The organism is Acinetobacter sp. C13 (assembly GCF_016809775.1).
GTDB lineage: Bacteria > Pseudomonadota > Gammaproteobacteria > Pseudomonadales > Moraxellaceae > Acinetobacter > Acinetobacter pittii.
This window is the reverse complement of sequence record NZ_JAFBJL010000002.1, coordinates 807400-922742: the sequence shown is the minus strand read 5'-3', so window position 1 is coordinate 922742 and position 115343 is coordinate 807400. Positions and strand designations below refer to the sequence as shown.

Here is a 115343-nt window from a genome sequence, read left to right as displayed (position 1 = left end):
GCCGAACTTCAATTTTTTCATTTCTTGAGTTAGCTTATCAATCACGACATCGGCAACTTCATCACCAATGGCAACTGCTACTGACAATGCCATACAACGTTCACCTGAAGAACCAAAAGCTGCGCCCAACAATGAAGCTACTACGTTATCAATATCGGCATCAGGCATAATAATCGCGTGGTTTTTTGCCCCACCTAATGCTTGGCAACGTTTGCCCGTAGATGTTGCAGTACGGTAAATATATTCAGCAATTGGTGTTGAACCCACAAAGCTAACCGCCTGAATACGAGGATGATGCAATAAAGTATCTACCGCCTCTTTATCACCATTCACCACGTTAAACACGCCGTCAGGTAAACCCGCCTGCTTTAATAATTCTGCAAGGTATAAAACCACAGAAGGTGCTTTTTCAGAAGGTTTTAAAATAAAGCAGTTACCGCAAACCAGTGCCATTGGGAACATCCATAAAGCTACCATGGCTGGGAAGTTAAACGGTGTAATGCCAGCCACAACACCTAACGGTTGGAACTCGCTCCATGAGTCGATATCTGGACCGACATTTTTTGAATATTCCCCTTTTAAAAGCTCTGGTGCACCGCAAGCATATTCAACGTTTTCAATACCACGTTGTAATTCGCCTTGAGCATCATGAGAAATTTTACCGTGCTCTTGTCCAATCAAAGCACAAATCTTTTCAGCATTTTGTTCTAATAGTTGTTTGAACTTAAACATGACACGCGCACGTTTAATGACTGGTGTATCGCGCCATGCAGGAAATGCTTGCTCGGCTACCTGAACTGCCTCATTTACGGTTTGAGCATCTGCAATTTCGACTTCTTTACTAATTTCACCCGTCGCAGGATTGTAAACTGGCTGTTTTCTTGCCGTTTTAGATACAATTCTTCCTTGAATGAAATGCCCTAGCACTTTTTTGGCTTGTTCACTATGCGTACTATTTTCAGTTGAAACTTCTTCATAGCTAAAATCTTCTAGGCCATTTGTCATTGTTGTTACTCCTTACTACAATTAGTTTTCAGATCAAACTGTATTTTTCATTTAGATTTTGAAGTTGGGTCTGTTGGCATTACAGACCTTGGTAAAATGCCTAATAAACTTTAATTCACTTGATAAAGCGCATCGCCCACGGCATTCATTAAGCGGTCAATATCTGCTTCTGTACTGTTAAACATTGGGCCGAACTGAAGCGTGTCGCCTCCAAAGCGAACATAGAACCCTTCTTTCCAAAGTTTCATACCAAGCTCAAAACCTCGGATGGTGGCATCGCCATCACGCGGAGCTAACTGCAACGCACCAATCAAGCCACAGTTGCGAATATCTAAAATGTGCGGCGCACCTTTTAAACCATGCAGCATTTTTTCAAAAGTTGGTGCTAGTGCCGCAGATTGAGCTAATAAGTTTTTCTTCTCTAAAACTTCAAGCGCAGCTAAAGCAGCCGCACAAGCAACCGGATGTGCCGAATAGGTATAGCCATGAGTAAATTCAATGGCATGTTCAGGTAACTCTTGCTGCATAAAGGCAGAGTAAATTTCATGGCTTGCCACCACACCACCTAAAGGAATAGCACCATTGGTCACCTGTTTCGCAAAGTTCAAAATATCTGGTGTTACCCCAAAATACTCTGCTCCCGTCCAAGTTCCTAAACGGCCAAAACCTGTAATTACCTCATCAAAAATTAACAAGATGTCATGCTGATCACAGATCTCTCTTAAACGTTGTAAATAACCCGTTGGCGGTACAATACAACCTGCCGAACCAGAAATAGGCTCCACAATGACAGCGGCAATATTTGAAGCATCATGTAGCTCAATTAACTTAAGCATTTCATTGGCAAGTTCTACCCCGCCTGTTTCTGCACAGCCTTTGGTAAAAGTTAAATTCGGCTGCAAGGTATGAGGTAAATGGTCTACATCCATAAGCTGACCAAACATTTTACGGTTGCCACCAATACCGCCTAAGCTTGTTCCCGCAACGTTTACACCATGATAGCCACGGGCACGACCAATCAATTTAGTCTTGCTTGGTTTACCTTTAATGCGCCAATAGGCACGTGCCATTTTAATAGCGGTATCTGCCGACTCTGAACCCGAGTTGGTAAAGAAAACGTGTTGTAGTTTTTCAGGCATATGCTGAACAATTTTATCTGCAAGCTTAAAAGACAATGGATGACCAAACTGAAAAGCTGGTGAGTAGTCGAGCTGACCTAATTGTGCACTTACCGCTTGTTGAATTTCGGGTAAGGTATGGCCTGCACCACATGTCCATAGGCCGGAGAGTGAGTCATAAATTTCACGGCCCGAATCATCAATTAGATATGACCCTTTTGCACCAACGATCATGCGCGGATCTTTAGCAAAGTTTCGATTTGCAGAGAAAGGCATCCAATGTGCTTGATAATTTATATGCATATTATTATTAGGTTGAACCGCATCCAAGGTATGCTCAGAGTCGCTGAATTTATCCGTATCAAACATAACCATTCCTGTTTATTTTCAAATTATGGTTTGAGTGTACATAGCGTGATAAGTTTGATAAATTCAAATTATCTTGAGTTTAGATTTAAAAAAACAAAACTAAATGAAACCTAAAAAATTAAATCGAGTCACTGATTTTGATATTAAATTACTCAAAATATTTAAAACGGTTTGTGACTGTCACAGCTTTACATCTGCAGAAAGTATTCTTGGGATTAGCCGCTCTGCAATCAGTTTGCATATGAGTGATTTAGAAAATCGTCTGGGTATTCGGCTATGTCAACGTGGTCGCGCAGGCTTTGCCCTCACCGATGAAGGACGCGAAATTTTAGAATATATCGAAGTGCTTACGGCAGCGATTGAAGACTTCCGTTCTAAAGTTAATCAAATGCATAACCGCCTTAAGGGTGAATTTAATATCGGCATTATTAACAACCTTGTGACTATGCCTAGAGGTTATATCACCAACACCTTGACACAACTTGCCGAGGAACATGCCGAGGTTATTATTAATATCAGTATGAGCACCCTTTCAGATATTGAGTGCCGTGTACTTGATAACCGTTTGCACGCAGGCGTTATTCCACTTGTTACACCTTTGTCTGGTCTAGACTATTTTGATTTATATAGTGAAAGTTCATTTTTGTACTGTGGCAAAAACCATCCATTGTTTAGCCAGTGCAGCAACATGAATCTAGATGAGTTAAAAACATGGCAAGCGGTCCTTCCTAATTATGCGATCACACCAGAAGCAGCAAAGTTACACCAACTTTTAGACTGTAAAGCCACCGCAAGTGACCGTGAAGGCATCGCATTTCTGATTTTAACTGGAAAATTTTTAGGTTTTTTACCCGACCACTATGCAAAAAAATGGGTTGAAGATGGTTTTATGCAAGCTGTTTCAAAGGAAAAAATGCATTACAGCACCCCTATATGCTTAATTACTCATAAGGGCAAAAACCACAATATTATTTTAAAAACCTTTATGGAGATGCTTGAGAAGCGGATCGTTGGGGGTTAAAAATCTTTGTTTTTTAATTTATTGAGCTCAAAGATTGCATTTTTATATTCAAGGTATGCTTTTTCACTAATTAGTACCACAGCATCTTTCTCTTTTCGTGTAATTTTTACGGCGTAACCTAACAGCACTCTTTCCATGACCTTCGAAAATTGTGATCTTGCATTCGCATAATTAATTTGTTCCACAATATTAGCCCTTCTCAAATAAAAGAAAGCCACTTCTGATATTAAAGTGGCTGTGATTACATTAAAAATTGTATCGACCTAATAAGTTGATTCGAGATAATTTCCCTTCTAAATCTGAAAATGTTTCTCTCTTCCCATAGGTGTATTCAACACCAAGATCGACTTTCTCAACAGGCGTCCAAAATAAATTGACGCTTGCATTGATTAGCCTTTTATTTTGATCACGGTTATTTTCTGAAAAATTTGAATCTTTATAGATAAGGCTACCAGCGGACAAAGAAGAGCGTAAGTTTTCATTCCATTTACGCATATATCCTAACTCGACAGAATCAAATTCACTTAAATACATTCGATTTTGATCAAAGTAGAATGCATCATTATCTTTTGAATACAGCATATAACGGTTATCACCCGCTATATGATAGTAATTAAACACAAGTGAGTCGTTTTCAGAAAGCTTATACTTTGTACCTAATCCAGCTCCCCAAGCAAGTTTAGTTTGCTCTTCATTCGTATCAGAGATTGCTCGATTTTCATGAAGCATGCCGTGCAATTGAACCAAGAAATCTGGATTCTTAAATTCATATCGCATGGTTAATGCAGGAAAACGGCTTCCGCCTTCTACATTTTTATTTTCAACATCACCGCCTTCCAAAGCGACTAATAATTTTTGTTTGGCATCAACAATGTGCTGATAACGGATTTGGATATTACGCTGAGTTCCCGTACCCATCGCTCCTGTAAAATCAACCAAACTTGGAGCTGTATCACTATTCACAAAAGGTGAGGTCGTTTGGCCAATCAACCAATTTCCTAGTGAAATATAAGCATGTCTAACCCGAACAGAACCATTACCGTTATCTCCGCCACTTCCCATGAAATCGGCTTCTAGCTTTCCAACCAAATCTCCTTTCGAGGTCGGTTTGACGATATCTACCCCTACACGGGAAGTCGCAGCAGAAACATTTAATGATTTACTCGTTGAGTTTGAATTGTCTAATGGTATTGACCCTGTTTTATTCGCAATAGAACGCGTTGAGCCTTCAAAATCATATGCTGCATCAACCCGTATATTTCCATAAAATTTAATTTGAGTTTGGTCAGCCGTAACAAGCGTTTCGGTGTTTGATGTTTTGTTTTGAACCAAGTCAGGTGCTGTATTTAATCTATTATTTTTATTTAAATTTTGCTGCTCCATCAAATAATCTATTTGTGCTTGTAATTTACTTATTTTTTCATTTAGCGCTGAGTTATCTTCGCTTTCAGCTTGGGCTTGCTGCAATGTAATACTCATTAATAACGATAAATAAATAATCCCTTTATATTTCATGTCCTTTTCCTTTAGACGAAATTATCTAGACCAAATTGAAATTTCCTATTTTTCAATTAGCGACCTAATAATTATTGAGTTAACTTTTAAGAGGCTAACGAAGCTCAACCATTGACTTCGCTAGTTCAGTTCCTGCTCGTATATTTTTGAATGACCTTATTCGGGTAATTCACATCCTTTTTGTTTTAAGCTGTTGATCACCCAGCTACGGTCATTTTCACCTACGGCGATTTGCTCTAATTGCTTTTGTTCAGCAGCATGTTTGGCGCTTGCCTTCAAATAAACTTCTTCTACTTCCGCATACGGTACGCTTAAAAGCCCATCTTCATCTCCTAAAATCAAGTCTCCCGGTTCAATTACCATTCCATTGATTGCGATAGGGACATTAATTTCCCCTGGTCCGTCTTTATAAGGTCCTCGATGTGAAACTCCTGCCGCAAAAAGTGGAAAATCTCCCTCTCCAATTACAACCGAATCACGAATCGCGCCATTAATAACAATGCCGGCTATACCTTTTTTAATGGCATAAGCAACCATCATCTCTCCAATTAATGCATTGGTTAGATCACCACCCGCATCAACCACAATGACATCTCCCGCTTGGGCAATATCAATAGCGTAGTGCAACATCAAGTTGTCACCCGGACGCGCCTTAACTGTAATGGCAGGTCCACAAAGATATCCCTTTTTATGCATTGGTCTTAATTGAGCCCCGCCTGAAGTCATTCGATTCATTGAGTCACTGACATTAGCGACTGGTAGATCTCGATATTGCTCAATCCATTTTTGCTCAACTTTTCTGTCGTTTTTTAGCACTCTAAAACCAATTGCCATAACTTTTCCCTTACATCAATTTTCTTGTGCAAATTAATATGACAGCATTTTTTTGAAATGTCATTTCATTTTTAAATTTAATTTAATTAAATTTTACTCATTTTTTAAATTTAATTTTTGCTATTGACTATTTTTTTGAAATGACGTTTTAATAATATGGATTATTAAGGACGTATTTTGCTCAAAATACTTAAATGGAGTGCAAGTAAAAATGAAACGTAAAGTTCTTATCACGGGGCCAACATTAACTTCAGATGCGTTACTGTATGCTCAATCCCATGATATTCAGTTGATTCCAACTGAACCGTACATGGCAAAAGATGAAATGGAAAAACTCATCCATGATGAACAACCTGATGCAATCATTGTGCGAACAGGCAAACTTTCTAGGGATATGATTTTTGCTTCAGATAATTTAAAAGTAATTGCAAAACATGGTGTTGGGTTTGACACAATCGACACTCAGGCTGCTGCTGAACGAAAAATTCCTGTCACTATTGCCGTAGGCGCAAATGCACAATCTGTTGCCGAACACGCTTTTGCACTCATGTTTAATGTTGCTCGACAAGTCACATGGTTAGACCAACGTATTCGAGAAGGTCATTGGGACAAAGCAAGTGCAAATGGTTTGGAGTTATATGGAAAAACACTGGGCTTAATTGGTTTAGGGGCAATTGGTAGCATACTCATGAAGTTAGTTGCTCCTTTAAACATGAAAGTAAAAGTATACGATCCGTTTCTACAAAATCTGCCTGAGCTTGATTATGTAGAACAAGAGCATGACTTTGAAAAACTCTTAGAAACCAGTGACATTATTAGCCTACATTGTCCACTCACAGCAGAGAATAGATACTTATTTTCTCATGCCCAATTTGAAAAAATGAAACGATCAAGCATCTTAATTAATACAGCACGTGGTGAATTAATTGATCAGGCTGCATTAGTTGAAGCACTTAAAAATAATAAAATTGCTGGTGCAGGTTTAGATACTTTTTCTTCAGAACCGCCAGAAAAAGATAATCCATTATGGGAATTGCCTAATCTAGTTGTTACTCCTCACATAGGCGCAAACACAACAGATTCACGTAATCGCGTCGGTCTCTTAGCACTCGAACAGATTGTGAGTATTTGGGATGGTCAACTGTTAAACCCACGAGCTATCGCTAACTGGAAGTTACTCAATAGCTAATCATGGAACTCAATTGTTTCTAAGCTTTTAGATGCAAGAACAATTAAAATATTGAATATAAAAAAGGATTTTTTTATGTCTACAGAATATTCTCAAGTAAGTGCGATAGAACGCGAAACGATGCGCAAGGTAGCGTGGCGATTACTGCCTTTTTTAACACTTTGTTATGTCATCGCCATTATTGATCGTGGCAATATTGGTATGGCTTCATTACAAATGAATGAAGACCTTGGATTAACAGCTACTGCTTTTGGTTTTGCCAGTAGCTTATTTTTCTTTGCATATTTTTTATTTGAAGTACCCAGCAACCTCGCCATGCAAAAATTTGGAGCAAAAGTATGGATTGCTCGAATTATGGTGACATGGGGGGTAATATCATCCGCAACTGCATTCGTTGAAAGCTCCACATCGTTATATATTATGCGGTTCTTACTCGGCGCTGCCGAAGCAGGTTTTTTCCCAGGTGTCATTTTATATTTAACCTATTGGTTGCCTGCAAACTATAGAGCAAGAATGATTGCAATATTTATGGTGGCGATTCCAGGTGCAAACTTTCTAGGTTCACCATTATCTGGTTTTTTATTATCCCTAGATGGCTGGATGGGCATGCGCGGATGGCATTGGCTATTTATTTTAGAAGGTATTCCTGCTGTTTTACTGGGTATCGCCTGCCTATTTGTACTCACAGATCGACCAGAACAGGCAAAATGGCTCAATAGCGAACAAAAAGCTTGGTTAGTTGAAAGACTACAATTTGAACGCCAACAAAAAACCCCGATTGGTCATATTTCACTATGGCAGCTTTTAAAGAATAAATATATTTGGGCTATGATCATTATCTATTCTGGTGCTTCTGCTGCCGGCAGTACAATGAGTGTTTGGGCACCACAATTAATTAAATCATTTGGTTTGAGTAATCTAGAAATTGGTTTAGTGAATGCAATTCCTTATGGCATCGCTTCTATTGCCATGATTCTTTGGGGTCGTAGCTCAGATCGTAAAAATGAACGCCTTTGGCATACAGCAATCGCTCTATTGATGATCTCAATTGGTTTATTAATTGCTTTGTTCACGTCTTCACTTATTGGCACAATCTTTTTACTCAGTATCGTTTTAATTGGTGCTTATTCTGCGAAAGGTCCATTCTGGGCTTTAGCATCCTCATGGATGTCACCGACTACAACGGCGGCAGGACTCGCAGCAATTGGCGCATGCGCTAACCTGATTGGTGGCGGCATGATGGTGAATATCTATGGCGCAATACATGATGCAACAGGAAGCCATGCTATCGCCTTACTTCCACTTGCAGCACTAAACCTCGTGTCGGCTATTATGGTTTTCATTATGTCTAGAAAGAAAGCCGTTTTGTTTAGCCAACCACAAAGTACTTCGTAAATAGCATAAATAAAAAGGGGCTAAATCATGAGCCCCTTTTTTATATTTAAAATATTAGAATTAATTACGAATACTCTTACCACCTAAACTTTTCGTTAAATCATCTGCAATTTTGAAGAAAAAATCCCCGACAGATTTTGCAACTTCCGCAGTAAAACGGCTTGATGGGCCTGAAATGAGTAAGGCTCCTACTACCTCATTTTGAGCATCAAACACAGGCAATGCCATTCCAGCTGCGTGGGGTTCTGTTACACCAGTTGAATAAAAAGGTTCTGTTCTTGATAAAACTTGTTCATATGTTGATTTCAATGCTTGAGCGCATGCTGCTCCATCCATTGGCCGAACTTCGCCCGGTTGAACGTGAACACGTAATCGATGGGTAGAGTTTATTCGATATTGGCAAAGACGATATGCTCCATGTTTAACGTAAAAAGAAGCTGTTTCGCCAATTTCATCTACAAGTTGCTGTAAGCAAGGCATGACATGTCTTTCTAAGTCTAAAGCATCTTGATAAATTGTATTTAAACGCATGACTTCGCTGGCAAGTGTATATCTGCCATCCGAAAGACGGTTAACAAAACCAAAATCTTCTAGCGAAACGATTAAGCGCATGATGGTTGCTTTATTTAATTCTGTTCGTTCAGCGAGTTCAGCTAAGGTTAAAGATTTATCACCTATTCTAAAAGCAGTTAACAAAGTTAAAAGGCGATCAGCCGATGCATTTCCGCTTGTTGCTGGGTGAGGTTTAATTTTAACCATGTTTTTCCTACAATATCTTGATATCAATTTTAAATGTATTGAATTAGGTTTTTAACTTTACCATATTTCTTATATTTTAATTTAATCTCTCAAGTGACCTTCGGTTTTTCTTTACCCAACCATATAAAGCTTAGTTCTTTCAGATGTTTATCCTAAAATGATAAGTTCCTCCTTGAATTCACAAACAGACCACTACACTGCTTTTCTTATAAAACCCCACCAATAATTGATATTTGGTAGGGCTTTTTATGCACAGAAAATACGACAGGTTAAATCGTAAATTTTCCTAAACGAAAGATTAATATTTAAATGAGGATATTAAAAACGATAACCCACACCTAGATATGTAATTAAGGGATCAATATCAACTTTGGTTGAGGCATGAATTAACTGCTTACCTGTTTTGCTATCAATCACATCAATATTTGCGCGGTTATTTAACTTTGCATAGGACACTGAACCAACAGCATACCAATTTGGCGTGATGTCATACGTAGCTCCTAGACTCACAATGGGGGCAATCGCATCAGTTGCTTTAACCCGAACATATGGGTTTGCACTTGAAGTTTTGCCATCTAAGGCTGCACCAGCATTGTTATCTAGAACATTCTGAATCATATGCCCCGCCGCAATTAAGTCAGAATTAATTTGGTCGTTTAACTTAATGTTAGAAAAGCGTGAATACATAATTCCGGCACCAATATATGGACGAAATTTATTTACTCCTGCCTTACCGAACTGATATTGAGCTTCTAATGCTGGAGTCCATGCACGTACCGTAGCAGCTTTCGATTTATTACCGAGGTTAGTGATTGGAATGTCTTGTAATAAATCAAGTTTATCCCCTATAACCAAAGCAGCTAATCCTTCAGGATTTGCAAAACCAGATAACGGCGCATTGATTTCTCCTTTCCCCTTAATATCAACTTTTGGAGGAATCCCACCGATTAACTGTAAAGACACATTCTCATTCACATAGTAATTAAACATTAAACCCAGAGTGTCTACATCTTCTGCTTCAAGCCCTGTGCCTTTACCTTCCCATTGCTCTAGTCCTTTAATTGTTGCTGTACCCGTGATATCTGGCGAAACCATATCATTTTCATCTACAAGCCCTAATAGCTGACCAACCGATTGTTGCTGATTGCCGTTTTCATCGACTGGATGGCTAAATACCATATCGAGAACTTCTTTGACATTTTCACCCGTTGATAATGTCGCATTAGGGTCAATTGATTTCATAAATGCTGAGGTAGAAATGGTTCCGACTTTGGCAGTGGTTCCATTTGCTACAGCAGTATTGATGTTGAATGGATTTGCTTTCCCTTGTGGCATGACATGCAACCATCCAGCAGATACAGAAAACCGTTTAAATTCTGCATGTGCTGTTTGAGTTCCCGTTACAAAAGCCACGGCGAGCAGATTTCCGCCTATTAATTTTAAAATATCCATTTTATTTCCTTTATTTTATTTAAGAGGTTTCCATTAACCTCTTCATTTAAAATAAAGATTTTTTTAACTTTTGGTAAAATTTTCCGATAAAAAGTATTATAAAACAATATATTAATTTTACTTAATTTATTTTAATTGATTGAAAAATATACAGTATAAATGAATTTTCTATGGAAATTTATAAATTAAAAAAAAGCCCACCTTCCGATGAGCTTTTTATTTAATTAAAATTAACGGTATGTATTAGGCATTAAATTCTGCTAATACAAAGTTTTTTACTATTTCATCAAAAGTTGGTTTCAGAAGAGCTTGCTCGCTATTTTTTATAGTTTTATAACAATAACTCGCTGCAACTCCCATACTGAACAAAGCTAACAATTTCATTGCTCACCTCACTTATTGGGAAGAGTGAAATTTAAAGTATCATTCACGTTTGTAGCGTTCCAACTCGTTTTAGCGAGGTTTCTGTATACTTTTTAAGCAATGTGTAATAAAAAAGCGTACATCTTTGGGACGCTTTCGTTGGTCTCTTCAACTACAAAAATTTATCTTGAACATAGACAAGTTTTCAAGAAAATTTCGATACTTATCTATTGTTCCTTTTTGGGGACCAAACTTTCCACTCACCTTCAAAAGGAGTAAAAATATCAAATTCGCGCATAAATTCCCATGGTTCGAGATATTCAAGTAAAGGCTCTACAGGCAACCATTCTTTAGGTATCCAAGGAGTATCGATATTTAAATGATATCCATTTCTCCATGCTAGTTTGATATAAATTACTGCATGAGTCGCAATAAAATGCTCAGTAAAAGTAAATGCAAATTCAAAATTACGGACTTTGGCAATTTTTTGACTAGTTAATTCAGTCAAAATATTTTCCATTTCACCCTTATCCCCATTGGCTAAGGCAAGATAAAAACGATGGTCAATTAAATACTTTTTATCCTTTTTTAAATCAGTTTGTAAAATGAGTTCACAACGTTCACGTAATTTATCCCACTCATGATTAAGAGCTAATATCAACTGATACCCATGAAAATCAGGCTTACGTGGATTGTCGCGGTCTTTAATTGAGCCTTGTCGATCATACGATACTCGGTGCTGACTATACCAAGAAATGATTTCCTCATTATCTGATAATAAAGCATATAAATGTTTATAGGCAGGGAACCATTCTATAGTATCAAACTGAAACACCATACGATTCAGTTTAGCCGCAATAAAACACCACTGTTTAAAAGCAATTAAATCACTATTCCTAAACCAAGATACCATTGCGTTAGCTTCAGCATAACTCCCTAACATTCCTATACAAAATGCAACATCTCCTTTTCGTTGAGAAATATAATTTATTTTCTCTTGAATACCGTCTCTAAACTCAGCATGTTGAATCACATGGGCTAATGCTTTTTGAAAGGCTTCCTTATTTTTAATAGTATTCATCAAGGTTGATTTTTCCATGAAGGAGTTAATTTTTTAACTATTAAATATTGAGTAAAACTCTAATTAGCTACTCAAACATAATTTTTGACTTGAATGATAATTCGCCACATTCATAAATATCTTTAAATAAATTTAAGGCTAACTCTAAATCTTGATTAACATATTTTGCTTGCCACTCATCTTCATGCGGCTCAAAAACATAAACTTCTTCAGGACTTTTAGTTTTTCTGTTCACAAGACGCAAATAAGTACCAGCAGGATATTCCTCATTTTCACTAATACTGCATCCAAATAAATAACCATATCTAGAATCACAAACCATGCTGTAGCTATCAATATCACTATATGCTAATCGCTCAGACTCTTCAGAATAATCTGCGTCTGTTTTATGAATAATGACACTACCTCCAAAAGAAAAAATATTCTTAATTATATTTGATAATTTCTCCCAACCCATTTCTTTTAAATCTATTCTTTTCTCTAAAAAAAATGGGGTTCTTACTACATAACTACAAACATATAAAATCATTACTAACCTTTAATATTTACTCTACCAGTCGCTCTGTCTCCAAATTGCTATTTTTCAACTATTGAGTACTGTTAAATAAATTATTATTTAAAAATCAAAACCTATCGTAGATTGCTAATACTCAATAAATTCATGTAATGAATTTATAAAGTGTACAAAATTATCTGCTAGGTACAGAACCTTTCTTTTACCCTCATTTATTCCAGAACTATAGAATTCATCGTGTAAAACAAGCACAATCTTAGGTTGATCTTTTATCCAAGGAAATCTGTAATCGAAACAAATAAAATTTCCCCCAGGTGTAGATCCAAATCCTATTAATTTTCCCTCATAGTCATCATCACTTTCGGGAAATTGCATTCCTTCTATTCGAGGTTCATGCAAGTATCCTCCTAACTCTACTGTACTGATATTTAGCTCACCGTCAGTATCAACATAGTCAAAGCTAGAAATTTCAGGATAGATGCCATCATGTTGAGAAATAAGTTCAACATATTCTGGTGGAAATACTACCTCTAAGGTAGCTGCAAAATTTTCAATAATTTCTTTATTAATTGTGCCATTTGGATACTGATCCCCAATATCTTGTAGCATTTGATGGTTCTCCAGTATTTAAAAAATTTGCCTAATATTCTTAAGTGTCATAAATCACATAGTACTTTATTTGTACTTTAGAGCACTCTGTTGTAAATAATTTTCCCAATTCTTCATTAAGCGATTAATATTTTCTGCATAAGAATACAATGAGGGATCGTATCCATCCGTAGGAGGCATATATTTAATAAAATTATCGATTTCGGCTGGATAATCAAAATCTGTATAAATACGTTCCACTTCATCTAAAGGATCTTTAAAACTTGCGCGATTAATCCAGAGCCAACTAAGAATTACATATAACCATTTTTGACTGATGTTCTCATATTCATCTTCTTTAAAGTTAGGACATAGTTCATTAATAAAAGGAGTGATGTTATTTGATTCACTCGGGATAAGGAATGACAGCTCAAGTTCAGCTTTAGTATAGTTCCCTGTTGATACAATATTTTCTGCTTTTTTTATTGGTATTTCTGAAGCAAGGAGATTCTTTTCATAACCCCATTTGATATCACACCATGAAAGTGTCACCTTTTCATTAATAAAATCAGCAGGTATTGGAAACAACTTCATTTCTTTGTGTCTCGGTTCTTAATAAAAAGACTGTAATTCTACTATGTGCAAAATCTTAACAAGTAATATTTTATTGATTATCAAGCATATATTTAAAAGAATTATAACAATTTCAAACTCAGTCTTTTAGCCTCGGCTTCATCACCATACCACCACACTGGTATATCTTTGACTTTAGCTGACATTTCTTCATTAGGACCTAGATCACTTTCTAATGAATAGTAGTCCCCATTTTGATATCTCGGCATAATTATACTATTTATAAATAAATCATAGGCTTGTTGATAGCAATGTGGACATGAAGGTAAAGAGTTTAAAAACCTTTTAGTATTATTCTCAATATAATTACGATAAAGAGAACCACCATTAACAGCATATTCTGGCAAATCCTCCTTAAAATAGGATCATTTCGCCCAGTTATCCATACAATCGTATTACAATTTGCACATTGCGCCCCCATAGCCTCCGATGGGTGGTAATGATTTGGTCGAATAAACAAAATACCATTTTGTTCAAATTCTTTCTGGTACCATACCCCTATACCCAATTGACTGGCTGCTACCTGATGTAAAGATCTCATAGGTACTCCTTTTAGAATTCTTTTTTAGAAGAAAAGATAGAATAAAAACATAAATAAACTACCAAGTCCTATTACTACCCATGATATTAGTTTAGATATAAATCTATCTTCTTTAAAAAAGAATGGTAAAACCCATTTATTGATGTCTATTTCTCTTAGCCAAGATAAATACCAAGGAAAAGTTAAAGCGAATACAAGAGAACTTGTGAACATAGCAACAGATGAAGGTCTCTTATAAAATTCAGACCCACTCATTTTAAAAAACATTACCCAAAAAATTACTTCTATAGCGCATAGCAAGACACATAAATAAATATAAAACTTATTCTTCAGATTAGTGATAAAAATTGGGGTTAGTGTCCACAATGGAAAAACGAATCCAAATCCAAGTCTAAAACCATATAACTCAGTATTAATATCAAATAGAAAGAACCGCAGAGGTATTATTACATAATAAAGTGCAAAAAATATAAGGCTTAAAAACTTAACTCGATTAAGAGTATTAGAGTCAAGGTCTGCAAGAATAGGTTTAGATATTAAATATCCAAAAAAATAAATAGCATAGAAACTAATTAGATAAATAAATATGGAAGAATATGACTCATAGTCAAAAACACCATACAAGAATGAAGATAAAATCCAAAGCAATCCAAAGATAAAGAAATTTTTAGCAATAATAAAAAATGGAGATTTGGTTTTAAGAACTGATGGCTCAATCATAATTTGCACTGCGGTATATCCCATCTATACATAGTCATTTCTAAGTAATGACTATAATTAATTCAAATTTATCAATATATTCGATAGATATATAAATTCATGCCATTGTATCCTCCTGTACCCCAGCTGTTTGCAACCGCACTTTTGAGCAGGTTGATTCAGCTACAAAAAATTTATCTGTATCGTTTCAAGCAAATCATCACTTATCACTTCGAAGTCTTTAATTTTTGCTGAATGAGTGTTCATTAAAGGATGATTTAATGATATTTCATTTAATTTATCTAATGCACGTAATTTATTAATCACATGAATTTCAAGTGGCAATAAAGTAAACGGAGGTCTAATAAATTTTGGAGGATACTTACGTAAATCATTATCTATTAACTCTTCGCAATGTAAATTTGCTATATCTATGAGTAAAGGTTCTAAAAATACTGATCCAAATGACCAATTATTTATCAAATCTTTAAATTTTCCATCTATTTTTGATTCTAATGTAAATTCTTCATTAATCCATTTGTAATAAGCCCATAATGAAAAATAGTCATAACTTAAAGGAAAATCAGATAGAAATTTTTGTTGTAAGCAAAACTCTACTTGGCGAGCTAATTTCTTTGCTAAATTTTTATTATTTAATAGAATCGCCCAAAAAAGTAGTGCAGAAAATTCTGAAAAATACTTCTTTAACTCATGTACATTCATTTTATCTAAAGGTTTTATTTTAAAATCTTTTAATTGTAATTCTCTTCCCACTTCTGCATACATCAAAGCAAGATTTAAATTATTTAAAGCATCTATATCTGCCTTATTATTTTCAATTTTTAAGAATGCCAATTGGGCATAAGATATAGACATACTCACTATATGATGAGGAAAAAGTATATCTTCCCCATCTAAGGTATCTAGTATGTGTTTTTGATCAAATTTTAATGAATGAATCAAACTTCCAATACTATACGTTTTATAACATTTTAATAATTTATTTAATTCTCTTATTTCTTTCATCAGGCAATCTCAATAGTTTTCATAATATAAAAAAATCTTCCTTAAGAATAGTTAACTTAATGATTATAAATTTAAAAACCAATATTCCGGAATAAAATAATTTAAAATTCATAAGATAGATTTAATATATAGTTTGCAAAACTTTTTAAAAATAAAGTTGTTTTATTTCTAATTTAGCTAGAAAACAATAATCTTCCTGTTGTTAACTCATCGAATAAAGTAGGATCTTCATCGCCTCGAATTGTTCCTTGAGACGAATATGAACCTAATCTCTTTCTGTATCGAATTAAGTACTCAAATAGTGTTCCAAATCTTTTTACTGTATTATTATTTTCATCCCACTCATAAACAATATCATTAATATCCTTTGTATACATGAAGAAAATATTAGCATGTTCATTCTCACCACAAATCTCAAAATATTGTTCTTCAGCTAAATCTAATGTCTCACCATTCTCTCTATAATTGATAGCAAGTTCTTCATCAGCCATTAAATTTTTTTGCCTTTGTATATTAAATCCAGCATTTCTATAATATCTATATATGTAAAAATCATCACCAAAAATCACTCCTCCTGAACATTTACCCATAGTTGTTAGCAACTCTTTCAATTGACCATGCACAGAAATATTATTTAATTTCTCAATTTCAGCGATTTCTTGTTCTGAATATCCATTAACCTTTTCTAATTTTTCAATAAAATAATTTTTTTCAGCTTTAATAGAAGAAAGCATAGTCACCAAATTACTCATATAAAGTACCTTATAGATTGGGAAGCCTTAAAATAGATCTATAAATATTCACAACTTAGCATACCAAATTAAAAACTTTTACACATAATTACCATTATCATCTAGTTCATCTTTTGGTCTATTGTGATAATCAGAAATTAAAAAACTAAAATAATCCATCATATTAACCATGATGCTTCTTGAAAAATCCAATGTCATATAAAGCCCATATTTTATATCTCTATGCGAATCAAAAAAAGTTTGCACTATTATATTAAAAAAATCCAACCAATCCTCATCAATATTTTTATTGTTTTTATTAGTTATAATTACTGATAAAATTTCATCTCTTTTTTCTAGAAAAACACCAATGAGGTATCCTCTTAAGTAGTCATGAAATGAAGACAAATTACTTCCAAACTGTTTTGTATTTGCATGAATGTCATTCAAGTGCTCTCGATTATTTCCATATATTTTCTCGCCAAAAAAATCATAAACTTGTTGAAGTTCATCAAAATCAGATATGTCAAAGCAAACTTTAATAATTTGCTTACTATTTGCTTCTTGTTCATAAAAAAAATGGCATGAGTCATCTTTCATTTTAATATTCTGCACAATAAAACTCCAACATTATGAAAAGATTAACGTAGTTTTCATTCATACTTTTCACTGCGGTATATCCAATCTATACATAGCCATTCCTATGTTAAATTAACTAGTATATTCTTTGAAAAATTTAATTTATACAATTCCCCTAATTAGTATTTCCACTTTTGTTTTTAAATATTTTTAATGCTTCATGTCTGGTTTTTTGTGTATATTTTTTTGGCATTCCTGCTATTTCTTTAAGTATTAAGATTATTTCATCAGAAATATACTCAGATTTTTTACTCAATAGGTTTAGAGCTAATATAGTCCAATATTCAGAAGTACTATCAGATAGAGCAAAAATAAGTATTTCTCTAATTTGTTCAAAAGAATAGACTTCAGCAATATTATCAACTTCTTTATTTTCAAGTATTAATAAGCCTTCCCTCACATCTTGCATTAAAAACCCCCTCATTATTTGTTTAGTTTTCATGATCTACAATTATAACTTCAAATTTATCTCTAACCTTTAGTGAGTAAAATTTAGAATTAAGCATTATGAAATGTTACCCAAAAAACCTCTCCACCACTACATCCCTTTCATCCAAACTGTTTGAGCTTAAAATCTGGAACATCAAGCCATCAATCAAATTTAAAACCATGTCGGCACTTGGTTTTAATGCGTGAGTTTCCAAACTAAAAACCAAATCAAAAAGTTCTTTAAGCAGCCATTTTCTATATTCAAGCGCTATACGGTAGGCTTGCGGGTAAAACTGATTAGTTTCAAAAATGGCCTTAAGTAATAGATAGTACAGACTATTAAAATTGACATGTAAAACAATAATCTCTTTGAGTTTATCGCTTGAGGTTCGGTAACGGCTTGAGTAGATAATTGCCAGCACTTCTTCTTTAAGTTTGCTTTTTTGAAAGGATAGGCACATTTCAATAAGCCGCTGTTTTGAGTGAAAGTAGTTATAAAAAGTGGCTTTAGGAATTTTGGATTTTTTGACAATTAAGTCCACACCCGCATTGTGAAATCCATAGAGATTGAACAGCTCTATTGCTGAATGAATAACCTGTAATTTTTTGAAAGATCTTTCTAAAGTTGGCATCGTTTTACCGTTATAAATTCTTGTTGTTGCTAAAAGAGATAAAAAAGCCTGTGCCTTTTCTGGGAGAAAAAAAGGCACAGCAAAGCCGTAAAGACTGTGCGTGGCACATCTCAAGTTTTATTGTTGCTAAGTTTTAGACGTAATGATTTAAAGTCTGAAAAGCCTATAGCTCATCAAACTGCTTTAAATTGATTTAAGTTGTGTCGAGATAGTTTTTGACAGTGACTGCCAATAATTTATGAATGTGCATAGCCAACTCCTTCTATTGGGAGTTCTGCCAAAACATTATAAATTATGGTGGCAGAACGGAAGCGGGTTGACGGACTGGTTTCGACATCCAGCACACTCGAAAGTGTCCCACTCCCGTCCTACCGCTACGGGAGGGAACGAGGTGCGCACACAAGACTACTCCTCAGAAGAAATAATCCTGATGTGGTCGAATAAACGGTCCGTCAAAACCGACTGGCAATGTAGGCCAGCCCACAAATGGTAATCTTCAAAAATTAAGGTGTCAATGTGAAATTGGCTAGAAATTATTTAATTAAATTATTGTTTTTCATTTAATTACATAATTAAGAAAAACCTTAAATATAAGATTTATTTAAGTTAGACTTAAAAGCTACTCTAACGGTATAAGTTGGAAAAAGTGGTTCTAATAGGATAGTTTCATTAAAAATAAAAACTTTAGGGCACAAAGCCATAACGTCGTATATATTTTCGATTATTGATTTCAGCTTAGAAGTAAAGACTGGAATATCCTGATCATCTGCAACAACATAGACATTTTCATTGTGAATTGTTTGCATGCTTTCTAACAACTCGTCCATATTATCAAAGTCGTTAAAATTCATATCTGTCCATAAAATACAGTTTTGTTTTATGGGATACATATTCAATTTCGTATAAACATCTTCTACGTCTATACCACTAATAATTTGAAAATCATTTTTGAGTGCATTTTTGCATTCTTCAAATAAGGACATATCTTTTACCTAATTTCTTTTTAAGAGTAATAATCTATTCCAGATGTATTTTATAACTTTTCAGCTATTAATTTATCGGATTCTTGGTTCTCCCCTACAAAATATCTCTTGCTGTCTTACTATTTTTATGTATGATTGAGTAATCACTCAATTAATATTTTTTTATATGGCTCGTCCTCGTAGTGAAGATAAACGTAATGCAATTTTAAGTGCTGCTATCGAAACATTGGCAGAGCTTGGCGAGCGTGCGTCTACCTCAAAAATTGCCAAAGTTGCTGGCGTGGCAGAAGGTACGTTATTTACCTATTTTAGTAATAAAGAAGAGCTGCTGAACCAGTTATATCTTTCACTAAAGGCTGAGCTACGTCAGGTGATGATGCTTAGTTACCCGACTAACGCTGACCTGCAAACACAAATGTCACATATCTGGCAAAGCTATTTGGACTGGAGTCTAGAAGCTCCCCTTAAACGAAAAGTAATGGCGCAGCTTTCGACCTCAGAACAAATTACTGAACAAAGCAAACAAATTGGCATGCAAACCTTTTGTGACCTCACCCAAAACATTCAAGAATGTATTAATGACGGAAAATTAAGAGATTACCCACCGTTATTTATTGCTTCAATTTTAGGTGCGCTTGCCGAAGTTACACTTAATTTTATTGCCCAAGACCCTTCTCAAGCCGAGCGTTATCGTAAATCTGGTTTTGAAGCGTTTTGGCATGCAGTTTCAATCTAGACAAGAGTTAAGGATGCGCGGCATCCTTATTTTTGAATGAATTAATGAGTGAGTAAACACTCATTTAAATAAATCGAAATAAGCACTTAACTCAAGTTCTTATTTGTACATATAGGTTTGTTCCAATAAGGAAAAACAAAATGACTATTTCAAACACAACAGACTTGCCTGCTCCCTTAATGCCATCTCAGCAGCACAATGGCAAATTTAGAAATATGCGTCCAAACCAACACCAGCCTTCTTTTGGCAAAACGCTTCAACTCATGTGGAAGTTTCTATTTAACAAACCTAAAAATACCGTTCCAAACAGAGAAATTCCTGTTTTAAGTTTGTCAAAAGAACAGCTTTTAAGTGCGCCTGACCGCTCTCTATTTCGTTTCGGCCACTCAACCATCTTGTTAAAACTACAAAATGAGTTTTGGTTAACCGACCCTGTTTTTTCAGAGCGTGCGTCACCTTTTCAATGGCTTGGACCAAAACGTTTCCACCAGCCACCGATTAGTATTGCCGAATTACCACCCATTAAAGGTGTGATTTTGTCGCATAACCACTACGACCACCTCGACTACCATGCAGTCATGCAACTTAACGATAAAGTTGAGCATTTCTTAACACCGCTTGGTGTGGGTGATACGCTCATTAAATGGGGAATTCCAGCAGAAAAGGTTCAGCAGCTCGACTGGTGGGATACCACACAGGTAGATGGGCTAAAATTGGTGGCTGCCCCTGCTCATCATTTTTCAGGCCGTGGTATGGGCGATAGCAATGCGACACTTTGGGCTTCTTGGGTGATTATTGATAATGATCTACGGGTATTTTTCAGTGGAGATACGGGCTATTTTGACGGGTTTAAAGAGATTGGACATCGTTATGGCCCTTTCGATCTCACCATGTTAGAAACTGGCGCTTACGACCCCGAATGGCCCGATGTTCACATGCAGCCAGAGCAAACTTTACAAGCACATATCGACTTAAAAGGACGTCATTTGTTGCCTGTGCACAATGGTACTTTTGATTTGGCACTTCATGCTTGGGATGATCCATTTGAACGTATTGTCGCTTTGGCTCAACAAAATAATTTAGCGATTAGTACGCCTCAAATGGGTGAACTCTTGAATCTTAATGAACCAAATGTCGAAAATTATTGGTGGCGTTCGTAAGTTCGAGGAAATTATTTGGAGAGTAAAAGAATGCTTTTGCTCTCCGATTTTTAAATTTTAACTTGTCTTATGCGCCTTCCAAGGAAACTTAATTGTGCACAAAACAAAAACCAGAAATAAAAATTGGGAAATATACATGTAGTTGAGCAAATCTCGGCCCACTTTTAATGTAATCCAAGTGTTGTGAATGACATCACTAAATATAATGAGAAAAGTTAGAATTAAGCCGATACGAGATCTATAAAATAGAAGAATTGCTGCGAGTGGATCAATAAATGTTAAAGATGTCCAATAAATACAGGTAAATAGTGGTGCATTGTTATAGTCCCAAAACAAACCATGCATCAAAACTGTTTGTAAATGATTGAACCCTGCACCGATAAGACAAAGTGCATAAATACATCTAATAATAAATTCAGTTTTCAAAACAACTCTCTTATTCATTCATCGTGCTATGTAAAAAATATTTTTATTCAGATAAAGCTATTCAATATTTTAATTGAAACAATCTACATAAATATAATTTAAAAGACTCTATAAATAAATGATAAATGTCTACACCCTTTCCTCTATCTTACTTATAAGTTGTGAACTATTTGATTAAACATCTATTAGACATTCTTACGTTTAAAAGAACTCAATAAAATATTTTTTATAAATTATTAAAAATTTAAACTATTCAAATAGATAGATTCATAATTAACGCTTTAAAAGAGCCCTCTTAAAACTAAGACTAACTTTGTCTTAGTTTTATTATTGACTAAAAACACAGACTGCATTAGTCTGTGTTTGTAATTGATCAATTATGAAATTAAATGGCTTATATCACTAGTAGCGTCGAGTATGCGATTCACTGTCTTCTTTTTCTTGTGAACAATGAAGATAAACCTTTGAGTAGTAAGGATCTTGCTGAATTACAAGGAGTCTCTTCGAGTTTTATGGCCAAGATTTTTCCTAAACTTGAAAAGGCAGGTCTTGTTATTGCTCAAGAAGGTGTTCGTGGTGGGTATTTACTCGCTCGATCCGCTCATGAAATCAGTTTTTTAGATATTATGAATGCAATCGAAGGTGAAAAACCGCTTTTTGAGTGCCAAGAAGTTCGCGGGAAATGTGCTGTCTTTAATCACGCCCCGCCAGATTGGGCAACCAGTGGTGTGTGTGCAGTGCATGCCGTCATGCTACAGGCCGAAAAAGCCATGCGAGATGCGCTAGGTGCTCATACACTTGGTGATATTGCTGACCGTTTTGGCCGTTATGCACCCGACGTATTTTTTAGTGATGTAAATGGCTGGATCAATGAACGCATCGAAGGAAGAACAGCAAAAATGCGGAAAAACAAAATCTCACGGGATACCCCCGACTAATGAGCTGAAAGGGTCTCAAACCCTAGAGCAATAACACCCCTAATCGTTTTAAACGCCTTCTCAGATTTTTCGGACAATCAGAGAAAGGATTCGCTCACCCTAAATTTTGTGATGAGTTGGAATATGTTGTCCGAAAATCTATCAAAAGGATAATCAAATGAGCAAGCGTATTATTATTGCAGGTTCTGGCTTTGCGGGTTTATGGGCTGCACTCGCTGCACAAAGAGCAATTCACTTAGCGTCGCAAGAACAAAACATTGAGGTGCTGATGGTTTCCCCTAGCCCGAATGTTGGTATTCGTCCTCGTCTTTATGAAGCTGTGCTTGAAAACATGAACCCTGATATTTCAGAGTTATTAAGTGTGGTTGGGGTTAAATTTCTGGCAGGTTGGGTAAATAAAATTGATGTCGACCAACAGGCAATTGAGGTTTTAACCACCGATGACAACAAACAATCCTTAAGCTATGACCGTTTTATTCTGGCAACCGGAAGTACGACGTTTATGCCGCCTATATCGGGTCTTACCGAATATGGCTTTAGCGTAAGCACACTAGAAGATGCTGAAAAACTAGACCAACATCTTAAAAACTTAGCTAATAAACCTGCAAATGCAACGCGTAATACGGTGGTCGTTGCAGGTGGTGGTCTTACTGGGTTAGAAACCGTTACCGAAATGCCTGAACGTCTGCGTAGCATTTTAGGTGAAACTGATGTCCGTGTAGTTTTAGTAGATTCCTCAACAGAAATTGGCGCGGCGATGGGTAACCAAGCTGCGGCTGTCATTCGAGAAGCTCTCACAGAACTCGGTGTGGAAGGTAAAGCTGGGCTACGCGTTACTGCACTTGATGCATCAGGGGTAACGCTTTCAAACGGCGAAAAAATTGAAACAGAAACCGTGATTTGGACTGCTGGCATGAGAGCTAACTCGCTCACCTCTCAAATTGCTGGTGAAAAAGATAATTTAGGCCGTTTGATTGGGGATGCTTATTTACATGCACCTGAAGCAAAAAATATTTTTGTGACTGGCGATACGGTAAAAGTTCCAACCGATGATTTAGGTAATTTTAACGTGATGTCTTGCCAACATGCCATGAGTCTAGGTCGTGTAGCGGGTTACAACGCTGCGGCAGAACTAGCTGATTTACCACTTCATCCATACAGTCAACCAAAGTATGTGACATGTGTTGACTTAGGTCCTTGGGGCGCACTTTATACTGAAGGTTGGGATCGTCAGGTTCAATTTGTGCGTGATGAAGCTAAAAAAATTAAACAAGAAATTAATACCATCTGGATTTATCCACCAGCCGCAGACCGTGAAGCAGTTTTTGCAATAGCAAACCCTGATTTTGTGATTGTTCCTTAAAAATTAGCCGTGCTCCATCAAACCACTTTATTTAAACAACAGACAAGCAAAACCGTCACAGGTTTTGCTTGTCTGATTCATATTTGAATCATTAACAATTACGACTTTTCTAGCTCTTCTACTATTGCTAAAGCCGTCTTTCTAGCTGAAAAAGGGTTTTGACCTGTAATTAACTTGCCGTCTTGAACGACATATGGTGCAAAAGGAATAAAAGCTTTTTCATAATGAGCGCCGTATTCTTTCGCTAATTCTTCGGCATTGTACGGCACTTTTTTTGCTACCCCTGCTAAAACCTCTTCACTCCAAGCAAAGCCTGTTAACTTCTTATCTTTTATCAGTCGCCCGCCATTTGAAAGTCGTACATTGAGCAAGCCACAATATCCGTGACAAACACTCGAAACGATGCCGCCATTTTCATAAATATTTTTGGTGATTTCTTGAAGTTCAGGGTTATCTAAAAAATCCCACATCACACCGTGACCACCTGTGTAATAGATTACGTCATAATCTTGCCAATGAATATCGGAAGGCTTAAATGTATTTGCTAGCAGCATAATAAAAGATTGATCTTTTTCTCGGTCTTTAACAGACTTATCTGCAACTAAAGGCAAAAGTGACTTAGGTTCAATTGGAGTTTTACCGCCATTTGGGCTAACAATATCTTGTATGTAACCTTGCTTTTCAAATTCATCATAGGCATGGGTGAGTTCGCCTAACCACAGCCCTGTTGGTTCATCTACATCCTTATAGCGTGAAATATTGGTCACGACATGTAATATGCGTTTAGACATTTCATCACCTCATTTTTCATACTTATAATTCTATCTTTCATCTATCAAAACATAGAAAGCTGTTACTGAAAGTGTGCGCTTGGTAAAGTTATGAACCTTATTTCAATTTTGATTACAATTTATTTTTATTATAAAAAAAGGCATTCAAAATGCCTTTTTCTAAAGTTTAAATACTTTTAATTATTCGCGAATAAATGCCAATAAGTCTGTATTAATCACTTCATGGTTCACAGTTAACATCCCGTGAGAAAAGCCTGGATAAATTTTGAGTTGGCTATTCGGAAGTAATTCAGCAGATTTCACCCCAGAAGTTTTATAAGGCACGATTTGGTCGTCGTCACCATGTAATACCAAAACAGGAATAGTGATTTTCTTTAAATCTTCTGTAAAGTCAGTTTGTGAAAAAGCGACGATACCGTCGTAATGCGCTTTTGCACTGCCATTCATCCCCTGACGCCACCAGTTCGAAATGATACCTTCCAATGGCTTCGCATCTGGTCGGTTAAATCCATAGAACGGGCCAGATGGCAAGTCACGGAAAAATTGCGCACGGTTTGTGAGAACTTGATTTTGCAGGTCATCAAAAACTTCTTTTGGTAAACCTTCAGGATTATTTTCGGTTTTAACCATAAGTGGTGGAACCGCACTAACAAGGACAGCTTTTGCAACGTTTTCTTGACCATGACGTGCGATATAGCGAACTACCTCACCACCACCTGTTGAATGGCCAATATGAATTGCATTTTTAATGTTCAGATGTTTAACTACTTCTGCCAGATCATCTGCATAGTGGTCCATATCGTGACCATCCCACACCTGACTTGAACGCCCATGTCCCCGTCTATCATGAGCAACTACACGAAAACCTTCTTTAAGGAAAAAAAGCAACTGTGTGTCCCAATCATCTGAACTTAAAGGCCATCCATGATGAAAAAATAAAACTTGGGCATCGCGTGGTCCCCAATCTTTATAGAAAATTTCTACGCCATCTTTTGTGGTTACATATCCCATCTTTGTTCTCCTGATGAAAAACTGTTTATAGATTCGTTATAAAGGCTTGAATATTTATACTCAGTTAAAATGAGCTTTGATGTCCTAATAACAATGTTGCACATAAATTAACATGCTCTGATATGAGCAACAGTAATTACTCAGTCAATTAATGTAAAAGTAATTTTTTTCGGTTGATATCTATTCTAGTACTGAGTTTTTTACTTTTGTGAAAATAGCTAAGAAAATAATGGCGAATGAAAAGGTTGATTAAACGTCGTTCCAACTTCCATACAATTATATATAATTTAAAACAATGATTGGATTAAAAAAACCTATTACAAAATATTTAAAAATTCTTTAAATACAATACATTAAAATCAATAAGGCATACATTACCCTTCAAAAAATCGTCTTATTAAACTATTGATTAAATTTAGCTTTGTTTCAATTTTGATATTAATAAGAAAACTTGATAGTAAGGGATATTTACTGTGAATCAGACTCAACATCACACCACGGAAGTTGCAATTTTAGGTGCAGGCCCAGTTGGGTTAACAATTGCAAATTATTTAAGTAAACAAGGTGTACAAGTTACTGTTATTGAACAACTAGACCAACTCATTGATTATCCAAGAGCGATTGGTATTGATGATGAATCATTACGCACGATTCAGTCAGTAGGTTTAATCAAACAAGTTTTACCGCACACTACCCCTAATCATGCTATGCGGTTTTTGACCCCTAAAGGTCGCTGTTTTGCGGATATTCAGCCTATGACTCGCGAATTTGGCTGGCCACGTCGTAATGCATTTATCCAACCCCAAGTTGACCGTGTTTTACTGGAAGGTTTAGCAGCCTATCCAACCACAGACGTGCGTTTTTCACGTCAATTAAATAGCTTCTCTCAAGACAAAGACCATGTAACGTTAAATTTAACGACTAAAGATCAAAAGCAGGAAACTGTTCAAGCGCAGTATTTAATTGCTTGCGATGGTGGAAATTCATTTGTACGCCGTACACTTAACATTAATTTTGAGGGTGAAACTGCTCCAAACCAATGGATTGTTATTGACCTTGCTAACGATCCACTAGCGACGCCTCATGTATATTTATGCTGTGATCCAGTACGTCCTTATGTATCGGCTGCTTTACCACATGGTATTCGTCGTTTTGAGTTTATGGTAATGCCTGGAGAGACTCAGGAAGAATTGAGTAAACCCGAAAATATTAATCGTTTATTGAGTAAAGTTTTACCTCATACGGACAATATCGAAGTGATACGTCAGCGTGTTTATACACACAATGCACGCATTGCAGACCGTTTTCGTGTAGACCGTATTTTATTAGCTGGAGATGCAGCACATATTATGCCTGTATGGCAAGGTCAAGGTTACAATAGTGGCATGCGTGATGCTTTTAATCTTGCTTGGAAAATGGCATTAGTCATTAAAAAAATTGCAAAGCCAGAGATTCTAGACAGTTACCAACTAGAAAGAAAAGACCACGCTCAGGCCATGATTAATTTATCTGTTTTGGCGGGACATGTTCTTGCTCCACCAAAGAAATGGCAAGGTGTGGTTCGTGACGGTATTGCTTACGTATTAAATTACATACAACCGATAAAACGTTATTTGTTTGAAATGCGTTTTAAACCCATGCCGAAATATCATCAAGGCATATTGGCACCTTTTCCAGAAAAGAATACACCTGTCGGCAAGATGTTCATCCAGCCTCATGTTCAGCTTGAAAATAAAGACAAAGTTTTACTCGACGAAGTGATTGGTAATAACTTTGCCATTCTTGCTTGGGGAGTTAATCCTACTTGGGGGATCTCACCAAATAGTATGAAAAAATGGGCTAAATTAGGTATTAAATTTATTCAAGTCATACCTGCGATTCAGTTAGACGCTCCGAATCGACCTTCTGACGAACATGTAATTACTATTGGTGATGTAGACACTGAAATTCGCTCTTGGTTTAGCCAAACAAATCAATCTATGGTGATTTTAAGACCTGACCGTTTTATTGCAGGTCTCGCTATTCCTCAAACTGTAAATAGTATAAGTGAAGAACTGTTCCAAAAAATGCATTTGATCAACTAAGTATAATTAAGCCATTCTTTAGAATGGCTTTTTTAAAATGCAAAATTTAGATGAAACTGTTTTTTAAGTACATCCAAAATTAAATCTATAGCTTTGTTTACATGGTCTTTGCGATAAGAAACGTGTAGACCTATCATTGGTAAAGGTTCTACCGTCTTTTTAACTACAATTTTATCCCCTAATAATGGGATAACATACTGAGGAACGAGACTCCAACCAATTTCCATTCCAACTAAATTAACATTGAGTAAAATGTTGGTTGAATGCTGCACAATATGAATATTAAGTTTAGATTTTTTAAAAAAACCATCAATAATTCGATAAAGCTCAGGTGAAGCTTCTTCATTACACATCACAAAATTATGATGCTCAAAACTTTTTATACTAATGCGTTCTTGCTGTGCTTCTGGCGAGTTTTTAGGAATAATTAAAGTGAGTGGCTCTTGGAAGATTTGAATAGAAACCAGTTCATCTGTATTTGCACCATAACGCGTAAAAGCAATATCTATTTCCCCCTTCTTCAGTGCCTGTAGTTGAGCATCATCAATTAAACTTTGAAAATCAATTTTAAGCTCTGGGAAATACGCTCTAATATTCGGCATGATATAAGGAAAAACTTTCATCTCAGCGACTGGAACAAAGCCAATATTTAATTGTTCTTGTTCAACTTTTGCAGTTTGTCTAGCCAAGCTAATGGCTTTCTCGGTGTGTTCTAAAATAATAAGCGCTTCTTTAAAAAAAACTTCCCCTGCTTTTGTAAGCTCGACTTTTCGTTTGCTGCGTATAAAAAGCTGAACACCAACTTCATCTTCTAAGTCTTTAATCTGTTGACTGAGCGAAGGCTGTACCGTATGCATTCGTAATGCTGCTTTCGTAAAATTTAGCTCTTCAGCGACCGCAACAAAATAGCGTAAGTGACGTAATTCCATGTCATATCCCAATTTTTGTCTTTGTATCTCGATTACATAGCCAACGATATAAAAATAAAGTCATTATCGTTAGCCATGCACATAACTGGTAAGTTTTCTCATAGCCTATATGGGCAATAATAAATCCTACCATAAGCGAACCAATCGCCATCCCTAAATCAAATAAAGTAAAAAAGGTTGAAACCGCATACCCAATTCTGTTTTTCTCGACCGTTTGTATAGCCATGGTTTGAAAAACAGGAAAAAGTGAGCCATACCCCGCACCGATTAAAGCAGCAGCAAACCAATATTCCCACTGGGTCTGCATTTGACTCACCAAGAACAATCCTACCGAAAAAAGAATAAACGAAGGATAAACGACTGAGTTAGCCCCTCTTTTATCGTATGAATAACCAACCCAAGGACGCGCCATAATCATTGATATTGCAAAAACAATAAAAAATACACTTGTTGCAGGGAGTAAGTTTTTAGTTTCACTATAGATACTTATAAAGCTCATGATGCTTGAATAAGCCATTGCAACGAATAATGCAATCAAACCAATAGGAATTACTTTTCTTTCAATAATATCGTTTAAACTAATTTTCTTCTTTGCTTGTACCCACTGCCTATCTTGTAACGATGTCACTGGTATAAGAAAGCAAAAAACTAAACCCATACATACAATTAAAGTGAGAAGAATAAATAGGTTATAAAAACTAGTGTAACGTAGGGTAGCTAGTGCAATCATTGGCCCAAATACAACCGCTAAATTTGTAGACATGACGAAATATCCCATGCCTTCGCCTTTCCTCTGCTCTGGGATGAATTCATTCACAATAGGTACGGTGACCGTAGTTAAAATACTAAACCAGATTCCATGCACGAACCGGATCATCAGTAATATCCATAGTTGATTTACACATAAATAACCAAGGGCCAAAAATGCAAACAGTAATGCTGAACCTCGCAACACTGTTTTTTCGCCGAAACGTTCAATGATCAAACCAGCAAAAGGACGAATGGCAATCGATGAAATCAAAAATAAAGTTAATGCCAAACCTGCCTGACTAATTGAACCTGATAATTCTTTTAAAATATAAAGGGGTAATATGGTGAGCAAAGCATAGTAATAAATGAATAAAAAAAGGTTGTTTAATACACAAAGGATAAATGAACGATTCCAAAGCTTTTGCTGGGCATCTGGGTACATTACTCTTACTCAATTAAGGTTCTTTTTAAAACACGAAGTAAATTCAGCTGACATTTACAATGATTGATTTGTTTTTAAGCTTGCAGTGAATAGGTTTGAGGTTTCTTGAATAGTTTCATAAATGAAAAAAGCTCCGAAAATATGAGCCTTTTTCATTGTTCTATTTGAGTTATTTAGTCTGCTGATGTAATCGACGAATCACCAAAAGCATCAGTAATGCTGAAATGACAATTCCAGGAATAGCAGCGGAAATAACACCTGTAGCACCACTTCCCATAGCAAGTAACTGACCAGCAATTGCAGGACCCAACATTGCACCAATACGGCCAACTGCTGCAGCACTACCTACGCCAGTTGCCCGGATTTCAGTCGGGTACACAATACTTCCAAAAGCATATAAAACGCCTTGACCACCAATGGTAAATGTTCCCATTAAGGCTGCGGCTGCATACATTGCAGTTAAATTTCCAGCTCCATTTAAACTAAATAAACCAGCTAAAATACCTATGTACATAAGTATAATCACATAAGCTTTATTCCAGCGGTCAATCAAGATACCCAATACAACTGTACCAATGGCAGCTCCCATTTGGAAAAATACTTGAGCTAAGCTGCCCTGTTGACGAGAGAATCCTAACTCCATAAATAGAGACGGTAACCAACTCAACATGATGTAGACAATCATCAAGGTAAAGAAATAGCTTGCCCACAGTAATAAGGTCTGCGAAGCATAATTATTTTGAAAAAGGTTTTTAAAAGAGCTTTGTATATGTGTAATCGATTTATCTTGAAATCTCGTTTGTAAAAACTCTCGAGATTCTGGTAAAAATTTGATCATAAGAGGAATCACAAGCAATGGAACAATTCCTCCTACATAAAAAATCGTTTGCCAGTGACCGCTTACATCATAGGCTGCTAGCAAAGATACTAAGATAGCTCCTATTGGCATACCACAATACATTAGGCCAACGGCACGACCACGATTTTCGTTAGAAACAGCTTCTGAAACAAGAGCAATCAAATTCGGCATTGCAGCTCCTAAACCAGCTCCAGCAAGAAAGCGTACCAATAGCAAAGTATAGAAAGTATTTACCCAGACTGTAAAAAGGGTAAATACAGCAAAAATAGCCACAGCTCCGATCAATACCATCTTACGACCAATACGATCGGCATAACGTCCACCAATTAACGCGCCTGGTAGTAAACCCAATATTCCTGCACTAAAAAAAATACCGAGTTGAGAGCTATTTAAACCAAAGGATTCTCGAATACCAACAGCCGCAATACCAGCTGCCTGTATATCAATTCCCTCAATCACAGCGATTAGAAAACAAATGGCGATCGTAATAATAGAGTGCTTTTTTCCTGCACGGTTCATAGAAAAATCCTTTTCTATCAGTTTGAAAAATCACAGCACATCATTTATTAATCACTTTGATTTCGACATTAGCCTTAAGTTTTATTTATTCGTAAAAACAAAAAATAAAAAAAATGTATTTTCTTTAATATATTTTATTCTTAGACAATTCATTTATAGTTAAGCATAAAAATTAAATTAAATTTCAATTATTTAGGTATAAATTTTCAAGCTTTTAAAATTTATATATCTAAAAAACATATTAATCTCGATGAAACAAAACTGCTTTTTCAATAGTTAAAAGTTATTATACAGTTCAAATTAAGTATTAATGCTTTCAATTTTTATTTGATATCTATAATCAGGCATAAAAAAACCGTCATATAATCATGACGGTTTTTCTTTTCAACGTTAAATAGGTCTTTAGTATAACGACTTTATTTAAATTAATTTTCGCAATTCAATTGAGACATCTAGCAATTTCTCTTTATCAAAGGCGATAGAACTAGAAACTATTTTTTTCAAATACCGAACATCTCGTGCCTGATTAACTGCAATACCAGCAACAACAATGCCTTGATCTAATCCAAATAAGGTAAATCCCACTTTTTGATTTTCTTGCGGATTCATATTGCCTCGAATATGCCACTCTTTTGCCGACATATCTCCAACAAATTGAAAGTTCAGGTCATATTGGTCGGTCCAAAACCATGATGGATTTACTTTAGGATGCTCTACCTGCATAACATGACGAGCAAAAGTACCCGCTTGGTTATTAGCATTTTCCCAAGTTTCTATACGAATATAATGACCATTATTACGTAGTTGTGTTGCTACATCACCAGCAGCATAAATATCTGGATGGGAAGTCTGACAATTTTCATTCACTTTAATAGCAAAATCTACGTCTAAACCAGCGTCTACGGCCAATTGGGCATTTGGTACAATTCCAATGCCATAAACAACAGCATCGGCAATGATCTCTTCACCACTTTCCAATAGAATGACCATTTCTTCGCCGCGCAGTTCGGTATCAGCAATTTTCACATTGAGTCGAATATCAACACCTCGACTACGGTGCTGATCAAGTAAAAATTCACTAATTATGGCTGGCGAGCGCCCCATAATCATTGGGCTTTGTTCTAGCACAGTTACATGACAGTCTCTAAAACGAGCACTAGACGCTAACTCTAAACCAATAACTCCACCGCCCACCAATACAATCCGATTCTTTGGCTGAAAAACTGGAATTAAAGCTTGTGAATCGTCTAGATTCCGTAGGGTATAAACCTTTTTACCCAACCCATCCAAAACCGGAAGACGGCGAGGTGAACCACCAGTTGCCAATAATAACTTGTCATAATAGACATGTTCACCATTTTCCAAAATCACTTGATATTGTTCAGGTACAATCTTTACAACGGCATTACCTTTAATAAACTCAACACCTAGGTCTTCTAGTTTCTGTTGAGACAGAATCTCAATTTTAGTCTGTTCAGGTCTGAGAATCATATCTTTAGACAAAGGCGGACGCTCATAAGGTAAATGGGGTTCATCACCTATTAAAATAATTCGACCTTCATATTTGTTAGCACGTAATTCTAAAATAGCACTTGCACCAGCTTGCCCGGCACCAATAATGACAATAGTTTGAATATTCATTGCTTACCCTTTATTTCAGCTCGGCAGAGACTATGCCAAAGCCAGCAATCCATTCACTGATTGGTTCATAGCAATGTAAGGTCATTTCATAATCACCCACTGTGTGTAGTGCAGCAAAAGCAGCCATCCAAGTTCGGACTTCTTGTCCCCCGCGCCCACCTTCACGTCGTATTTCGTCTTCAGTCATCGCTTCAAGCGCAGCAAAGTCTGCATTTTTGAATTTTTCCAATAACCGCTCGTCCCACTCTGGATTAAGTGGAACAGATACGCTCTTGTCACCTGCCGCTAAACGCTGTCCAACTGAAATGATTTTGGCCTGACGTGCATTTCTAGCTTCACTCGTAGGGTTTCGTCCGGCAATTAGAAACTCTTCAACTTCTGGTGGTGCAGAGCCCATTTGAGGAGTGGGTGGATCATGTGAAAGTCCACCTGTGCCCAAAATTAATATACGTTCATTTTTTAGATTAATTGAGTTGATGAAAGCCCCAACCGCTCGTCCAAAAGCAATAGTTCGTTTTGTCGTAGGCATTGGCGCAGCAGCACCATTAATAAATATTGGAATGGTTGGATAGCGATTAAGTTGACCATCACATAAAAAATGCAGCGGTTGGGTTACACCATGATCCGCTTGCATACGATATGAATAAGCAACATCTACACCTTCATCAAGTACACGTCGAATTAAACCCAATGCTGTGTTTTCTGGCACATTGAGCTCACCCGGACCATAATTCCAGTCACCTGCTGCTGTTGCACGGACACCCACACAGAAACTCGGCATTAGATCATAAAAGAAGCCGTTAAAATGATCTGGTCCAAAGGCAATTATTAAAGTTGGGTCGTATGCTTTGACCTCTGCAGCGAGCTTTTCAAACGTCTTACGTACCGTATGTTCTTGGTGTTGTTCTGCTGGAGACGCAAATTCCATTAGCGGGCTATGAGAAGCGCAAATAAGTTTAACAGTCATGATTAGCTCCGAAATAAGACAGTTTTTAGCTGTCTTATTAGTCCATTAATATCGGATTAAAATTAAGCATCAAAAAAACCAGCGTTCGCTTGGCGTAAGCCACGAATACCCAAACCACAGTCTGCGTTAATGAAAACACCCGATAATGGTCGGTTATTTTGACGAGATGCGAGTAATACATAAGAGCCCGTCATATCTTCAGGTTCTGGTAAAAATTTCAGTGGCATGCCTTGCCCAATTTTTTCTGGGTCACGTGCATCAAGAAGCCCTAGATGTTCTTGCCCAAGCGAAGCAGCGCCCTTTACATTGACATTCATACCAGAGGGAGAAACCGCATTCACGCGGATTTTAGGTGCTAATTCATAGGCCAGTTCACGCACTAAACCTACACCAGCATGTTTTGAGGCAGTATAAATTGGCCCACCACCAGATGAATAAAAAGCCGAGTTCGATAAGGTAAAAATCATCGAACCTTCGGTTTTAAGTAGCTCGTCTAAAGCAGCTTTGGCACCCAACAAATAGCCTTTTGTATTGATGCCCATAATTTCATCAAAAGCAGTATTTAACTGTTCACCGCTCATGTTGACGATGTCAGCATAATGATCCCAAATACCAGCGTTCCCAATGAAACAGTCTAGTTTTCCAAAGCGTTCTACAGTAGCTTGCACGGCACGAACGTTATCTTCAAAACTAGCCACATCTCCTGTCATTGCTACAATTTTGTCACCATAGCGTGCGATCAATTCATCTACTTTTGATTGAGACCGTTGCAATACACCCACATGGGCGCCCTCTTGTAAAAAGCGCTCAACCAATGCAAGTCCTAGTCCTGAACCACCACCAGTAATCAGTGCGACTTCACCCTCTAGCCAGCCCATCATTACGCTCCCATCATTTCAACATAAAGTGCGCCGTCTTCAATTACCACTGGAAATGTCTGAATTGGATCGGTCGCTGGTACACATTGTGGTACACCTGTTTTTAAACAAAAGCGTGATGCATGGAGTGGGCATTCAACCGTACCATCATCTTCTAAGTAGCCTTCAGACATGGAGGCATTACCATGACTGCATTTATCATTCATGGCAAAAAACTCACCGTTAAAGTTAAACACTGCAACTGCTGCAATATCCCCGACATTACAATCAACTTTTAGGGCTTCGCCTTCATCTAACTCATCAATCTGACAAACGAAAATCTTACTCATTAGAAAAACACCGTAATATTGTGGGAAGTCAAAGTTGCTTGATCGAGGGTGATATCGCGTTTAGCAATTTTCCAGCCTAAGCTACTGCTATCGTCTTTTTGAATCAGATCAACCCGTTTACCCACATAAATCAACACATCTTTTTCTTTCTGCGAGCGATAAAGCAAATAATTACTAAAAACTTGATATTCATTTGCTTGCGCAGTTGCTTCGACCCGAATATTAGTAATCAAATGACGAGTACGTGATGGAGGTTCTTCGGACCACGACATCCCTGTTTCTAATTTTGCTACACGGCGCTCTAACACAAATTTGTCATCGTGATAAATCCATGTGGACGGTGGTGCAATACATTTACGACGATCGCGAGTTTGCGCATTTGTCGTTGTTTTGAGCGTATATAAAACATCTTCGCTTAAAATATCCAACCAATCTCGAAACTTCCAATCATCTAACAATTGTGCTTCTGCATATAAAAACTGACTAATGTCGTGATGCAGTTCTAATCCGATAGAACGCCACACTGGCTGTGGCTTCAATGAGTCAACGATCTGGTTCATTTCACAAGCTCCTTCTTGTCTTTTTTAACTGCTTTTTTCAAAAGTTCTTGTTCATAAGCCTCATCTGCACGTTGCACATCTTCCCATTTTTCATGCATCAATAGGTTTGCCCAGTGGCGATACATGCCACGCGCTGCTGTTTCAGAGAAAACATGATTGGTAATACCCGGAATACCATCCTCACGGTATTTTTCGTTGCCAAGACCCATTTCCATAATGAGCTTGCTTTTACGCGCTTTATAACCACGTAACACTTTCTGGATCTCAATCCAGTTTTCACCATCATCTGCTTCAGCAAAACCAGCTGGGCCAAATGCTCGACAAGCATTCAACTCCATCGCTTCTTTGATGTGCTGTGGTGCTGCTTTATCTGTAATACAAAAAGCCCAAACTTCGGTTTTATCTGGTCCACGTGGATGCCAAATACGCATCGTCGTCATACCATTCAACCAAGACAAAGTTGGGAACATGGTGTTATGTCCAGCCAAGCGTAAAGCACGTGTGTCGCCCAAACGCTCTTTGGTTTCTTCATAGGTTTCACGGAAGTAATCTGCTACTTGGCCATCTACCCAGAAATTGGCATCTGGTTTTTCAGTCAGGAAGAAACCGGAACCATGACCGCGTTGTCCATATTGCACACAGCTTTCTGCTGTTTCCCAAACTGGTCGTGCAGTTTGTGCGCTACCTAATGCTTTAGATGCATCATCATTTGGTTTACCACCTAGAACTTGTACTGCTGAGGCATGCGAGTACGGCGCGTGGTATTGATCAGAAGCAAACTGTTCTGCTGCAAATTTCCAGTTACAGTTAATCTCCCATTTATGAATGCCACCAATAACTTCTGAACCACCTTCACGGCGGTCAATCATTGCATCGAGATACCAAGCAATATCACCCATATAGTCGAGTAATTCAGGTGTGTCATCAGCCCAGCATCCAAAAACCAAACCTTTGTAGCTAGCAACACGTGGAACTTCTTGCAATCCCCATTTTTCTTTACAAGCACCATGTGGGAAGGCAACACCTTCTAATGGAATATCTTTAAGCGCACCATCAATCCCATAAGACCAGCCATGATATGGACAAGTAAATGCACGTGTATTACCACAATCGGCGTAGCTGACTCGCATAGAACGATGACGACATTGATTTAATAACGCCTTGATAGAACCATCTTTTTGGCGAGTAACAATAATGGGATCTTCACCCATATATGTGTTGAAAAAGTCCCCTGATTTTGGAATTTGGCTTTCGTGGCAAAGAAATAGCCAGCAACGTCCAAAAATACGTTCTAACTCCAATTCGTATAATTGTGGGTCTGTGTAAATAGATGGCGAGATACGTCCATTTTGTGCATCGACTAACGCATCGATTTCGCACACATCAATTTTTCCATTCATGAGAAGCACTCCTGCTGCCGCCAAAAAAGCACAACATAAAATTCAGTTTGAATGGATAATGATTTTTTAAATGTTTTAAGTGAAATATTTTATTTGTTTTAAATTAGACTTTTTATGAATTATTCATTATAGGTTTTAAATATTAAAATTAATTTTGCCTGATACTAATCAGCAGTTTTTTATAAACGGATTTATGGTTTTCAACCATTTAGCATACTTTATTAACCGCTAAAGTTAATAAGAGGATTTTTGGATCACAACTGATATGGAATTACGTCATTTACGCTATTTTATCATGGTCGCAGAAGAGCTTAACTTTAGTAAAGCGGCGCTTCGTCTTTACACGGCCCAACCCTCTCTTAGCCAACAAATTAAAGACCTCGAAGATGAGGTTGGCGTAAAACTATTATATCGTACTAAACGTAAAGTTGAACTCACCGAAGAAGGAAGTGTATTTCTTGAGCAAGCGCGTTTAACGTTAGCTCAAGCAGATAAAGCGATTGCAATGGCTCGTCAAGTTTCGAAATTTAAAAAACAACAACTGACGATTGGTTTTGTTCCAGTAGTAGAAATGAAAGTTTTTCCATCTGTTCTTCCAAGTTTACGGGTACAAAATCCAAACCTCAAAATTGAATTACGCAGTATGAATAATACCGAACAAATGGAGGCATTAAAGAATGGAGTCATTGATATTGCATTCATGAGGGATAACTTAAATAACGATGAAATACAAAGCCAGTTCGTATTACGTGAACCGCTAATGCTATTGCTTCCTCGAAATCACCCACTTGCACAATACGAACGTATACCCGTCAGGCTTTTAAACAATATTGACTTTATTATTCCATCTTCAGAACAGTCTTCAATTTTACATCATACAATTCTTAATTTTGCCGAAATACACAATATTAAATTTAATATTGTTCAAACTGCACATAATATTTTATTTAATATTAACTCAATAGGAATGGGGTTAGGCTGTGGCATTTTACCTAGTTATATAGAACCATTAACTTTAAATAATATTGTCACTCGCCCCTTAGATGTTGATCTACCTTTTTTAGATTTATATGTCAGCTATAGAAAAGATGCTGAGTCTTCGGGTGTTAAAGAGTTTATCGATTTATTGAGTAAAGTTTTTTACTTAAATATTAATCGGTCTTAAAATCCTTAAGTTAATACAAAAGTCTAAGATGATTTAAAAATATTCAACAAAAACAAATTTATAATTTAAGAGGAGGAGAAATCTGTTAGTTCTCCTACTCTTCTTTCTATCTTTTATTTAACATCATGTAATGCTAAATATTGTTTAATGATCTGGTTAAACTCATCAGCTTTTTCAACTTGCGACCAATGCCCACATTGACTAAATATATGAGCATCAGCATTCGGTACAATATTCAAAATATCCCAAGTACGTGATACAGGAATAACTACATCTTGCACACCATGAATAAGTAACACAGGAATCTGAATATTTTTCATTTTATCGAAATCGAGAGGAAACTCGAATCGGTCACGGTCTCGAGCCCCAACCACTTCCATTAATCGATCTGATGCATAGTCATTTTTAGCGGCCTCAAAACGAACTTTAACCAATTCATCAGTAACTAAAGATTTATCCACTACAAACATTTCTAAAGTTTTACGGATACCAGCTTCTGTTAATTCAGGATTAGCATGTGCTTTAAGTGCTGCTGTCTGCTTAGCACCACCCGTTCCCATTGATACAATACCAAGGACACGCTCTGGGTAATCCAATATAAACTGGAATGCTAACCAACCTCCTAAAGAATTACCTACTAACCAGGTTTTTTCAATTCCTAAAGCATCTAATACACGGACTGCATGATCTACCCATGCACGGATACCGTAAGCTGTGCCTTCTACAACAACAGTTTGTCCATAACCAATCGAATCAATAGCAATACAGCGTGCCTGCTCAGCAATTTGTGGTAAGTTCAACCACCAATTTGCTGCTGCTGAAACACCAGTACCCGAACCATGTAAAAATAAAATTGGAGTACCTTTTCCAAGCTCATGATAATGAGTAAGCTCGCCTGCTGCTGTTTCAATCCATTTGTCTTCCAAACCAAAAAATGGATCTGTTTTATATTCGGGGATTTGTACTGTTCCCATCTTATTCCTCTTACAATTTGTACAGCCCAACCCAAGATTAGGCCGATTTAATACGCCAAATTTCAAATGTTTTACTCACCTATATTACCTGTTCACAGCACCTAAACTGATACTTGTTTACGATGAGGTGATATAAAATAAGTATTAATAAAAAATTGTTATTTAAAGAAATATTTAAAAGTATTTAAAATTTATAGGTGTATGTCGTTGCAATACGATGTTCCTGCAAATCACTCTTTTGGCCAGCAATATTGTCAAAATTGACATCTATATATATCCACTGGAATCCCAAACCTTTTAACTTCCCTTCTGGCACTACATAATTCAGAATAAAGTTGAATTCATCTTCTTTGCCTTTGCCTGTTAATGCACTTGATTCATATGCTGAATCGACACCCCAGCCATGCCAATATTTGGCAGTAGTTTTCAATCCTTTAATACCTAGTTCACTAAAATCGTAGCTATAGGTTATACCAACGGATTTCTCATCTTTACGGATAAAACTCGCAACTGACCAGTTATCTAAATAAGGCTGTGGTACCCAACCTGCAAGTGTTGGAAAATACGGAGCGCCTGTTGCTGCACTCGGATTACTACCATAGTCGCCAAACATTTGCTGATAAGACAAACCTACGCTGTGCGAGCCATAAGTTAAGGTTGAGCCTATAGACAATGCTTGATTATCAATATCACCATACAAGGCATCTCCCGACTCTGCATTGTCGAAAAAACGTATGTGTGAATCGACTTTTAACTTGTCATAATTATTTTTATAGTTCACACCCAAGTAATTTTGACGATAGATATTCGTCACATCGCCATAAAAGTAACTTGCAGACCAGTTTTTATTTAATTGGTAATCTATGCCCGCAACATACATCCCATCAGTTTTACCATCATTATTTAATGCTTTAGGCCATAGACCAAAATCCATTGGCTGATTTTCATAACGGGCATTGATACTATCCAAATAACCTAACGTTAATTTGGTGTTTTTAATATCTTTTGACTCTAGCCATACGCCATTATAAGTGGTCAATAATTGACGTGATGGATCAAAATGAATTACTGGTGTTACAGATAAAATTTCACCAATTCGTAATTCAGTTTGGCTGATTTTCGCTTTAAGAGTTGCTCCTATTTTACCAAACTGGCGCTCTTGTTTTCCTGTGCCTGTACCAGAAATCCCACTATACGGCAGAACCCAATCGGCATTATGGTCACGACCATCCAGACGCACAGCATACTGTGCCAACACATCAACACCAAGTTGTAATGCTCCAAACTCTGCATAGCCCGATTTTGCATCCAGTGTCGCAGCTTGTGACCAACTACCCCAGTTTTTTGCAGGGGTGTCATCATACTGGCGATCTAAATAGAAGTTTTTAAATTTCAGCTGAACCTGACTATCTTCAACAAAGCCAGCATATGTGCCAGTAGCTCCTATTGTTGCTATTGCGCAAGCCATTGCGATCCATAACGTTTGACGACGCATTGCGTACTTCCTTTCAATCAATCCATGAAAACAAGCACTATCATGCTCAACTCTTTTTTTATGAAAAATTCGACTAGAGTATTAAGATATTTTTCTTTTTAAACTCAATGCTTTAAAAAAATGTTACTTTTCCAGTAATGAGGATTTTTAACAGATCATTAAAACCGATTAATCATTACCTAAAAACCAGAATAAATATTTGTTATATATCTATTTTTTATTAAAATATCTTTATTTAAATTTGCTATTTTTAATTTTCTAATCGTTTTTTTATTTAAATAGAAACTCATCCAATCAAAAATGATGTCCATCCATTTATAGAAAATAACGCTTATATCCAAGTTATTTCATCTAGATCAAATCATTAGATGTAAAAAAGCACTCTCGTGGAGTGCTCTTTTTCATTTGTAAAAAACTTATGCGCTCATTACTTTCGCTTTTGACATGGTCAAGGCAAGATCTTCAATCATATCCTCCTGTCCCCCAACCGTACCACGGCGACCAAGCTCTAATAAAATTTCACGTGCAGAGACACCATATTTAGCTTCAGCACGTTTTGCAAACAACAAGAAAGAAGAATATACACCTGCATAACCTAATGTTGCTGCATCACGATCGGCACGAATTGGATTTAGCATCATTGGTATCACAAGATCTTCTGCAATATCCTGTACTTTAAACAAGTCTACGCCTGTTTCTATTTGCATACGATTTGCAACCGCAATAAATAATTCAAGCGGCGTATTGCCTGCTCCTGCTCCTAGACCAGCTGCCGCCAAGTCGACTCGAATTGCACCAGCTTCAACCGCAGCAACAGTATTGGCAACGCCCATACCCAAGTTATGGTGACCATGGAAACCTAACTCAATATTGCTATCAAGTTCTTGGCGGAGTAACCCAATCCGATCGGTAACATCTTGTGGCAACATGTACCCAGCTGAGTCTGTAACATAAATACAGTTAGCACCGTAAGACACCATTTTTTTTGCTTCTTGTAGCAAATGTTGTGGCGATGCCATATGAGCTAACATTAAAAAGCCTACTGTATCCATTCCCAATTTACGGGCAGCAGTAATATGCTGTTCAGATACATCTGCTTCTGTACAGTGTGTTGCAACACGAATGGTTGAAACACCAATTTCATGTGCCATTTTCAAATGATCAACTGTTCCAATGCCAGGCAATAACAACGCTGACACTTTGGCATTTTTCATGCGTTGCACGACGGCAGATAAATACTCTTCATCTGTTGCAGCAGCGAAACCGTAATTAACGGAACTACCCCCTAAGCCATCACCATGAGTTACTTCAATTAAAGGTACTCCCGCCTCATCTAACGCACTTGAAATGGCAATCATTTGCTCAACTGTAGTTTGATGGCGTTGAGGATGCATACCATCACGTAAAGTCATATCATGCACAATAATCTTAGACATACGGTTTCTCCTTAAACAACTTCAGCTTTTTGATTAGATAAAACACGTTCTGCAAACATTTCTGCAGTACGTGCAGCTGCCGCAGTCATAATGTCAAGATTACCTGCATATTTCGGTAAATAATCGCCTAGGCCTTCTACTTCAAGAAATATAGAAACACGATTACCATCAAATACAGGGCCATTCACCAGTTTGTAGCCCGGAACATATTTTTGGACTTCTTTGATCATGGCATTGACTGATTCCGTAATTGCAACTTGGTCAGGCTCTCCTTCAACTAAACAATGTACTGTGTCACGCATCATTAATGGTGGTTCAGCTGGGTTAATAATAATGATGGCTTTACCTTGTTTGGCACCACCAACCTTTTCAATTGCACCAGCCGTAGTACGAGTAAATTCATCAATATTTTTACGCGTACCTGGGCCAACCGATTTTGTTGATACAGTCGCAATGATTTCAGCATAGCTAACTGTCTGTACTTTTGAAATCGCTGCGACCATAGGAATAGTTGCTTGCCCACCGCAAGTCACCATATTGACGTTAGGGACTTCACCTGCGTCTAGCAGAGCTTCTAAGTTCACTGGCGGCACACAAAATGGACCAATTGCCGCAGGCGTTAAATCAATCATTAACACGCCAAGCTCATTAAGCTTACGGCTATTCTCTGCATGTACATAAGCAGAAGTCGCATCAAAAGCAATTTTGATATCATCTTCAAGTACATGAGGTAATAAACCATCAACTCCATCCGATGTAGTCTTTAAACCCATTTTTGCAGCACGGGCCAAACCTTCAGAAGTAGGATCAATCCCTATCATCCATACAGGTTCTAGCACTTCACTACGCTGTAATTTATACAACAAATCTGTTCCAATATTTCCCGGACCGATTAAGGCACATTTGATCTTATTCATTTCCCTATCCTTTATTCAGTAGCAAAGCATGCGGTAACTGAGTCGAAGCCTTCAATTTTTACTACGAACTCATCTCCGGCATGAGCTACAACCATTGGACCCAATGCCCCTGTTAAAACTATATCTCCAGCCTGTAACGGGCGCCCGCGACGTACCATTTCATCGGCCAACCAAATAGCTGCATTCAACGGGTTGGCCAAACAAGCTTTACCCACGCCCTCTGAGACAATTTCACTACTACGAGTCATGACCATTTTGCAGTTCACTAAATCAAGTTGATCAAGCTGTACTGGACGCGAACCTAAAACAAAAGCCGCACTAGAAGCGTTGTCAGCAACAGTGTCAATTAATGAGATTTTCCAGTTCTCAATACGGCTATCGACGACTTCAATAGCAGGCAAGGCATAGTCTGTAGCACTAATAATGTCTGCATATGTATGTCTGGTTTGGGTTAAATCATGTTTGAGTACAAGCGCAATTTCAGCTTCAACTTTTGGCTGAATTAATTTACTTATTGGAATTACATCACCATCACCGTATGCCATATCGGCAAATAGCATTCCAAAATCAGGCTGATCCACCCCAAGCTGAGCTTGTACGGCTTTTGAAGTCAATCCAATTTTACGACCTACTAAACGGCGTCCTTCAGATAATGCACGTACAGTATTGATTTCCTGTACTGCATAAGCGATATCCACACTTGCCTGTTCGCCACCGAGTTCAGCACGTATTGGAACAATCGCAGTTTGTGATAGTTCAGCCTGCCTTAAAGCCAAAGCAACTGAATCGACAACAGCAGAATTTGACATCAATATTTCCTTAAACTGCAAAATTGAATGTTTACTGCGTACGAAAGGTATAGAACGGAATACGAAGTTCAGGCAAAGTTAGAAACAACAAATCCCTTGTATTTTCCGAGACAGCTACCTAGGGGAACGTACATATAAAACACAGCTTAAGAATGGGAAAATCCCTAATTAAATGCCAATACTTATTTTGTTTCATATAATAGTTTTTATTTATAATCAGCCCCCAAATGCTGTTTAAAAATTTAATGCTAAGTAACTATAATAATTTTATTAATCAATATATTTTTTTAGAGGTTAGAAAAATACTAATTTTCAAATTTTATATATTACACTAGATAGTCTTACGTTTAGTTATTGTTGAAGATGCTTAAGTAGCTCTTAATTTACACCTACTGCAATTCATTTTAAAACATAAAAAAGCCCATCTTAACTACGTTTGAAAGCCTGAGTTTAGAGATAGATTTCAAGCGTAGTTAATCAGATAAATTTAACCTAGAACACCTTTTTAACTGAGACAGTAAATGTCGAATCAATCGGATTTGAAATTGGCGCGTCTGGTTCACCATTACTATACTTTTTATAGAAACCATCTTTGTCCCAAGCTTTGGCATACGCTAACCCAGTAGTCCAGCCATCTCCTAAATCTTTAATCAGCTCGACTTTCATATCTTGGAAATTAGCTTTTGAGAAGTTTTTAATTCTTTCATAGCCATAGTGGGCACCAAAAGTCCAAGACTCATTGATAGGCTGAGTAAAAGTTAAATCTAGATAAGTTGTTCCTCGTGAACGTTTACCTTCTGTACCACCCATCGTATCTGAGTTATAGCCTGCATAATCTGGAGTGTAGGTAATAAAATATTTAAGAGTCAAAGGCCCATAACCAATTTGAGGCACAATTTCGCCATAGTTATAACTGGTACTTCCCGTTTCAGGCGTACTTTTGGATCCTGGATAATAGTAATAAAAAACCGTCATTCCAGCCGAAAACTTATCAAAATTTTTTATACAACCTGTGTAAAAATCCCACTCAACTGAAGCATTTCGAAGATAGTTAGAACTTACATTTGAAGCCCAAGTCCCCACAAATAATCCATTCGGATTTGCATAATCTAGACCAATTTGTAATGCAGGCTTGCCCCAAGTTTGTTGGAAACCACGTGAGATATATTGACTTGCGAAGGTTACATTAGCACTGTATGGAGAAATTTTTTCTTGTTCGTTGACTTGTTCATTTACTTGCTCAGCATGTACAACACCAGTAGACATAATAAGAGAAGCTATCCCTAAAATTTTTCTCATCTAATAATCCTTTTAAATATTACCTATAGGTTTAAAGTTTTAAAATAACATGATAATTCAATTTAAAACGTATTAAAAAGTTATAAATTTAAATTTCTGGATACTTCTTCTTCGCTATAGATCTCTTCAATACAATCTAAGATTTTAGGAATATATGAACTTTGGTCCATATTGCGCATCGATAGAGAAATGGGACTATAGGCTTCTAAGTCCAAGATATTTAAATAAGTTAGATTCTTCATTCCAATGTCACAGGCGCTTTCCGGAATAATACAAATACCCTCTCCAGATGCCACTAAGCCCAGTGCCATATGAATTTCGCGGACTTCAGTCAGTTTGGCAGGAACAAGACCTAATTTGGTAAACAAAGCTTGAATAGTGGTCGAAAAATTCGGCTTAGGTGTCGTTGGATAAGAGAAAATTGTCTCATTGATAATTTGAGATAAATAAATTCCCGATTCTTGGAACTCACTTAAAGGATGTTTTTTATGAATCGCGAGTTTTAATTTTTCTTTTCGAAGTAGAAGTCGCTTAATGGCAGGATCACTAATCGGTAATCGGCCAAAACCTAAATCAATTTTTCCTAACTTTAAAGCTTCGACCTGATCTCGTGTACCACATTCAATAAGCTCGACATGAATGTCAGGATTTTTTTGTCTAAATAGATAAATGACCTGTGGTAATCGCCCATAAAGAAGCGAACTTACATAGCCAACTTTGACAACATTCTCGACCAGCTTCATTTTTTTAGCCATAGAAGCAGCTTGAGCTGTATGGGTCAAAATTTGTACCGCATGTTGGTAAAAAAACAGCCCTGCCTCTGTCACTTTTAATGGACGCGACCCTTTCACAAACAAATCAATACCTAATTCTTCTTCTAGTTTTTTGATTTGACGCGTGAGCGGTGGCTGGGCAATAAAAAGTTTCTCAGCCGCTTTTGTGAGACTTTGTTCTTCCACAACGGTAACAAAATAACGTAGATGTCTTAATTCCATTAATATACCTTTTTAGTATCTTAAAATACCGTTCTATATCTATTTTAGGCTATTACATTCTTCTATGGTATACAAACAAGTTCGTAATAGTTGAAACTTCATGTATAGAACCATAGAAACCATACTTGTGGATATTCCAACTATCCGTCCTCACCAGCTGTCTGTGACTACAATGCGTACTCAGACTTTGGTGCTCGTTAAAATTACGACCACGGATGGTATTGTCGGTTGGGGTGAAGCGACCACCATTGGTGGACTGAACTATGGCGAAGAAAGTCCTGAAAGTGTCAAAGCCAATATTGATACTTACTTTGCACCATTACTCGCATCAGTTAAAGACTTAAATGTGGCTCAAACACTAAAACTGATTCGTAAGAATATTAATGGTAACCGTTTTGCGAAATGTGCGATTCAGACTGCCCTTCTTGATATTCAGGCAAAACGTTTAGGCGTGCCATTAAGCGAAGTTTTAGGTGGACGTCTGCGTAATAGTTTACCTGTGCTTTGGACGCTCGCGTCTGGTGACACAGAAAAAGATATTGCTGAAGCTCGAAAAATGATTGAGTTAAAACGTCATAACACGTTCAAACTCAAAATCGGTGCACGCCCTTTGCAACACGATGTTGATCATGTGATTGCAATTAAAAAAGCACTAGGTGCAGATATTAGTGTACGTGTCGATGTAAATCGTGCATGGTCAGAACTGGAATGTATTCAAGGTATTCAACAGCTACAAGATGGCGGAATTGATTTAATTGAACAGCCTTGCGCTATTCAGAATACTGAAGCACTTGCTCGTTTAACGCGTCGTTTTGATGTTGCGATCATGGCAGATGAAGCTTTAACTGGCCCTGACAGCGCATACCGTATTGCAAAAAGTCATGGTGCAGATGTATTTGCGGTGAAGATAGAACAATCAGGCGGTCTGATCGAGGCGTGTGAAGTTGCCAAGATTGCAGGTTTAGCTGGAATCGATCTTTATGGTGGCACTATGCTTGAAGGCCCTGTAGGTAGCATCGCTTCCGCTCATGCGTTTGCAACTTTTGAAACATTAGCGTTTGGTACTGAATTATTTGGTCCGTTATTACTTACCGAAGAAATTTTGAAGGAACCGCTACGTTACGAAAACTTTGAATTGCACTTGCCAACAGCTCCGGGCTTAGGCATTGAAATTGATGAAGATAAAGTTGAGAAGTTACGTCGTTAAGGCAACAGGATAAGGAGTTTCCCATGTTATTTCATGTACGTATGGATGTGCATATTCCACTTGATATGCCAGCCGACAAAGCAAATGAAATTAAGGCCGTTGAAAAGGCTTATTCGCAAGATCTGCAACGTCAAGGTAAATGGCGTCACATCTGGCGAATTACAGGCCAGTATTCAAACATCAGTATTTTTGATGTCGAAAGCAATGAAGAGTTGCACAATATTTTACAGGGATTACCACTTTACCCTTATATGAACATCGAAGTGATGGCACTTAATCGCCACCCTTCTTCTATTCGTGATGATGATTCGTAAACCAAAAGAATTTTTTAAATGTGATCTCTGAAGTCCATTTAAAAACCAAGCAGATTATTCAGAAGGTAACAAGGAACGTGGCGGCACTTATTCGCTAGCAAAACAAAATGCCCGCAGCCTGCCACCCAAAACCGTATTGCATACTTAAGGAGTTTTAGTATGAACCGTCAACAAATTGATGCGCTTGTAAAACAAATGAATGTCGACACTGCAAAAGGTGAAGTTGATGCACGTGTTCAACAAATTGTCGTGCGCCTTCTTGGGGATTTATTTCAAGCCATTGAAGATTTAGATATTCAACCTTCAGAAGTATGGAAAGGTTTGGAATATTTCACAGATGCTGGTCAAGCAAACGAACTTGGTCTTTTGGCAGCTGGCTTAGGTTTAGAGCACTATCTTGATTTACGTGCAGATGAAGCAGATGCAAAAGCTGGTGTTACAGGTGGCACACCACGTACCATCGAAGGCCCACTCTATGTAGCTGGCGCGCCTGAATCTGTTGGTTTTGCGCGTATGGATGATGGTACTGAAACAGGCAAAATTGATACCTTAATTATTGAAGGTAAAGTAACTGATACTGATGGCAATATCATTGAAAATGCCAAAGTTGAAGTATGGCATGCTAACAGTTTAGGTAACTATTCATTCTTTGATAAGTCTCAATCTGACTTCAACTTACGTCGTACTATCTTGACTGATGCTGATGGTAAGTATGTTGCATTAACGACGATGCCTGTAGGTTATGGTTGCCCGCCAGAAGGTACAACTCAGGCCCTTCTTAACAAATTAGGCCGTCATGGTAACCGTCCATCTCACGTTCATTATTTCGTTTCCGCACCGGGTTACCGCAAGCTTACAACTCAATTCAACATTGAGGGTGATGAGTACTTATGGGATGACTTTGCTTTCGCAACTCGTGATGGTTTAGTAGCAACAGCAGTTGATGTAACTGACCCTGCTGAAATTCAACGCCGTGGTTTAGATCACGCTTTCAAACACATCACATTTAACATCGAACTTGTTAAAGATGCCGCTGCCGCTCCTTCAACTGAAGTTGAACGTCGTCGCGCTAGTGCTTAATTGAAAGTATATGTGAGTTAAAAGTTCGCTTTTGACTCACAAAATTTATTCCATTTATTACTACCATTAAGAATTTCAATAAATTTTTAGCGGTAGTAATACATCACGTTACCTCATGCTCTAAGGTTTCTCACATGATTGACAAAAGTAAGTCCTCACTAAGCGAGGTTCTATCGCAAATTAAAGATGGTGCAACCATTCTGATTGGTGGTTTTGGTACCGCAGGACAACCCGCTGAACTCATTGATGGTCTTATTGAACTCGGTGTTAAAAATTTAACTATTGTTAGTAATAACGCCGGTAATGGCGATTACGGTCTGGCGAAACTGCTTAAGGCTGGTTCAGTTAAAAAAGTGATTTGTTCTTTCCCACGTCAGTCAGATTCTTATGTATTTGATGAACTTTATCGTGCTGGAAAGGTCGAGCTTGAAGTCGTACCACAAGGTAATCTGGCGTGTCGTATTCAGGCTGCGGGTATGGGCCTTGGCGCTGTGTTTACCCCAACAGGCTTTGGAACACTTTTAGCCGAAGGTAAAGAAACCCGTGAGATTGATGGGAAAGACTATGTACTTGAGTATCCGATCAAGGCTGACTTTGCCTTGATTAAAGCCTATAAGGGCGACCGCTGGGGCAATCTGGTTTACCGTAAATCTGCACGTAACTTTGGCCCGATTATGGCGATGGCTGCTGATGTCACAATTGCTCAGGTTTCTGAAGTGGTTGAACTCGGTGGATTAGACCCTGAGCACATCATCACCCCAGGTATCTTTGTACAGCACGTTGTACAAGTAGCGCCAGCACAGTAAGCAATAAGGAGAAATAACATGAGCTACCAGAAACTCAGCCGTGACCAGATTGCACAACGTGTGGCACAAGATATTCCCGATGGTGCCTATGTGAACTTGGGTATTGGTTTACCAACCAAGATCGCTAGTTACTTACCTAACGACAAAGATATTTTTCTTCATTCTGAAAATGGCCTATTGGCCTTTGGCCCACCGCCAGCGGCAGGTGAAGAAGACCCTGAACTTATTAATGCGGGTAAAGAGTTTGTGACCATGCTTGAAGGTGGTAGCTTTTTCCATCATGGCGACTCATTTGCCATGATGCGTGGTGGTCACCTTGATATTGCTGTACTTGGTGCCTTTCAGGTGGCAGCGAATGGTGACTTGGCGAACTGGCACACGGGTGCACCGGATGCGATTCCTGCTGTGGGTGGTGCGATGGATTTGGCGGTGGGTGCCAAGAAAGTATTTATCACTACAGACCATGTGACCAAACAAGGTGAGCCGAAGATTGTCGCTGAGCTGAGCTATCCAGTTACAGGTAAAAAATGCGTGGATCGTATTTACACCGATCTTTGTGTGATTGATGTGACCAATGATGGTTTAAAGGTGATTGAGAAAGTTGAAGGTCTTAGCTTTGATGAGTTACAGGCTTTAACCGGTGCAACTTTGATTGATGCCACTCAAGATTAAAATTTAAAACAGCAGTAACTATCGTGAGAGGCGACATGGATGTCGCCACCACGAAATACTTACGGAAAGGGCTAAAAAGGCCTGAAGTAAAGGACGAAAGTTAGAATGAAAAACGCTTATATCATCGATGCCATCCGTACTCCATTTGGCCGTTATGCCGGTGGCCTTGCACCCGTCCGTGCAGATGACCTTGGTGCTGTGCCGATTAAAGCCCTCATGCAGCGTAACCCGAATGTAGATTGGGAACAGGTTGATGATGTGATCTATGGCTGTGCCAATCAAGCCGGTGAAGACAACCGTAATGTCGGTCGTATGTCAGCACTTCTTGCAGGTTTACCGTATCAGGTTCCAGCAACCACCATTAACCGTTTATGCGGTTCTTCACTCGATGCGATTGCTATTGCTGCCCGTGCTATTAAAGCAGGTGAAGCAAACTTGGTGATTGCAGGGGGTGTAGAAAGCATGAGCCGTGCGCCTTATGTGATGGGTAAGTCTGACAGTGCTTTTGGCCGTAGCCAGAAGATTGAAGATACCACCATGGGCTGGCGCTTTATCAACCCAAAACTTAAAGAATTGTATGGTGTAGACACCATGCCCCAGACTGCCGAAAATGTCGCTGAACAGTTCAACGTGAATCGTGCAGATCAGGACCAGTTTGCCTTGGTGAGCCAACAACGCACCGCAAGCGCGCAAGCCAAAGGCTTTTTTTCTAAAGAAATTGTGGCAGTTGAAATCCCTCAGCGTAAGGGTGATGCTGTTGTGATTGATACCGATGAACATCCTCGTGCATCAACCACCCTTGAAGGTTTAAGCAAACTTAAACCTGTGGTTAAAGCAGATGGCACGGTCACTGCGGGTAATGCTTCAGGCATTAATGATGGTGCTGCAGCTCTGCTAATTGCTTCTGACGAAGCGGTTCAGGCTTATAACCTAAAACCACGTGCCAAGATCATTGCTTCAACAGCAGTGGGTGTAGAACCACGCATTATGGGTTTTGCTCCGGCGCCTGCGATTAAAAAATTACTTAAACAAGCTAACCTGACTTTAGATCAGATGGATGTGATTGAGCTGAATGAAGCGTTTGCTGCACAAGCTTTAGCCGTGACTCGTGATTTAGGCTTGCCAGATGATAGCAATAAGGTAAATCCAAACGGTGGTGCGATTGCTTTAGGCCATCCACTTGGTGCATCAGGTGCACGCTTAGTCACTACAGCCTTAAACCAGCTTGAACAAACAGGTGGTCGTTATGCCTTATGTTCAATGTGCATTGGTGTAGGTCAAGGTATCGCTTTGATTATTGAACGTGTTGAAGCACTTTAAGGAGAAACAAATGCCATCTTTTCAATCTGCCGATGCACAAATCAACTATCAAACCTTTGGCGAACCGTCTTCCCCTGCTCTGGTATTTTCCAATTCTTTGGGCACTAACTATGGCATGTGGCAAAAACAGTTTAATGAATTAAAAAATCAATTTTTTGTGATCTGCTATGACACACGTGGTCACGGTTCATCCTCTACACCTGACGGTCCATACACTGTAGAACAATTAGGTGAAGATGTTGTCCGCTTACTGGATCATCTGAATATTAGCAAAGCTGCTTTTTGTGGTATTTCTATGGGTGGTTTAACCGGTCAATGGCTAGCGATTCATTACCCTGATCGTTTTAGTCATGTAGTTGTTGCAAATACTGCCGCTAAAATTGGACAAGAACAGGCATGGCTTGACCGTGCAAAATTAGTACGTGAACAAGGTTTACAACCGATCGCAGCTACAGCAGCTTCGCGATGGTTTACAGATCCCTTTATCCAAAGTCATGCTTCAATCGTCAACAACCTATGTAACGACTTAAGTGCTGGCAGCGCAATGGGTTATGCCAATTGTTGTGAGGCTTTGGCTAAAGCGGATGTCCGTGAACAGTTAAAAGACATTAAAATTTCTATATTGGTGATTGCTGGAACTCAAGATCCTGTAACGACTGTTGCAGATGGTGAGTTTATGCAGCAACGCATTCCACAATCAAAACTTGCAGAAATAGATGCCTCTCATATTTCCAATGTAGAGCAACCAGAAGCTTTTAATAAAATCTTAAAAGATTTTTTATTAGGTTAATTTAATGATTCAAAAAAAATGGCCTATAAAGGCCATTTTTTATATCTCGTAGAAACTTAATATCGAATCATCACCGATTTTAATTCGGTGTAATCTTCAATAAATGCATCTGAAAACTCTCTGCCAATTCCCGAAGCTTTTACCCCGCCAAATGGAACTGAGGGATCTAAGAACGTATGCATATTGACCCACAAAGTCCCTGCTTCAATTTTAGGAATTAAACGCAATGCTTTAGATAAATCATTTGTCCAAATACTTGCGGTTAAACCAAAGCGCGACTGATTCATAAGCTGAATAAGTTCTTCGTCAGTGTCGAACGGCATTACACCAACTACCGGACCAAAGGTTTCTTCTGAAAATAAAGGATCATCTGTATTTTTAAAGGAAATTAAAGTCGGCTGTACAAAATATCCTGTCTGATCTAGAGCCTCACCCCCTGCAATAATCTGGTCGTTGGCTTTAGCCATATCTAAATAATGTTTTACTTTATTAAAATGTGGCTGATTAGAGAGTGGACCAAACATATTTCCCTCATCCATAGCCGATCCAATTTTGAAACTAGAAAGTGCTTTCGAGAGTTTCTCGACCAGTTCATCATATTTTGCACGGTGTACAAAAAAACGCTCTGGGGATGCGCAAACTTGACCTTGATGTACAAAAGTTGCTTGTAATAAAGTTGGTAAAATCTCATCAATATTTGCATCGGCCAAAACGGCTATTGCATTTTTACCACCCAGCTCCAGACTTACACGGGTTAAATCACTGCTCATCGCGAGCTTACCAATCGCAATGCCTGTTGGTACTGAACCTGTAAACGAGACTTTCTTAACGAGCGGCGACTCAATTAAATATTGTCCTGTATCACCTTTACCCGTAACCACATTAATCACACCAGCCGGTATACCTGCCTCAATGGCAAGTTCGGCTAAACGCAATAAAGATAAGCTGGCAAACTCACTTGGTTTAAGCACAATGGTACAGCCAGTTGTTAAAGCTGAACCGATTTTCCAAACACCAATCATCAGTGAAAAATTCCAAGGCACAATCCCTGCAACTACCCCCACTGGTTGCCTTAAAGTAAAGGCCGTATATTTCTCACCTTGCATAGAAGGAATAGACGGTTGCATGGTTTGACCATTAATTTTAGTTGCCCAACCCGCAAAATATCTTAAGAAAATAACAGATTGTGCGACCTCAAGATGACGGGAAATATTGATAAGTTTTCCAGTAGACAACGATTCGAGCTGTGCAAGTTCTTCACCATATTGCTCAATTAAATCGGCGAGCTTATTTAGTTTAACGCCACGTTCATACGGCGTAGTTTCAGCCCAAGCATTTTGAAAAGCATGTTCGGCATTTGTTACCGCACTATCTACATCGTTTTGACTACCAATACTAATTTGAGCCACAACTTGTTCAGTCGATGGATTTACAATATCCACTTTATCTAAAAGCTCGGCAGCAACTAATTTTCCATCAATAAAATGTCCATGTTGTCGTGCCATAAATTGTTGCACGCTTTGTAAAATCTGAACTTCACTCATTTTTACTTCTCTCAATTCATTTAAAAGGATTTATTAATAGATGTATTGCAAAATTAACTGCGCATATACATTGGTCTTGTCATCGTAGTTTTGTGTACCACCACTATGGATATCGTTTTTCGGTTTATAAAGCCCAGCTAAAGGAATAACATTGATTTTTTTATTGACTGACCAGACCAAAAAGACATCCAGTTCATGTCCATCTACATTAGTTAAAGACTTATTTACTGTTTTGAACTTATAGGCCAAAGCACCCAACATAAAATTTTCTTTCAAGTTCATCATGTAAGAAACTTGATGAATATCTGCATTTTTATTGAATGGTCCAGCATAATTTCCGGCAACTTCACCCTGAAACCATGTACCAAAGCCGACGGTATTTCCATAAAACATAGTGTCATATTGGTCTGAAAAATGACTAAAGCGGTAACCTAATGAGGGGGTATATTTTGAAGATAAAAAATTATAGTTCAGCGCTAAGTAGCCAGCATTTTCGTGGCTATCTTTTTTATCTTGCACCACAAACTCAGTTTTGAGCTGTAATTCTGGTAAAGGTTGATAATTCAAACGTAAAGCATAGTTTTTAAGATCTTTGCGCCCTGAAATGTGTTCAGCATCTTTAATATCTAATACGTTTAAATAGGTAAACCCAACGCCCTTATCTTTAAGCTGATACATCAGATCAGTCACAAATAGTTCAGATGAAAATTGTGCTTTGTTATTTGATTTTAAATAAGCCAACTTTAGGGTTGTATTCTCTTGCGGTTTGTATTGAAGCAAACTTGTAAAATCAAAGCTTCGACGAGCTGCCAGATAATATGCCCCGCCCCGATCTAATGTACCATCCGCAGGCGCTTTACCAAGGTTTAACGCATCACCTGCAATGAAGAACCCGTCACCAATCATGATATTTTGCCGACCAATACTTAAATCATAGGTCGTCAACTCATCTTTATTGGTGCCATCTTTAAAACCAATGATCCATTCATTTACATCTGTTTTACGTTCTTTGCCATTACTATTTTGGCCGGCATCACCATCACCAAATGTTGCCGAGCTAATACCGCTCAAACTTGCATAGAGCTGATTGTTTTTAAAGGTGTATTGTCCTTTAGCACCATATTTAAGATGACCTTCTTGCCAATTAATTCTTTCATCCTCTAGATTTTCGCCGTTATAGCTTTTACCACTACTAAAAGCTCCAAAAGTTGCTTCAAAAGTTGGCTTAATTTCAAGCTCACCGGCATGCACAGTTGAAAAAAATGAGACAAAGAGAGTCCCTCTCACAACCTGAGAAAATAAATTTTTCATTGAGAAATTCCTTTTTTGCGAACGGCCTAACCGTGCTCAAGTGTGGGTAACCGATTCATTACCCACTCTAGATCATTTACTCGTTTAGTGATGGTCGTGCTGTGTGTTTTGCTCTTGTTCACCCAAATTTAAAGTCGGGGTGCTGTCAAAGAAGTTCCAAGGTTTGATGAGTGTATTCACCCATTCTGTTGGCATGATTGGCCACTCTTCAGCACGTGCCACATGGGTTGTACCTGTTGTCATCCACACCACAAGGTCTTTATTTTCGATATTTTCATTGTTGCCAATGAATTGTCCTAACCCTGTATCATGAGTTGAACGGTTTGAATATTTCCCTTCAGGGTAGCGTTCGTCTGGATTGTACTGAGTCACCCAAATTTGCTTGTCCATAAAATTCAAACGTTTAAATAACCATTCATCTTTCGAGAAATTGGCTCCTTTTGCCACAGGGTGTGTTCCGCCTGCAAATGGAATCAATTGGTAAGAAACCGGATTACCTAATTTATTTTCCTTGTTGAAATTCGTGAGTAATCGAATGGTAGATGGGTCAAATTTTTCAGCTGCATTTTGTTCATTAGTAATGACTTTACTATCGATTTGCATTGTGCTTGTACGAGCACCACCTTTGTCATTGGCCTTTACTACAGGGTCCATATGCATAAAGCTGTTCTTTTCTCCATCTACATCCATGTCTAAGCGGAAGTTATAGATGTGCTGATGCGTTGTACCCACAATATTATGGTCAATTAAAGTGCCATATTTGGTGTCTTCTTTGGCAGTGCTGTCATGCATAGTACGTGATTTAACACCTTTAACAGCTTCAATACCTGTAGCACCTGCATTAATTCCAATTACACCATTTTGGGCAAATACCCAGTCAAACATATAATCATAGTTTCCAACCGTACTAATCCAGCGGATGACAAGTTCACGGCGGGCTTCACTGGCATCTTGATTGCCAAAAATTTCGTGATGTTTATATTCTGGCCCAGAATAACGCTCAAACACAGCAATCGCATTTGGAATTACTTGTGGCTGGCCTTTGTAATCTGCAATCACAGCATCAAGTAAAACAGCGTTGTCAGGTGCATCTGTTCCCGGAAGAATAGATGAGGTAAGTGTTCCCATACCATATTCGCCCGAGTCTAAATAGGATTTGAAGTACCATCCAATATCAGGGTCACCATATGGAACCACCATTCCACCAAGGTTACCTTCATACATAACTTTACGCTTAACGCCTTTATCTTTATAGGTCACCGTTGAAAGCTGTAAGCCAACACGAGAATCTAATGCCACATGCAAACACCAATTCCCCCAATGTATAGTTTGACCGGTAATGCTAAAGTTTTTGCCCTCAGGTTCAGTAATATTGAGTGGTTTTAGCTTACTTGCTACTGGCTTATTCGACATATAAGGTCGATTTGCCATCGGCACAGGAATGATTGCACCTTCTTCAATCTTAATAATTTTTTCTTTATCTAAATCAACTACAGCAACTAAATTTTCAATAGGATGCGCCCAGTAGTTACCATCGCCGACATCGAGATAAGCAACGACTTTTAATATATTGAGTTGTTTGTCCAGACCATCTTTACCGCCAAAATATCCAACAGTTAGCGGAGTAGCAATCACTTTCTTCACATCAGTAATGCCGCGTTTCCGTAAAGCTTCCTGATATTCTTTACTTGTCTCAATTACACGCTGTACGGCTTCAAAATTATCGAGCAGCACCATTCCATGAGTATCTTTAAGTACATTCCACTTGGTGACTTGTTGAGTGTTAAGGTTAACTTCACCTTCAATTGCTTGACTCCCCTTTAACAAAATAAATGAGGCAATACGATCTTCTTTAAATTCTTTGTGATTAATAAAGTAATCCCAAACTTTGGCTTTTTCAGGCTCTTTAAGCTTTAACTCGGCAAAACGCATATTTTTATAGGCGTATTTCGAGCGGTTAATCACATCAAATGTCTTTTTAATTTCGTCAGAGTTTAGGCTATTGAGTGGGTGAAACGTATTTTCAATTTTAAAAGTTTGATCTAACCCAGACTGGAATACTTCATTAAAAAAATCTTTTCCAATAACTGGTTTACCATCTTTGACTAATAAAGGGACACTGAGTTTAAAAGGTTTGCCATTTATCAAAACCTGATCTGAATTGGGTTTGGCCCGAACCACCATAGAGCCTTTGGTGATCATATAAGTATTAGTAAAATCGTCTTTGACAACTTTAGCACCTTGCTCACTCATATTTTGATAAAGTGAGACCATTTCGGCCTTTCCACCATGAGCAAACGCTTGAGTATTGAGTCCCCAAAAGCTTGCAGCGATTGATAAGTTAAGTGCCAGTATTTTTTGTATGTCATTCAATAATCGTTGTTTACGCATTGGTTTCATCCTTTTGATCTATCCCTGAACTATCTGAATCAGACAGTTAAAATGCACTTTCCTGTGAGTGAAATTAATTAGATTAACTTAATAGTTTTATGATTATTAAGCTTATCTAGCCTGCTCTAATGAATTTAATTTCAACACAGTTACATAGGGCTAGCTTGTTCAAGAATGACGTCGAACTTGTCTAAAAATGACATTGAGAGATGAAAGTTTTAAACCGAGATACCCTCTCTAAATTCTTTAGGAGAAATACCATAGGTCTTTTTAAATATTTTTGAGAAATGAGCGCCATCCCAAAAACCCCACTTCAAGGCGATTTGGGTAATCGAGCTTTGTTTATTTCTTTTATCAAGCAAATCTGCTTTGACTTTTTCTAGGCGTTTGAGCTGTATATATTTGTTAATCGATAATTTTTCTTGAAGAAATAGACGGTAAAGATGACGTAGAGATACCCCAATGTGCTCTGCAATTAATTTAGGTGTTAAATCTGGTTTTGCTAAGTTTTCTATAATATAGCGCTCGGCTTTTTCCATTAGATTATTGGAGCTATTTATATTTTTATAATTGATTGTGGGTTTGATTAAGGCGATCAGCGCATCTTCAAAAGCATTACCGTCTTCAGTTGCATACCAAAGTTTAATGTTTTCAGCAGACATATTTTTCAAAATATTCTTGAGTAAAAAACCACTCATATTTTGCGTAATGAGCTTTCCAAAATATTCAGTACTAATATTTTCTTTCAGTAATTTTTCACGCGACAGGTGCACTGAAATCTGACTTACCAAACCTTGCGGATACATCGAAATGGTTTCGACTGGATCGACCAACACAATATCGCCTTCATTTAGGCTTAAAGTTTCATTTTTATACTCGAGCAGCATTTTTCCCGAATACTGCAAAATCAAAAAGCAAAAACGATTATTCACTCGATCGATTTCATCGGCTTTTCGGACAATTTTATTTGCATTGTTTTTGATAAAAGCAATTTCGGTATCACCCAATAAAAAGCACTGAACTTCACCAATGAATAAATTACGGGTTCCGTCAAAATCGGTTTCAAAATTGCCGCACACACTTTTAATATGGTGCGTCCATGTGAGTAATGCATCGCTTACATATTGGTTCATCCCTTACCTCTCTATACACGTGCCACCGCTCAAGCTTTTGCTTCTGTGGTGGTACACTGTCTTGGCTTTTTGCAATCTTGTTTTATTGATAAACAAATTGTGTGCCAAAAATTCCTTATCCTTGGAATTGTTTTGATGATAGTCAGCTAGATGTGAAGAAGCTGATAAATCAATTTAATTTATCAGCTTAAGGGGACTTATGCTACTCCTGCAAAATCTCTCAGCATGGTAATAAAAATATCCTTTTGCTCATCAGAATACTTTTTAAACACCTCATTTTGATGGCTATCGGCAATATCAAACAAATACTGCGCCGTTTGTTTACCTTTCTCGGTCAGTGCGTATAAATTATCGTGATCAACCAGCAATCCTTCAAATTTTAAAATTTCGGCCGACCTCTCAACCTCTTGCATTGGCATAGCAATATCACGCGGTAAATCTTCTTTACTTGAAGCAGTACCACTTGCCAAAACCAGCAAGAGCCGTGATTCACTGGTACGGAAACCCGAAGCCATTTGCTTAGGAATATAGTCAGTCTGATAAGCTTTAAAAGCACGACTCATCAAGTAGCAGACATTGTTATATAAGTGCCCATAATGTGTTTGGTCTACACCGCTCTGTTCTGTTTGTTTAACTTGAAGGCTTGGATGCGGCATGACACAAGAATATGCGCCTTGATGGTAGACCAACGGGCTTCGGCCTTGGTCATGGAAACGAACCACTTTGCCAACAATAATCCAGTGGTCACCACCTTCAATCACTTGATAACGTTCGCACTCAAACACCGCAGAACAATTTTCTAAAATGGGAGCGCTTCCTGCACCAAGTTGAAAGTTTGTGTCTGCAAATTTATCAATATTGCGTCTCGAAAACTTATTAGACAGCTCAATTTGCGTGCCTGATAAAATATTGACTGCAAAATGTGTCGCTTCTTCAAATACTGAAAAACTTGACGATTTTTTATCAATGCTCCACAAAATAAGCGGTGGATCGAGTGACACCGAGTTAAAACTATTTGCGGTTACACCGACTTTCTCACCTTGTGCATTTTGTGCGGTAACAATGGTAACGCCTGTTGCAAAATTTCCTAATGCTCGTCGGAACTGTAATGGATCGACCGTAAACTCATCTATTTGTTGTAATACATTCATCATCTTTCTCCTAAACCTTCTCTTACATCCATATAAATCGCGAGAGCATTAGATATCTAAAACTAATCTCGGTGTTTTAGAGCGTGAACAGCACACCAATATTTGCTCATTGCTGGCCTTTTCTTCGTCAGTAAAATAAACATCTCGATGATCGGGTTCGCCTTCAATCACATCACACATGCAAGTTCCGCATACACCTTGCTCGCATGACATTTCGATCTCGATGCCTTCTTTAGCCAAAGCCTGCAAAATGGTTTCACCAGCTTCAACCATAATGATTTTTCCGCTACGTTCAGCCACCACTTCAAATGAATCTCCCGAGGTGTCAGTTTCGACTTGGAAATATTCTTTGTGGATTTGCTGCTCAGGAAAATTATGAGTCGTAGCAAGGTTAATCACCCAATCCATAAAACCGACTGGACCACAGGTGTAAATATGGCTCTCAAGGTCAATATCTTTGATGGCAGATTCAAAAAATTCTCTATGGCTTGCACCTTCCGATTTAAAATGAAAAGTTGTGTATTGTGCTAACTCACCATTTTTAATTTCATCAACAAAAGCACAGTTTTCTGGGCTAGCGCCGCAGTAGTGAAGCTCAAATGATTCGCCTTCATGTGCAAGTTGGTATGCCATCGTGATTAATGGCGTAATCCCGATTCCACCGCCAATCAAGACACTGTGTTTGGCTTTTAAAAGTGGAAATAAATTTTTTGGCTCACTGACCTGAATTTGCATGCCATCTTTAATTTCATCAAATGCAGAAATCGAGCCGCCACGTGATTCAGGGTCACGTAAAATTCCAAGGCGAAACTTTCCTTCGTCATTTGGATTTTGGCAAAGTGAATATTGGCGTACCATGCCATTCGGTAAGTGCACATCAATATGCGCACCCGCTTCAACTTTTGGCAATGTTGCAGAAGTTGCAGATTCAAATTCCATGACTGCAATATTTCCACCTTCCACATGGCGATTTTTAACGACAACATCATAAAGTGTAGTCATGATTTAACTCCCTTTTCATACGTAAGCTCGTGACTTAGCGCATGAATAAACCACCGTTAATATCCCATGTTGCACCAGTCACAAACCCCGCATTTGGACTCGCAAGCAACCCACAAGTTTCAGCAATAAAGTGCATACTTCCTAAGGATTTAACCGGAATATTCTGGATGAACTGTTCCATTTTTTCGTCTGGCACTACACTATGAACGATTGGTGATTCCATCGGTCCCGGTGCAACTGCATTGACCGTTACCCCTTTTGCCGCAAACTCTTTGGCAAAAATTTTGGTTAACGTCACAATCGCACCTTTGGTTGCCGCGTAGTGTGCACCTGTTGCAGTACCACCGTTTTGTCCTGCTAACGACGCCATATTAATGATGCGTCCATAGCCTTTTTTAGCCATAAATTGGCCAATAATTTGGCAAGCTTGAAAGGTGCCGCGCTGGTTGACTTGGGTCACCCAATCAAAATCGGTTGCGGTAATTTCTAATACTGGCGTTGCTTTGGTGACGGTGGCATTGTTAATCAACACATCAAGTTTAGAAAATTTCTCTTCAATCCATTGCACCGCTGCATGAAAATCTGCCTCAACTGAAATATCTAATTTCAAGGGAAACATATTTTGTGCATATTGACTTTGTGCCTTGGCATTCTCGGCTTTTTCAAGCGTACTTGCCGACAAAATCACTTGATGGCCTTGGCTCGCAAAATATTCAGCAATCACATTACCGAGTCCAGAAGCAGCACCTGTCACTAAAACAACCTGTTTCATGTTACCGCTCCTAAAGAATGTAGCTAATACCAGCTAAGGTATCGGTTGAGTTAACCAAGTTAATGATTTTACGGTTAATCTTAAAACCAGTATCGGCATCACGAGTCAAATGGTAAGTAATATCTGCGGTGTAATGCTTGAGGTTTTCTTTACGGAATTCACGTAAGTTTTGAGCACAGCGTAAAACGATTTCATCATCTTGGTCTTGAATGACTCGTACTCGCGAAATACTGCGTACCGTATTCGCCTTTGGTGCCGTAGAAATTGCCTCACCATTTTCAAGACGCTGTACACGTAAAGTACGCATATGATTATCGTCATAGGCATAATTTAAGTTGTTTTCGTAGTCTGTGAGGTTCGGGTCAATCGGAATGATATAAACACCCTTTTCATTCCATAAATTGAGCCATTCACGATATTCGCTGTGGTCTAACATATCTGCTTCAGCCCAGATGAAAGCAGTGACTTCATTTAATAATTGCAGATTCATATTCATTGCTCTCTCCTTAAGCCGTCATCATCTTTTTCCACTGCTGATATGCTGCACGCATACCAGTTTCAGCACTGACATCACTTTTTAAGCCATCTTCAGTTTTGACTTCGCCCGGCAAACCGCGGTTCAACATGATCCATAAATCATTACCAGCATTGGCACCGTGTTGTACGCGCTCCCAAGCTTCTGAGTCATCTGGCGTACCAAAACCAAATGGACCTTGGAAATGTTCATGCAAACGTAAGCGATATTGGTTGGCAATTTGTGGGCCACCATCCATCGTAATTACCGAGTGATGAATTTCTGTTTCAGCAACTGAAATTGGCTGTAACACACGGAAGAACGCCATCGAGCATGCAATATTCGGGAATAAATTTAAGTTAAAGCCAGAACCACCGACTGCACGAACAATACGGCGTACTTCTAACTCTTCATGGCCTTCGTCACGCAAAGCTTGAGCCAAGTCTTCGAAACGCTCTTGAATTGGTCGCTCCATAAGCTCTTCGTCTAGATCAACCAGTTCAGGAATCATCACCATAACACTGTGACCATTACCTAAGTCTTCAACAAAGCCCGGTTGGTTTTCGAAGTTAAAGAGTTCTTCTGTTTTTTCATCGACAGAACTTAAGAATGACTTATGTACCAACGGGAAGTGATATGCATCGGTGGTATTTTCAAGCTGGATTTTCCAGTTACCCGGAAAACGGAAACGGTGTTCACCCAACACTTTAATTGGATAACCCGCACCTTGTTTCATAAACAGGTCAATCCATTTTTTTGCTGGTCCAAGGAACTCTTCAAGCGGTTGAATGTCTTCTTTAAATGAAGCGAAGATCATGCCGTTATATTCTTCTACCCGTAGACTCACCAACGGTAATTCTGACTTATCTAAACAATCGCCGTAGCTTTCCGGAGATGGCACACCACGTAAACTACCGTCAAGTGCATAACTCCAACCGTGGTACGGGCATACAAAACTATTGGTTTTTCCTTTTTTATGTTCACATACGGTTGCTGCACGGTGACGACAACGGTTTAAAAGTACATGGACTTTCTTTTTACGGTCACGTACCACAACCACAGGCTGTTTACCGATATTAATGGTTTTATAGCTTCCGCCTTCCGGAATTTCGCTGGCATGCGCAACCCACACCCAAGTGCTATAAAAGATTTTTTCCATCTCTTCATCAAAAATGCGTTCATCTTTATAAAGAGAAGTATGGGCACGGTCACTTTGAACCAAAGCATCGTAATCAATGCCAATGTTATGCGTTGGGATAATACTGTTCATATCAATAGTCCTTTTAAATATGTCCTGGGTCATTCCTGGGAAGGTACAGGCAATTCAGCTTCACTGTGCCAATGCGATACCGGACGACTGAAAATATTCTGTGTTTGGAAATGTTTAATTTTCCATGTTCCATCTGCTTGCTTTTGAAACTTCACATTGAGCTTTGCTGTATTCAGATGACTACGGCCATCTTGAAAGGTTGAGGTTTGCAACATGAGCCAAGAAGCATTTGCATCATTTTGATTTACATAAATTTGTTCTGAATTTACAAAGTGTGCATTCATAACAAAGTGAGATTCTTTTTGGGTATAGCTTTTAAACATGTCGTAAATCGACTGCCAAGAATCATAACGGCCAAAAGATTTGGCATATTTCTCGCCAATACCTTCCCAAATACAGTCCTGATCAAAAAGATTCATTAGCTCATCAAGGTCTGTATTTGCATTAAGCTCATCGCAGATTTCCATATAGCGATTCAGGCAGTTACGAATCGCATTGTGCGCTTCTAACTGTTCTAGTCGCTCTATGATTTTTGCAATATCCACTTTGTCAGTCATTGCGGTCGCCTTAACGTTGAATAATCAATTCACGCCCAACACGAGCTTCAACTTTGCAATATTTCCAAAGTTTGTATGGCCCTTCACCCACCACAGTCGTTCTAAACAAGTTACAAGCCGCGTGTACTGTTTCAATATCCGGAACATCTGCAAGCAAGTATGTTGTCCAAGGCCAGCCAGCACTTGGGCCAACCATACTTTGGTCATCATCAAGATTTCCAAAAACATGAACACCCGGTAAGTCATGAATGCCATTCCACATTTCACCAAACGCGGCCCAAACTGCTTTTGCTTCAGCAGGTTCCGCGTCAAAAAAGTTTTGGTTAATACCCATGCAGAACAAAACGCGTAATGATTTTTTAGCTTCCATTTCAATATCCTTTTAAAAATTAAACTTATAAATAACCTGGAGTTGGTTTTAACCCGAAACTGATTGAGCCTGCATTTTGTAAAGTCGCATCGCCCATAAAGGCATGCTGAGTCACCACGTTGGTGTCATTCACAAAACGGCTAAATGGATTGTTGGTATAGATCGCCGTCATGCCCGCGAGCATTTGCATTTTTCGGGTGACTTTGGCGCAAACTCGCGCTGCATGGGTACATGCCAAACGCATATCGCTAATTTGTTCAGCAGTTGCTTCACGACCAGCAATAATTTCATTCCAGACAATATCCATGGTTTGATAAAACCAAGATTTTGCAGCCTGAAATTCTGCATCTGCCTGAGCAAACTCATATTGAGTCACTGGGCGGTTGGCAATTTCTGAACCGCCTGTAATGGATGCTTTACCCGGCGCCAGTTTTTCAAATTCTTCTAATGCGGCAGCTGCAACCCCAATACCCACCACGGTTAATACTTGAGTCGCTAAAGAAAGCGACGGATATTTAAAAAATGGTTCGCTTAGTTTTGAAGGTTCACCACGTACAAAGGTCCATTTCTTTTCAACTAATACGTCTTCAACGACTAAATCATGGCTTCCCGTACCTTTTAGGCCAACGGTGTCCCAAGTCATTTCGATTTTGGCTTTTTTCGCAGGCATCACTGCCATGCGAGGTAAGCCTTGCATTTCATTGTTTTTAAGCGGTGAAATCCCCACACCAACAATGTCAGCTCCCATGCAACCGCTGGAAAATTTCCAACGTCCACGAACTACTACACCTTCATCGGTAATTTCAGCAGGTTGTGGCGGGAAAATACCTCCGGCAAACACCACATCTGGTCCGTTTTGGTATAATTCTTTCAGTGTATCTTCAGGCAAACTTCCTAAATACGCAGGGCTCATACCGAAACTTGCCACCCAACCGACTGAACCATCAGCTTTAGATAAAGTTTCAATTAACTCGCAAAACTGCCGTGGAGACCATTCTTCACCACCAAAACGCTTAGGAACTAATGCACGGTAAACGCCAATCTGTTTAAGTTTTTCGATAATGTCTTGGCTCACATATGCCTGATTATCAAATTCACCTGTACAGGCACGCTCACGAATTTCTTGACACAAAGCGTCTAAGTCAACTGCTTTGTCTTGAGAAGCAAACTCCATTTTAGACAACTTATTCATCATCTAACTCCTTGTAATTTATTGCATTGCATCAACACAAAATTTAGCTATAGCGCATAATTGCTCATCTTTTTGATGCTTCGATACGATCTGTAAGCCCACGGGTAAACCGTCACTGGTTTCAAGTGGCACTGAAATGACAGGATGTCCTGATAAATTAAATGGTCGAACTAAAGCTGTAAGATTCAAAAAAGCGACCGTGTTTTCAGCTTCAGAAACTTTTGGTGGAATTTGTGGAAGTGTCGGTAAAACCAATGCATCATATTTTTCTAATAAAGCATCAAGTTCTTGGGTCAGCTGTACTTTTACAGCTTCTGCTTGTTTTACTTGCTCTAAAGTGGTGTGTGCCGCTTTTAATAAACGACCATTTACATCAGAACCAATTAAGCCGGTTTGAGTTAAATCACCAAAAGCTTGCCAATTTTCATAATTAATAATTTGCATGCCTGCATCAAAAGCCGCTTCAAAATGTTCAACTTTTTCTAAAACAGTCTGTAAATTAGCTTTTTGAAGTGCGTGATGAATACAGTTCCAAATAACCTCATCTGCTTTGACATCTAAAACAGCAATTTTTGGTGTACGAGTAAATTCAGTAGGTTTAAAAGTTGGATCAATAATTTGCATGGCCTTTTCAATCATCTCGACTGAATTTGCAAAAGGGCCAACGCAATCTAAAGAACTTGACGGTGGATATACGCCTTTTCTGCTGACACGACCAAAAGTTGGTTTTAAACCAAAAACTCCGCAGCACGCAGCGGGCATACGAATAGAGCCGCCCGTGTCGGTACCTAAAGTAAAATCAGCTTGTTTTGCTGCAACTGCCGCAGCCGAACCACTTGAAGAACCGCCTGGAATAAGTTCAGGATATTTAGGGTTGATGGGTGTACCAAAAGCATGGTTAATGCCTGTAATACCAAAAGCCAATTCGTGCAAGTTCGTTTTAGCAATAATTTCGCAGTCAGCTTTCAAGATGTTTTTAACCACCTCAGCATCATCTTGAGCAGGTTCAACATTTAATAAAGCTCGACTACCAGCAATGGTTTTTAGACCTTGAATATCAATTGTGTCTTTCACCATCACCTTGAGCTTGCCACTTCCTTTGTGCACGCTTTGGCTAACAATATTCATTCACTTTTCCATGTATTTTTATTAATCAATCAAAATATCGGAAAATTTAATGGAATTGTCAAGTATTTTTTTATAATTTGTTCTCAAGGAAATATGCAAAATTTTGTTTATAATAGGATTACCCTTTTTTCACTAAGTTATTGCTTAGCTATGCTTGATCATTTAGAACAATTTCTTCCTAATAAAGAACCGTCGAGTATTCAAAATTTCCCTTTTTTTTGGGTTTCCCAAGTGAATGGAAAGTATTCACAACTGATTGAAAAATCAATAAAAAAGCTAGGTATTGATAATACACGCCGTAAAATTATTTTAAGCACTAATGCCCTTGGGGAAGCCAGTATTACCGACATTGCCAATCTTTCTACTTTAAAGTTAACGACGGCCACAAAAGCTGTATATCGCTTGGTAGAAGATGGAATTGTTGAGGTCTACTCTTCTACTTCTGATGAACGAATCTCAATGGTGAAATTAACGGCCAAAGGTGTTGATCTGGTTGAACAGATTAATCAGATTAGTGTGGTCACCTTGGCAGGTATCCTGAATGCTTTTTCAGAAGACGAGCTACATAATTTAAATACCCAGTTAAAGAAATTATTTGACCTGATGCCATCCAGCTAAATATTTCTCATTATGATAAATTAGCTTTCTTAGAGCAGTTAAAAATCTCTTTTTCTTTAGCTGCTCTTTCGTTAAAACAATAAAAATTAATAAAATCAAATTTTTATATCATAAATTTATCTATATAATTACTTAACATACTTTTTAGGTATTCTAACATACTCAATAAGTAATGGAATTTTACATATAAAAAGAAAATAATAATTCCATGATCTTAAAAATCCCATTAACTCCGAATTGGGTTTAGACGCACTCTTCCGGTCTGTACGAGACCAAATTACTCATTTCTAGCCTATTTATTATTCTTATCTAAAAGGGGGAAATATCGAAAACTTTAGAGGAATAATAAAAGTTAGATATCAATTTCTTTAAGCGTTTTATACATAAGGATTAAGTGTATGAACCAAAGTAATATCGCTGTTGAAAGGACACAAAAGAAAAGCAATGCTTATGCATGGTATGTGGTCATACTTTGTATGTTGGCATATATATTTTCATTTATTGACCGCCAAATTCTGGCGCTGATGATTGAACCCATCAAAGCAGATCTCCAACTTTCAGATACTCAATTTAGCTTATTACATGGCCTCGCCTTCTCACTGTTTTACGCCGTTATGGGTTTACCCTTAGCCTACATTGCCGATCGTTTTTCACGACCAAAACTAATTTCAATCGGGATTATTGTTTGGAGTCTGGCAACAGCAACTTGTGGTTTAAGTAAAAACTTTATTCAACTGTTCTTAAGCCGTATGGCGGTAGGTGTCGGTGAAGCGGCTTTATCTCCAGCGGCTTATTCAATGTTTAGCGACATGTTTAGTAAAGACAAACTAGGGCGTGCTGTCGGGATCTATTCAATTGGCGCTTTTTTAGGTGGAGGTATTGCCTTCTTAGTTGGCGGTTATGTCATTAACCTGCTTAAAGGTGTGACACTCATTGAAGTTCCATTATTAGGCGCACTTAAAGCATGGCAAATTGCCTTTTTAGTGGTGGGTTTACCCGGCATCATTATTGGTTTGCTGTTTATTTTGACCGTTAAAGACCCTGCACGTAAAGGCCAACAGCTCAACCAAAATGGACAAGTTGACCAAGTTAAATTCACACAATGTCTTCAGTTTATTAAAAAACATTCGAAAACATTTGCTTGTCATTATTTAGGTTTTACCTTTTATGCAATGGCACTCTATAGCCTAACTAGCTGGACACCTGCATTTTATATTCGTAAGTTTCAACTCGCGCCGACTGAAACAGGCTATATGCTTGGTACCATTCTGTTAGTCGCAAATACATTAGGCGTATTTTGTGCAGGCTGGCTAAATGACTGGTTTATCAAAAAAGGCCGTCAAGATGCGCCGATGTTCACGGGTGTAATTGGTATTGTTGGCCTGATTATTCCAATTGCATTTTTTACCCAAACAGATCAGCTTTGGCTTTCAGTTAGCTTACTGATTCCTGCAATGTTCTTTGCATCTTTCCCTCTAGTGATTTCAGCAACTGCTTTGCAAATGTTAGCCCCAAACCAGTTTAGAGCACGCCTTTCTGCCCTCTTCCTTTTGGTGAGTAACTTAATTGGACTCGGTATTGGCACAACACTGGTAGCCATTATTACAGATAAAGTTTTTGGTAGCCCATTAATGGTGGGTTCTTCTTTATCTATTGTGGGTGGTTTGTCTTGTGTACTGGCTTTAATTCTACTTTTTAAAGGCTGCAAATTCTTTAGTGAAAGCATGAAGCTTGAAAAATTAAATTAATAGGTCTCACCAATTGCAAAATGTACTCTCTAACTAAACGCTTAGAGAGTACCGAAATATTAGAAATTATTTAGTGCCGAGGACAGGCATACATCTGGGAAATGGATTATGGAATTATTTCACCGTTTTAAACCACACACTTTGGCTGTTGCCACTTTATTACTGATGTGCAGCAACTCATGGGCTGCAAATCCAAATCAGCAAACTGAAGATGAATGGAAATTCACTTTAAAAAATGCCTATATTAACCGTGATTTTGATAATGATGCCCTCAAAGATACTGGCAGTTGGTCTCAGGCAGCGTCTTTATTTTATAAATCGAAAATGCATGACACTCCGTTAGTCATAGCAGACAAGCCAATCACAATTGGGGCCGATGCATCGGTTCAATACGCCGTGCGCTTGAGTTCGGACAAACATGTCGCTGACACAGTTTTGCCTTTTAATAAAGAAACGCAATCTCAGGCTTCAGACTATTTAAAATACGGCGCCACCTTAAAGCTGGGCTATGACAAAACACTTTTAAGTGTCGGTGAACTCTGGCTAGATTTACCTGTAACGGCAGTCGATGCTAGTCGTCAGTTACTCACTTCGTATTGGGGAACCAACTTAAAGTCACAACTTTCAGATCAGCTCTATGCCGAAATTGGCCGAGTGGAAAAAGTGTCGCCAAGAAATGAAGAAGACTTTAAAAAGTTTTCTTTCACATCAAATGGAATTACCAAAGAATCTGATGGTTTGAACTACATTGACCTGCGCTATCAATTTACGCCGTCTTTAAAAGGCGAATATTACTTCGGTAATTTAGAAGATCTGTATAACAAACACTATATAGGACTTGAACATACGTGGAAACAGCCAACTTTTGCCCTCACCTCTAAGTTTAAATACTTTAATGCAAAAGATGATGGCAATACTTTTGATATTGATGCGCAGAACATTGGATTACTTGAAACAGTTAAAGTAAAAAACCATACCTTTGGTTTGGGTTACCAACAGATTATTGGTGAATCAGCTTACCCGCTACCAGATGGTTTTTTACCAGAGACTTATTTCATTAACTGGAATGCCACAGGTTTCTTTAAAGAAGATGAAAAGTCTTACCATGTGATGTACGGCTACGATTTTAAAGATTATGTACCCGGTTTAAACGCGATGGTGAAATATGTTTACGGACATGACTTTAAAGCAGCAAATGGTGAGAAAAACCATGAAACCGAGTCGAATGTGATTTTAAACTACGCATTTCAGCAGCCGTTCTTAAAAGGTGTTGCCTTGCAATACATTCGAATTGATTACAACGTAAAACATGGCAATGACTTTGGCGAAGACCGTTTATTCGTCAATTACACCAAAAAATTCTAAATAAAAATTACCCCCTAAAATTAGGGGGTAATTTTTTATCCTAATTTATTGACCAACTTTAATGGTAAAACCTTCATAGCAATACTCATTGGTAACCACGGCCACTGTGGCACATAAGCTTTTACAGGTTGTTTTTCGATAGCTTTTACTAAAGCTTTACATCCTGTTTTGGCGTCAACTTCAAAAGGTAAATGTTTAGCACCTTCATTCATTTCGGTACGGATATAACCCGGGAAAATGGTGGAGACTTTAATTGGGGTATCCAGTAATTCAGCACGGATACCCTCGGCCAAGTGAGCAACTGCAGCTTTACTTGCCGCATAAGTCGATAAATGTTTTGGTAATCCACGCATCGCACTCATGGATGACATCACCACTAAATGACCTGCATTTTGCGCTCTAAAAATTTCAATCGCTGCCTCACACTGTGCTAAGGCAGAGATAAAGTTTGTTTCAGCTGTGGCTCTGTTAATTTCAAAATTACCTTTACCAATACGACGGCCATTGCCTACTCCGGCATTTACAATAATTCGGTCTAAATAGCCAAATTCTTGTTTAAAGGCACGAAATACTTCAAAAACCTGATCGTAATTAGTTACGTCCAGACTTTTTGCAATTACTTTTATACCGTACTCATTTTCAAGTTCGGTTTTTAAAGTCTCTAATCGGTCTAAACGGCGTGCACAAATCGCCAAGTTATAACCTTTGGCTGCAAATTCATGCGCCATACCTGCGCCCAATCCAGAACTTGCGCCTGTAATTAAAATTGTCTTTGCCATGCTTTTATCCTTATTTTAAATCCATGTCAGTAAATCTGGACGCTCAGCTTTTATAAAATGATGTTCATTTAAACTTAAGACCTGAGCTTCATTTCCAACCAAACGTAAAGTTGTGAGACTTGTATTGGTAATTGCCCAATTCAAGGCAAAAGTTCGATTGGGGCTCAGTTCAAGCAGCTTGCCAATTGCTACGGAAATAACACCACCAGAGGTAAAAACCACTGCATAACGAGGTTTGGTTTTTGCTAACTCATCACAAAGTTGCTGCAATGCTGTTTCGATTCTTTCTTTAAAGTGTGGCCAAGACTCATCATATTCATGATGAAAATCGCCATCTGTCCATCGTCCAATGGCGCCTTCAAATATTTTGGCAAGATAAGCACGCGGGTTTTGTTCTTGTGCAACATCAGCTTTTAAAAGTTCAGGCTGTTCAAATCGCGGTTCATAACGGGCAAAAACCTGTTGATGGTTAAACTCATTCCATAAATTATTATGATGAATCATCGCATCTGGAAAGCATTCATTGAGTGCGAGCTTTGCAGTTTGCTCGTGGCGCTGCATAGTTCCTGCAACCACATAAGGTTTTTCTTTCAATATTTGCTTAAAATATTGGCCTAATAAAGTCGCTTGAGCTTCACCATTTTCAGACAACTCATCATAATTACTTTTGCCAAATGATGCCTGCCCATGTCTTACCAGATAAATTGTGGTCATTTTCTTAAAATACCCTGTATTTTCTGTAGAGATTGCTGAGCAAATTCTGAGTCTTGCAGTTTTTGCTGCGCGATAAGTTTTAAAGCTCGAATATGTAGCGCATGAATGACAATCCAGAAATCTTTAAAAGCGGGGTTTCGGGTTTGTTTATGGTAATAACGATAATAGATTTGCTGGGCAATCACGGCTAATCGGAATACACCAAACACTTCATAAAAAGCCCAACTTTGAGGGTCCAGACCTGTTTTTTGCAAATAATATTCAACGACTTCTTTTCGAGAGAACATTCCCTTTAAGTGAGTCGGCTGACGTCGTGTTGATCTAAAAATCATATTATCCGTTGGCTCAACCCAATAGGCCAAAGCACTGCCCAAATCCATTAATGGATCCCCCAAGGTCGCCATTTCCCAATCCAGCACCCCAATCACATCTGTTGGATGCTCTGGATCTAAAATCACATTATCAAAACGCCAATCATTGTGAATAATACAAGTCGTCGAGTCTTGAGGGATATTATCATTTAGCCATTTTCGGACATATTTAAATGAAGGAACGTTGATTGTGCGGACTTTTTGATAGCGTTTATCCCAACCTTCAACTTGTCTACGACAATATCCCGCACCTTTGCCTAGTTCAGCTAAAGGCGTGTTCTCATAGGGAACTTGATGTAGCTCAATCAACTTATCAATAACATTTACACAAAGCTCATGAACATCTTCTTCATTAAAACCAAGTTCAGGCGGTAATTTTGCACGAGGAATAATGCCTTCAATCCGTTCCATGACATAAAAATCACAGCCAATGACCGATTCATCCTGACAAAGTGCCACCATTTTAGGAAGCACTGGATAATAAGGGGCCAAATTTTTCTGCACCATATATTCACGGGCCATATCGTGGGCTGACTTCGCTTTTGTTCCTTTTGGGGGACGTCGCAAAATTAAATCGGTATTTTCATATTTTAAACGATAAGTCCAATTCGACGCCCCGCCCGTATATTGAGTAACAACTGCTGGGCCAACCAACTCAACACCTTGGTTTTTTAACCAGTTTTCAACTGCCCCAATATCAAGCTCTTCACCTTCACGTACTTCACCGCCTACATCAATTACCGACATATTCACTTCCTTTAAACTTATACTTTCTTATGACGACCATAACCACGTTTGGCCAACTCTAATTTGGCAATCATGCCTTTATGTACTTCATCTGGGCCATCAGCTAAACGTAAACTGCGTGCTTGGGCAAAGAAACCCGTTAATGGCGTATCTCTTGAAACACCTGCACCGCCATGTAGCTGAATCGCCATATCGACTACTTTTTCTAAAACACTCGGAGCGACCACTTTAATTGCAGATATTTCTGTTAAAGCAGCCATATTCCCTAAAGTATCCATTTTATAAGCAGCATACAAGGTTAAAAGTCTGGCTTGATCTATGGCGACTCGTGCATCGGCTACGCGTTCGAGGTTTCCGCCGAGTTTTAAAATTTCTTTGCCAAACGCCGTTCTAGACATGCCTCTATCAATCATAAGTTCTAGCGCTTTTTCAGCAGCACCAATACAACGCATGCAATGGTGAATACGTCCTGGTCCTAAACGCCCTTGTGCAATTTCAAAACCTTGGCCCGCTCCACCAATAAAGTTTTCAATAGGTACTCGAACATTCTTAAAATGAACTTCACCATGCCCATGCGGTGCATCGTAGTCACCAAAAACAGGTAACATACGTTGAATTTCAACACCTGCGGTATCAATCGGTACTAAAACCATAGAGTGTTGATGGTGGCGGTCTTTAGTTTTATCTGGGGTATGCGCCATAAAAATAATGACTTTGGCATTTGGGTCACCTAAGCCAGACGACCACCACTTTTTGCCATTTAAAACAATTTCATTACCATCAATGAGTGCAGTCGCTTGCATATTGGTTGCATCGCTTGAAGCAACATCGGGTTCAGTCATACAAAAAACCGAACGAATTTTTCCGTCCAATAATGGCTGTAACCATTGCTGTTTTTGCTGCTCACTACCATAGCGCCATAACAATTCCATATTTCCCGTATCTGGTGCATTACAGTTAAAAACCGTAGGTGCCAATAAACTGCGGCCAGTCAATTCAGCAATATGCGCATACTCTTGAACTGATAACCCAGCACCCAGCTTTTCATCGGGTAAAAACATATTCCAAAGACCGGCTTGTTTAGCTTTAGATTTCAGATTTTCTAAAAGGTCTGGCCATTGCCATTTTTTCCAATTCCCATCTGGATTTAACTCATGAACCTCTTCCCAAAATTTTGCTTCGATAGGTTCTATTTCTTCTAAAATAAATTTTCTTGTTCGCTCAGCAAAATCTTGAGCTTTCCTTGAAAGTTCGAACATTCTTTTTCCTTTACATCATTATCTGATCTTTACATCAACATAACTTGAAACTTAATATGAATGAAATGATTTTATTAAATAACATCTCATGAATAATATTCATAACCTACATGGTCTAGACCTAAGTTTTTTTCACCGAATTGATATCAATTTATATCCGCTTTTTATCGCAATTTATGAGCAAAAAAGTATTTCGAATGCTGCAAGTAGTCTCAATATTACGCAGTCAGCAGCAAGTCATGCTTTGCAACGTTTACGCCAGCAACTTGAAGATGATGTATTTATACGAGTAGGCAATAAAATGTCTGCCACTCCTTTTGCTGAGCAGATTTACCCAACGGTGAAACAAGCACTTTTAACCATCCAAAATATTAGCCAGCAGAAACATGTGTTCGATCCAACAAGCTTAAAAAACTTAAAAATCGCCGTGCATGATGAAATTGAGCCGATTATTCTTCCAAGACTGGCTCAACATTTTCAAAATCTTAATTTAGATTTGCAGTTTGTGAGTATGAAACTCGATCGAAAACATATTATGACTGACTTAGCGACACAACAGCTCGATTTCGTGATTGACCTAGAACAATACTTATCTCCAAAAATTACCTTTGATCATTTGGTAACAGACGAGTTTGTCATTTGCAGTCAACTTAAAGAAGTCGATTTAGCTAGTTATATTAGTGGTCGTCACATTGGTGTTTCGTCACGCCGTACAGGCGCTTTACTTGAAGATATTTATTTAAACCAACATCAAAAAATTTCAAGAAATGTCTTTATGCGCTGTCAAAACTATTCAACGGCGTTACAAGTTTTGGGAGCTCAAGCCGACGCTATACTCACTATGCCCCGAATGATTTTGCAGCATTTGTCTTATAGTCCTGAAATTTGCTTACATTCTCTGCCTTTTGAGATAACCAATATTAAAATGGGTATGTTTTGGCACGAAGATTTAAGGGATAATTTAAGACATCAATTTTTGCGACATGAAATTATTAAACTTTTTCATTAAAGCAAATTGATCTACTAAGCTTCTATCGTACAAGGACCAGTAATGAGTAAAGATGAACGGATAATCCAGAATCAGGACAACAAAAAAACGATTCGTCATGAAGATTACATTGCTGGCATTGGTAAAGGCATGGCGATTTTAGATAGCTTTAGTAGTAATCAACATCGTTTAAACATTTCTATGGCTGCTGAAAAAACTGGGCTTACCCGAGCAGCAGCAAGGCGTCATTTATTAACTTTAGAATATTTAGGTTATCTTGAGTCAGATGGTCACTATTACTATTTAACTCCAAAAGTTCTTAAATTTTCAGGAGCTTATTTAGGTGCAGCTCAGCTTCCGAAAGTATCTCAGCCTTTATTAAATCTGTTAACTAACCAAACTTCTCTCATTTATTCGGTGATGGTACTTGATGGTTATGAAGCCATTACTATTGCTCGTAGTGCGGCCCACCAACAAACTGACCGTGTAAATCCATACGGCTTACACTTAGGTAACCGTCTGCCTGCTCATGCGACATCTGCGGGTAAAATTTTACTGGCACATTTAAGCCAAGAAGAACAATTGGACTGGCTCCAAAAATATCCACTTCAGCGTTTAACTAAATATACGCATGTCGAAAATGATAAATTTTTAGAGTTACTACAAGAGATTCGAGAACAAGATTGGTGTTATTCGCGTGAAGAACACGAATTAGGAGTTCATGCGCTCGCCGTACCAATTTATGGACAAGATTTTAAAGTGGTTGCAGCTTTAAATATTGTTTCTCCAACGATGAAAACAACTGAAGAATATTTAATTCAACATATTCTGCCTCTATTGCAAGAGACTTCGCGGGATCTAAGACAAGTTCTTTAAATCTCACTTAGGCTATTTTATAGGATTAATTTTATTGTTTGCTTAGGCTATTTGGGTAGATTGAACGATCCCAAATAAATGCTTAGGCTATTTCTAAAAGTAATTGAAAGGGATTTTCAAATAGCGAATACCATTCGCTTCAGGTTCCGGAAAATTTCCACCATTCATATTAATTTGAATTGAAGGCAAAATTAATTTTGGCATTGCCAAAGTAGCATCTCTTTCTTGACGCATTTTGATGAATGAGTCCTTGGAAACTCGTCGATTTAAATGAATATTGCTTTGTTTTTGGGTTCTAATATCTGTTTGACAGATATATTCATCACGACCTTCGGGCTTATAGTCATGGCATAAAAACATGCGCATATTGTCGGGAAGTGTATAAATTTTTTGGACCGAATCATAAAGCTCAGCAGCACTTCCTTTAGGAAAGTCGCATCTGGCTGAGCCATAATCGGGCATAAATAAGGTATCACCTACAAAAACAGCATCGGCAATCACATAGCTTAAGCAAGCGGGTGTATGCCCTGGTGTAGGAATGTTATAGGCTTCTATCTCCCCTATTTTGAAATGTTCATAATCTTCAAACAAATAATCAAAGGGTTGATTTTCATTAAATTTCTTAAAATCAAAATTATAAATAGCCGAAAATGTTTCTTGTACTACCGAGATTTTTTGACTAATCGCAATTGTACCGCCTAATTTAGATTTTAAATATTGGGCAGCAGTCATATGGTCGGCGTGTACATGAGTTTCTAAAATCCATTGTACTTTGAAGTTTTGCGCGAAGACATAATCGACGATCAGATCAGCATTGGTTGTTTTTGTAGTGGCCGATGCGGCATCGTAATCAAGCACGCTATCAATAATAGCGCATTGAAGAGTCGCTAAATCTGCAACAACATAGCTAAAAGTATTGGTGTTTTCATCAAAAAAATCTTTTACTAGAGGTTGTTGCATAGGTTTAATTTCCTTTATTTAAAATTCGGTAAATAAACATTCCTAATAACATTGCGACAATAAAATAAAGCGCTTCAAAATGTCTTAATCCAATCAAAGTTAAAGCGGGCGCTGGACATATACCTGCTATTCCCCAGCCTATACCGAAAATAAAAGCACCCACAATTAACCTTTGGTCAATCTGTGTATTCGTTGGTAATTGAATTTTCTCATTAAAAAGCGTTTTAGGAGTTTTTATAGCCTTTTGAAATGGAATAAATGCCACAGCAATAGCACCTAACATTACAAACATTAAGCTAATATCCCACTGCCCAAAAATATCTAAAAAACCTAATACCTTTTCTGGATTAGACATGCCAGAGATCATTAAACCTAATGAAAATAAGCTACCAAATAAAAAAGCAAAAATGTTTTTCATAGGATTACCCCATCACATGACGAATGATATAAACCGTTAACATGCCAGCAAACATAAAAACTGCTGTCGCTATCATCGAGCGTTTTGATAACCTGCTCATACCACAAATACCATGACCGCTTGTACAACCCGACCCTAACCGTGTTCCAAAGCCTACAAGTACACCTGCTAGAATAAGTGCAAATGTATTAGCTTTAATTTCAATTTCAGGCTGATAAAAATAACCATATATGAAAGGTGTAATCACGAGTCCCGCAATAAACCAGAATGCCGAACTCTTAAAGGTGTCTTTAGTAGGATTGATGACTTGAGCAAGCAAACCACTGATTCCGGCTATACGGCCATTTATATATAAATACCCAACTGTTGCGATGCCTAGTAATAAACCACCAAAAAAGGCATAGACAATATTTGACATATAACCACTCTTAACAATATATGTTTTTATAATCTGTATTATACGCTGATTCTTTTAGAAATACTTAATATAAAACTTTTGAGTTTATAATTCTTCTTAACAAGAAAAAGCCCCAAGATTTTGGGGCTTTTATCATTAAATTAGATCTTTAATGCCTAATTGTTCAGGTAACTTTTCCATAACCTTATTCAATCTATTATTTGCTGGAGAGATACAACCTGTGTAATGGCTTAATTTAGTTTCTGTGCCATTAGGTTGAATCCAAGTAATGTAATAGCTAGACATGTCGGTCGCTGTTTGCTGGCAACCCGCAGTTTTTGATTGTGTACCTGTTTCAGGGCGATAAGTTTTTAGATCATCTGCAAGTTTTTTATAATCTTTAACGCTACCTTGAATTTCTTTAACACCTATAGCTTTAGTGTATTGTTTACCTTCAAAGCGAATTAAACCTGTAGGTGTTACTTCTACAGAATAAATCGGACATGCGCCAAAACATGGGCTAGAAGCATAGCGGATTGTCTCTTGTGTATTCGGTGCTTGCTGAACAGAAGCACAACCCATCAAAGCTAAACCAGATAAAGTTGCAAGAACCAAAAATCTCATTACATCACCTATTATTATCAAGTGGCTTTAATTTATCAAATCATACACTTCTTGTCATTAAAGACTATTTTTTGTGATTTTATTCATTATTTAACTTTTAATTTTGCTTAGGCTATTGAGCAAGATAAAAACATTTTCTTTCACCCATAAAAAAAGGCCCATCTTTCGATGAGCCTTAAGCCATAAAAGCTTAAATTCCTGAAATACAAATTATTACTGGATAGTAATAATCTGCGTCGACCATTCTAGCGCAACCCAATAAATTATATAAATATAATATAAGTATATATTTAAGCTCGTTTTTCCAACAAAAAACACCTTATTTTTAAGGTTTAAAACTTAATAATGTTTATTTTTAATTAAAATTCACAATGTTAAGTTAAACAAAACTTAATAAAAGTTAAGGTTTTATTTATAGGTAAAACATCCTAAGGAACTGGTCAATAGTTAAGCTATATCTAGCGTTCAGGCTGAATTGACCATAAGACTATTTCAAGTTTAGCAACAACATCAAGCACTTTTTTACTATTTGGTAAAGCTATCTAGTTAAAAATATAGAATTTACTTTTACTATTTTATATAAAAAATATATTAAAGGATAAGGCAAAAGAGAAATACTCTCTTTTGCCTTTCTTAATTATTGTTCTAAGCTATAAGCAATCACATAATCACCATGATCAGGTGATTGACGTGCTCCACCTGCGGTAACAACCACATACTGTTTACCTGTTTTAGGTGAAACATAGCTTATTGGTGTTCCTTGGCTACCTACTGGCATGCGTGATTTCCATAGTTCCTTACCTGTAGATGAATCAAATGCACGTAAGTAGTAATCTTGTGTTGCAGCAAAGAAAACCAAGCCACCTTGAGTTGCCATCGGCCCGCCAATTGTTGGCATACCAATCGGTGCCTTTAAGCCCATCTTAATACCCATCGGCCCAGTATCTTCCACTGTACCTAATGGTACTTGCCATGCAACTTGACGAGTTTTCATGTCAATTGCAGTCATGGTGCCAAATGGTGGTTTTTGACAAGGAATACTTAGAGCCGACATAAAGCGGTTTTTATTCACTTTATATGGTGTACCTTTCATTGGTACAGCTCCCATACCTGTGTTTACTTTCTCTCCGCCATTCGCCTGAATCTTAATATCTTCAGGAGTTTGCTCCATCAATTGAATCCACAAACCAAGGCGCATATCGTTCACGAACATATAACGATGAGTCGGGTCAAAAGCGATGCTACCCCAGTTCATACCACCTAAAGAACCCGGGAAGCTTAAAGAAACATCAGTGCCCGGTGCAGTAAATAGGCCTTCGTAACGCATTGACTTGAAGTTAATACGACACATCAGTTGATCGAACGGCGTTGCGCCCCACATATCTGACTCAGTTAAAGTCTGATTACCAATTTGAGGCATTTCAACTGAACGAGGTTGAGTTAAGCTGTATTGTTCACCCGGAATATTGGCAGGTTTAACTGGCTGTTCAATTACTTTAGTCAACGGTTTACCCGTTACTCGGTCAAGAACAAAGAATTGGCCTGATTTGGTTCCAATGACAACAGCTGGTTTAGTCGTACCATCTTTTAATGGGAAGTCAACCAAACTCGGTTGCATTGGTAAGTCAAAGTCCCATAAATCGTTATGAACAGTTTGATAGACCCACTTCTCTTTACCTGTTGTCGCATCAAGTGCTAACACAGAAGTATTGTATTTATGATCTAACGGATTACGGTTACCACCCCAAATGTCGACAGATGAACTACCCATAGGTAAGAACACCGTATTCATTTGCGGATCATATGACATTGCAGCCCATGAGTTTGCCGAACTACGTTTATAGGTTTCACCCGGTTTAAGTACATAGTTCGGGTTTGGATTGCGCGGGTCAAATGCCCAGCGAAGTTTACCCGTAATCACGTCATAACCACGAATAACACCACCCGGCATATCTGCGGCTACGTTGTCGGCAATACGGCTACCCACCACAATGGTTGTACCCGCAATAGTCGGTGCAGAAGTCACTTCAAAACGTGGCGCTTTTGTTCCAGCCCCAAGACCTTCTAGCAAATCAACCGTTCCATTTACACCAAAATCAGCACAGCGCTGACCGTTATCTGCATTGACTGCAATTAAACGACCATCAGGTGTATTGGTATATACACGGCGTGGACATGCTGTATTGGTTGCAACCGCAGTTACTGCATTTGCACCCGCTAAAGTTGGTTGTACAAGCGGTTTAGTTGAATCAAAGTATGCAACACCACGGCAGCGTTCCCAAGCATCAGCTGTAGAGTTCACCTCAGCTTTCCAGAGTTGTTTGCCCGAGTCAGCATCTATCGCAAAAATATTGTTATGTGGTGTACATAAAAAGACTTTATTTCCAACTTGTAGCGGAGTCATTTGGTCTTCAGCACCATTACCGCTACCCGTTGTAAAGTCGCCCGTTCTAAAGCGCCAAGCTTCTTTTAATTTATGAACGTTATCTCGGTTAATTTGATCGAGAGCAACAAAGCGGCTACCACCTGCATCATTACCATAATTTTCCCAATTTACCTGTTTTTTAGCAGGATCAACTGGTACTAAAGGTAGTTTTTCACCTGAACTTGCTACTGTTGGATGCGGTTGGAACATTTGATAGAGCGCAATCAACATACCTACAACAACTAATCCACCTACCGCATAAGATGAAGATGCCAAGCTCGTTTGAAATTGGTAACGTCGGATTGATGGCAAAGTAAATAGCAAGGCAGCAAAAAGACCGGCAGGAAACATTAAGCGCGAAAATAACGGCCAAAATTCCCATCCAGCATCAATAAATGACCAAATTACGGTACCAACAAAAACAGCCGCAAAAATCCAGACACCCAGTGCTTTTTTACGGAAAATACTAATTGCAGAAATAGTAATAAACAGTCCTGAGATAAGGAAATACCAAGAACCACCGAGAGATACTAGCTTTCCGCCACCTACGATATAAAAAATACCAGTAGCCAATAAAGCTAAGCCTAAAATAAAACACCATATTTTGAATAAGATATGAAACTTAGAATCTGACTCAGACATAGATCCTACTCCACATATACTGAACCCGAATAGTTCAAGCATTTGGGCCAGTTAAACCATGTCTAACCAGCCATCAATATTGTTAAAAATTGACTTTCACACTAAGGCCAGCCACCCATGCATCATCCACCTCTTTCACACCAGCAGGTTGATGGATATATTGAATATTTGGACGTAACATGATGGCCGGAGACCATTGATAGGTATAGTTCAACTCGACATTTAGTTCGTCGTCTTGAATTGGAATATAATCAGATGCAATCGGATCATAACTGTAATATCCACGACTTTCGTTTGTTGCGATCTGTTTATCTTTAGCACGGTCATTAACTACATAATTGGCTATACCAAAACCAATCGAATCATTTGGACGGCTATCAAACGGTCCCTTATACCAAAGAGCAAGCTGTTGCGTACTTTGAACGAAGGTAGTTGCTTTATCATTTACAACACCATTAAAACTTACATATAAACCGCGTTTCGGATCTTCGCCTTTATTCGTAAGTTGTTGCTGTGCATTAAGCCAGAAACTTTGTTTTCCATCATGAACCTTACCCGCAGTTTTAATATCATTGGCTTCTGCGGTTGAGTACAGTGCACCTACTTTATATTCACCCGGCAAGCCATTAAAGGCAGCAAGTTTTGGTTTCCACGCCAGCTCAACCGGTATGGTTGCGCCCTTCACATTGTTCATATCCAGATTAAAACCATCACTATTTGATTCGGTTTTAATGTTGTCTGGATTGACCTCATACACACCCAACCCCAAAGTCCACTCAGGCGCAAACTGATATTTAACGTTTGTACCCCAAATACCAACTGGTGAGTTATACCAAATTGAACCAATTGATTTTCCTAACTGCCCACCACAAAGCAATAAGTTCTGAAACTCACATTGAGAACTATTAAAATCCTCTGACATTCCCATACGACCAAATTTGACCTGTACAGTATTATCGATAAAGCCCTTCTTCACCCATGCTTGAGATAAACGCCAGATTTTACCGCGACCATAAATTTCTTGAGCATTGCCCAATTGGCTAGAACGTGGGTCTTTAATACGCTCAAGAGTTAATGCATTGCCGTCACGTTTAGTCACGACTAGGCTCGCTGTTGTATCTTTCCAACCAGCGATTTTTTCTAAATCGAGGTTTGCACCTAAGGAAAGCTGCGCAGCATTTTCAAAAGTATTGCTGTCGTTGTAACCACCATCTAAATTTGTGGCACTTTGGCTCATAATAGAAGCCGTAAATTTATAGCCCTGTTGTTCTAGCTGTTGGCGCTCACCATTCCAGTCGCCTAGCAACCATTGACGGTCTTGTGACCAAGGATCATTCGCGAGCGCACATTGGCTACCTAATACAGCGAGCGTTAAAACACTCAGTTTCATTAAATTTGGCATTTCAAGTCCCTTTTATCATTTCTATATTTCTATGCTGCGCCTCATATGAGGCGCTTTCCTTATTGTTATTTAACACTTGTAAAACCAAGCTCAGAAGTTGCACCAAAACGATCAGTAATATTCGCTGTAATTGAGGCAACTTTTACAGACGGCTTCCAATTCGCTTTTGCGATCCCTTGTGCATCTGTAGCAACAGTTATTGCTCCTAAATATTGCTCAGCTTCTTTTGATGACGCATTTTGATTACCAAAAAATTCAACTTGATAGCGTTGATTTGGCAAGCCATTGACTTCTACAGCAACTGAACCTTTATTTGCAGTTAATTTAGGAGCTTTAATACCCTGATTAGGTTGAGCATTACAGCCTTGTTCATTTGGCTGAGTACATGTTTTTTGTTGTTTAGATGGGTCAACAACCACACCGCCACCACGAGAACCTACAAATCCGGCATGCTCAAGTGCAGGCACAGCAAATACAATTGCACCCAACCGCTGATCTGGTACACATGAACCACCCGCTTCACAGCGTTTAATATCTTTACCATTGTCCCAAATCAGGTTTTTAGTCAATGTAATTTTTGCATTTGCATCTTTTTCAGAGCGGATGGCTACACCAATACGATTACCATGTACTTTATTGCTATCAAGAATATTGCCATCACCCGTCATGTTGAAACCAATCGAGTTATTGGTCATTTCGTTGTAGGCAATATAGTTACGCTTACCCCAGTTAATCTGTAAGCCATCCGAGTAGTTTTCGAATTTATTACCAACTACGGCATTATCATTACCCCACAAGATTTCAATACCTTGTGATGGTTCAGGATTTGCTTTGGTTGAAACAAAATGGTTATTCGCAATTAAGTTAAATGCTGCACCACGTGTCAGTTCTAAGCCATCACCATTGTCTTGGAAAATGTTGTCTAAAACTTTGTTGTTATTGGTAGTAGTTGCAGTTGGGTTACCTTGACCATCATCACCCGTCAACATAACACCAGCACCACCGTAGTTATTACTAATACGGTTATGTTGAATCAGGTTATTGCTTGAACGGTTAATCAATACACCAATACAGAAGCGATGGATGTCTAAACCTTTTAAAGTAACGTTGTTGACGTCACGTAGTACTAACCCCGGTAAAGTCATAGTACGTACATTGGTGCCATACTGCTCAGGGTTTGCACCTGGGCAAGCTTTCGCCCCTTCGCCTTTAATATAGTTTGAACCATCTATCGCGATGTATTCACCAGTTTTATCCCACTGTGTACCAATGATTTTAACTGGAGCTTTAATTTCAGGAAGTGCGCTGTTTAATTTAATCGCATAAGGTGCTTTGCCTACTGCTTGAATCAAAATGTCGCTAGCTTCGCTTGGGTTTGCATTGGCTTGTTCAATGGCCCAGCGTAAAGAGCCTTTATTGCTATCGTCTTGATAACGGTCAACCACATAAGTTTGAGCCGCAGCTACTCCTGAAACCATCAAACCTAATGCAAGGGTAGTTAAACGTAATGTAGTCATTTCATCATATCCTTATGATTTATGGGTTTGTTGGTTGAACGATTTGTAAAATCTGTTTGAGCTTGGTCACATCAATTTGACCCGGTGCAGAAGCCTGACCAATCATGCCAAAGCTATAACTTCCGCCCATATTGGCAGTCGCAACACGAGAAATCGTACCTAATTGCCCCATTGACATCGTCAATAAAGGTTTAGTGGTTTGCTGGCTTACTTTTAAAGTTGCGTTCATTAAAGTGAAAACGTCTTGTTTAGATTTAGGCATTACAGCAATTTTGAGAATATCTGCGCCCATTTGATCTTGTTTTAACAAGCGTTTTTCAATTTCATCTTGGCTTGGTGTTTTTTGGAAGTCATGATTAGACATGACAATCAGCACTTTCTTTTGATGTGCTTTTTGAACAATTTCTGAAACTACTTTTTGATCACGGAACATTTCAACATCTAACCAGTCCATGAACGGATTCTTTAAGTAAGCCTGATAAGTCTTACCATAATCCACATCACTAATTTCAAGCTGGCCACCTTCGTTTTTGGTACGAATTGTGGCGATCATTGGCTTATTGCCTAAAATCTTTTTTAACTCATGCCCCAAAGCAATCACTTGTTTTGTATCACTCGCAAAACTGAGTAAATCGATACGAAACTCTGCCAAATCAGCATCTGCTGTATTTGCAATGACCTGAGCTTGTGCCAAAGCTTGTTCTTTGGTTTTTGCGGTAATCGGAACAATCGTTTTAACGGCTGTAGCGGCAGGTTGTGTTTGAGCGGCTAAAGCAACAGGCTCAGCATTCACCTGTGCTGTAAAAAATGGGAGTGCAAGCAAACTTAAGCTTAATAATGTTTTCATGTTCATATGGTTCATCCTTAAAAAGGCTACACGCATCCTTGAATAATCAGGTGTAGCCTTAGGTGTTTCTTAAATATCAAAAAATACAGTTTCGTCATCGCCTTGAATGCGAATATCAAAGCGGTAAACAACTTCACCATTTTCTTCAAAACGTTTTGCAATAAGTGTTTGGCGACGTGGTGCCCATTCAATGCTATTTAGAATCGGGTCGTTGGCATTTGCCTCTGCTTCATCGTCAAAATAAACTCGTGTATGAAGACCTAAGTTAATACCGCGAGCGAAAATGACTAATGCAATATGAGGTGCTTGAGTTGAACCTTTACGGCCTGCTGTCGCGCCCGGCTTAATTGTATTAAAGCTCCAAACACCCGTTTCAAAGTCTGCACCTGTACGGCCCCAACCTTGAAATGCAGGATCAGCTTTTTGCTCACGCGTATCTGCCTGACTTGGATAAATACCATTCGCATCGGCTTGCCAAATTTCGATCAGCACATCGCGTAGCGGTAAACCTAATCCGTCAAACACTTGGCCTTCAAGACGAATACGCTCACCTTTGGTCTGATCTTGTACTAACTGGTTATTAAAGTTGTTTTCAAACACTTCAATATTTGCTTGTTGTGGCAATAAGCCAATGTGAACGTAAGGTCCACCTGTTTGAGATGGAGTTTCTTTTAGTTCCTGAAAATTCCAGTTATTCATGCTCGTGCTCCCGATTAAGTCAATTCGTTTTCGAAGTAAGTCGCTCGACGGCCACGTAAAGTGATGTCAAAACGGTAACAACGGCTATCAGCTTCGATAAAGTTGTTTTTATCTTCTAGTGCAATCAAGGCACGACGTTGATCTTCAGAAGGAATCGTTTTTAAGATCGGGCAAGTGTCAATGAGCGTATCGCCTTCAAAATAAAACTGCGAAATTAGGCGCTGAGCCCAACCATCAGCAATTAAAGAGAAATGAATATGTGCAGGACGCCATTCATTAATACGGTTACGCCATGGGTATGGACCCGGTTTAATGGTACGGAAAATATAAAAACCGTTTTCATCAGTTAAGGTACGACCACAACCACCAAAGTTAGGATCCATTGCACCAATAAACTTGTCGTTTGGATGACGGTAACGACCAGAAGCGTTGGCCTGCCATACTTCTAGAAGTGCATTTTTTACAGGACGACCAAATTGGTCACGAACATAGCCATGAACAATGACACGCTCACCAATTGGCAAACCATCTTTGGCATAGTTCAAAATCAAATCGTTATCTTTTGGGCCAAACAGATTTGAAGAAAAATGTGGTGCAGTAACTTCAGTTAAAGTCTCATTAATTGAGATCAATGCATTTTTTGGCGAACGTAATACACTTGTTTTATAACCTGGCGTATACGCTGGTGGATGATCATCTGTATTACGTTGGGCGTAAGCACCCCAGCTATGTTGTGACATCTTTATCTCCTTAATCCTGTTCTTTCGCTGCAATTGGGTTTACCTCTATCCCCAACTCTTTAAAGACTTCTTCAGCCATATGCATTGCAGCGTTTGCAGCAGGTAAACCTGCATAGAGTGAGCTATGTAAGATCAGCTCTTTTAAATCTTCTTTAGTTACACCATTGTTAAAGCAAGCACGTAAATGCATGCGTAGTTCGTCTTCACGACCAAGTGCTAATAAAATTGCGATAGTGACTAAACTACGTGTATGACGCGGTAAGCCCGGACGAGACCACACCTCACCCCATGCATAACGGCTAATAAAATTTTGAAAATCTTGGTTAAAGTCATTCAGATTTTGCAAAGACCGACCAACATGCTTTTCACCCAAAACTTCAGTCCGCACCTCAATGCCTTGTTTATAGCGTTGTTCATCATTCATTGTGATAGACCTCTATTAAGTTGCATCGGTATGCGCAACAATTGATTTAACAAATACAGCAACAGCCGCAGCAGTCGCTGGAATTAGTAATAAACTAAGAATGGCGGTAAACGACCAATCATTGCCGAGTAACACAGCCCCAATCCAAGCACCAAATACCGCACCGAAACGTCCAATCCCCGTCATCCAAGACACGCCAGTTGCACGGCACTGCGTTGGATAGAAACGAGCGCTTAACGCAGGCATTGAAGATTGCGCACCGTTAATTGCGATACCCGCACAAAGCACCAATACTGCAAGTAATGTTGAGTTTCCTAAGCTTTGACCAACAGCAATCGCAAATAGACCTGCAGCAAAGTAGAAAATAGCAATCACTCGGTTCGGGTTGAATTTGTCCATCGCCCAACCAATAAACAAGGCACTTACCACACCACCGAACTGGAACAATCCACCGATAAATGCAGCACGCTCCATTGAGGCACCTGTTTCACGCATAAGCGTTGGTAACCAGCTTGTAAGCAAGTAAACAACCACGAGCCCCATGAAATAGGTCAACCAAAGTAAAAGTGTTCCTTTCGCATATGGTTTAGAAAACATAATTCCAAAGACATTTTTCTTTTGAGCTGTCTCGGTTTTCTCTTCAGGTACGTGAAATGCAGTCGCATTTTGGATCTGAGCTGGCGCAATATGATTTAAGATTTTGCGTACTTTTTCAGGATTCTTACCTTTCACAATTAAAAAGCGGTAAGACTCAGGTAAAACTAAAATCACTAAAATCATTAAGATCAAAGGTGACCAGCCACCAAGTAAAAATAGACTGTGCCAACCATAAGTCGGGATCAGCCAACTACTGATAAAACCACCGGTTGCCATACCTAAGTTATAACCACAGAACATACAGGTCACGAGTAATGAACGAATACGTGTTGGGCAGTATTCAGAAAATAATGTGGTAGCATTTGGCATCGCTGCACCAAGTCCAATACCTGTCAAAAAGCGTAAAACGACAAGGCTATCTAAGTTGGTTGCATAAGCAGATGCCAAGGTGAAGCCACCAAATACAAGCATCGAAAAAGCCAGTACGATTTTGCGACCAAAACGGTCAGCTGTCGGACCAGAAACCAAAGCTCCAATAATCATTCCACCAAGTGCAGCACTCATCACTGGTCCTAACTGAGAGCGATCAACTCCCCAGTCTTGTGCCAAAGCTGGTGCAATAAAACCCATTGCAGCAGTATCAATACCATCAGTAAAAATAATTAAGAAACAGATGATTGCGATCATCCATTGATACTTACTGAGTGGAGCATCATTAATTAATGCTTGAGCATCGATACTTTTATTTGGTGCAGCGTAATCCTGAGACGCCATATTTGCCTCCTTAAGGCCAATTCCTTTTAAATCACTAAGCTATTAGATTTGCTGAATAAACCTAGTCAATTCCTGAGTAAATCTTTGCGGTTGCTCAATATTAGAAAGATGAGATGCTTCCAATTTAGCAATCTGACTATTGTTGATAGCGCGCTGCATAAACTCAGCATCTGCTACTGTAGTTACTGGATCTTCTGTTCCCGCAACCAGCAGTACCGGAATTTGGATTTGTGCAATTTCATCTCTTAAATCGGCATACGCTAAAGCACGACATGCATTTGCATAACCTTGTGCCGGTGTGTTTGCAAGACTTTGAATCGTCGTCTGCGCAACAACATTATGTTGATAGTCGAATTTTTCACTGAACCAGCGGGTATGCGTGGTTTTTACCAACTCAGCTAAACCATTTTGTTCTACCGAGTCAGCACGACTCAACCAAGCCTCCGCCTGACCAATTTTGGCTGCCGAGTTCGCAACAGTAATACTTAAAAAGCGCTCTGGATGATGAATACCCAACCAAAGCCCAGTAATTCCACCCATTGAAATGCCACAAAAATGAGCTTTTTCAACACTCAAGGCATCTAAAATATCAACCACATCTTCAGCTAAGTTTTGCAATGTGGTGTCACTAATTACATCACTTCCACCATGACCACGTGTGTCGTATGTAATGACATTAAAATGACTTTTTAATTCACTTACCTGTGACTGCCACATACCATGGTCTGTGCCTAATGAATTAGAGAATACAAGCACAGGAGCGTCTTTTAAGCCGTCGCTATAAACAGCTAGCTGTTTTCCTTGGCGATTGCTAATAGTCTGATTCACTTTGACTCTCCTTGTGCTTCTTGCAAAACTGCATCAATCTGTTGCTGAATATTGCCCAAATAGTTTTCCGGTTTGAAAATATCCCGTATTTCTGCTTGGCTAAACTGTCCTTTCACTTCTTCTAGTTGGCTAACGACATCAAACAAATGCTGGTTTTGTGCTACCGCTGTTTTACATGCAGCTTCAACTAAATGATGAGCATTTAAACGTCCAATTTTAGGAGCAAGTGCCATCATTACAGCTTCTGCCATAATCAATCCATTCGTACATTCAAGATTCTGTTGCATATGCTGAGCATTAACTTCAAAACCTTGTAAGACTTCACCAGTACGACTTAATGCTCCAGCACAAAGCTGAAAGATTTCTGGAACTGCTAACCATTCTGCATGCCATGCACCTAAGCTACGCTCATGTTCCTGCACCATACTTTGATAGATGCTAGACATAAGTGCCGGTACACGATTCGCCGCAGCTAATACGGATGCTGCTGCGACTGGATTACGCTTATGAGGCATAGTCGATGAACCACCACGCCCCTTGGCTGTTGGCTCAAACAACTCTGCAATTTCAGTTTGCATCATCAGTGACCAATCCCGTGCCATCTTGCCCGTATTCCCGACAATCATGCCAAGCACACTTGCAATTTCTACAATACGATCACGCTCACCATGCCATGTGCTTGTCGGTACAGTCAGATTCAGTTGCTTCGCAAATGCATTAACCACAAGTGACCCTTGATCTTGCAAAGAAGCCAATGAACCCACAGCACCACCTAACTGAGCAGTCAGTACACGTGACTTCATAGCTTGAATACGATCTAAATCACGTTTAAATGCAGAAGCCCAACGAGCAAGTTTATGCCCCAAGGTAATTGGTAAAGCTTGCTGTAACCATGTACGCCCAATCATGACTTGATGGCGATATTGCTTGGCTTGTTGTAATGAAGTCGCATAGCATTGTTGAAGTTGAGCTTCCACAATGTTCAACGCATCACGGCATTGCAAAATACAAGCTGTGTCTAAAATATCCTGACTGGTTGCACCCCAATGCACATAACGCGAAGCATCTTCATCAACATCTTTAACAATTGCTGTAAGCTGTTTTACAAATGGAATTGCGATGTTTCCAGCTAACCCAGTTGCAACAGCCAAAGCTGAAAAGTCAAACTTGTCTAATGCCTGCCCAGCTACTTGGGCAATGCTATTAGCCGCATTTTGAGGAATCACACCAACCTGTGCCTGTGCTTGAGCTAACGCAACTTCAACCTGAATCATATATGTGATTAAAGATGAGTCACTAAAGATGTCAGTGACATCTTTTTGATAAAACAAGCTGGCATATAACTGGCTCATGATTAGACTCTCTCAATAATCAAAGCAATGCCTTGGCCCACACCAATACACATTGAACACAAGGCATAACGACCACCTGTTTGTTCAAGCTGGTTTAGGGCTGTCGTCACGAGGCGTGCACCTGATGCACCAAGCGGATGGCCTAAAGCAATGGCACCACCGTTTGGATTTACCTTGTCAGAATCGTCTGGCAAGCCTAAATCACGGGTCACGGCCAAAGCTTGTGCAGCAAAAGCTTCATTGAGTTCAATTACATCCATCTGATCTAAAGTCAGGTTGGCTTGTTTAAGTAATTTCTTAATCGCTGGTGCCGGAGCAAAGCCCATAATGCGTGGTTCTACACCCACTGCTGTTGAAGCAATGATCTTGGCACGTGGTTTTAGGTTATAAGCCTGAACCGCTTCGTCAGAAGCAATTAGCAGAGCTGCAGCACCATCATTAATGCCTGAAGCATTACCCGCAGTGACCGTGCCATCTGCTTTAACCACAGGTTTAAGTTTGCTTAAACCTTCAAGGGTGGTTGATGCACGAGGATGTTCATCGGTATCAATCACAACAGCATCACCCTTACGCTGAGGGATTTCAACTGCCACAATTTCTTTAGAAAAAAAGCCTTTGGCTTGCGCGCTTGCGGTGCGTTGTTGGCTCACCAAGGCAAACTGGTCCTGGTCTGCACGATTCACGTTGAACTGTTCAGCGACGTTTTCGGCAGTCTGGGGCATGGTGTCTACACCATACAATTCTTTAAGTTTAGGGTTAATAAAGCGCCAACCCATGGTGGTGTCTTCAATTTTCTGGCTACGGCCAAAAGCACTGTCTGATTTACCCATCACATAAGGAGCACGACTCATGCTTTCCACACCACCTGCAATCACCAAGTTTGTTTCACCTGCTTTAATAGCACGGGCAGCAATGGCAATGGCATCGAGTGAAGAACCGCATAAACGGTTAATCGTGGTTGCTGGCACCTGATAAGGTAAACCTGCAAGCAGTGCTGACATACGGCCGACATTACGGTTATCTTCACCGGCTTGGTTGGCACAGCCATAGATCACATCATCGACCTGTTCCCAATCTACACTTGGGTTACGCTGCATGAGGGCTTTAATCGGCACAGCCCCCAGATCATCGGCACGGACAGGAGCAAGGCCACCGGCATAACGGCCGAATGGAGTACGGATGGCATCGATGATATAAGCGGTTTTTAATGTCATTTCCCTACTTCCTTACCCTTGAGTCGCATCAATCAAAGTTGCACCCGTTAAAGCCTGTAACTCATCAAAGCTAAGACCTTTCACTTTCTCAATCACCTTCAAACCATCTTTGGTCACATCAATCACACAAAGGTCAGTGTAAATACGGTCAACACAGCGTTTACCCGTAACCGGATAAGTTAGCTCAGCCACAATCTTCGGTTCACCTTGTTTGGTCACATGGTCTGTGGTGATAAACACTTTCTTAGCCCCTACAGCTAAATCCATCGCACCACCCACCGCAGGAATCGCATCGGGTGCTCCCGTGTGCCAGTTGGCCAAGTCGCCATTGGCTGCCACCTGAAATGCACCGAGTACAGCAATATCAAGGTGACCACCACGCATCATGGCAAATGAGTCGCCATGATGGAAAAAGCTACCACCTTCAAGCATGGTCACAAACTCTTTACCCGCATTAATCAGTTCAGGGTCTTCTTCACCTGCAGCTGGCGGTGGGCCAAAAGCCAATAGGCCATTTTCAGAATGAAGAAAAATATCTTTATCGTCAGGTAAGTAGCTTGCAATCTTGGTCGGTAAACCAATACCCAAGTTCACATAGGCGCCATCTGGAATATCTTTTGCCACACGTTTTGCAATCTGGTCACGGCTGAGTTTCTGGTAGCTCATGTTATTTCTCCTTATTGCTTACTGTGCTGGCGCTACTTGTACAACATGCTGTACAAAGATACCTGGGGTGATGATGTGCTCAGGGTCTAAACCACCTAGCTCCACAACTTCAGAAACCTGAGCAATGGTGACATCCGCAGCCATGGCCATAATTGGGCCAAAGTTACGTGCAGATTTACGGTAAACCAGATTGCCCCAGCGGTCGCCCTTGTAGGCTTTAATCAAGGCAAAGTCAGCCTTGATCGGATATTCGAGTACGTAATCTTTCCCATCAATCTCACGGGTCTCTTTACCTTCGGCCAAAAGTGTTCCAAAGCCTGTTGGGGTAAATACCGCACCTAGGCCCATACCCGCAGCCTGAATACGGCAAGCCAGATTACCTTGTGGTACCACTTCAAGCTCGACCTTTCCAGCACGATAAAGTTCATCAAACACATAAGAATCTGACTGACGCGGGAAAGAGCAAATCACTTTTTTAACCGAACCTGCTTTAAGCAGTTTCGCCAGACCATAATCGCCATTACCAGCATTGTTGCTGACAATGGTTAAATCTTTAACACCGAGTTCAATAAGACCATCAATGAGTTCAGCGGGTTGTCCTGCGGTACCAAAACCACCAATTAGAATGGTTGCACCATCTTTAATCTGCGATAGAACCTCGCTTAGTGAGGACTTACTTTTGTCAATCATTAGACAACTCCATTGTGCTCATTGAAGAAAAGAGAGATAAGAGAGTTAGGCACACTGAGGCGAGAAGAATAGATAAATATTTCACTCAATCCCGAGTGTTTCCCTTAGATTTCCCTTTTAAACATTTTTGATAATTTTCGTATTTTGATCTAGTAAGCTACATACAGTTTTGTTCGCTATAAATATATTTTGTTCGATGATCGAACATTATCTAAGTAAATTACTCAACTAATCTTATAGACTTGGGATGTAAAAAAACATTAATTCTTATAAATAGATATGTAGAAATGAAATATTTACTTAGGCTATTTTACAATTAAAACTACAACTTATTATTCGATTTTTATCTTAAGACTGTGATTGTAAAATTAAACGTGCAAGTTCTAAATCATCAGGATAAGTAATTTTGATATTATCAGAACGCCCCATCACAACCTGCACAGTTTCACCCATATATTCGAGTGCACTTGCTTCGTCGGTAATAGCAATGTTATTTTCTAATGCGTATTCAATTGCCTTTTTGAGCTTCCCAATTTTAGCAATTTGAGGAGTTTGAGCTTGCCACAATGAATCCCGACTTACCGTCTTATTAATATAATTATCTACCCTAACCTGCTTTAACGTATCACGAACAGGAATCGCTAAAATAGCACTATGATTTGATTTAATTGCTTGTTCAACAAGGGTATTTAAACATTCAATTGTAACACAAGGCCGAGCTGCATCATGCACAAGCACCCAATCATTTTCATCAGCAAAAGTTAAAAGATGATTTAATGCGTTTAATACTGAATGGACTCGTTCTGCCCCACCCATACAAAAATGGGCTTTATCCATATCATGAAATGCGAGAGTCTGAGCAAAAGTATCTTGAGTACCAATTGCCAGAACATAACCATTTAATGGAAGTTGACTTATGCACCGAACAGTATGTTCTAAAACAGTCGTATTCTGAATATATTGATACTGTTTCAATTCAGTTTTAGAAAATCGACTTCCTGACCCTGCAGCTGGAATCACTGCCCATAATTTAGTCTGGGATATCTGGGGATGCAGGTGTCTCATTCGTTTCCAAATCAACTTTAGCGTTCGGGTCAATATAAATAGGCTTGTAATGGGTACTGATGGTACTCATTTGAACAAATGTCTCATGTGGTTTAACCAAACCAAGATCAAGGCGAGCATGTTCTTCTATTGCTTCTGTACCATTTTTCAGATCAAAAACCTCTGCTGCCAAAATACGGTTTCGTTCTTTAAGCTCTTCATTTACTTCAGCTTGTTGCTGAATTTGTTGCATGAGAGCTTGATGAGGGAGATAGCCACCCTCACCTAACCAAAATTGATATTGCAGTATGGCTACTAAAACAATAACCAGTAGCAATATCAGTTTGCTTGAAGTGGATCGAAATACTTCTAACATATCATTAAGATTTTCAATTAAAAACTTTCGTTAAGAGATTGTATTGTATAGTAATTAAGAAGTAGCATGCGAAATTCCTGCAAAAATTTAAGCAAAATTATTAATGGGCATATTACTTTAATTGACCATTGTGACATGTTTCATTTTGTCAAAAATGAATGGAATTTGAAAGGGAAATAATATTTATAAGTACAACTGCTTATAAATCAATCTACGCACAAAAAAGCCCTCTTTTGAGGGCTTTTATAAATCGGTTACTTATGAGTATGTCTGTATCAAAAATTATAACGAACACTCAGCGTTGCATTTCGTGGTGTTCCCCAGTTCATTGAGTTTTCACCAATACCTTCATAATATTTCTCATCAAAAATATTATCGATGTTAAATTGAAGTTTAATATTTTTATCTACTTGATAGCCAAGCATCGCACTTGCTAAAACATAAGCATCTTGCTCAATGCGAGAGCTTCCACTACCCGTATAGTATTTACTCTTATAATTTAAGCCAAGTCCTGCACTCCACTGATTAAGTTTGTACTTAACAAATAAATTTGAAGTTGTTCGAGAGTTTGTCGTATTAACCTTCGTACCCTTTGCATCTTTTGCTTCAAAATTAGCAATACCGAAATTAATACCCCAATTGTCATTAATCTCGCCATCAGCTTCAAACTCAAAACCTTTACTTTCAACCCCATCTACAGCGCGATAGGCTTGCTCGGTAGTTTGTGTACCATTGCGAATAATGAACGTGTCAGGTATCGATTCAGCAAAATTAGACTGTTCTATTCGAAATACTGATAACGCTGTATTTAAACGCCCCCCAAACCACTCACTTTTTAAGCCAGCTTCATAACTCTTACCTGTAATGGGGTCAATATATTGATCATTTACATCTTTACGATCTTGAGGTTTGAAAATTTCTGTATAACTCGCATACACAGAATGATCTTGGGCAAAATCATAAATAGCGCCAATATATGGTGCTAATTCATTGTTAAATTCACGGTTACCTTTATCATTTTCAGATTTATATTTCCAGTTAGATAAACGTGCACCAGCAATAATTTTTAAAGGATCGAGAATTTGAAATTTACCCGCAATATATGCAGCAGTTTGTGTGGTTTCATTGAGTGCACCTCTGGTATTTAGTACCAGTGGCTGAAGTAATTCTTGTGCTATATCATTATAGTTAAGTGGGCCACCTAAATATTTTTCAATCTCTTTGTTTGCATTAGAACCACCAGAAAGATCTTTGGTTTTTTCATTCTTATTCCAAGATCCACCAATAATGATTTCTTGTGGGCGATTAAAAAGCATAAATGGGGCATTAATAAAAACATCAATATTGTTTTCTTCACTGGCAGCTTTTGCGCCATATACAGAAACATAATCAGTTTTATTCTCAGAATTATCATTTGGATTTTCTAATGGACTGGTGTTGGTTGCCTTATCTACTTTTCCAGCTGTATATAGCAACATAGAGTCCGTATCTTCTTTGCGGAAGGTATAAGCAACATTTAAATTAACGTCATTAAATAAATTCTGTTTTAAGTTCGCAAACACTGCCGTTGTATTCACATCCCAATATGTCCAAGGTGCGCTTACTGTTAAGCTTCTGGAAAAATTGGTACGGGTCCCATCAGTATAAAAAGCTGGTGTACCACCCCAGCGGATACCATCACGATGCAATTCTTGATATGTAGCTCCAAGCGACATACTTGTTTTATCGCTCAGATCATAATCAAAGGCACCATAAAATACATTCCGTTCTTTCTCATAAAAATCCATAAATGAATTTTCATCAGAATGCTTCACAAACATACGTCCACGCAATGAACCATCAGCATTAAGCGGTGCAGAAATATCTGCCGAACTACTCCAAGAATTCCATGAGCCTAATGATGTACTGACATTACCACTAAGTTCTTTTGAGTTTGCATGTTTACGAATCATGTTCAGCGCCATCGCTGGATTTCCCGCACCTGTGGTTAGGCCATTAGCACCTTTCACCACCTCGACGCGATCATAAATATCTAAATCAAGGTCCCCTGTACCTAAATTAATCGTGCTCGGTATTCCATCTATTAAGTAATAATCTACCTCAAAACCACGCGCATAAACTTTCTGACGCTCATCAGTACGTGACGTCGAAACACCCGTAATATTGTTCATTAAATCTTGAAAAGAATCGATTTTCCGATCATCTAAATATTCACGGGTTAAAACCTTCACCGACTGTGGTGTTTCACGAAGAGATAAATTTAATTTTGTAGAAGTATTTGTGCTTTTTGCTGTATAGCTGCCCGAACCTTCGGTAACAGCGGAATCTTCTTCTGCTTGCACTTTTATCGTTTCTAAAGTGGCTGTTCCATTTGTCTCATCTGCATAAACAATTGAAGGAGCAATTAAAGCCATAGCAAGTGCTAAGGGATGAGATGTAAACGCTTTTCTAAAGGGCGGAGTGTACATAAGAAAATTCCATAATAACCAATGTGCTGTGCGAGATTCCTTAGCCTTTTGCTACTTTGGTCCTTGTTACACAGCAGCAAAAGTCGGCACAAAAATTAACATGAATGATAATTGTTATCAACAATATATTAATAATTATTCCTATTTGTTTAAATTAAATTATCAATGGTTCTAATCACTTATATATTTTCACTCTCTTCAGATCTTGTTTGGTCATCACATCTTTTAAATTTATTGCTCTTTCAATTAGCCAATAAAATGTTATGCAATAGTTTTATGATTAACTCAAAAAATAATAAACTAAACAGTATTTTCTTTTATATTTTATTATTCTTCTCAAACCTCTTAAGAGAGAATAAAAGGTACAAGTTGTAGTGCATAAAGTTTTAGCATTTTCTTTAGTAAGCTTAGGTTTGAGCGCTTGTAATAACCATACTGATGATAGTCCTTCTAAAATAATTAATACGAAGGACTATCAGAAGCAGCACAAACCAAATAATACTTATATATATGAATATAATGAAATTATTTATAAATTAAACACGGAACAAGACCAAACAACTGCTCACTTAAGATTTAAAAACTTATTGAAAAAGATACCTTCTAACGAGAACAATCTAAATATTTTAAAAACTAAACGCAAAATACTTGTACATTTAGGTTGTCTTAATGAAGCATATAGTGTTACCGAAAAAATACTAGCTAAAACAGATAGTTCAAAGCTACAAGAGATGCAATGTATTTTTTTAAGCAAAATGAAAAGAGACCCTTATCAAATAAAAGAATGCTATGAAAAAACTGCTAATAGTTATTTAACCGAGATAAATTTGATCCCAAAAGCTGCTTTAAGATATCAATATGCTTTATGGGGACACTATGCAGCGATGTTCAATGCTGGTCATATAGAATACAAAGACAAACTCCAAGAAATTATCGACTATCATAATATTGAAGATCACAAAAAAACTTATCAACAAATGTATAAAAATATTATGGATCCTCATGCTTTTCAAAAACGTTTAGATGCCATCCCCTATACCTCTAATTGTCGTTAAACTATCTTATTAAATATAATAAATTTTTGATTATTAATTATATTCACAGTCATATCTTTCTTAAGGAGAATTTATTTAATAATAAGAAACCACCCACAAAGTATATCTTTTATCTCCCATTTAAATACAAGCTCATATAAAGTAAAAGTACCTTTTTAATAGATCTACTTTGCAATAAATCAGCTTGGTCACGCTATCAACAGTAAACTTCTTCGTAGAGAATTAGTTGAAATAAATTTATAAAAAGTCACATATATTTCGAGCTTTTAACTAATAACTACCTAAAAAGTATATTTTTTTATTTTTTACTTTGTTAAGAATTTATAAGGATCTCTTCTAACTATTTTAATAAGGAGAAAAAAATGGATTTTTTTAATATTTTCATTGGTGACACGACTTGGAACTTTGTTTTAGAAGTTTTAGTTCGATGTACCGTGATGTTTATCATCATTATTAGTTTTTTAAGATTATCTGGTAAACGAGGTGTACGTCAGCTCTCCCTTTTTGAACTCGCAATCATTTTATGTTTAGGGTCAGCAGCTGGCGATCCGATGTTTACTGAGGATATACCTATTGCACATGCCTTTGTTGTGTTTATCGTTATTCTTTTTCTTTATCGATTTGCTACATGGAGCATGGTAAAACATAAAAAAATTGAAGATTTACTTGAAGGAAAAGCGCTTTGTATTGTTAAGGATGGTCTTGTAGTCTACAAAGATTTCCAAAAACAATCATATTCTCATGATGAGTTTTTCTCAGAAATGCGGCAACAACATGTTGAGCATCTTGGACAAGTGAGAACAGCTTTATTAGAGTCTGATGGTATTCTTAGTCTGCTTTATTTTGAAGATGAGGACGTAAAATGGGGCCTACCATTATTCCCTGACGCTTACCGCAGAGCCAATGTACTTAAACTTAATACTTTTTATTCATGTATGAAATGTGGTGAAACTAAAATTTTAAATAAAATCGACCAAGAATGTAGCCGATGTCAACATCACAGTTGGGCTGAGTCTTTAAAAACACGCCGATTAGGATAATAAAAAAGGTGCTATTTCCTATTAAAAACAGGAAATAGCACCTTCAAATGTTAAAAAATTAATTTTAACTTTTTATTTAAAGATTAGTTTAAACCTTTAAATTCAGCTTTACCGCGGTAAGCAGCTTTAGTCAATTCTTCAATACGAAGTAATTGGTTGTACTTAGAAACACGGTCAGAACGGCAAAGTGAACCAGTCTTGATTTGACCAGCAGCTGTACCTACTGCTAAGTCAGCAATAGTAGAATCTTCCGTTTCACCAGAACGGTGAGAAATAACAGTCGAATAACCATTTGCTTTAGCAAGATAGATTGCATCTAAAGTTTCAGTCAAAGTACCGATCTGGTTGTATTTGATTAAGATTGAGTTACCAACTTTTTCATCAATACCACGTTGTAAAATCTTAGGATTAGTTACGAACAAGTCATCACCAACCAATTGGATTTTATCACCAAGGATTGAAGTCAAGTAGCTCCAGCCTTCCCAATCAGACTCATCAAGACCATCTTCGATCGAGATAATTGGATATTGATTTACAAGACCAGCTAAATAATCTGCAAACTGATGGCTTGTAAATGCACGGTTGCCTTCGCCTTCTAAAACGTATTGACCGTTTTTGTAGAATTCTGAAGATGCGCAGTCTAACGCAAGCATCATGTCTGAACCAGCTTTGTAACCAGTCAATTCAATTGCTTGTAAAATGATTTGAATTGCTTCTTCATTAGAACGTAAGTTAGGAGCAAAACCACCCTCATCACCCACAGCAGTATTCAAACCTTGTTTCTTTAAAACTGATTTTAAAGAATGGAATACTTCAGCACCAGCACGTAAAGCTTCAGCAAATGAAGTGAAACCTACAGGCTCAATCATGAACTCTTGAATATCAACAGTGTTGTCCGCATGCTCACCACCATTTAAGATGTTCATCATCGGTACAGGCATTGTCAAAATTGTTTGACCACGAAGATCTGCGATGTATTGGAAAAGAGGAAGTTTCTTTTCTTCAGCAGCAGCGCGCGCAGCAGCCAATGACACAGCTAAAGTTGCGTTAGCACCTAATTTCTCTTTGTTTTCAGTACCGTCAAGCGCGATCATTGTATTATCAATGTCTTTTTGCTCAAAAACTGATTTACCCAACAAAGCATCACGAATCAACGTATTAACGTTGTTAACTGCTGTACGAACGCCTTTACCTAAGTAACGCGATTTATCACCGTCACGTAGTTCTAAAGCTTCACGAGAACCAGTTGAAGCACCAGATGGTGCACATGCACGACCAACAACCCCAGATTCTAAAATTACGTCTGCTTCGATGGTTGGGTTACCACGAGAGTCCAAAATTTCACGTGCACGAATGTCAACGATTTGGCTCATGAACAATTCCTCTTTGAATGAATATGAGCTGCGGTTAAAGCAGCGTAAGGGTTATAAAACAACTCAATGGGTGTCTAACTTTTTGAATCCTTTAACTAAAGTATCCAATTCTTTTATTTGTGCCAAGAATGGTTCAAGTTGGGACATACGTAATGCACAAGGTCCATCGCATTTTGCATGTTCTGGGTCTGGGTGTCCTTCCAAGAACAATCCAGCCAAACCAGTTGCCATTCCAGCGCGTGCTAAAGTTGTAATTTGAGCACGACGACCACCTGCTGAGTCAGCACGACCACCAGGGGTTTGTAACGCATGTGTCACGTCAAAGAAAACTGGCACATTCATTTCTTTCATTGTGTCAAAGCCAAGCATATCTACAACAAGATTGTTATAACCAAATGCTGAACCACGTTCACAAAGAATAAGTTTGTCGTTTCCTGCTTCTAAACATTTATGCAGGATATGACGCATTTCATGAGGTGCTAAAAACTGGGCTTTCTTAATATTAATAATAGCCTGTGTTTTTGCCATCGCCTCGACAAGATCAGTCTGACGACTTAAGAAAGCGGGTAATTGAATAATATCGGCTACTTCTGCAACCGGTGCAGCCTGATATGGCTCATGCACATCAGTAATGATAGGAACATTAAAATGTTTTTTAATATCACCTAACCATTCGATACCTTTTTCAAGTCCAGGACCACGGAATGAATGCAGACTAGAACGATTTGCTTTATCAAAACTCGCTTTAAATACATAAGGAATATCTAAGCGTTTGCAAATATCAACATACGTTTCTGCAATTTCAAAAGCTAAATCTTTTGATTCAAGTACGTTCATTCCGCCAAATAATACAAATGGCAAATGATTTGCCATTTGTATATCGCCTAAACGTACAACTTCTTGTGGTTTTAATTGTGACATTTAAACTTTCCCAGTTTATTTAAAATCGCATTATTTACTTTTTTGATGCTGTGTTTTTGCAGCGTCAATAAAACTAGCAAATAATGGATGTCCATCACGTGGTGAACTTGTAAATTCCGGGTGGAATTGTACAGCAATAAACCAAGGATGTTCAGGAATTTCTACAGTTTCAACTAAATGTTGTGCTGAAGAGTAACCTGAAATCTTCATACCAGCTTGTTCAATCGACTCGATGAAACGGTTATTCATTTCATAACGGTGACGATGACGCTCAGTGATTTCAGCTTTACCGTAGACTTCACGTGTTTTTGTGCCTTCAACCAATTCAGATTTTTGAGCACCTAAACGCATAGTTCCACCTAAGTCAGACTCAAGGCTACGTTGTTGTAATTCACCGCGCTCATCTAACCATTCAGTAATTAAACCAATAAGTGGATATTTTGTAGAGCGGTTAAATTCTGTAGAAGAAGCTTCTGGCATACCTGCAACATGGCGAGCGTATTCAATAACAGCCAATTGCATGCCTAAACAAATACCCAAGAATGGGATTTTGTTTTCACGTGCGTATTGAATAGCTTTCATTTTGCCTTCAGTACCACGTTCGCCAAAACCACCTGGAACTAAAATTGCGTCAGCTGTACTTAAAATAGATACGTCTTGGCTTTCAAGTTCTTCAGCGTTGACATAATCGATTTGTACTTTTACGCGATTTTTAATACCTGCGTGTAATAATGCTTCATTCACAGACTTATAAGCATCTGGTAATTCAACATATTTACCAACCATAGCTACACGTAAAGTGTATTCAGGATTTAGTAATGCTTCGACTACATTGTCCCAATCTTCTAGGTTTGCTTCTGGAAGATCATTAAATCCAAAACGCTCACAGATCAAGTCATCAACGTTTTGTTCATAGAATGTACGTGGAATTTGATAAATTGTTTTCGCATCTTTACATACCACTACAGCACGCGCTTCTACGTTAGTGAACAATGCAATTTTGCGTTTAGTATCAACATCCACATCATATTCAGTACGGCAGATAAGAATATCTGGCTGAATACCAATCGAAAGCAACTCTTTAACAGAGTGTTGAGTTGGTTTTGTCTTAAGCTCTGCTGCAGATTTGATATATGGCAACAAAGTTAAATGCATAAGCATGGTTCTTTTATGACCAAGCTCAACCATTAACTGACGAACTGACTCCATAAATGGAAGTGATTCAATATCACCTACCGTACCGCCAATTTCTACAATAGCAACATCGTAGCCTTCACCTGCGCGAAGTACACGTTCTTTAATGTTGTCAGTAATATGAGGAATAACTTGAACTGTACCACCAAGGTAGTCACCACGACGTTCTTTATTTAAAACGTCCTGATATACACGACCACTGGTAAAGTTATTAAGTTTGGTCATTTTCGCACGACGTAAGAAACGTTCGTAATAACCCAAGTCTAGATCAGTTTCGGCACCATCCTCTGTGACAAAAACTTCACCATGTTGGAAAGGGCTCATTGTCCCTGGATCGACATTAATGTAGGGATCCATTTTAACCATTGTGACTTTTAAGCCACGGGCTTCCAAAAGTGCAGCAACTGAAGCAGCAGAAATACCTTTACCTAGCGATGAAACTACACCACCAGTGACAAAAATAAAATGGGTCATTAAGTTTCTCGTACAATCAAGCCGAAATCGGCCTACAATGTTTGGCAATTTTACTGTACTCTGCCCCTATAAAGCAAAGTCAAACCGCATCAATTCAAAGATCATTAAACAACTGGCTATTCTATCAGCATTTTTAATAAAAATTTAGGTCAATCTCACATGATTTTTTCATTCTCTTTTGCTGTTATAATGCCAGCTCCTCAATTAAATGTTGTTTAGGACAATGGCAAATAAAAAACTTTTAATCTGTGCTGCAATTGCAGCTGGACTATTGTTAACCGCATGTGTCAAAAAAGAAACACCTAAAGAAGAAGAGCAAGAAAAGGTTGAAACTGCTGTTTCAGAACCTACACCTGCTGAACCTGCAAAATTTGAGTCTTTAGAAAGTGTTCAAACTGAAGAAGCTCAAACTCAGGAACCAACGCAAGTTGAAGTTCATCGTGAAGAAACAGCGAATACGACAACTGAAATTCGCCGTGAAACTCGCCCTACCCAACCTGATCAAAATTCACAAACAACAGTTTCTGAGCAACCTAAAGCAGAGCCGAAACCAAAACCTGAACCTAAGCCTGAGCCAAAAGCAGAGCCAAAACCTGAAAAGGTTCAGTCAAAACCAGCTAAGCCAGCCGAACCATCTCAAACTGAAGATGATGCTGTTGCTGCTGCAATTGCTGCTGCTACTCCAGCGCTTAAAAACTAAGTTCGTAAACACATATGCCCAAATTGAACCATCAATTTGGGCTTTTAAGTATTATTAAATTTAATAAACAGTTTTACTTTTTCTTCGCATTTTATCTTTAAAGTTTCCTTAGATATCAATTAGGGACAATCTACTTTTTTCACTTCAAAAAACATTGACGATAAATTTAGAGAGATGTAGTTTTTTAACAAGTTCCTTTTTGGAACTTAAATTAAAAGAAGATTGGAGCTTAGAATGAATACTGTATCAAATCGTGTCCCCGCCTCATTTCCAGTCCGTCGTATGGACTATAATTTTGAAAATGTACCTCGCTACTGGTGTAATAATGAACCTACTTTTACCCATTATTTTACGGGTTTATCTACATTGTTCCCTGAAGGTGAATCATATTTCGTTCGCTCTGTTCGAGCTTTACGTGCTAAAGCAAAGTCGAATGAAATTTTAGATCGTGAAATTAGTGCTTTTATTGGCCAAGAAGCTATGCACTCTAAAGAACATCATGCTTTTCATGTAAGTGCACAGCAATATGGTTTAGATCCTCAATCTTTAGAAAAAGTAACTGGCATCGTTTTAAAAGCTATTGAAAAAGTTTTTAGTAAAAAATGGAATTTACTTGTTACAGTAGGTCTAGAACACTACACCGCAGTACTTGTGGTTAGTATGATGCAATCTGTTAATGAATTGATGACGGACTCAACTATTCGCAATTTATGGCTATGGCATAGTATTGAAGAAACTGAACATAAAGCTGTGGCCTTTGATCTCTATCAACATTTATATGGAAGTGGCTTAAGCGCATACCTTCCTCGCATTACAGTCTTTACTTTAAGTCTATTTTTGATTACCGGTTTTTCAACAATTTATCAATTCGTTCTTATGAAACGGGATCATCAACTTTTAAATTTCAAATCATGGCGTAAGTTCTTTAGTTTTGCGAATAAACAATATAGAACACTGATCCCCCAATTTTTTGATTATTATCGATTTGACTTTCATCCCAACCAAACAGATGAAAAAGACCTCGTAGCTAGCACAAAAATCAAAATTGGACTAAAAGATCCTAAATTGCTTTTATCTTGATCTAATAAAATTATAAAGCCCATCTGTTGAATGGGCTTTATTTAACTTATTGCGAAATTACAGTTATTGCTTATGTTCGACCAAAAAATAATTTGATATTAATTTGGCCGCCCATGAGGTACTTTTCCATCCTTCGTAAAAGCCACAGTGACTTCCTTTTTTTGTGGTGATTACCGCAATATTACTCATTTGCTGAATCGTTTCTTTGTAAGGTTCCAAATTTTTAATAGAACAGACTGGATCATCCTCAGCATTAAGAATCATTAATGGTATTTTGACATTCTCAAATACATAAATTGGATTAATGGCTTGGCAATAGCTTTGATAATCATCAAAGCCAGCCATTTCAAAATATTCTTTCTCAAACTCTTCTAGACTTGTCGTTGCAAGAACCTTTTCTAAAGAAGCAACCTGGTTCCAAGTACTTTGATAAGGATGAATAAAATACTTGAATAACTTTTTGGTCATCATTTTGCTATAAAACGGATGAACATTTTTAAAGCCAATCTCTGTGTTGTAGCCCGGACACATTGCAAAAGCAGCTTTAAATGGCGTGTCAGTACCTTGCTCTCCTAAGTAACGAACTAGTAGCCCTGTCCCGGCAGAGGAACCTACTGCGTATAAATCCGTTTTAGGGAATAATTTTTGAATATGCTCAAGTTGCTCTTTAAGGTCGCTTGTTGATCCAAAAAGAGAAATCTGTGGCACAGGCATAGGTAAGCCAGCATGCCCACGGCGTAAGCATAGTGCTATTCTCCATCCCGTATAATGATGTATGTCTTTCACAAGTTCACGCATACTTTCAGGTGTTCCTGTAATGGTATGCATAATGACAACAGTTGGAGTATCTGGAGGAAGATCATAGCCATACCACGCGATCGCAGTTACGCCACCATCTTTCATAGTGAGCTGATCAATACGGTCATATTCAAGTTTGATAGTTTTTTTTCTAATGATATCAAAATACAAAAGATGAACGTGATTGTTGCTCAACCACGGTGTGGGCCGATATTTTTGCTTGAGCTGGGGCAATTTCTCCAGAATATCTTTTATTTTCCCGTTTGGGTCATAATAGATTTTTGGCTGTTCAGCACCTAATACCGAATCGAACAATTCTGAACCGAAAGCTTTAATTTTATTTAAAGTAGATATACCCATTTCCAATCACTACCTCTGATTATGAGTTAAATGATTGCCGCACTAATGCTGCAACCTGTTGTCCCCAAATTGCATAAATTTCCTTACTCGGATGAAAGCCATCACTTGCCATAGGCAGATTCATCGCTTGAAAATGCCCAATATCATATTGAATGAATCTAAATTGGTTTTGTGATTGTAACCATTTATCTAATGTCTGATTCATTTGTTCCGCATATTTTCCAAACAACCAAGCCAATGGATTTGGTAACGCTGGAAAATGCTGCATAGGTGGTACACCAGAAACAATAATGAGTTTAGGTTGAAAACGTGCCTGTATATATTGAAATAATTGTTTTTGTTGTTTTATCCATGAACTTGCTGAGGTTAATTTTGTTACATCATTAACACCGATCGACGTAACCACCACATCGTAATTTTGTTGCTCTAAATGCTGTACTGCTTGAAAAACCTGCTTAGTTGTATCACCTGTTTTTGCATGTAGTTTCCAGCGTATCGAATATTGATCTTGCAACTCAGAAATGATTGCACCAGATAAAGCATCTTTTTGGTTTTCTACCCCAACACCTGCTGCGGCAGAGTCTCCTAAAATAAGTAATGATAGAGGTCTTCCCTTGCCAACGGTGCCTTCTCTATCACCGCTTGCTTCTAGCAATCGTGGTGTATTCTTACGAACCTTTGTTCCTTGTACAAACAGTACAGGAAGCAATGCTAGAGTTGAAAGCTTTAACCACATTTTATTGATCTCTATCTTACTAAGCTATTTACTAAAATTATTGAGGTTGAAACTTAGCAATTCTTATACCCATTTGTTCAGCCAATGCAGCTAAGCCACTCATTGGACGTATCATTACTTCAAAATCAATAATTTTGCCTTGTTCATTAAAACGAATCATATCAATACCTTTTAATGATTTACCACTAACATTGGCACTGAACTCAAGCACTACATTTTCACCGTCTTCTGTATAAAACTCACGATGATAGGTAAAGTCTTCGAACACCTGAATCACATTGGTAAGAATGAAGAAAACGACCTGCTTTCCTTCATAAGGTTTGTAAGCAACTGGTGAGCGAAAAATCACTTCATCCGCCAGCAAGTCATTTAGATCGGATAAGTTACCAACCTGAACCATTTCATGCCATTTTTCTAAAGACTGTTTTGTTGTTTCGAGTGTCATTGTTTTTTATATCCTATAATTTAACCAAAGAAGTAATGGGCACTTCTCTTTAAAAAGAAATGCCCATAAAATTTATAGTGTCGCTGCTAATTCAGCGCCTTGGCGTATTGCACGTTTTGCATCTAGTTCACCTGCCTCTTTAGCGCCACCAATTAAATGAACTTTTTTTCCATCTGTTTTTAATTGATCATACATTGCAGTAAATGACTCTTGGCCTGCGCAAATCACCACATGGTCAACCTCAAGTACACTTGGTTTCCCATCCACAGTAATATGTAAACCTTGATCGTCTACCTTGTCGTATTGCACACCTGCAAACATTTTGACCTGACGATTTTTTAGTCCTGTGCGATGAATCCAGCCTGTTGTTTTACCTAAACCAGCACCTACAGCAGCAGTTTTACGTTGTAGTAAATAGATTTCTCGTTCAGAGGCCTCAACTTTTGGCTGTTTTAAACCGCCTACATGTTCATATTGAGTATCGATTCCCCATTCTTCATAAAACTTTTCTGGATTTAAGCTGCCACTTTCACCTTCATGAGTAAGATATTCAGCTGTGTCGAAACCAATACCACCTGCTCCAATAATGGCAACACGTTGTCCTACTGGCACACGCTCTTTTAAAACCTGTAAATAGCTCAGTACTTTAGGATGATCAATTCCCTCAAACTGTAATTGACGAGGCGTTACACCTGTTGCAACCACAATTTCATCAAAATTTGCTTGGCTTAATTCTTCGTAAGTTGCTTGATGGTTTAATACAAGTTCAATATTTGGTCGCAATTCAATTTGACGACTAAAGTAGCGTAAAGTTTCGTAGAACTCTTCTTTTCCAGGAACTGTTTTTGCAATATTAAACTGACCACCAATTTGATGACTTGCTTCAAAAATTTTAACTTGATGCCCGCGATCAGCTGCATATACCGCAAAACTTAAACCTGCCGGACCCGCACCAATAACAGCAATATTCTTTTTAACCTGAGCTTCTTTAAAGATCAGCTCAGTTTCATAACATGCACGCGGGTTTACTAAACAAGTTGCAATTTTCATTGAGAAAATATGATCTAAACAAGCTTGGTTGCACCCAATACACGTATTAATTTCATCACTACGGCCTTGACTTGCCTTCAAGACAAACTCAGCATCAGCTAACATTGGTCGTGCCATAGACACCATATCAGCATGACCAGATGCCAATACATGTTCAGCCATTTCAGGCGTATTGATTCGGTTAGAAGTAATTAAAGGTATAGAGACTTCACCTTTGAGTTTTTCAGTCACCCAAGTAAATGCAGCACGCGGAACTTTGGTTGCAATTGTTGGAATACGCGCCTCATGCCAACCAATACCAGTATTGATTATGGTTGCACCAGCTTTTTCAATTTCTTTTGCAAGCTGAATCACCTCATCAAAACTTGAACCGCCTTCAACTAAATCAAGCATGGATAGACGATAAATAATGATAAAGTTTTCACCGACTAATTCACGCGTACGCTTTACAATTTCAATTGGAAAGCGGATACGATTTTCGTAACTACCGCCCCATTCATCATCACGATGATTCGTACGAGCTGCAATAAACTCATTAATTAAATAACCTTCGGAGCCCATGATTTCTACACCATCATAGCCCGCATATTGAGCAAGTTTGGCACAGTTGGCAAAGTCATCAATGGTTTGTTGTACTTCCGCAGAGCTTAAAGCTTTAGGCTTAATCGGGTTAATCGGTGCTTGAATTGCTGAAGGTGCAACGTTATTTGCCTGATAAGAATAACGACCCGTATGTAAAATCTGCATAGCAATTTTACCCCCAGCTTCATGAACAGCTTGGGTAATTACTTTATGTTTTTCAGCTTCTTCAATTGTATCTAGTTTGGTTCCGTGGCTAAAGACAACACCATCATCATTTGGAGAAACACCACCAGTTACTATCAGCCCCACATCACCTTTTGCACGCTCAGCATAAAACGCAGCCATGCGCTCATAACCTTGCGGTGCTTCTTCTAAGCCAATATGCATAGACCCCATAAGCACACGGTTTTTTAAAGTAGTAAAGCCTAAATCAAGTGGCTTTAATAAATGTGGATAAGCTGACATATTTTCTCCTATGGCTAGCAATAAGCTTGCTAATGCAACTTGTTGCATAAATTTATAATCAAATTTTGACTTTTATGCAACATGTTGCATAATCTCATGAGTCACACTTTACTTTTGCTTACAAACTGGATTGCCATGTCACTTCCTCATGTTTTATTGACCAGCTTGCTTGAACGTCCAAGTACAGGGTTTGAACTCGCCCGCCGCTTTGACCGATCAATGGGCTTTTTCTGGAATGCCACTCACCAGCAAATTTATCGTGAACTCAATAACATGCTTAAAAAAGGCTGGGTTTCCACTTTAGAAAATGAAATGGATAATGGCCGAAAAAAAACCTATCAGGTCGAACAACTGGGTCGTATAGAATTAGCTTCATGGATGACTCAACAAAGTGAACCTGCGCAGCTTCGTGATGATTTAATGGTTAGATTGCGTGCAGAAGCACAATTGAGCAATAATCAGATATTACCTGAACTGTTAAGGCATCTTGGTTTACACCAAGAGAAGCTCAAACTTTATCAAAGTATTTATGATAAAGATTTTAAAGACAGTGATGATCTAAATGACCGTGTGTTATACATCCACAAAATGATCTTAGAACTTGGAATTACGATGGAAAGTGAATGGATCAAATGGTTGGAACAAGTCATCCCTCAATTAAAACGCTTTGCCCAAGATAACCCATCTGGAGAATAGCCATGCCGTATTACACCATGCCCGATCGGGAAAATTTATTTGTACGCCGTGTTGGTCGTGGTGAGCCTGTTTTGGTTTTATCTGGCCTTGGCATGCAAAGTTGGCAGTGGCTACCGTTTATTTATGCAAACCGCAAAGAATATGAGTTTATTATTCCAGACTGGCGTGGTTTCGGGGGGTCAAAGAATTGTGCAATTCCCGAGCAAGATGCCATTTCTAGCCATTGGCAAGATGTTGCTCATTTAATAGATCAATTAAAACTCGATAACTTTATCTTAATGGGCTATTCAATGGGCGCAACAACTGCCATGCATGGCATGAAACATGCGCAACTGGCACAGCAGTTAAAAGCCTATTTACATATTGATCAGACACCGAAAATATCAGTAGATTCGACTTGGGAATATGGTTTATTCGGCCCTCTTCACACCCAGTTCAAACAACTATTAAATGATATTTATCAATTATTGCTAAAGCATAAAAACGCCAAATATCTTTATGAACTATCTCTTCCAGATCGACAAGAACTAGTCCGTCTATGGATAGATTTTATTGAATTGCAAAGTAGCAATCCTTTTAGTCCGCTAGTTTTTAAAACAGCTTTAAAACAGCCTTTTTTACAAAAATATTTATTACCTATTCAACGTTTAGATTACTTGTTTTGGTATGTCGAAAATTATCTTTATCACAATGAAGATTATCGAGAAGCAATTCAGCAGTTAGCATGTCCAACGACTTTCTTTATTGGTCGCAATTCTACACTTTATCCAGAAACTGGTCAGACGCTGATTGCACATAGTGTCGAGCATGCAAAAGCCATATATTTTGAACGTTCAGGCCATACACCTTTATTAACCGAGCCTAAAAAGTTTGGACATGAAATCAATACATTCTTATCCGAACTCAAACATGCTTCTTAAAAAATAAAGGGATCTATTTATAGATCCCTTTTTAAAATCTAAAAATAATTAAGCGGAATGAGCTAATTCTTTTGTCTTTAATTGCTTAGAGACATTTAATAAAAGCTGCTCTGTTTTTTCCCACCCTAAACAACCATCAGTTACTGACTGGCCATAAGTCATATCACAAGAAATCTTTTGGTTACCATCAACCAAATGACTTTCAATCATGACACCTCGAACTTGCGTTTTTAAACGTTCAGCAACGATTTGCTGTAAAACTTCTGGCTGACGCAACGGATCTTTCCCACTGTTACCATGACTACAATCAATCACCAGTGCAGGTAGATTTTGTTTATATTTTTCGCGTATCGCCTGAATTGAAGCTAAATCATAATTTGGCCCATGATTCGCACCACGCAAGATCAAGTGAGGTAATGGATTTCCAGCACTCTGAATCACTGAAGGCAAGCCTTGTTGATTCATTCCTAAAAATTGATGTTCATTTTGCGCGGATTGAATCGCATCTAGTGCAATCTGAATAGAACCATCAGTACCATTCTTGAAACCAATACTGTATGGCATATGACTTGAGATTTCACGGTGAATCTGAGATTCGCTTGTGCGAGCACCAATTGCACCCCAAGCCAATAAATCATCAAAATAGCCAGTTGCCATTGGACTTAAAATTTCACTCGCAATTGGCAAACCCTTTTCAATAATCTGTAGGTAGAGTTCACGAGACTTTTCTAAACCAAGTTGTAAATTTGATGAACCATCTAAATTCGGATCATACATGAACCCCTTCCAACCAACTGTGGTACGTGGTTTTTCAATGTATGTACGCATCACGATAAAAATCTGATCTTTAACTTTTTCTTGTAATTTTTGCAGTTTTTCAGCGTATTCAAGTACTGCAACTGGATCATGAATTGAACAAGGCCCCGTAATTACCATTAGACGATGATCGTTGCCGTTAAGAATATTTTGAATAATTTGGCGGTGTTCGGCAATTTGACGTGCGAAAGAGTGTGCAAGCGGGTATTTCGCTTTTAACTGGATAGGTAAACTAACTGGTGTTTCTTTTGTATTGGTTTGAGTCAGTAAAGTATTTAGGGCATTCATTGGTTTTTTCCTTGGGACTGCAATCTACTCAGTCCGATCATTTATTTGAGCGTTTTGGATCTATTCGTTGGTAAAGGTAAGCAAAAGTAAAACCAATAAAAGTTGCTAAAGTACGAATAAGTCATGTTGTTCATTTTAAGTTCCTCGATTCTAAAAAGATAAAGCATAAAAAAACCTGATCGGGGTTGCCGATCAGGTATTAACTGTGATGGGCAACTTTCTCATGCCCGAATACGCTCAGGCAACTATCTAAATTGCCAAAAGTAATAATAAGCGTTAGTGTTCACAGATTGATTTAACATCTTTATCTCAAATATTAAAAAATGTTCCTTAAATCTAAAATACGCATTGTTGATGAGTTTGACAAGTCTTTTTTTTGAAAAAAACTTCTTATTTTCTCGCTTAAGATTTGATTCAATGATGCATTAACGAATCAACCCTTGAGGTTGCAAAATAATTAAACCAGCTCCACAAAGCACAATTAGACCACCTAATATATCCCATCTTGTTAATCCCACCTGATCAACAAAGCGTAGCCACATAAGCGCAGTAAAAATATAAATACCGCCATAGGCCGCATAAATGCGCCCAGAAGCTGCTGGATGTAAAGTTAACAACCATACAAAGATAGCCAGACTTAAGACCGTAGGTAGCCACAGCCAAGCCGACTTGCCCTCTTTTAAAATCAGATAAGGAAAATAACAACCAAGAATTTCAGCAATTGCTGTAATAATAAATAACCCGAATACACTGAGTATTCGGGTTATAGCAAGACTATCAATTAACATAAGTTATGCTGGTTCTGCCGTATGATGATCTTCAAATACTTCAAGTTTTAAGCCGACAGCTTTGCCATCTTCTTTTTTCACCGATACAGCCACGTTACCACCATGATCTGCAAGTTCACCAAACAGAATCATTTCAGCGAGTGGTTTCTTCAAGTGCTCTTGAATGAGACGTTGCATTGGACGAGCACCCATCAAACGGTCATAACCATTTGTAGCTAACCAATCTCTTGCACTTTGATCAACATCAAGAACAACTTGTTTTTCATCCAATTGCGCTTGTAATTCTGTCAAGAATTTGTCGACTACAGACTCAATCACAGTTGTTGGCAATGCTTTGAATTGAATAACACCATCTAGACGGTTACGGAACTCTGGAGAGAAAGCACGTTTCATCGCTTCTTGGTTATCAGAACTATGATCTTGTTCCGTGAAACCAATGCTCGCGCGAGAAATACTTTCTGCTCCAATATTCGTAGTCAGAACAATAATCACATTTCTAAAATCTGACTTACGTCCATTGTTATCCGTTAAAGCACCATGATCCATGATTTGTAGCAATAGATTAAACACATCTGGATGTGCTTTTTCAATTTCATCAAGCAACAAGACACAATGTGGATTTTTGTGAATCGCATCAGTAAGCAAACCACCTTGGTCATAACCCACATACCCTGGAGGTGCACCAATTAAACGTGAAACTGCATGACGTTCCATATATTCAGACATATCGAAACGCACAAGCTCTACACCTAATAATTTAGCGAGCTGCTTAGTAACCTCAGTTTTACCTACACCAGTTGGACCAGCAAAAACAAAACTACCCACTGGTTTATCTGGTGATTTTAATCCAGCACGAGATAACTTGATCGCTGAACCTAATGCAGTAATTGCTTCGTCTTGACCAAACACCACACGTTTCAAATCACGCTCAAGATTTTCAAGCACTGACTTATCATCTTTAGACACAGTTTTTGGTGGAATACGAGCAATCTTAGAAACGATATCTTCGATATTCTCTACAGTAATCAAGCTATCATCACTTTCAGCTTTCAAACGGCGTTGAGCACCTGCTTCATCAATGACATCAATTGCCTTATCTGGCAAGAAACGATCATTAATGAACTTAGCAGAAAGCTCTACAGCTGATACCAAAGCCTTATCGTCATATTGTACGTGGTGAAAATCTTCAAACTTAGTTTTCAATCCACGTAAAATATCAATCGTTTCCGAAATACTTGGCTCATTGACATCAATTTTTTGGAAACGACGTGATAACGCATGGTCTTTTTCAAAAACCTGACGATATTCTTGGAAAGTCGTTGAACCAATACAACGTAAAGTACCATTAGCTAAAGCTGGCTTAATAAGATTTGACGCATCCATTGTGCTGCCCATACTTGAGCCTGCACCAATGATCATATGAATCTCATCAATGAATAAAATCGCATTTGGATTTTTCTTCAATGCATTAAGCAATTGTTTTAAACGTTTTTCAAAGTCACCGCGATATTTAGTTCCAGCAACTAATGCACCAATGTCCAGACTATAGATTTCGGCCTGACTTAAAGGTTTAGGTGCTTTACCATTCACAATTAACCATGCTAAACCTTCAGCAATCGAGGTTTTACCCACACCTGGATCACCCACAAGCAATGGATTGTTTTTGCGACGGCGGCACAGAATTTGTGCTGTACGCTCAATTTCTTTTTCACGACCAATCAGTGGGTCCGTTTTGCCTTTTTGCGCTTCAACATTTAGATTCAGCGTATAAAGCTCAAGTGGCCCTGCATTGCTTGCGCTAGTTTCACCCTCAATATCTTCAACTTCTTCTTCAACTTGCACTTCGTCTTTACGTGTCCCATGAGACAAGTATTGAGTCAATGTCAAACGATTGATTTGATGACGTTTAAGTAAATACACAGCAAAAGAATCACGCTCTGAATACATTGCGACCAAAACATCTGCACCCTCAACAGTACGATCGCCGCCACTTGATTGCACGTGAAAAATAGCACGTTGCAAAATGCGGTCGAAACTTTCTGTTGGATGAGGCGCTTGCTCGCTATTTTCGCCAAGCTTA

General features: G+C 38.4%; 112 protein-coding genes and 1 pseudogene (2 of these 113 only partly in view). 27 read left to right on the top strand and 86 right to left on the bottom strand.

What is annotated here, in order from left to right:
* Together JGE69_RS09590 and JGE69_RS09585 are read right to left on the bottom strand one after the other, a co-directional pair.
* Positions 1–1005 carry the 5' portion of a CoA-acylating methylmalonate-semialdehyde dehydrogenase gene (locus JGE69_RS09590; RefSeq protein WP_199112623.1) on the bottom strand. The gene continues 564 nt to the left of window position 1, outside the view, so 1005 of the gene's 1569 nt are visible here — the first part of the coding sequence; it begins with the start codon at positions 1003–1005; the stop codon falls past the left edge of the window.
* A gap of 110 nt (positions 1006–1115) precedes the next feature.
* Positions 1116–2498 (bottom strand): aspartate aminotransferase family protein, encoded by a 1383-nt coding sequence (locus JGE69_RS09585; RefSeq protein WP_199112624.1) that lies wholly within the window; start codon positions 2496–2498, stop codon positions 1116–1118.
* 97 nt (positions 2499–2595) lie between these two features.
* On the opposite strand from JGE69_RS09585, the gene JGE69_RS09580 reads away from it, so the two are divergent.
* Positions 2596–3513, top strand: coding sequence for a LysR family transcriptional regulator (locus tag JGE69_RS09580; protein ID WP_199112625.1), 918 nt, complete (start codon positions 2596–2598; stop codon positions 3511–3513).
* Here JGE69_RS09580 and JGE69_RS09575 read toward each other — a convergent pair.
* From JGE69_RS09575 to JGE69_RS09565, 3 genes are all read right to left on the bottom strand, one after another.
* Complete coding sequence (locus tag JGE69_RS09575; RefSeq protein WP_033847116.1) at positions 3510–3698, bottom strand: type II toxin-antitoxin system Phd/YefM family antitoxin; 189 nt, start codon at positions 3696–3698, stop codon at positions 3510–3512. The genes JGE69_RS09580 and JGE69_RS09575 overlap by 4 nt on opposite strands.
* A 61-nt stretch (positions 3699–3759) precedes the next feature.
* Entirely contained in the window at positions 3760–5028 is a 1269-nt protein-coding gene (locus tag JGE69_RS09570) for a DcaP family trimeric outer membrane transporter (protein WP_199112626.1), read from the bottom strand.
* 156 nt (positions 5029–5184) lie between these two features.
* Positions 5185–5862 (bottom strand): RraA family protein, encoded by a 678-nt coding sequence (locus JGE69_RS09565; RefSeq protein ID WP_151283108.1) that lies wholly within the window; start codon positions 5860–5862, stop codon positions 5185–5187.
* A 199-nt stretch (positions 5863–6061) separates the two neighbouring features.
* Between JGE69_RS09565 and JGE69_RS09560 the strand changes: the two genes are divergently transcribed.
* Together JGE69_RS09560 and JGE69_RS09555 are read left to right on the top strand one after the other, a co-directional pair.
* The gene (locus JGE69_RS09560) at positions 6062–7051 is read left to right on the top strand and encodes a hydroxyacid dehydrogenase (protein ID WP_151283106.1); all 990 of its coding nucleotides are present in this window, start codon (positions 6062–6064) and stop codon (positions 7049–7051) included.
* A 75-nt stretch (positions 7052–7126) separates the two neighbouring features.
* Positions 7127–8446, top strand: coding sequence for an MFS transporter (locus JGE69_RS09555; protein ID WP_199112627.1), 1320 nt, complete (start codon positions 7127–7129; stop codon positions 8444–8446).
* Positions 8447–8506: 60 nt separating this feature from the next.
* Here the strand turns inward: JGE69_RS09555 and JGE69_RS09550 are convergent, their stop codons facing one another.
* The 15 genes and pseudogenes from JGE69_RS09550 to JGE69_RS09480 all read right to left on the bottom strand — a co-directional run bounded on the left by JGE69_RS09550 (position 8507) and on the right by JGE69_RS09480 (position 19516).
* Positions 8507–9205 (bottom strand): IclR family transcriptional regulator, encoded by a 699-nt coding sequence (locus tag JGE69_RS09550; protein ID WP_107881370.1) that lies wholly within the window; start codon positions 9203–9205, stop codon positions 8507–8509.
* Between the two features lie 318 nt (positions 9206–9523).
* Positions 9524–10657: an OmpW/AlkL family protein gene (locus JGE69_RS09545; RefSeq protein WP_199112630.1), complete on the bottom strand. Its 1134-nt coding sequence runs from the start codon at positions 10655–10657 to the stop codon at positions 9524–9526.
* A 243-nt stretch (positions 10658–10900) separates the two neighbouring features.
* The gene (locus tag JGE69_RS09540; protein ID WP_005305650.1) at positions 10901–11041 is read right to left on the bottom strand and encodes a hypothetical protein; all 141 of its coding nucleotides are present in this window, start codon (positions 11039–11041) and stop codon (positions 10901–10903) included.
* 202 nt (positions 11042–11243) lie between these two features.
* Positions 11244–12101: an Imm49 family immunity protein gene (locus tag JGE69_RS09535; protein WP_199113237.1), complete on the bottom strand. Its 858-nt coding sequence runs from the start codon at positions 12099–12101 to the stop codon at positions 11244–11246.
* Positions 12102–12168: 67 nt separating this feature from the next.
* A complete protein-coding gene (locus JGE69_RS09530) occupies positions 12169–12630 on the bottom strand; it encodes a hypothetical protein (protein WP_199112631.1) in 462 nt (153 codons plus the stop codon).
* Between the two features lie 114 nt (positions 12631–12744).
* The gene (locus JGE69_RS09525; protein WP_199112633.1) at positions 12745–13224 is read right to left on the bottom strand and encodes an SMI1/KNR4 family protein; all 480 of its coding nucleotides are present in this window, start codon (positions 13222–13224) and stop codon (positions 12745–12747) included.
* A 66-nt stretch (positions 13225–13290) separates the two neighbouring features.
* Positions 13291–13797, bottom strand: a complete 507-nt coding sequence (locus JGE69_RS09520) for a DUF2247 family protein (RefSeq protein ID WP_199112635.1) — start codon at positions 13795–13797, stop codon at positions 13291–13293.
* Positions 13798–13898: 101 nt separating this feature from the next.
* Positions 13899–14377: pseudogene (locus tag JGE69_RS18190) on the bottom strand (hypothetical protein).
* A gap of 24 nt (positions 14378–14401) precedes the next feature.
* Positions 14402–15097 (bottom strand): hypothetical protein, encoded by a 696-nt coding sequence (locus tag JGE69_RS09510; protein ID WP_227602396.1) that lies wholly within the window; start codon positions 15095–15097, stop codon positions 14402–14404.
* A gap of 162 nt (positions 15098–15259) precedes the next feature.
* Positions 15260–16102, bottom strand: a complete 843-nt coding sequence (locus JGE69_RS09505; RefSeq protein WP_199112637.1) for a hypothetical protein — start codon at positions 16100–16102, stop codon at positions 15260–15262.
* A gap of 173 nt (positions 16103–16275) precedes the next feature.
* Complete coding sequence (locus JGE69_RS09500) at positions 16276–16854, bottom strand: hypothetical protein (RefSeq protein WP_199112638.1); 579 nt, start codon at positions 16852–16854, stop codon at positions 16276–16278.
* Positions 16855–16932: 78 nt separating this feature from the next.
* Entirely contained in the window at positions 16933–17448 is a 516-nt protein-coding gene (locus JGE69_RS09495) for a hypothetical protein (protein ID WP_199112640.1), read from the bottom strand.
* Between the two features lie 139 nt (positions 17449–17587).
* A complete protein-coding gene (locus tag JGE69_RS09490) occupies positions 17588–17914 on the bottom strand; it encodes a hypothetical protein (RefSeq protein ID WP_227602369.1) in 327 nt (108 codons plus the stop codon).
* A 73-nt stretch (positions 17915–17987) separates the two neighbouring features.
* Positions 17988–18533: a TetR/AcrR family transcriptional regulator gene (locus JGE69_RS09485; RefSeq protein WP_199112641.1), complete on the bottom strand. Its 546-nt coding sequence runs from the start codon at positions 18531–18533 to the stop codon at positions 17988–17990.
* A gap of 584 nt (positions 18534–19117) precedes the next feature.
* A complete protein-coding gene (locus tag JGE69_RS09480; protein WP_199112643.1) occupies positions 19118–19516 on the bottom strand; it encodes a hypothetical protein in 399 nt (132 codons plus the stop codon).
* A gap of 166 nt (positions 19517–19682) precedes the next feature.
* Between JGE69_RS09480 and JGE69_RS09475 the strand changes: the two genes are divergently transcribed.
* Both JGE69_RS09475 and JGE69_RS09470 read left to right on the top strand, forming a co-directional pair.
* Positions 19683–20252 carry a TetR/AcrR family transcriptional regulator gene (locus tag JGE69_RS09475; RefSeq protein WP_000113715.1) on the top strand — a complete coding sequence of 190 codons (570 nt, stop codon included), beginning with the start codon at positions 19683–19685 and terminating at the stop codon, positions 20250–20252.
* 140 nt (positions 20253–20392) lie between these two features.
* Positions 20393–21412, top strand: a complete 1020-nt coding sequence (locus tag JGE69_RS09470; RefSeq protein WP_199112645.1) for an MBL fold metallo-hydrolase — start codon at positions 20393–20395, stop codon at positions 21410–21412.
* Positions 21413–21469: 57 nt separating this feature from the next.
* Here the strand turns inward: JGE69_RS09470 and JGE69_RS09465 are convergent, their stop codons facing one another.
* Positions 21470–21838 carry a hypothetical protein gene (locus JGE69_RS09465; RefSeq protein ID WP_199113241.1) on the bottom strand — a complete coding sequence of 123 codons (369 nt, stop codon included), beginning with the start codon at positions 21836–21838 and terminating at the stop codon, positions 21470–21472.
* 389 nt (positions 21839–22227) lie between these two features.
* Between JGE69_RS09465 and JGE69_RS09460 the strand changes: the two genes are divergently transcribed.
* Positions 22228–22776, top strand: a complete 549-nt coding sequence (locus JGE69_RS09460) for an RrF2 family transcriptional regulator (RefSeq protein WP_199112647.1) — start codon at positions 22228–22230, stop codon at positions 22774–22776.
* Positions 22777–22933: 157 nt separating this feature from the next.
* Positions 22934–24139, top strand: coding sequence for an NAD(P)/FAD-dependent oxidoreductase (locus tag JGE69_RS09455; RefSeq protein ID WP_199112649.1), 1206 nt, complete (start codon positions 22934–22936; stop codon positions 24137–24139).
* Between the two features lie 98 nt (positions 24140–24237).
* Here the strand turns inward: JGE69_RS09455 and JGE69_RS09450 are convergent, their stop codons facing one another.
* Together JGE69_RS09450 and JGE69_RS09445 are read right to left on the bottom strand one after the other, a co-directional pair.
* On the bottom strand, positions 24238–24930 hold the full coding sequence (locus JGE69_RS09450) for a type 1 glutamine amidotransferase domain-containing protein (protein ID WP_199112651.1): 693 nt from the start codon (positions 24928–24930) through the stop codon (positions 24238–24240).
* A 180-nt stretch (positions 24931–25110) separates the two neighbouring features.
* Positions 25111–25941, bottom strand: coding sequence for an alpha/beta fold hydrolase (locus JGE69_RS09445; protein ID WP_199112653.1), 831 nt, complete (start codon positions 25939–25941; stop codon positions 25111–25113).
* 473 nt (positions 25942–26414) lie between these two features.
* Between JGE69_RS09445 and JGE69_RS09440 the strand changes: the two genes are divergently transcribed.
* Positions 26415–28025, top strand: a complete 1611-nt coding sequence (locus JGE69_RS09440) for a bifunctional 3-(3-hydroxy-phenyl)propionate/3-hydroxycinnamic acid hydroxylase (protein WP_199112654.1) — start codon at positions 26415–26417, stop codon at positions 28023–28025.
* Between the two features lie 32 nt (positions 28026–28057).
* On the opposite strand, the gene JGE69_RS09435 is transcribed toward JGE69_RS09440, so the two are convergent.
* The 9 genes from JGE69_RS09435 to hcaE all read right to left on the bottom strand — a co-directional run bounded on the left by JGE69_RS09435 (position 28058) and on the right by hcaE (position 37299).
* Entirely contained in the window at positions 28058–28954 is an 897-nt protein-coding gene (locus JGE69_RS09435) for a LysR substrate-binding domain-containing protein (RefSeq protein ID WP_199112655.1), read from the bottom strand.
* Position 28955: 1 nt separating this feature from the next.
* Positions 28956–30146 carry an MFS transporter gene (locus tag JGE69_RS09430; protein ID WP_069123453.1) on the bottom strand — a complete coding sequence of 397 codons (1191 nt, stop codon included), beginning with the start codon at positions 30144–30146 and terminating at the stop codon, positions 28956–28958.
* 169 nt (positions 30147–30315) lie between these two features.
* Positions 30316–31524, bottom strand: a complete 1209-nt coding sequence (gene mhpT, locus JGE69_RS09425) for a 3-(3-hydroxy-phenyl)propionate transporter MhpT (protein ID WP_068562985.1) — start codon at positions 31522–31524, stop codon at positions 30316–30318.
* Between the two features lie 420 nt (positions 31525–31944).
* The gene (gene hcaD / locus JGE69_RS09420) at positions 31945–33165 is read right to left on the bottom strand and encodes a 3-phenylpropionate/cinnamic acid dioxygenase ferredoxin--NAD(+) reductase subunit (RefSeq protein ID WP_069123455.1); all 1221 of its coding nucleotides are present in this window, start codon (positions 33163–33165) and stop codon (positions 31945–31947) included.
* A 10-nt stretch (positions 33166–33175) separates the two neighbouring features.
* Positions 33176–34132: a 3-carboxyethylcatechol 2,3-dioxygenase gene (locus JGE69_RS09415; protein ID WP_199112656.1), complete on the bottom strand. Its 957-nt coding sequence runs from the start codon at positions 34130–34132 to the stop codon at positions 33176–33178.
* A 62-nt stretch (positions 34133–34194) separates the two neighbouring features.
* Complete coding sequence (gene hcaB, locus JGE69_RS09410) at positions 34195–35010, bottom strand: 3-phenylpropionate-dihydrodiol/cinnamic acid-dihydrodiol dehydrogenase (RefSeq protein WP_199112657.1); 816 nt, start codon at positions 35008–35010, stop codon at positions 34195–34197.
* Positions 35011–35012: 2 nt separating this feature from the next.
* A complete protein-coding gene (gene hcaC / locus JGE69_RS09405) occupies positions 35013–35339 on the bottom strand; it encodes a 3-phenylpropionate/cinnamic acid dioxygenase ferredoxin subunit (protein ID WP_068562982.1) in 327 nt (108 codons plus the stop codon).
* A complete protein-coding gene (gene hcaF, locus JGE69_RS09400; protein WP_068562981.1) occupies positions 35339–35899 on the bottom strand; it encodes a 3-phenylpropionate/cinnamic acid dioxygenase subunit beta in 561 nt (186 codons plus the stop codon). Before hcaF ends, hcaC begins: the two co-directional genes overlap by 1 nt.
* Complete coding sequence (hcaE, locus tag JGE69_RS09395) at positions 35896–37299, bottom strand: 3-phenylpropionate/cinnamic acid dioxygenase subunit alpha (protein WP_060466472.1); 1404 nt, start codon at positions 37297–37299, stop codon at positions 35896–35898. The genes hcaF and hcaE overlap by 4 nt, the downstream gene beginning before the upstream one ends.
* A gap of 265 nt (positions 37300–37564) precedes the next feature.
* Between hcaE and hcaR the strand changes: the two genes are divergently transcribed.
* Positions 37565–38464, top strand: a complete 900-nt coding sequence (gene hcaR, locus JGE69_RS09390) for a DNA-binding transcriptional regulator HcaR (protein WP_108010706.1) — start codon at positions 37565–37567, stop codon at positions 38462–38464.
* A 113-nt stretch (positions 38465–38577) separates the two neighbouring features.
* Here hcaR and JGE69_RS09385 read toward each other — a convergent pair whose 3' ends face one another.
* The 7 genes from JGE69_RS09385 to JGE69_RS09355 all read right to left on the bottom strand — a co-directional run bounded on the left by JGE69_RS09385 (position 38578) and on the right by JGE69_RS09355 (position 46389).
* A complete protein-coding gene (locus JGE69_RS09385) occupies positions 38578–39438 on the bottom strand; it encodes an alpha/beta fold hydrolase (protein ID WP_199112658.1) in 861 nt (286 codons plus the stop codon).
* A gap of 184 nt (positions 39439–39622) precedes the next feature.
* A complete protein-coding gene (locus tag JGE69_RS09380) occupies positions 39623–40933 on the bottom strand; it encodes an OprD family outer membrane porin (RefSeq protein WP_199112659.1) in 1311 nt (436 codons plus the stop codon).
* A 416-nt stretch (positions 40934–41349) separates the two neighbouring features.
* Positions 41350–42369, bottom strand: coding sequence for a 4-hydroxy-2-oxovalerate aldolase (gene dmpG / locus JGE69_RS09375; RefSeq protein ID WP_199112661.1), 1020 nt, complete (start codon positions 42367–42369; stop codon positions 41350–41352).
* Positions 42370–42380: 11 nt separating this feature from the next.
* Entirely contained in the window at positions 42381–43286 is a 906-nt protein-coding gene (locus JGE69_RS09370) for an acetaldehyde dehydrogenase (acetylating) (RefSeq protein WP_060466467.1), read from the bottom strand.
* An 11-nt stretch (positions 43287–43297) separates the two neighbouring features.
* Positions 43298–44095: a 2-keto-4-pentenoate hydratase gene (locus JGE69_RS09365; RefSeq protein WP_060466466.1), complete on the bottom strand. Its 798-nt coding sequence runs from the start codon at positions 44093–44095 to the stop codon at positions 43298–43300.
* A 492-nt stretch (positions 44096–44587) separates the two neighbouring features.
* Positions 44588–45394, bottom strand: a complete 807-nt coding sequence (locus JGE69_RS09360) for a TorF family putative porin (RefSeq protein WP_199112663.1) — start codon at positions 45392–45394, stop codon at positions 44588–44590.
* 80 nt (positions 45395–45474) lie between these two features.
* Complete coding sequence (locus JGE69_RS09355; protein WP_017386078.1) at positions 45475–46389, bottom strand: LysR family transcriptional regulator; 915 nt, start codon at positions 46387–46389, stop codon at positions 45475–45477.
* A gap of 100 nt (positions 46390–46489) precedes the next feature.
* On the opposite strand from JGE69_RS09355, the gene JGE69_RS09350 reads away from it, so the two are divergent.
* The 7 genes from JGE69_RS09350 to pcaD (JGE69_RS09320) all read left to right on the top strand — a co-directional run bounded on the left by JGE69_RS09350 (position 46490) and on the right by pcaD (JGE69_RS09320) (position 52578).
* Positions 46490–47596 carry a muconate/chloromuconate family cycloisomerase gene (locus JGE69_RS09350; RefSeq protein WP_199112665.1) on the top strand — a complete coding sequence of 369 codons (1107 nt, stop codon included), beginning with the start codon at positions 46490–46492 and terminating at the stop codon, positions 47594–47596.
* Between the two features lie 23 nt (positions 47597–47619).
* Complete coding sequence (gene catC / locus JGE69_RS09345; protein WP_199112667.1) at positions 47620–47910, top strand: muconolactone Delta-isomerase; 291 nt, start codon at positions 47620–47622, stop codon at positions 47908–47910.
* Positions 47911–48069: 159 nt separating this feature from the next.
* The gene (gene catA, locus JGE69_RS09340) at positions 48070–48990 is read left to right on the top strand and encodes a catechol 1,2-dioxygenase (RefSeq protein WP_075383079.1); all 921 of its coding nucleotides are present in this window, start codon (positions 48070–48072) and stop codon (positions 48988–48990) included.
* Positions 48991–49124: 134 nt separating this feature from the next.
* Entirely contained in the window at positions 49125–49796 is a 672-nt protein-coding gene (locus tag JGE69_RS09335) for a 3-oxoacid CoA-transferase subunit A (protein ID WP_161282263.1), read from the top strand.
* 18 nt (positions 49797–49814) lie between these two features.
* On the top strand, positions 49815–50468 hold the full coding sequence (locus tag JGE69_RS09330; protein WP_199112669.1) for a 3-oxoacid CoA-transferase subunit B: 654 nt from the start codon (positions 49815–49817) through the stop codon (positions 50466–50468).
* 105 nt (positions 50469–50573) lie between these two features.
* On the top strand, positions 50574–51788 hold the full coding sequence (pcaF, locus tag JGE69_RS09325) for a 3-oxoadipyl-CoA thiolase (RefSeq protein WP_151827405.1): 1215 nt from the start codon (positions 50574–50576) through the stop codon (positions 51786–51788).
* 10 nt (positions 51789–51798) lie between these two features.
* Positions 51799–52578, top strand: coding sequence for a 3-oxoadipate enol-lactonase (gene pcaD, locus JGE69_RS09320; RefSeq protein ID WP_199112671.1), 780 nt, complete (start codon positions 51799–51801; stop codon positions 52576–52578).
* A gap of 56 nt (positions 52579–52634) precedes the next feature.
* Here pcaD (JGE69_RS09320) and JGE69_RS09315 read toward each other — a convergent pair whose 3' ends face one another.
* The 13 genes from JGE69_RS09315 to JGE69_RS09255 form a co-directional block, all read right to left on the bottom strand.
* Positions 52635–54122 (bottom strand): NAD-dependent phenylacetaldehyde dehydrogenase, encoded by a 1488-nt coding sequence (locus JGE69_RS09315; RefSeq protein WP_199112673.1) that lies wholly within the window; start codon positions 54120–54122, stop codon positions 52635–52637.
* A gap of 33 nt (positions 54123–54155) precedes the next feature.
* Positions 54156–55373 (bottom strand): hypothetical protein, encoded by a 1218-nt coding sequence (locus tag JGE69_RS09310; RefSeq protein WP_199113243.1) that lies wholly within the window; start codon positions 55371–55373, stop codon positions 54156–54158.
* Between the two features lie 144 nt (positions 55374–55517).
* The gene (gene tynA, locus JGE69_RS09305) at positions 55518–57833 is read right to left on the bottom strand and encodes a primary-amine oxidase (RefSeq protein ID WP_199112675.1); all 2316 of its coding nucleotides are present in this window, start codon (positions 57831–57833) and stop codon (positions 55518–55520) included.
* A 209-nt stretch (positions 57834–58042) separates the two neighbouring features.
* The gene (feaR, locus tag JGE69_RS09300) at positions 58043–58957 is read right to left on the bottom strand and encodes a transcriptional regulator FeaR (RefSeq protein ID WP_005305971.1); all 915 of its coding nucleotides are present in this window, start codon (positions 58955–58957) and stop codon (positions 58043–58045) included.
* A gap of 197 nt (positions 58958–59154) precedes the next feature.
* Entirely contained in the window at positions 59155–60111 is a 957-nt protein-coding gene (locus tag JGE69_RS09295; RefSeq protein ID WP_199112677.1) for a p-hydroxyphenylacetate 3-hydroxylase reductase component, read from the bottom strand.
* 45 nt (positions 60112–60156) lie between these two features.
* A complete protein-coding gene (locus JGE69_RS09290) occupies positions 60157–61110 on the bottom strand; it encodes a PDR/VanB family oxidoreductase (RefSeq protein ID WP_199112679.1) in 954 nt (317 codons plus the stop codon).
* A gap of 34 nt (positions 61111–61144) precedes the next feature.
* Entirely contained in the window at positions 61145–61882 is a 738-nt protein-coding gene (locus JGE69_RS09285; RefSeq protein ID WP_104074458.1) for an SDR family NAD(P)-dependent oxidoreductase, read from the bottom strand.
* A 10-nt stretch (positions 61883–61892) separates the two neighbouring features.
* Positions 61893–62378 carry an aromatic-ring-hydroxylating dioxygenase subunit beta gene (locus tag JGE69_RS09280; RefSeq protein ID WP_001056940.1) on the bottom strand — a complete coding sequence of 162 codons (486 nt, stop codon included), beginning with the start codon at positions 62376–62378 and terminating at the stop codon, positions 61893–61895.
* A 10-nt stretch (positions 62379–62388) separates the two neighbouring features.
* On the bottom strand, positions 62389–63666 hold the full coding sequence (locus JGE69_RS09275; protein ID WP_005069110.1) for an aromatic ring-hydroxylating oxygenase subunit alpha: 1278 nt from the start codon (positions 63664–63666) through the stop codon (positions 62389–62391).
* A gap of 29 nt (positions 63667–63695) precedes the next feature.
* Positions 63696–64223: a nuclear transport factor 2 family protein gene (locus tag JGE69_RS09270; protein WP_199112681.1), complete on the bottom strand. Its 528-nt coding sequence runs from the start codon at positions 64221–64223 to the stop codon at positions 63696–63698.
* A gap of 10 nt (positions 64224–64233) precedes the next feature.
* The gene (locus JGE69_RS09265; RefSeq protein ID WP_000387554.1) at positions 64234–64593 is read right to left on the bottom strand and encodes a hypothetical protein; all 360 of its coding nucleotides are present in this window, start codon (positions 64591–64593) and stop codon (positions 64234–64236) included.
* Between the two features lie 25 nt (positions 64594–64618).
* A complete protein-coding gene (locus tag JGE69_RS09260) occupies positions 64619–65767 on the bottom strand; it encodes an acyl-CoA dehydrogenase family protein (protein ID WP_081274192.1) in 1149 nt (382 codons plus the stop codon).
* A gap of 36 nt (positions 65768–65803) precedes the next feature.
* Positions 65804–66913 (bottom strand): amidase, encoded by a 1110-nt coding sequence (locus JGE69_RS09255; RefSeq protein ID WP_064785416.1) that lies wholly within the window; start codon positions 66911–66913, stop codon positions 65804–65806.
* Between the two features lie 150 nt (positions 66914–67063).
* Here JGE69_RS09255 and JGE69_RS09250 point away from each other — a divergent pair, with 150 nt between their 5' ends.
* The 3 genes from JGE69_RS09250 (at position 67064) to JGE69_RS09240 (ending at position 70644) form a co-directional block, all read left to right on the top strand.
* Entirely contained in the window at positions 67064–67531 is a 468-nt protein-coding gene (locus JGE69_RS09250; RefSeq protein WP_064785415.1) for a MarR family winged helix-turn-helix transcriptional regulator, read from the top strand.
* 398 nt (positions 67532–67929) lie between these two features.
* Entirely contained in the window at positions 67930–69279 is a 1350-nt protein-coding gene (locus JGE69_RS09245; RefSeq protein ID WP_017399597.1) for a spinster family MFS transporter, read from the top strand.
* 108 nt (positions 69280–69387) lie between these two features.
* Positions 69388–70644, top strand: a complete 1257-nt coding sequence (locus tag JGE69_RS09240; protein WP_199112683.1) for an OprD family outer membrane porin — start codon at positions 69388–69390, stop codon at positions 70642–70644.
* Positions 70645–70679: 35 nt separating this feature from the next.
* Here the strand turns inward: JGE69_RS09240 and JGE69_RS09235 are convergent, their stop codons facing one another.
* Genes JGE69_RS09235 through JGE69_RS09220 form a run of 4 tightly spaced genes read right to left on the bottom strand, consistent with a single transcriptional unit; the run spans position 70680 to position 74514 of the window.
* Positions 70680–71423 carry an SDR family oxidoreductase gene (locus tag JGE69_RS09235; protein WP_001140450.1) on the bottom strand — a complete coding sequence of 248 codons (744 nt, stop codon included), beginning with the start codon at positions 71421–71423 and terminating at the stop codon, positions 70680–70682.
* 15 nt (positions 71424–71438) lie between these two features.
* Positions 71439–72137, bottom strand: coding sequence for a histidine phosphatase family protein (locus JGE69_RS09230; RefSeq protein WP_057077155.1), 699 nt, complete (start codon positions 72135–72137; stop codon positions 71439–71441).
* Positions 72134–73255 carry a phosphotransferase family protein gene (locus JGE69_RS09225; RefSeq protein WP_199112685.1) on the bottom strand — a complete coding sequence of 374 codons (1122 nt, stop codon included), beginning with the start codon at positions 73253–73255 and terminating at the stop codon, positions 72134–72136. The genes JGE69_RS09230 and JGE69_RS09225 overlap by 4 nt, the downstream gene beginning before the upstream one ends.
* A gap of 17 nt (positions 73256–73272) precedes the next feature.
* Positions 73273–74514: an acyl-CoA dehydrogenase family protein gene (locus JGE69_RS09220; RefSeq protein WP_199112687.1), complete on the bottom strand. Its 1242-nt coding sequence runs from the start codon at positions 74512–74514 to the stop codon at positions 73273–73275.
* An 88-nt stretch (positions 74515–74602) separates the two neighbouring features.
* On the opposite strand from JGE69_RS09220, the gene JGE69_RS09215 reads away from it, so the two are divergent.
* Both JGE69_RS09215 and pcaU read left to right on the top strand, forming a co-directional pair.
* A complete protein-coding gene (locus JGE69_RS09215) occupies positions 74603–75523 on the top strand; it encodes a LysR family transcriptional regulator (RefSeq protein ID WP_199112689.1) in 921 nt (306 codons plus the stop codon).
* 42 nt (positions 75524–75565) lie between these two features.
* A complete protein-coding gene (gene pcaU, locus JGE69_RS09210; RefSeq protein WP_002120879.1) occupies positions 75566–76378 on the top strand; it encodes an IclR family transcriptional regulator PcaU in 813 nt (270 codons plus the stop codon).
* A gap of 93 nt (positions 76379–76471) precedes the next feature.
* Here pcaU and JGE69_RS09205 read toward each other — a convergent pair whose 3' ends face one another.
* The 20 genes from JGE69_RS09205 to JGE69_RS09110 all read right to left on the bottom strand — a co-directional run bounded on the left by JGE69_RS09205 (position 76472) and on the right by JGE69_RS09110 (position 97482).
* Positions 76472–77338: an MBL fold metallo-hydrolase gene (locus JGE69_RS09205; RefSeq protein WP_199112691.1), complete on the bottom strand. Its 867-nt coding sequence runs from the start codon at positions 77336–77338 to the stop codon at positions 76472–76474.
* A 4-nt stretch (positions 77339–77342) separates the two neighbouring features.
* Positions 77343–77756: a DUF6691 family protein gene (locus JGE69_RS09200; RefSeq protein ID WP_060466636.1), complete on the bottom strand. Its 414-nt coding sequence runs from the start codon at positions 77754–77756 to the stop codon at positions 77343–77345.
* Between the two features lie 4 nt (positions 77757–77760).
* Positions 77761–78174: a YeeE/YedE family protein gene (locus tag JGE69_RS09195; RefSeq protein WP_005069081.1), complete on the bottom strand. Its 414-nt coding sequence runs from the start codon at positions 78172–78174 to the stop codon at positions 77761–77763.
* Between the two features lie 135 nt (positions 78175–78309).
* Positions 78310–78768 (bottom strand): DUF6438 domain-containing protein, encoded by a 459-nt coding sequence (locus tag JGE69_RS09190; RefSeq protein WP_014206923.1) that lies wholly within the window; start codon positions 78766–78768, stop codon positions 78310–78312.
* Positions 78769–79414: 646 nt separating this feature from the next.
* Positions 79415–81844 (bottom strand): glucose/quinate/shikimate family membrane-bound PQQ-dependent dehydrogenase, encoded by a 2430-nt coding sequence (locus JGE69_RS09185; RefSeq protein ID WP_199112693.1) that lies wholly within the window; start codon positions 81842–81844, stop codon positions 79415–79417.
* Positions 81845–81926: 82 nt separating this feature from the next.
* Positions 81927–83246, bottom strand: coding sequence for a carbohydrate porin (locus tag JGE69_RS09180; RefSeq protein ID WP_199112695.1), 1320 nt, complete (start codon positions 83244–83246; stop codon positions 81927–81929).
* 65 nt (positions 83247–83311) lie between these two features.
* Positions 83312–84763 carry a nitrous oxide reductase family maturation protein NosD gene (locus JGE69_RS09175; protein ID WP_032006314.1) on the bottom strand — a complete coding sequence of 484 codons (1452 nt, stop codon included), beginning with the start codon at positions 84761–84763 and terminating at the stop codon, positions 83312–83314.
* 19 nt (positions 84764–84782) lie between these two features.
* Positions 84783–85610, bottom strand: coding sequence for a type I 3-dehydroquinate dehydratase (gene aroD, locus JGE69_RS09170; RefSeq protein ID WP_199113245.1), 828 nt, complete (start codon positions 85608–85610; stop codon positions 84783–84785).
* A 69-nt stretch (positions 85611–85679) separates the two neighbouring features.
* On the bottom strand, positions 85680–86309 hold the full coding sequence (gene pcaG, locus JGE69_RS09165; protein WP_002121089.1) for a protocatechuate 3,4-dioxygenase subunit alpha: 630 nt from the start codon (positions 86307–86309) through the stop codon (positions 85680–85682).
* Positions 86310–86323: 14 nt separating this feature from the next.
* Positions 86324–87049 carry a protocatechuate 3,4-dioxygenase subunit beta gene (gene pcaH / locus JGE69_RS09160; protein WP_000077913.1) on the bottom strand — a complete coding sequence of 242 codons (726 nt, stop codon included), beginning with the start codon at positions 87047–87049 and terminating at the stop codon, positions 86324–86326.
* Positions 87050–87059: 10 nt separating this feature from the next.
* Positions 87060–87473 (bottom strand): 4-carboxymuconolactone decarboxylase, encoded by a 414-nt coding sequence (gene pcaC / locus JGE69_RS09155; RefSeq protein WP_000997505.1) that lies wholly within the window; start codon positions 87471–87473, stop codon positions 87060–87062.
* A 15-nt stretch (positions 87474–87488) separates the two neighbouring features.
* The gene (locus JGE69_RS09150) at positions 87489–88844 is read right to left on the bottom strand and encodes an MFS transporter (protein ID WP_032006318.1); all 1356 of its coding nucleotides are present in this window, start codon (positions 88842–88844) and stop codon (positions 87489–87491) included.
* A gap of 42 nt (positions 88845–88886) precedes the next feature.
* Entirely contained in the window at positions 88887–89672 is a 786-nt protein-coding gene (gene pcaD / locus JGE69_RS09145; RefSeq protein ID WP_199112697.1) for a 3-oxoadipate enol-lactonase, read from the bottom strand.
* The gene (locus tag JGE69_RS09140; protein WP_199112699.1) at positions 89669–91024 is read right to left on the bottom strand and encodes a 3-carboxy-cis,cis-muconate cycloisomerase; all 1356 of its coding nucleotides are present in this window, start codon (positions 91022–91024) and stop codon (positions 89669–89671) included. Before JGE69_RS09140 ends, pcaD (JGE69_RS09145) begins: the two co-directional genes overlap by 4 nt.
* A gap of 2 nt (positions 91025–91026) precedes the next feature.
* Positions 91027–92238 (bottom strand): 3-oxoadipyl-CoA thiolase, encoded by a 1212-nt coding sequence (gene pcaF, locus JGE69_RS09135; protein ID WP_199112701.1) that lies wholly within the window; start codon positions 92236–92238, stop codon positions 91027–91029.
* A 12-nt stretch (positions 92239–92250) separates the two neighbouring features.
* The gene (locus JGE69_RS09130; protein ID WP_199112703.1) at positions 92251–92904 is read right to left on the bottom strand and encodes a 3-oxoacid CoA-transferase subunit B; all 654 of its coding nucleotides are present in this window, start codon (positions 92902–92904) and stop codon (positions 92251–92253) included.
* Positions 92905–92922: 18 nt separating this feature from the next.
* Complete coding sequence (locus tag JGE69_RS09125) at positions 92923–93594, bottom strand: 3-oxoacid CoA-transferase subunit A (protein WP_017386040.1); 672 nt, start codon at positions 93592–93594, stop codon at positions 92923–92925.
* Between the two features lie 348 nt (positions 93595–93942).
* A complete protein-coding gene (gene ispD, locus JGE69_RS09120) occupies positions 93943–94659 on the bottom strand; it encodes a 2-C-methyl-D-erythritol 4-phosphate cytidylyltransferase (RefSeq protein WP_199112705.1) in 717 nt (238 codons plus the stop codon).
* Positions 94625–95014 carry a cell division protein FtsB gene (gene ftsB, locus JGE69_RS09115; protein ID WP_005069056.1) on the bottom strand — a complete coding sequence of 130 codons (390 nt, stop codon included), beginning with the start codon at positions 95012–95014 and terminating at the stop codon, positions 94625–94627. Before ftsB ends, ispD begins: the two co-directional genes overlap by 35 nt.
* 275 nt (positions 95015–95289) lie before the next feature.
* Positions 95290–97482, bottom strand: coding sequence for a TonB-dependent siderophore receptor (locus tag JGE69_RS09110; RefSeq protein ID WP_413784467.1), 2193 nt, complete (start codon positions 97480–97482; stop codon positions 95290–95292).
* 374 nt (positions 97483–97856) lie between these two features.
* On the opposite strand from JGE69_RS09110, the gene JGE69_RS09105 reads away from it, so the two are divergent.
* Together JGE69_RS09105 and JGE69_RS09100 are read left to right on the top strand one after the other, a co-directional pair.
* Positions 97857–98537: a hypothetical protein gene (locus tag JGE69_RS09105; protein WP_068931043.1), complete on the top strand. Its 681-nt coding sequence runs from the start codon at positions 97857–97859 to the stop codon at positions 98535–98537.
* Between the two features lie 362 nt (positions 98538–98899).
* Positions 98900–99577 (top strand): DUF421 domain-containing protein, encoded by a 678-nt coding sequence (locus JGE69_RS09100; protein ID WP_199112707.1) that lies wholly within the window; start codon positions 98900–98902, stop codon positions 99575–99577.
* Between the two features lie 83 nt (positions 99578–99660).
* Here the strand turns inward: JGE69_RS09100 and eno are convergent, their stop codons facing one another.
* From eno to JGE69_RS09085, 3 genes are all read right to left on the bottom strand, one after another.
* Positions 99661–100950: a phosphopyruvate hydratase gene (gene eno / locus JGE69_RS09095; RefSeq protein WP_002121066.1), complete on the bottom strand. Its 1290-nt coding sequence runs from the start codon at positions 100948–100950 to the stop codon at positions 99661–99663.
* 63 nt (positions 100951–101013) lie between these two features.
* Positions 101014–101871 carry a 3-deoxy-8-phosphooctulonate synthase gene (kdsA, locus tag JGE69_RS09090; RefSeq protein ID WP_017400378.1) on the bottom strand — a complete coding sequence of 286 codons (858 nt, stop codon included), beginning with the start codon at positions 101869–101871 and terminating at the stop codon, positions 101014–101016.
* A 30-nt stretch (positions 101872–101901) separates the two neighbouring features.
* Positions 101902–103539 (bottom strand): CTP synthase, encoded by a 1638-nt coding sequence (locus JGE69_RS09085; RefSeq protein ID WP_002121060.1) that lies wholly within the window; start codon positions 103537–103539, stop codon positions 101902–101904.
* A gap of 223 nt (positions 103540–103762) precedes the next feature.
* On the opposite strand from JGE69_RS09085, the gene JGE69_RS09080 reads away from it, so the two are divergent.
* Both JGE69_RS09080 and JGE69_RS09075 read left to right on the top strand, forming a co-directional pair.
* Positions 103763–104239: an internalin gene (locus JGE69_RS09080; RefSeq protein WP_199112709.1), complete on the top strand. Its 477-nt coding sequence runs from the start codon at positions 103763–103765 to the stop codon at positions 104237–104239.
* 234 nt (positions 104240–104473) lie between these two features.
* On the top strand, positions 104474–105319 hold the full coding sequence (locus JGE69_RS09075; protein WP_002121049.1) for a metal-dependent hydrolase: 846 nt from the start codon (positions 104474–104476) through the stop codon (positions 105317–105319).
* A gap of 63 nt (positions 105320–105382) precedes the next feature.
* On the opposite strand, the gene JGE69_RS09070 is transcribed toward JGE69_RS09075, so the two are convergent.
* The 4 genes from JGE69_RS09070 to JGE69_RS09055 all read right to left on the bottom strand — a co-directional run bounded on the left by JGE69_RS09070 (position 105383) and on the right by JGE69_RS09055 (position 109755).
* Positions 105383–106477, bottom strand: coding sequence for a YheT family hydrolase (locus JGE69_RS09070; protein WP_033847238.1), 1095 nt, complete (start codon positions 106475–106477; stop codon positions 105383–105385).
* A gap of 19 nt (positions 106478–106496) precedes the next feature.
* The gene (locus JGE69_RS09065; protein ID WP_032036321.1) at positions 106497–107213 is read right to left on the bottom strand and encodes an SGNH/GDSL hydrolase family protein; all 717 of its coding nucleotides are present in this window, start codon (positions 107211–107213) and stop codon (positions 106497–106499) included.
* Between the two features lie 37 nt (positions 107214–107250).
* Positions 107251–107658 carry a nuclear transport factor 2 family protein gene (locus tag JGE69_RS09060; RefSeq protein ID WP_199112711.1) on the bottom strand — a complete coding sequence of 136 codons (408 nt, stop codon included), beginning with the start codon at positions 107656–107658 and terminating at the stop codon, positions 107251–107253.
* A gap of 72 nt (positions 107659–107730) precedes the next feature.
* A complete protein-coding gene (locus JGE69_RS09055) occupies positions 107731–109755 on the bottom strand; it encodes an NADPH-dependent 2,4-dienoyl-CoA reductase (protein ID WP_199112713.1) in 2025 nt (674 codons plus the stop codon).
* A gap of 135 nt (positions 109756–109890) precedes the next feature.
* On the opposite strand from JGE69_RS09055, the gene JGE69_RS09050 reads away from it, so the two are divergent.
* Together JGE69_RS09050 and JGE69_RS09045 are read left to right on the top strand one after the other, a co-directional pair.
* Positions 109891–110451, top strand: coding sequence for a PadR family transcriptional regulator (locus JGE69_RS09050; RefSeq protein ID WP_005069032.1), 561 nt, complete (start codon positions 109891–109893; stop codon positions 110449–110451).
* 2 nt (positions 110452–110453) lie between these two features.
* Entirely contained in the window at positions 110454–111371 is a 918-nt protein-coding gene (locus JGE69_RS09045; protein ID WP_199112715.1) for an alpha/beta fold hydrolase, read from the top strand.
* A 48-nt stretch (positions 111372–111419) separates the two neighbouring features.
* On the opposite strand, the gene JGE69_RS09040 is transcribed toward JGE69_RS09045, so the two are convergent.
* From JGE69_RS09040 to clpA, 3 genes are all read right to left on the bottom strand, one after another.
* Complete coding sequence (locus tag JGE69_RS09040; protein WP_005069028.1) at positions 111420–112475, bottom strand: 3-deoxy-7-phosphoheptulonate synthase; 1056 nt, start codon at positions 112473–112475, stop codon at positions 111420–111422.
* Positions 112476–112900: 425 nt separating this feature from the next.
* A complete protein-coding gene (locus JGE69_RS09035) occupies positions 112901–113263 on the bottom strand; it encodes a YnfA family protein (protein WP_005069026.1) in 363 nt (120 codons plus the stop codon).
* 3 nt (positions 113264–113266) lie between these two features.
* A protein-coding gene (gene clpA / locus JGE69_RS09030) for an ATP-dependent Clp protease ATP-binding subunit ClpA (protein ID WP_005073979.1) crosses the window boundary here: on the bottom strand, positions 113267–115343 show its 3' portion. It continues 200 nt past the right edge of the window; the window shows 2077 of its 2277 coding nt (coding positions 201–2277); its start codon lies beyond the right edge, outside the window — the gene reads right to left on this strand; it ends in the stop codon at positions 113267–113269.

What these genes read in the sequence shown, in the direction of transcription:
- JGE69_RS09585 (WP_199112624.1), bottom strand. Translation starts at nt 2,498, where the DNA reads ATGGTTATGTTTGATACGGATAAATTCAGCGACTCTGAGCATACCTTG.
- JGE69_RS09580 (WP_199112625.1), top strand. Translation starts at nt 2,596, where the DNA reads ATGAAACCTAAAAAATTAAATCGAGTCACTGATTTTGATATTAAATTA.
- JGE69_RS09570 (WP_199112626.1), bottom strand. Translation starts at nt 5,028, where the DNA reads ATGAAATATAAAGGGATTATTTATTTATCGTTATTAATGAGTATTACA.
- JGE69_RS09565 (WP_151283108.1), bottom strand. Translation starts at nt 5,862, where the DNA reads ATGGCAATTGGTTTTAGAGTGCTAAAAAACGACAGAAAAGTTGAGCAA.
- JGE69_RS09555 (WP_199112627.1), top strand. Translation starts at nt 7,127, where the DNA reads ATGTCTACAGAATATTCTCAAGTAAGTGCGATAGAACGCGAAACGATG.
- JGE69_RS09550 (WP_107881370.1), bottom strand. Translation starts at nt 9,205, where the DNA reads ATGGTTAAAATTAAACCTCACCCAGCAACAAGCGGAAATGCATCGGCT.
- JGE69_RS09545 (WP_199112630.1), bottom strand. Translation starts at nt 10,657, where the DNA reads ATGGATATTTTAAAATTAATAGGCGGAAATCTGCTCGCCGTGGCTTTT.
- JGE69_RS09540 (WP_005305650.1), bottom strand. Translation starts at nt 11,041, where the DNA reads ATGAAATTGTTAGCTTTGTTCAGTATGGGAGTTGCAGCGAGTTATTGT.
- JGE69_RS09535 (WP_199113237.1), bottom strand. Translation starts at nt 12,101, where the DNA reads ATGAATACTATTAAAAATAAGGAAGCCTTTCAAAAAGCATTAGCCCAT.
- JGE69_RS09530 (WP_199112631.1), bottom strand. Translation starts at nt 12,630, where the DNA reads ATGATTTTATATGTTTGTAGTTATGTAGTAAGAACCCCATTTTTTTTA.
- JGE69_RS09525 (WP_199112633.1), bottom strand. Translation starts at nt 13,224, where the DNA reads ATGCTACAAGATATTGGGGATCAGTATCCAAATGGCACAATTAATAAA.
- JGE69_RS09520 (WP_199112635.1), bottom strand. Translation starts at nt 13,797, where the DNA reads ATGAAGTTGTTTCCAATACCTGCTGATTTTATTAATGAAAAGGTGACA.
- JGE69_RS09510 (WP_227602396.1), bottom strand. Translation starts at nt 15,097, where the DNA reads ATGATTGAGCCATCAGTTCTTAAAACCAAATCTCCATTTTTTATTATT.
- JGE69_RS09505 (WP_199112637.1), bottom strand. Translation starts at nt 16,102, where the DNA reads ATGAAAGAAATAAGAGAATTAAATAAATTATTAAAATGTTATAAAACG.
- JGE69_RS09500 (WP_199112638.1), bottom strand. Translation starts at nt 16,854, where the DNA reads ATGAGTAATTTGGTGACTATGCTTTCTTCTATTAAAGCTGAAAAAAAT.
- JGE69_RS09490 (WP_227602369.1), bottom strand. Translation starts at nt 17,914, where the DNA reads ATGAAAACTAAACAAATAATGAGGGGGTTTTTAATGCAAGATGTGAGG.
- JGE69_RS09485 (WP_199112641.1), bottom strand. Translation starts at nt 18,533, where the DNA reads ATGCCAACTTTAGAAAGATCTTTCAAAAAATTACAGGTTATTCATTCA.
- JGE69_RS09480 (WP_199112643.1), bottom strand. Translation starts at nt 19,516, where the DNA reads ATGTCCTTATTTGAAGAATGCAAAAATGCACTCAAAAATGATTTTCAA.
- JGE69_RS09475 (WP_000113715.1), top strand. Translation starts at nt 19,683, where the DNA reads ATGGCTCGTCCTCGTAGTGAAGATAAACGTAATGCAATTTTAAGTGCT.
- JGE69_RS09470 (WP_199112645.1), top strand. Translation starts at nt 20,393, where the DNA reads ATGACTATTTCAAACACAACAGACTTGCCTGCTCCCTTAATGCCATCT.
- JGE69_RS09460 (WP_199112647.1), top strand. Translation starts at nt 22,228, where the DNA reads ATGGCTTATATCACTAGTAGCGTCGAGTATGCGATTCACTGTCTTCTT.
- JGE69_RS09455 (WP_199112649.1), top strand. Translation starts at nt 22,934, where the DNA reads ATGAGCAAGCGTATTATTATTGCAGGTTCTGGCTTTGCGGGTTTATGG.
- JGE69_RS09450 (WP_199112651.1), bottom strand. Translation starts at nt 24,930, where the DNA reads ATGTCTAAACGCATATTACATGTCGTGACCAATATTTCACGCTATAAG.
- JGE69_RS09445 (WP_199112653.1), bottom strand. Translation starts at nt 25,941, where the DNA reads ATGGGATATGTAACCACAAAAGATGGCGTAGAAATTTTCTATAAAGAT.
- JGE69_RS09435 (WP_199112655.1), bottom strand. Translation starts at nt 28,954, where the DNA reads ATGGAATTACGTCACTTACGCTATTTTGTTGCGGTCGCTGAAGAGCTA.
- JGE69_RS09430 (WP_069123453.1), bottom strand. Translation starts at nt 30,146, where the DNA reads ATGTACCCAGATGCCCAGCAAAAGCTTTGGAATCGTTCATTTATCCTT.
- mhpT (WP_068562985.1), bottom strand. Translation starts at nt 31,524, where the DNA reads ATGAACCGTGCAGGAAAAAAGCACTCTATTATTACGATCGCCATTTGT.
- hcaD (WP_069123455.1), bottom strand. Translation starts at nt 33,165, where the DNA reads ATGAATATTCAAACTATTGTCATTATTGGTGCCGGGCAAGCTGGTGCA.
- JGE69_RS09415 (WP_199112656.1), bottom strand. Translation starts at nt 34,132, where the DNA reads ATGACTGTTAAACTTATTTGCGCTTCTCATAGCCCGCTAATGGAATTT.
- hcaB (WP_199112657.1), bottom strand. Translation starts at nt 35,010, where the DNA reads ATGGGCTGGCTAGAGGGTGAAGTCGCACTGATTACTGGTGGTGGTTCA.
- hcaC (WP_068562982.1), bottom strand. Translation starts at nt 35,339, where the DNA reads ATGAGTAAGATTTTCGTTTGTCAGATTGATGAGTTAGATGAAGGCGAA.
- hcaF (WP_068562981.1), bottom strand. Translation starts at nt 35,899, where the DNA reads ATGAACCAGATCGTTGACTCATTGAAGCCACAGCCAGTGTGGCGTTCT.
- hcaE (WP_060466472.1), bottom strand. Translation starts at nt 37,299, where the DNA reads ATGAATGGAAAAATTGATGTGTGCGAAATCGATGCGTTAGTCGATGCA.
- hcaR (WP_108010706.1), top strand. Translation starts at nt 37,565, where the DNA reads ATGGAATTACGTCATTTACGCTATTTTATCATGGTCGCAGAAGAGCTT.
- JGE69_RS09385 (WP_199112658.1), bottom strand. Translation starts at nt 39,438, where the DNA reads ATGGGAACAGTACAAATCCCCGAATATAAAACAGATCCATTTTTTGGT.
- JGE69_RS09380 (WP_199112659.1), bottom strand. Translation starts at nt 40,933, where the DNA reads ATGCGTCGTCAAACGTTATGGATCGCAATGGCTTGCGCAATAGCAACA.
- dmpG (WP_199112661.1), bottom strand. Translation starts at nt 42,369, where the DNA reads ATGTCTAAGATTATTGTGCATGATATGACTTTACGTGATGGTATGCAT.
- JGE69_RS09370 (WP_060466467.1), bottom strand. Translation starts at nt 43,286, where the DNA reads ATGAATAAGATCAAATGTGCCTTAATCGGTCCGGGAAATATTGGAACA.
- JGE69_RS09365 (WP_060466466.1), bottom strand. Translation starts at nt 44,095, where the DNA reads ATGTCAAATTCTGCTGTTGTCGATTCAGTTGCTTTGGCTTTAAGGCAG.
- JGE69_RS09360 (WP_199112663.1), bottom strand. Translation starts at nt 45,394, where the DNA reads ATGAGAAAAATTTTAGGGATAGCTTCTCTTATTATGTCTACTGGTGTT.
- JGE69_RS09355 (WP_017386078.1), bottom strand. Translation starts at nt 46,389, where the DNA reads ATGGAATTAAGACATCTACGTTATTTTGTTACCGTTGTGGAAGAACAA.
- JGE69_RS09350 (WP_199112665.1), top strand. Translation starts at nt 46,490, where the DNA reads ATGTATAGAACCATAGAAACCATACTTGTGGATATTCCAACTATCCGT.
- catC (WP_199112667.1), top strand. Translation starts at nt 47,620, where the DNA reads ATGTTATTTCATGTACGTATGGATGTGCATATTCCACTTGATATGCCA.
- catA (WP_075383079.1), top strand. Translation starts at nt 48,070, where the DNA reads ATGAACCGTCAACAAATTGATGCGCTTGTAAAACAAATGAATGTCGAC.
- JGE69_RS09335 (WP_161282263.1), top strand. Translation starts at nt 49,125, where the DNA reads ATGATTGACAAAAGTAAGTCCTCACTAAGCGAGGTTCTATCGCAAATT.
- JGE69_RS09330 (WP_199112669.1), top strand. Translation starts at nt 49,815, where the DNA reads ATGAGCTACCAGAAACTCAGCCGTGACCAGATTGCACAACGTGTGGCA.
- pcaF (WP_151827405.1), top strand. Translation starts at nt 50,574, where the DNA reads ATGAAAAACGCTTATATCATCGATGCCATCCGTACTCCATTTGGCCGT.
- pcaD (WP_199112671.1), top strand. Translation starts at nt 51,799, where the DNA reads ATGCCATCTTTTCAATCTGCCGATGCACAAATCAACTATCAAACCTTT.
- JGE69_RS09315 (WP_199112673.1), bottom strand. Translation starts at nt 54,122, where the DNA reads ATGAGTGAAGTTCAGATTTTACAAAGCGTGCAACAATTTATGGCACGA.
- tynA (WP_199112675.1), bottom strand. Translation starts at nt 57,833, where the DNA reads ATGAAACCAATGCGTAAACAACGATTATTGAATGACATACAAAAAATA.
- feaR (WP_005305971.1), bottom strand. Translation starts at nt 58,957, where the DNA reads ATGAACCAATATGTAAGCGATGCATTACTCACATGGACGCACCATATT.
- JGE69_RS09295 (WP_199112677.1), bottom strand. Translation starts at nt 60,111, where the DNA reads ATGATGAATGTATTACAACAAATAGATGAGTTTACGGTCGATCCATTA.
- JGE69_RS09290 (WP_199112679.1), bottom strand. Translation starts at nt 61,110, where the DNA reads ATGACTACACTTTATGATGTTGTCGTTAAAAATCGCCATGTGGAAGGT.
- JGE69_RS09285 (WP_104074458.1), bottom strand. Translation starts at nt 61,882, where the DNA reads ATGAAACAGGTTGTTTTAGTGACAGGTGCTGCTTCTGGACTCGGTAAT.
- JGE69_RS09280 (WP_001056940.1), bottom strand. Translation starts at nt 62,378, where the DNA reads ATGAATATGAATCTGCAATTATTAAATGAAGTCACTGCTTTCATCTGG.
- JGE69_RS09275 (WP_005069110.1), bottom strand. Translation starts at nt 63,666, where the DNA reads ATGAACAGTATTATCCCAACGCATAACATTGGCATTGATTACGATGCT.
- JGE69_RS09270 (WP_199112681.1), bottom strand. Translation starts at nt 64,223, where the DNA reads ATGACTGACAAAGTGGATATTGCAAAAATCATAGAGCGACTAGAACAG.
- JGE69_RS09265 (WP_000387554.1), bottom strand. Translation starts at nt 64,593, where the DNA reads ATGGAAGCTAAAAAATCATTACGCGTTTTGTTCTGCATGGGTATTAAC.
- JGE69_RS09260 (WP_081274192.1), bottom strand. Translation starts at nt 65,767, where the DNA reads ATGGAGTTTGCTTCTCAAGACAAAGCAGTTGACTTAGACGCTTTGTGT.
- JGE69_RS09255 (WP_064785416.1), bottom strand. Translation starts at nt 66,913, where the DNA reads ATGAATATTGTTAGCCAAAGCGTGCACAAAGGAAGTGGCAAGCTCAAG.
- JGE69_RS09250 (WP_064785415.1), top strand. Translation starts at nt 67,064, where the DNA reads ATGCTTGATCATTTAGAACAATTTCTTCCTAATAAAGAACCGTCGAGT.
- JGE69_RS09245 (WP_017399597.1), top strand. Translation starts at nt 67,930, where the DNA reads ATGAACCAAAGTAATATCGCTGTTGAAAGGACACAAAAGAAAAGCAAT.
- JGE69_RS09240 (WP_199112683.1), top strand. Translation starts at nt 69,388, where the DNA reads ATGGAATTATTTCACCGTTTTAAACCACACACTTTGGCTGTTGCCACT.
- JGE69_RS09235 (WP_001140450.1), bottom strand. Translation starts at nt 71,423, where the DNA reads ATGGCAAAGACAATTTTAATTACAGGCGCAAGTTCTGGATTGGGCGCA.
- JGE69_RS09230 (WP_057077155.1), bottom strand. Translation starts at nt 72,137, where the DNA reads ATGACCACAATTTATCTGGTAAGACATGGGCAGGCATCATTTGGCAAA.
- JGE69_RS09225 (WP_199112685.1), bottom strand. Translation starts at nt 73,255, where the DNA reads ATGTCGGTAATTGATGTAGGCGGTGAAGTACGTGAAGGTGAAGAGCTT.
- JGE69_RS09220 (WP_199112687.1), bottom strand. Translation starts at nt 74,514, where the DNA reads ATGTTCGAACTTTCAAGGAAAGCTCAAGATTTTGCTGAGCGAACAAGA.
- JGE69_RS09215 (WP_199112689.1), top strand. Translation starts at nt 74,603, where the DNA reads ATGAATAATATTCATAACCTACATGGTCTAGACCTAAGTTTTTTTCAC.
- pcaU (WP_002120879.1), top strand. Translation starts at nt 75,566, where the DNA reads ATGAGTAAAGATGAACGGATAATCCAGAATCAGGACAACAAAAAAACG.
- JGE69_RS09205 (WP_199112691.1), bottom strand. Translation starts at nt 77,338, where the DNA reads ATGCAACAACCTCTAGTAAAAGATTTTTTTGATGAAAACACCAATACT.
- JGE69_RS09200 (WP_060466636.1), bottom strand. Translation starts at nt 77,756, where the DNA reads ATGAAAAACATTTTTGCTTTTTTATTTGGTAGCTTATTTTCATTAGGT.
- JGE69_RS09195 (WP_005069081.1), bottom strand. Translation starts at nt 78,174, where the DNA reads ATGTCAAATATTGTCTATGCCTTTTTTGGTGGTTTATTACTAGGCATC.
- JGE69_RS09185 (WP_199112693.1), bottom strand. Translation starts at nt 81,844, where the DNA reads ATGTCTGAGTCAGATTCTAAGTTTCATATCTTATTCAAAATATGGTGT.
- JGE69_RS09180 (WP_199112695.1), bottom strand. Translation starts at nt 83,246, where the DNA reads ATGCCAAATTTAATGAAACTGAGTGTTTTAACGCTCGCTGTATTAGGT.
- JGE69_RS09175 (WP_032006314.1), bottom strand. Translation starts at nt 84,763, where the DNA reads ATGACTACATTACGTTTAACTACCCTTGCATTAGGTTTGATGGTTTCA.
- aroD (WP_199113245.1), bottom strand. Translation starts at nt 85,610, where the DNA reads ATGAAAACATTATTAAGCTTAAGTTTGCTTGCACTCCCATTTTTTACA.
- pcaG (WP_002121089.1), bottom strand. Translation starts at nt 86,309, where the DNA reads ATGAATAACTGGAATTTTCAGGAACTAAAAGAAACTCCATCTCAAACA.
- pcaH (WP_000077913.1), bottom strand. Translation starts at nt 87,049, where the DNA reads ATGTCACAACATAGCTGGGGTGCTTACGCCCAACGTAATACAGATGAT.
- pcaC (WP_000997505.1), bottom strand. Translation starts at nt 87,473, where the DNA reads ATGAATGATGAACAACGCTATAAACAAGGCATTGAGGTGCGGACTGAA.
- JGE69_RS09150 (WP_032006318.1), bottom strand. Translation starts at nt 88,844, where the DNA reads ATGGCGTCTCAGGATTACGCTGCACCAAATAAAAGTATCGATGCTCAA.
- JGE69_RS09140 (WP_199112699.1), bottom strand. Translation starts at nt 91,024, where the DNA reads ATGAGCCAGTTATATGCCAGCTTGTTTTATCAAAAAGATGTCACTGAC.
- pcaF (WP_199112701.1), bottom strand. Translation starts at nt 92,238, where the DNA reads ATGACATTAAAAACCGCTTATATCATCGATGCCATCCGTACTCCATTC.
- JGE69_RS09130 (WP_199112703.1), bottom strand. Translation starts at nt 92,904, where the DNA reads ATGAGCTACCAGAAACTCAGCCGTGACCAGATTGCAAAACGTGTGGCA.
- JGE69_RS09125 (WP_017386040.1), bottom strand. Translation starts at nt 93,594, where the DNA reads ATGATTGACAAAAGTAAGTCCTCACTAAGCGAGGTTCTATCGCAGATT.
- ispD (WP_199112705.1), bottom strand. Translation starts at nt 94,659, where the DNA reads ATGAGACACCTGCATCCCCAGATATCCCAGACTAAATTATGGGCAGTG.
- ftsB (WP_005069056.1), bottom strand. Translation starts at nt 95,014, where the DNA reads ATGTTAGAAGTATTTCGATCCACTTCAAGCAAACTGATATTGCTACTG.
- JGE69_RS09110 (WP_413784467.1), bottom strand. Translation starts at nt 97,482, where the DNA reads ATGTACACTCCGCCCTTTAGAAAAGCGTTTACATCTCATCCCTTAGCA.
- JGE69_RS09100 (WP_199112707.1), top strand. Translation starts at nt 98,900, where the DNA reads ATGGATTTTTTTAATATTTTCATTGGTGACACGACTTGGAACTTTGTT.
- eno (WP_002121066.1), bottom strand. Translation starts at nt 100,950, where the DNA reads ATGAGCCAAATCGTTGACATTCGTGCACGTGAAATTTTGGACTCTCGT.
- kdsA (WP_017400378.1), bottom strand. Translation starts at nt 101,871, where the DNA reads ATGTCACAATTAAAACCACAAGAAGTTGTACGTTTAGGCGATATACAA.
- JGE69_RS09085 (WP_002121060.1), bottom strand. Translation starts at nt 103,539, where the DNA reads ATGACCCATTTTATTTTTGTCACTGGTGGTGTAGTTTCATCGCTAGGT.
- JGE69_RS09080 (WP_199112709.1), top strand. Translation starts at nt 103,763, where the DNA reads ATGGCAAATAAAAAACTTTTAATCTGTGCTGCAATTGCAGCTGGACTA.
- JGE69_RS09075 (WP_002121049.1), top strand. Translation starts at nt 104,474, where the DNA reads ATGAATACTGTATCAAATCGTGTCCCCGCCTCATTTCCAGTCCGTCGT.
- JGE69_RS09070 (WP_033847238.1), bottom strand. Translation starts at nt 106,477, where the DNA reads ATGGGTATATCTACTTTAAATAAAATTAAAGCTTTCGGTTCAGAATTG.
- JGE69_RS09065 (WP_032036321.1), bottom strand. Translation starts at nt 107,213, where the DNA reads ATGTGGTTAAAGCTTTCAACTCTAGCATTGCTTCCTGTACTGTTTGTA.
- JGE69_RS09060 (WP_199112711.1), bottom strand. Translation starts at nt 107,658, where the DNA reads ATGACACTCGAAACAACAAAACAGTCTTTAGAAAAATGGCATGAAATG.
- JGE69_RS09055 (WP_199112713.1), bottom strand. Translation starts at nt 109,755, where the DNA reads ATGTCAGCTTATCCACATTTATTAAAGCCACTTGATTTAGGCTTTACT.
- JGE69_RS09050 (WP_005069032.1), top strand. Translation starts at nt 109,891, where the DNA reads ATGTCACTTCCTCATGTTTTATTGACCAGCTTGCTTGAACGTCCAAGT.
- JGE69_RS09045 (WP_199112715.1), top strand. Translation starts at nt 110,454, where the DNA reads ATGCCGTATTACACCATGCCCGATCGGGAAAATTTATTTGTACGCCGT.
- JGE69_RS09040 (WP_005069028.1), bottom strand. Translation starts at nt 112,475, where the DNA reads ATGAATGCCCTAAATACTTTACTGACTCAAACCAATACAAAAGAAACA.
- JGE69_RS09035 (WP_005069026.1), bottom strand. Translation starts at nt 113,263, where the DNA reads ATGTTAATTGATAGTCTTGCTATAACCCGAATACTCAGTGTATTCGGG.